This window comes from Pseudomonas sp. GM21 (assembly GCF_000282215.1).
GTDB lineage: Bacteria > Pseudomonadota > Gammaproteobacteria > Pseudomonadales > Pseudomonadaceae > Aquipseudomonas.
Window position 1 is genome coordinate 1 of record NZ_AKJS01000112.1, and the last position, 96,075, is coordinate 96,075.

General features: G+C 57.9%; 81 protein-coding genes, 2 tRNA genes and 2 pseudogenes. 50 read left to right on the top strand and 35 right to left on the bottom strand.

The genetic code is table 11. From position 1 onward, the window contains the following. Positions 1–71: 71 nt before the first annotated feature. The 9 genes from PMI22_RS10755 (at position 72) to PMI22_RS10715 (ending at position 10,310) form a co-directional block, all read left to right on the top strand. A tRNA-Leu gene (locus PMI22_RS10755) sits at positions 72–156 on the top strand. A gap of 82 nt (positions 157–238) precedes the next feature. Then, a tRNA-His gene (locus PMI22_RS10750) sits at positions 239–314 on the top strand. A 402-nt stretch (positions 315–716) separates the two neighbouring features. Then, a complete protein-coding gene (gene tig, locus PMI22_RS10745; protein WP_007946890.1) occupies positions 717–2,027 on the top strand; it encodes a trigger factor in 1,311 nt (436 codons plus the stop codon). Between the two features lie 93 nt (positions 2,028–2,120). Continuing rightward, positions 2,121–2,756 carry an ATP-dependent Clp endopeptidase proteolytic subunit ClpP gene (gene clpP / locus PMI22_RS10740; protein ID WP_007946892.1) on the top strand — a complete coding sequence of 212 codons (636 nt, stop codon included), beginning with the start codon at positions 2,121–2,123 and terminating at the stop codon, positions 2,754–2,756. Between the two features lie 113 nt (positions 2,757–2,869). Further along, a complete protein-coding gene (gene clpX, locus PMI22_RS10735) occupies positions 2,870–4,153 on the top strand; it encodes an ATP-dependent Clp protease ATP-binding subunit ClpX (RefSeq protein ID WP_007946893.1) in 1,284 nt (427 codons plus the stop codon). Positions 4,154–4,314: 161 nt separating this feature from the next. Beyond that, a complete protein-coding gene (gene lon / locus PMI22_RS10730; RefSeq protein WP_007946894.1) occupies positions 4,315–6,711 on the top strand; it encodes an endopeptidase La in 2,397 nt (798 codons plus the stop codon). 153 nt (positions 6,712–6,864) lie between these two features. Next, positions 6,865–7,137, top strand: coding sequence for an HU family DNA-binding protein (locus PMI22_RS10725; protein ID WP_002552737.1), 273 nt, complete (start codon positions 6,865–6,867; stop codon positions 7,135–7,137). Between the two features lie 233 nt (positions 7,138–7,370). After that, the gene (locus tag PMI22_RS10720; protein ID WP_007946895.1) at positions 7,371–9,242 is read left to right on the top strand and encodes a SurA N-terminal domain-containing protein; all 1,872 of its coding nucleotides are present in this window, start codon (positions 7,371–7,373) and stop codon (positions 9,240–9,242) included. Positions 9,243–9,470: 228 nt separating this feature from the next. Further along, positions 9,471–10,310: a DUF2242 domain-containing protein gene (locus tag PMI22_RS10715; RefSeq protein ID WP_007946896.1), complete on the top strand. Its 840-nt coding sequence runs from the start codon at positions 9,471–9,473 to the stop codon at positions 10,308–10,310. 343 nt (positions 10,311–10,653) lie between these two features. Here PMI22_RS10715 and PMI22_RS10710 read toward each other — a convergent pair whose 3' ends face one another. Both PMI22_RS10710 and PMI22_RS10705 read right to left on the bottom strand, forming a co-directional pair. After that, complete coding sequence (locus tag PMI22_RS10710; protein WP_007946897.1) at positions 10,654–11,694, bottom strand: AraC family transcriptional regulator; 1,041 nt, start codon at positions 11,692–11,694, stop codon at positions 10,654–10,656. A gap of 3 nt (positions 11,695–11,697) precedes the next feature. Then, positions 11,698–12,828, bottom strand: coding sequence for a carbon-nitrogen hydrolase family protein (locus tag PMI22_RS10705; RefSeq protein ID WP_007946898.1), 1,131 nt, complete (start codon positions 12,826–12,828; stop codon positions 11,698–11,700). Between the two features lie 208 nt (positions 12,829–13,036). Between PMI22_RS10705 and PMI22_RS10700 the strand changes: the two genes are divergently transcribed. Both PMI22_RS10700 and PMI22_RS10695 read left to right on the top strand, forming a co-directional pair. Then, complete coding sequence (locus tag PMI22_RS10700; RefSeq protein WP_007946899.1) at positions 13,037–15,076, top strand: oxidoreductase; 2,040 nt, start codon at positions 13,037–13,039, stop codon at positions 15,074–15,076. A 153-nt stretch (positions 15,077–15,229) separates the two neighbouring features. After that, positions 15,230–16,147: a 1-aminocyclopropane-1-carboxylate deaminase/D-cysteine desulfhydrase gene (locus PMI22_RS10695; protein WP_007946900.1), complete on the top strand. Its 918-nt coding sequence runs from the start codon at positions 15,230–15,232 to the stop codon at positions 16,145–16,147. A 15-nt stretch (positions 16,148–16,162) separates the two neighbouring features. Here PMI22_RS10695 and PMI22_RS10690 read toward each other — a convergent pair whose 3' ends face one another. From PMI22_RS10690 to PMI22_RS10680, 3 genes are all read right to left on the bottom strand, one after another. After that, positions 16,163–16,711: a cytochrome b gene (locus tag PMI22_RS10690; protein ID WP_007946902.1), complete on the bottom strand. Its 549-nt coding sequence runs from the start codon at positions 16,709–16,711 to the stop codon at positions 16,163–16,165. Positions 16,712–16,897: 186 nt separating this feature from the next. Beyond that, positions 16,898–17,725, bottom strand: a complete 828-nt coding sequence (gene phnX / locus PMI22_RS10685; RefSeq protein ID WP_007946904.1) for a phosphonoacetaldehyde hydrolase — start codon at positions 17,723–17,725, stop codon at positions 16,898–16,900. A 196-nt stretch (positions 17,726–17,921) separates the two neighbouring features. Further along, on the bottom strand, positions 17,922–19,031 hold the full coding sequence (locus tag PMI22_RS10680; protein ID WP_007946905.1) for a 2-aminoethylphosphonate--pyruvate transaminase: 1,110 nt from the start codon (positions 19,029–19,031) through the stop codon (positions 17,922–17,924). A 109-nt stretch (positions 19,032–19,140) separates the two neighbouring features. Between PMI22_RS10680 and PMI22_RS10675 the strand changes: the two genes are divergently transcribed. Beyond that, a complete protein-coding gene (locus PMI22_RS10675) occupies positions 19,141–19,998 on the top strand; it encodes a LysR substrate-binding domain-containing protein (protein ID WP_007946906.1) in 858 nt (285 codons plus the stop codon). 23 nt (positions 19,999–20,021) lie between these two features. Here the strand turns inward: PMI22_RS10675 and PMI22_RS10670 are convergent, their stop codons facing one another. Further along, positions 20,022–21,422, bottom strand: a complete 1,401-nt coding sequence (locus tag PMI22_RS10670) for a type VI secretion system Vgr family protein (protein WP_007946908.1) — start codon at positions 21,420–21,422, stop codon at positions 20,022–20,024. Between the two features lie 233 nt (positions 21,423–21,655). On the opposite strand from PMI22_RS10670, the gene PMI22_RS10665 reads away from it, so the two are divergent. Next, positions 21,656–22,363 (top strand): YebC/PmpR family DNA-binding transcriptional regulator, encoded by a 708-nt coding sequence (locus PMI22_RS10665; protein WP_007946909.1) that lies wholly within the window; start codon positions 21,656–21,658, stop codon positions 22,361–22,363. Between the two features lie 126 nt (positions 22,364–22,489). Here PMI22_RS10665 and PMI22_RS10660 read toward each other — a convergent pair whose 3' ends face one another. From PMI22_RS10660 to PMI22_RS10645, 4 genes are all read right to left on the bottom strand, one after another. Further along, complete coding sequence (locus tag PMI22_RS10660) at positions 22,490–23,803, bottom strand: leucine-rich repeat-containing protein kinase family protein (protein ID WP_007946910.1); 1,314 nt, start codon at positions 23,801–23,803, stop codon at positions 22,490–22,492. Positions 23,804–23,883: 80 nt separating this feature from the next. Then, complete coding sequence (gene zapE / locus PMI22_RS10655; RefSeq protein ID WP_033049391.1) at positions 23,884–25,014, bottom strand: cell division protein ZapE; 1,131 nt, start codon at positions 25,012–25,014, stop codon at positions 23,884–23,886. 275 nt (positions 25,015–25,289) lie between these two features. Beyond that, positions 25,290–26,042, bottom strand: a complete 753-nt coding sequence (locus PMI22_RS10650) for an anti-sigma factor family protein (RefSeq protein ID WP_007946912.1) — start codon at positions 26,040–26,042, stop codon at positions 25,290–25,292. Beyond that, the gene (locus PMI22_RS10645; RefSeq protein ID WP_007946913.1) at positions 26,039–26,545 is read right to left on the bottom strand and encodes a sigma-70 family RNA polymerase sigma factor; all 507 of its coding nucleotides are present in this window, start codon (positions 26,543–26,545) and stop codon (positions 26,039–26,041) included. Before PMI22_RS10645 ends, PMI22_RS10650 begins: the two co-directional genes overlap by 4 nt. A gap of 157 nt (positions 26,546–26,702) precedes the next feature. Between PMI22_RS10645 and PMI22_RS10640 the strand changes: the two genes are divergently transcribed. Next, positions 26,703–27,788, top strand: coding sequence for a catalase family peroxidase (locus PMI22_RS10640; RefSeq protein WP_007946914.1), 1,086 nt, complete (start codon positions 26,703–26,705; stop codon positions 27,786–27,788). Beyond that, a complete protein-coding gene (locus tag PMI22_RS10635) occupies positions 27,785–28,330 on the top strand; it encodes a cytochrome b (RefSeq protein WP_007946915.1) in 546 nt (181 codons plus the stop codon). The genes PMI22_RS10640 and PMI22_RS10635 overlap by 4 nt, the downstream gene beginning before the upstream one ends. 173 nt (positions 28,331–28,503) lie before the next feature. On the opposite strand, the gene PMI22_RS10630 is transcribed toward PMI22_RS10635, so the two are convergent. The 5 genes from PMI22_RS10630 to PMI22_RS10610 all read right to left on the bottom strand — a co-directional run bounded on the left by PMI22_RS10630 (position 28,504) and on the right by PMI22_RS10610 (position 34,452). After that, complete coding sequence (locus tag PMI22_RS10630) at positions 28,504–29,655, bottom strand: M14 family metallopeptidase (RefSeq protein ID WP_007946916.1); 1,152 nt, start codon at positions 29,653–29,655, stop codon at positions 28,504–28,506. Between the two features lie 141 nt (positions 29,656–29,796). Then, on the bottom strand, positions 29,797–30,939 hold the full coding sequence (locus tag PMI22_RS10625; protein ID WP_007946917.1) for a hybrid-cluster NAD(P)-dependent oxidoreductase: 1,143 nt from the start codon (positions 30,937–30,939) through the stop codon (positions 29,797–29,799). A gap of 9 nt (positions 30,940–30,948) precedes the next feature. Next, a complete protein-coding gene (locus tag PMI22_RS10620; protein WP_007946918.1) occupies positions 30,949–32,205 on the bottom strand; it encodes an aromatic ring-hydroxylating oxygenase subunit alpha in 1,257 nt (418 codons plus the stop codon). A gap of 125 nt (positions 32,206–32,330) precedes the next feature. Beyond that, complete coding sequence (locus tag PMI22_RS10615; protein ID WP_033049394.1) at positions 32,331–33,269, bottom strand: LysR substrate-binding domain-containing protein; 939 nt, start codon at positions 33,267–33,269, stop codon at positions 32,331–32,333. Between the two features lie 31 nt (positions 33,270–33,300). Further along, a complete protein-coding gene (locus PMI22_RS10610) occupies positions 33,301–34,452 on the bottom strand; it encodes an MFS transporter (RefSeq protein ID WP_007946921.1) in 1,152 nt (383 codons plus the stop codon). A 542-nt stretch (positions 34,453–34,994) separates the two neighbouring features. On the opposite strand from PMI22_RS10610, the gene PMI22_RS10605 reads away from it, so the two are divergent. From PMI22_RS10605 to PMI22_RS10560, 10 genes are all read left to right on the top strand, one after another. Continuing rightward, positions 34,995–35,708, top strand: coding sequence for a GntR family transcriptional regulator (locus PMI22_RS10605; protein ID WP_007946922.1), 714 nt, complete (start codon positions 34,995–34,997; stop codon positions 35,706–35,708). Continuing rightward, positions 35,705–36,616, top strand: coding sequence for a dihydrodipicolinate synthase family protein (locus PMI22_RS10600; protein WP_007946924.1), 912 nt, complete (start codon positions 35,705–35,707; stop codon positions 36,614–36,616). The genes PMI22_RS10605 and PMI22_RS10600 overlap by 4 nt, the downstream gene beginning before the upstream one ends. Continuing rightward, positions 36,609–38,126, top strand: coding sequence for an aldehyde dehydrogenase (locus PMI22_RS10595; protein WP_007946925.1), 1,518 nt, complete (start codon positions 36,609–36,611; stop codon positions 38,124–38,126). The genes PMI22_RS10600 and PMI22_RS10595 overlap by 8 nt, the downstream gene beginning before the upstream one ends. After that, on the top strand, positions 38,123–39,469 hold the full coding sequence (locus PMI22_RS10590) for an NAD(P)/FAD-dependent oxidoreductase (protein ID WP_007946926.1): 1,347 nt from the start codon (positions 38,123–38,125) through the stop codon (positions 39,467–39,469). The genes PMI22_RS10595 and PMI22_RS10590 overlap by 4 nt, the downstream gene beginning before the upstream one ends. Before the next feature lie 72 nt (positions 39,470–39,541). Next, complete coding sequence (locus tag PMI22_RS10585) at positions 39,542–40,390, top strand: glycine betaine ABC transporter substrate-binding protein (RefSeq protein ID WP_007946927.1); 849 nt, start codon at positions 39,542–39,544, stop codon at positions 40,388–40,390. A gap of 74 nt (positions 40,391–40,464) precedes the next feature. Continuing rightward, positions 40,465–41,583 carry a quaternary amine ABC transporter ATP-binding protein gene (locus tag PMI22_RS10580; protein ID WP_033049402.1) on the top strand — a complete coding sequence of 373 codons (1,119 nt, stop codon included), beginning with the start codon at positions 40,465–40,467 and terminating at the stop codon, positions 41,581–41,583. After that, positions 41,580–42,428, top strand: a complete 849-nt coding sequence (locus PMI22_RS10575) for an ABC transporter permease (protein WP_007946930.1) — start codon at positions 41,580–41,582, stop codon at positions 42,426–42,428. The genes PMI22_RS10580 and PMI22_RS10575 overlap by 4 nt, the downstream gene beginning before the upstream one ends. After that, complete coding sequence (locus tag PMI22_RS10570) at positions 42,425–43,276, top strand: ABC transporter permease (RefSeq protein WP_007946931.1); 852 nt, start codon at positions 42,425–42,427, stop codon at positions 43,274–43,276. Before PMI22_RS10575 ends, PMI22_RS10570 begins: the two co-directional genes overlap by 4 nt. 11 nt (positions 43,277–43,287) lie before the next feature. Beyond that, a complete protein-coding gene (locus PMI22_RS10565) occupies positions 43,288–44,286 on the top strand; it encodes a 4-hydroxyproline epimerase (RefSeq protein ID WP_007946932.1) in 999 nt (332 codons plus the stop codon). 101 nt (positions 44,287–44,387) lie between these two features. Then, the gene (locus tag PMI22_RS10560) at positions 44,388–45,371 is read left to right on the top strand and encodes a GlxA family transcriptional regulator (RefSeq protein ID WP_033049397.1); all 984 of its coding nucleotides are present in this window, start codon (positions 44,388–44,390) and stop codon (positions 45,369–45,371) included. Between the two features lie 5 nt (positions 45,372–45,376). Here the strand turns inward: PMI22_RS10560 and PMI22_RS10555 are convergent, their stop codons facing one another. Both PMI22_RS10555 and PMI22_RS10550 read right to left on the bottom strand, forming a co-directional pair. After that, positions 45,377–45,754: a cupin domain-containing protein gene (locus PMI22_RS10555; protein ID WP_007946935.1), complete on the bottom strand. Its 378-nt coding sequence runs from the start codon at positions 45,752–45,754 to the stop codon at positions 45,377–45,379. Positions 45,755–45,774: 20 nt separating this feature from the next. Further along, complete coding sequence (locus PMI22_RS10550) at positions 45,775–47,811, bottom strand: NADH:flavin oxidoreductase (RefSeq protein WP_007946936.1); 2,037 nt, start codon at positions 47,809–47,811, stop codon at positions 45,775–45,777. Between the two features lie 135 nt (positions 47,812–47,946). On the opposite strand from PMI22_RS10550, the gene PMI22_RS10545 reads away from it, so the two are divergent. The 5 genes from PMI22_RS10545 to PMI22_RS10525 all read left to right on the top strand — a co-directional run bounded on the left by PMI22_RS10545 (position 47,947) and on the right by PMI22_RS10525 (position 52,660). After that, entirely contained in the window at positions 47,947–48,606 is a 660-nt protein-coding gene (locus tag PMI22_RS10545; RefSeq protein WP_007946937.1) for a TetR/AcrR family transcriptional regulator, read from the top strand. A 32-nt stretch (positions 48,607–48,638) separates the two neighbouring features. Next, the gene (locus tag PMI22_RS10540) at positions 48,639–49,478 is read left to right on the top strand and encodes a pyrroline-5-carboxylate reductase family protein (protein WP_007946938.1); all 840 of its coding nucleotides are present in this window, start codon (positions 48,639–48,641) and stop codon (positions 49,476–49,478) included. Positions 49,479–49,519: 41 nt separating this feature from the next. Beyond that, the gene (locus tag PMI22_RS10535; protein WP_007946939.1) at positions 49,520–50,521 is read left to right on the top strand and encodes an ABC transporter substrate-binding protein; all 1,002 of its coding nucleotides are present in this window, start codon (positions 49,520–49,522) and stop codon (positions 50,519–50,521) included. A gap of 155 nt (positions 50,522–50,676) precedes the next feature. After that, positions 50,677–51,540 carry an ABC transporter permease gene (locus PMI22_RS10530; RefSeq protein WP_202949218.1) on the top strand — a complete coding sequence of 288 codons (864 nt, stop codon included), beginning with the start codon at positions 50,677–50,679 and terminating at the stop codon, positions 51,538–51,540. Next, complete coding sequence (locus PMI22_RS10525; protein WP_007946942.1) at positions 51,530–52,660, top strand: quaternary amine ABC transporter ATP-binding protein; 1,131 nt, start codon at positions 51,530–51,532, stop codon at positions 52,658–52,660. Before PMI22_RS10530 ends, PMI22_RS10525 begins: the two co-directional genes overlap by 11 nt. A 404-nt stretch (positions 52,661–53,064) precedes the next feature. Here the strand turns inward: PMI22_RS10525 and PMI22_RS10520 are convergent, their stop codons facing one another. Next, entirely contained in the window at positions 53,065–53,406 is a 342-nt protein-coding gene (locus tag PMI22_RS10520; protein WP_007946943.1) for a DUF6124 family protein, read from the bottom strand. A 129-nt stretch (positions 53,407–53,535) separates the two neighbouring features. On the opposite strand from PMI22_RS10520, the gene PMI22_RS10515 reads away from it, so the two are divergent. Beyond that, complete coding sequence (locus PMI22_RS10515) at positions 53,536–54,183, top strand: LexA family protein (protein WP_007946944.1); 648 nt, start codon at positions 53,536–53,538, stop codon at positions 54,181–54,183. Positions 54,184–54,222: 39 nt separating this feature from the next. On the opposite strand, the gene PMI22_RS10510 is transcribed toward PMI22_RS10515, so the two are convergent. The 4 genes from PMI22_RS10510 to PMI22_RS10495 are packed head-to-tail and all read right to left on the bottom strand — an operon-like array spanning position 54,223 to position 59,781. Further along, positions 54,223–56,172, bottom strand: coding sequence for an acetyl/propionyl/methylcrotonyl-CoA carboxylase subunit alpha (locus PMI22_RS10510; protein ID WP_007946945.1), 1,950 nt, complete (start codon positions 56,170–56,172; stop codon positions 54,223–54,225). Next, on the bottom strand, positions 56,172–56,984 hold the full coding sequence (locus PMI22_RS10505; RefSeq protein ID WP_007946946.1) for a gamma-carboxygeranoyl-CoA hydratase: 813 nt from the start codon (positions 56,982–56,984) through the stop codon (positions 56,172–56,174). The genes PMI22_RS10510 and PMI22_RS10505 overlap by 1 nt, the downstream gene beginning before the upstream one ends. A gap of 13 nt (positions 56,985–56,997) precedes the next feature. Continuing rightward, complete coding sequence (locus PMI22_RS10500; RefSeq protein ID WP_007946947.1) at positions 56,998–58,605, bottom strand: carboxyl transferase domain-containing protein; 1,608 nt, start codon at positions 58,603–58,605, stop codon at positions 56,998–57,000. 12 nt (positions 58,606–58,617) lie between these two features. After that, the gene (locus PMI22_RS10495; protein WP_007946948.1) at positions 58,618–59,781 is read right to left on the bottom strand and encodes an isovaleryl-CoA dehydrogenase; all 1,164 of its coding nucleotides are present in this window, start codon (positions 59,779–59,781) and stop codon (positions 58,618–58,620) included. A gap of 204 nt (positions 59,782–59,985) precedes the next feature. Between PMI22_RS10495 and PMI22_RS10490 the strand changes: the two genes are divergently transcribed. Then, positions 59,986–61,683 (top strand): AMP-binding protein, encoded by a 1,698-nt coding sequence (locus PMI22_RS10490; RefSeq protein ID WP_007946949.1) that lies wholly within the window; start codon positions 59,986–59,988, stop codon positions 61,681–61,683. 675 nt (positions 61,684–62,358) lie between these two features. Here PMI22_RS10490 and PMI22_RS10485 read toward each other — a convergent pair. The 3 genes from PMI22_RS10485 to PMI22_RS10475 form a co-directional block, all read right to left on the bottom strand. Next, the gene (locus tag PMI22_RS10485; protein WP_007946950.1) at positions 62,359–63,258 is read right to left on the bottom strand and encodes a hydroxymethylglutaryl-CoA lyase; all 900 of its coding nucleotides are present in this window, start codon (positions 63,256–63,258) and stop codon (positions 62,359–62,361) included. A gap of 142 nt (positions 63,259–63,400) precedes the next feature. Beyond that, positions 63,401–63,802, bottom strand: a complete 402-nt coding sequence (locus PMI22_RS10480; RefSeq protein WP_007946952.1) for a MerR family transcriptional regulator — start codon at positions 63,800–63,802, stop codon at positions 63,401–63,403. A gap of 207 nt (positions 63,803–64,009) precedes the next feature. Beyond that, the gene (locus tag PMI22_RS10475) at positions 64,010–64,939 is read right to left on the bottom strand and encodes a LysR family transcriptional regulator (protein WP_007946953.1); all 930 of its coding nucleotides are present in this window, start codon (positions 64,937–64,939) and stop codon (positions 64,010–64,012) included. A 152-nt stretch (positions 64,940–65,091) separates the two neighbouring features. Here PMI22_RS10475 and PMI22_RS10470 point away from each other — a divergent pair, with 152 nt between their 5' ends. Then, the gene (locus PMI22_RS10470) at positions 65,092–66,321 is read left to right on the top strand and encodes an acyl-CoA dehydrogenase (protein ID WP_007946954.1); all 1,230 of its coding nucleotides are present in this window, start codon (positions 65,092–65,094) and stop codon (positions 66,319–66,321) included. Positions 66,322–66,434: 113 nt separating this feature from the next. Here PMI22_RS10470 and PMI22_RS10465 read toward each other — a convergent pair whose 3' ends face one another. Next, complete coding sequence (locus PMI22_RS10465; protein WP_007946955.1) at positions 66,435–67,775, bottom strand: substrate-binding domain-containing protein; 1,341 nt, start codon at positions 67,773–67,775, stop codon at positions 66,435–66,437. Positions 67,776–67,903: 128 nt separating this feature from the next. After that, positions 67,904–68,716, bottom strand: coding sequence for an exodeoxyribonuclease III (gene xthA / locus PMI22_RS10460; protein ID WP_007946956.1), 813 nt, complete (start codon positions 68,714–68,716; stop codon positions 67,904–67,906). Between the two features lie 327 nt (positions 68,717–69,043). Here xthA and PMI22_RS10455 point away from each other — a divergent pair, with 327 nt between their 5' ends. The 3 genes from PMI22_RS10455 to PMI22_RS10445 all read left to right on the top strand — a co-directional run bounded on the left by PMI22_RS10455 (position 69,044) and on the right by PMI22_RS10445 (position 75,153). Further along, positions 69,044–69,694 carry a GNAT family N-acetyltransferase gene (locus PMI22_RS10455; protein WP_007946957.1) on the top strand — a complete coding sequence of 217 codons (651 nt, stop codon included), beginning with the start codon at positions 69,044–69,046 and terminating at the stop codon, positions 69,692–69,694. Positions 69,695–69,760: 66 nt separating this feature from the next. After that, positions 69,761–71,488 (top strand): autotransporter assembly complex protein TamA, encoded by a 1,728-nt coding sequence (locus PMI22_RS10450; protein ID WP_033049399.1) that lies wholly within the window; start codon positions 69,761–69,763, stop codon positions 71,486–71,488. Continuing rightward, positions 71,485–75,153, top strand: a complete 3,669-nt coding sequence (locus tag PMI22_RS10445; protein ID WP_007946959.1) for a translocation/assembly module TamB domain-containing protein — start codon at positions 71,485–71,487, stop codon at positions 75,151–75,153. The genes PMI22_RS10450 and PMI22_RS10445 overlap by 4 nt, the downstream gene beginning before the upstream one ends. A 261-nt stretch (positions 75,154–75,414) precedes the next feature. On the opposite strand, the gene lpxH is transcribed toward PMI22_RS10445, so the two are convergent. Both lpxH and PMI22_RS10435 read right to left on the bottom strand, forming a co-directional pair. After that, the gene (gene lpxH / locus PMI22_RS10440; RefSeq protein ID WP_007946960.1) at positions 75,415–76,167 is read right to left on the bottom strand and encodes a UDP-2,3-diacylglucosamine diphosphatase; all 753 of its coding nucleotides are present in this window, start codon (positions 76,165–76,167) and stop codon (positions 75,415–75,417) included. Next, complete coding sequence (locus PMI22_RS10435) at positions 76,164–76,667, bottom strand: peptidylprolyl isomerase (RefSeq protein WP_007946961.1); 504 nt, start codon at positions 76,665–76,667, stop codon at positions 76,164–76,166. The genes lpxH and PMI22_RS10435 overlap by 4 nt, the downstream gene beginning before the upstream one ends. Before the next feature lie 250 nt (positions 76,668–76,917). Between PMI22_RS10435 and PMI22_RS10430 the strand changes: the two genes are divergently transcribed. Together PMI22_RS10430 and cysS are read left to right on the top strand one after the other, a co-directional pair. Continuing rightward, on the top strand, positions 76,918–78,615 hold the full coding sequence (locus PMI22_RS10430) for a glutamine--tRNA ligase/YqeY domain fusion protein (protein ID WP_007946962.1): 1,698 nt from the start codon (positions 76,918–76,920) through the stop codon (positions 78,613–78,615). Positions 78,616–78,630: 15 nt separating this feature from the next. After that, positions 78,631–80,013, top strand: coding sequence for a cysteine--tRNA ligase (gene cysS / locus PMI22_RS10425; RefSeq protein ID WP_007946963.1), 1,383 nt, complete (start codon positions 78,631–78,633; stop codon positions 80,011–80,013). A gap of 218 nt (positions 80,014–80,231) precedes the next feature. On the opposite strand, the gene PMI22_RS10420 is transcribed toward cysS, so the two are convergent. Beyond that, the gene (locus PMI22_RS10420; RefSeq protein WP_007946964.1) at positions 80,232–82,064 is read right to left on the bottom strand and encodes a sigma-54-dependent Fis family transcriptional regulator; all 1,833 of its coding nucleotides are present in this window, start codon (positions 82,062–82,064) and stop codon (positions 80,232–80,234) included. Positions 82,065–82,539: 475 nt separating this feature from the next. Here PMI22_RS10420 and PMI22_RS10415 point away from each other — a divergent pair, with 475 nt between their 5' ends. From PMI22_RS10415 to PMI22_RS32060, 8 genes are all read left to right on the top strand, one after another. Beyond that, the gene (locus PMI22_RS10415) at positions 82,540–83,634 is read left to right on the top strand and encodes an ABC transporter ATP-binding protein (protein ID WP_007946965.1); all 1,095 of its coding nucleotides are present in this window, start codon (positions 82,540–82,542) and stop codon (positions 83,632–83,634) included. Further along, positions 83,634–84,731: an ABC transporter ATP-binding protein gene (locus PMI22_RS10410; protein ID WP_007946966.1), complete on the top strand. Its 1,098-nt coding sequence runs from the start codon at positions 83,634–83,636 to the stop codon at positions 84,729–84,731. Before PMI22_RS10415 ends, PMI22_RS10410 begins: the two co-directional genes overlap by 1 nt. Further along, a complete protein-coding gene (locus PMI22_RS10405; protein WP_007946967.1) occupies positions 84,728–85,594 on the top strand; it encodes a carbohydrate ABC transporter permease in 867 nt (288 codons plus the stop codon). The genes PMI22_RS10410 and PMI22_RS10405 overlap by 4 nt, the downstream gene beginning before the upstream one ends. 8 nt (positions 85,595–85,602) lie before the next feature. Next, positions 85,603–86,403 (top strand): carbohydrate ABC transporter permease, encoded by an 801-nt coding sequence (locus PMI22_RS10400; RefSeq protein WP_007946968.1) that lies wholly within the window; start codon positions 85,603–85,605, stop codon positions 86,401–86,403. Positions 86,404–86,416: 13 nt separating this feature from the next. Next, on the top strand, positions 86,417–86,689 hold the full coding sequence (locus tag PMI22_RS10395; RefSeq protein WP_033049407.1) for a DUF2160 domain-containing protein: 273 nt from the start codon (positions 86,417–86,419) through the stop codon (positions 86,687–86,689). A 48-nt stretch (positions 86,690–86,737) separates the two neighbouring features. Further along, the gene (locus tag PMI22_RS10390; protein ID WP_007946970.1) at positions 86,738–88,480 is read left to right on the top strand and encodes an ABC transporter substrate-binding protein; all 1,743 of its coding nucleotides are present in this window, start codon (positions 86,738–86,740) and stop codon (positions 88,478–88,480) included. 474 nt (positions 88,481–88,954) lie between these two features. Further along, on the top strand, positions 88,955–90,382 hold the full coding sequence (gene ltrA / locus PMI22_RS10385) for a group II intron reverse transcriptase/maturase (protein ID WP_007946971.1): 1,428 nt from the start codon (positions 88,955–88,957) through the stop codon (positions 90,380–90,382). Next, entirely contained in the window at positions 90,312–91,166 is an 855-nt protein-coding gene (locus PMI22_RS32060; RefSeq protein ID WP_238543967.1) for a hypothetical protein, read from the top strand. Before ltrA ends, PMI22_RS32060 begins: the two co-directional genes overlap by 71 nt. Positions 91,167–91,305: 139 nt before the next feature. Here the strand turns inward: PMI22_RS32060 and PMI22_RS10375 are convergent, their stop codons facing one another. Continuing rightward, a complete protein-coding gene (locus PMI22_RS10375) occupies positions 91,306–91,515 on the bottom strand; it encodes a hypothetical protein (protein ID WP_007946973.1) in 210 nt (69 codons plus the stop codon). Between the two features lie 170 nt (positions 91,516–91,685). Here PMI22_RS10375 and PMI22_RS10370 point away from each other — a divergent pair, with 170 nt between their 5' ends. Both PMI22_RS10370 and PMI22_RS10365 read left to right on the top strand, forming a co-directional pair. Beyond that, a complete protein-coding gene (locus tag PMI22_RS10370; protein ID WP_007946974.1) occupies positions 91,686–91,880 on the top strand; it encodes a hypothetical protein in 195 nt (64 codons plus the stop codon). Positions 91,881–92,274: 394 nt separating this feature from the next. Further along, positions 92,275–92,730 carry a DUF2214 family protein gene (locus PMI22_RS10365; RefSeq protein WP_007946975.1) on the top strand — a complete coding sequence of 152 codons (456 nt, stop codon included), beginning with the start codon at positions 92,275–92,277 and terminating at the stop codon, positions 92,728–92,730. Positions 92,731–92,920: 190 nt separating this feature from the next. On the opposite strand, the gene csrA is transcribed toward PMI22_RS10365, so the two are convergent. After that, on the bottom strand, positions 92,921–93,115 hold the full coding sequence (gene csrA / locus PMI22_RS10360; RefSeq protein WP_007938114.1) for a carbon storage regulator CsrA: 195 nt from the start codon (positions 93,113–93,115) through the stop codon (positions 92,921–92,923). A 251-nt stretch (positions 93,116–93,366) separates the two neighbouring features. On the opposite strand from csrA, the gene PMI22_RS10355 reads away from it, so the two are divergent. Continuing rightward, a complete protein-coding gene (locus PMI22_RS10355; RefSeq protein WP_007946976.1) occupies positions 93,367–93,732 on the top strand; it encodes a hypothetical protein in 366 nt (121 codons plus the stop codon). A gap of 67 nt (positions 93,733–93,799) precedes the next feature. Here the strand turns inward: PMI22_RS10355 and PMI22_RS10350 are convergent, their stop codons facing one another. From PMI22_RS10350 to PMI22_RS10340, 3 genes and pseudogenes are all read right to left on the bottom strand, one after another. Beyond that, positions 93,800–94,489: an endonuclease gene (locus PMI22_RS10350; RefSeq protein ID WP_007946977.1), complete on the bottom strand. Its 690-nt coding sequence runs from the start codon at positions 94,487–94,489 to the stop codon at positions 93,800–93,802. 4 nt (positions 94,490–94,493) lie between these two features. Continuing rightward, a complete protein-coding gene (locus PMI22_RS10345; RefSeq protein WP_033049401.1) occupies positions 94,494–94,763 on the bottom strand; it encodes a DUF1654 domain-containing protein in 270 nt (89 codons plus the stop codon). A 190-nt stretch (positions 94,764–94,953) separates the two neighbouring features. Then, positions 94,954–95,439 (bottom strand): annotated as a pseudogene (locus PMI22_RS10340) (L-asparaginase); the annotation flags it as partial. A gap of 401 nt (positions 95,440–95,840) precedes the next feature. On the opposite strand from PMI22_RS10340, the pseudogene PMI22_RS10335 reads away from it, so the two are divergent. Next, positions 95,841–96,075: pseudogene (locus PMI22_RS10335) on the top strand (antitoxin Xre/MbcA/ParS toxin-binding domain-containing protein); the annotation flags it as partial.

Consider the following 96,075-nt stretch of genomic DNA (forward strand, 5'->3'; position numbering starts at 1 on the left):
CTTCGTCCACCCCATATTTCGAAAGGCGCCAGATTAACAGTCTGGCGCCTTTGCTTTAACAGCTTCAATCCGCGGATGTGGTGGAATTGGTAGACACACTGGATTTAGGTTCCAGCGCCGCGAGGCGTAAGAGTTCGAGTCTCTTCATCCGCACCAAATAAAGCTTCACTCATGCCGATTGGCTTGGTTGGGGTTGAACAAAGAAGACGTTGTCTGGCTTCTTTGGAAATGCAAGATGGTGGGCGTAGCTCAGTTGGTAGAGCACGGGATTGTGACTCCCGTTGTCGAGGGTTCGATCCCCTTCGTCCACCCCATATTTCGAGAGGCGCCAGATTTAACAGTCTGGCGCCTTTTTTGTTTCAGCGGTTCGAGTGATTGGCGGCTGCAGGTTTTGAGTCGCAGGGGCAGGGCGTTTCGTCGTATTTATGTTTCTCGATGATGCCGCGCTGCCCGCCGGCCTTGCTCGCAAGATCGGCTGTCAGGGAGATGATTGGCAACCGCTTCTATATATAGAAGGGTTGGCGCAGGGCCCTGGCGTGATTGGCTGTATTTGCCATCGGGGCGAGGTGCATCCGTGCATTCGCACCTATAAATTGCCTGCTGCGTTTTTACCCGTTTTCAGTAGGGTGACTTCTTGAGTTTGACCCACTAGAATGCATGCCCTTGATTCTGGGGTCGGAAACGGCCGGCTAACGTCTGTGCAACGAGGAATATCCATGCAAGTTTCTGTTGAAAATACTACTGCTCTTGAGCGCCGCATGAGCGTCACCGTGCCGGCTGAGCGCATCGAGAGCCAGGTCAACAAGCGTCTGCAGCAGACCGCCCAAAAGGCCAAGATTGCTGGCTTCCGTCCAGGCAAAGTGCCAATGAGCGAAATCAAGCGCCGTTTCGGTGCTGATGCGCGTCAGGAAGCCGTGGGCGATGTCATCCAGTCTTCCTTCTACGAAGCTGTGGTTGAGCAGAAGCTGAACCCGGCTGGTTCGCCTTCGATCGAGCCTAAATCCCTGGAAGCTGGCAAGGACCTGGAATACGTCGCCATTTTCGAAGTATTCCCTGAGTTCACCGTTGCCGGCTTCGAAGGTATCACCGTAGAGCGCCTGAGCGCTGACGTGGCTGATGCCGATCTGGACAAAATGCTGGACATCCTGCGCAAGCAGAACACCCGTTTTGAAGTGGCCGATCGCGCTGCCCAGAACGAAGACCAGCTGAACATCGATTTCGTCGGCAAGGTTGACGGTGAAGTGTTCGCTGGCGGTTCCGCCAAGGGTACTCAGCTGGTGCTGGGTTCCGGCCGCATGATCCCTGGCTTTGAAGACGGTCTGGTTGGCGCTAAAGCCGGCGAAGAGCGTGTTCTGAACCTGACCTTCCCAGAGGACTACCAGAACCTCGACCTGGCCGGTAAAACTGCCGAGTTCACCGTTACCGTGAACACTGTTTCCGAGCCAAAACTGCCAGAGCTGAACGAAGAATTCTTCGCTCAATTCGGCATCAAGGAAACCGGTCTGGAAGGCTTCCGCACCGAAGTTCGCAAGAACATGGAGCGTGAACTGCGTCAGGCGATCAAATCCAAGGTCAAGAATCAGGTAATGGACGGTCTGCTGGCCACCAACCCGATCGAAGTGCCTAAGGCTCTGCTGTCCAACGAAGTTGACCGTCTGCGTGTGCAGGCTGTTCAGCAGTTCGGCGGCAACATCAAGCCTGACCAGTTGCCGGCCGAGCTGTTCGAAGAGCAAGCCAAGCGCCGCGTTGTACTGGGTCTGATCGTGGCCGAAGTGGTCAAGCAATTCGACCTCAAGCCTGACGAAACCCGCGTTCGCGAAATGATTCAGGAAATGGCTTCGGCCTACCAGGAGCCTGAGCAGGTCGTGTCCTGGTACTACAAGAACGACCAGCAGCTGAACGAAGTCCGTTCGGTTGTGCTGGAAGAACAAGTTGTGGATACTGTTCTGCAGAAAGCTAGTGTGACCGACAAGTCGGTCTCTTACGAAGAAGCAGTCAAGCCGGTAGAAGCTCCAAAAGCCGACTGATCGTTTTTGCGCTAAGAAGTAATCACCATAAGCCAGCCTTCGTGCTGGCTTATGCGTATTCAAGACATAACTATTTGGGAGTGACTGCAGAGCATGTTCCGTAATTCGTATATTCAGCAGAACTCTGATATCCAGGCCGCAGGCGGCCTGGTCCCGATGGTTGTCGAGCAGTCTGCTCGTGGCGAGCGCGCCTATGACATCTACTCGCGCCTTCTCAAGGAGCGAGTGATCTTTCTGGTTGGTCCGGTAGAGGACTACATGGCCAACCTGATCTGTGCGCAACTGCTGTTCCTTGAAGCGGAAAACCCGGACAAGGACATCCATCTCTATATCAACTCCCCGGGCGGTTCGGTGACGGCGGGCATGTCGATCTATGACACCATGCAGTTCATCAAGCCAAACGTGTCGACCACCTGTATCGGTCAAGCGTGCAGCATGGGCGCGTTCCTTCTGACGGCCGGTGCCGCCGGCAAGCGTTATTGCCTGCCGAACTCGCGTGTGATGATTCACCAGCCACTGGGCGGTTTCCAGGGCCAGGCCTCGGATATCGAAATCCATGCCAAGGAAATCCTCTTCATTCGTGAGCGTCTCAACACGTTGATGGCCAAGCATAGCGGGCACACTCTTGAAGAAATCGAGCGCGATACCAATCGCGACAACTTCATGAGTGCAGAAGCTGCGCGTGATTACGGGTTGATCGATGAAGTGATCAGCCAGCGCCCGGCTTAAAAATAAGCAGCTCAAAATAAGGTGGGTCGGCTGGTCTGATCACCGGCGGGCTTGAAAAAGCCCGCAATAGCCTTCATCTTGTGTTGCAAGCCTATCGGATTTGGATCGAACGAATGACTGACACCCGCAACGGCGAGGACAACGGCAAGCTGCTCTATTGCTCCTTCTGTGGCAAAAGCCAGCATGAAGTGCGCAAATTGATTGCCGGCCCCTCGGTCTTTATCTGCGACGAGTGCGTCGACCTGTGCAATGACATCATCCGAGAGGAGGTGCAGGAAGCCCAGGCCGAAAGCAGCGCGCATAAATTGCCTTCGCCTAAAGAAATCAGCGGCATCCTTGATCAGTACGTGATTGGTCAGGAGCGTGCGAAAAAGGTTTTGGCAGTAGCGGTCTACAACCACTACAAGCGCCTGAACCAGCGTGACAAAAAGAATGACGACGTCGAACTCGGCAAGAGCAACATCCTGCTGATCGGCCCGACAGGCTCGGGTAAAACCCTGCTTGCCGAAACACTGGCTCGTTTGCTGAACGTTCCGTTCACCATTGCCGACGCAACCACCCTCACCGAGGCGGGTTATGTGGGTGAAGATGTCGAGAACATCATTCAGAAGCTGCTGCAGAAGTGCGATTACGACGTAGAAAAAGCCCAGATGGGCATTGTCTACATCGATGAGATCGACAAGATCTCGCGCAAGTCTGACAACCCGTCGATCACCCGGGACGTTTCCGGTGAAGGCGTGCAGCAGGCCCTGCTCAAGTTGATCGAGGGTACGGTCGCTTCCGTTCCACCTCAAGGTGGTCGCAAGCATCCGCAGCAGGAATTCCTTCAGGTCGACACCCGTAACATCCTGTTCATCTGCGGTGGTGCGTTCTCCGGTCTGGAAAAGGTTATTCAAAACCGTTCCACCAAGGGCGGCATCGGTTTCAACGCGGAAGTGCGCAGCAAGGAAGAAGGCAAGAAAGTCGGTGAGTCCCTGCGTGAAGTCGAGCCTGACGATTTGGTCAAGTTCGGTCTGATCCCGGAATTCGTTGGTCGTCTGCCGGTACTTGCCACGCTGGACGAGCTTGATGAGGCTGCATTGATGCAGATTCTCACCGAGCCGAAAAATGCTCTGACCAAGCAGTATGCCAAGTTGTTCGAGATGGAAGGCGTGGACCTGGAATTCCGGGCTGACGCACTGAAATCGGTCGCCAAACGTGCTCTGGAACGCAAGACCGGTGCCCGTGGACTGCGTTCGATTCTCGAAGGCGTATTGCTCGACACTATGTATGAAATCCCCTCGCAGTCCGAGGTGAGTAAAGTAGTGATCGATGAAAGCGTTATAGAAGGCAAGTCCAAGCCACTGTATATCTACGAAAACAGTGAGCCTGCTGCCAAGGCCGCGCCAGACGCCTAAGCGTCACGCAGCTGGAATAAAGAAGGGGCCTTCGGGCCCCTTTGCTTTTACTGCCTTTTATCCCTGTCTTTGCGCTTGTTTTTTTTGAAGACAGCCCCCATCTTGGTTTCAAGCTTACTTCCATCTGTTTACGGCCTTATGGCCGCCGTAGAGGCGAAATCATGAAGACAACCATCGAATTGCCTCTCCTGCCATTGCGTGATGTTGTGGTTTATCCGCACATGGTAATCCCGCTGTTCGTGGGGCGCGAGAAATCCATCGAAGCCCTCGAAGCTGCGATGACGGGCGACAAGCAGATCCTTCTGCTGGCTCAGAGAAACCCTGCTGACGACGATCCCGGTGAAGATGCACTTTATCGCGTAGGGACTATTGCGACCGTTCTGCAGCTGCTCAAGCTGCCTGACGGCACGGTCAAGGTTTTGGTCGAAGGTGAGCAGCGGGGCGCCGTAGAGCGCTTCAGCGAAGTGGACGGCCACTGCCGTGCCGAAGTCTCGTTGATCGACGAAGTCGACGCGCCTGAACGCGAGTCGGAAGTGTTTGTGCGTAGCCTGCTGGCTCAGTTCGAACAATATGTGCAGTTGGGCAAGAAAGTCCCGGCTGAAGTCCTGTCGTCGCTCAACAGCATCGACGAGCCAGGCCGCCTGGTCGACACCATGGCCGCACACATGGCCCTGAAGATCGAGCAGAAGCAGGAAATCCTCGAAATCATCGATTTGTCGGCCCGGGTCGAGCACGTTCTGGCGCTGCTGGATGCCGAGATCGACCTGCTGCAAGTTGAAAAACGCATTCGCGGTCGCGTCAAAAAACAAATGGAGCGCAGTCAGCGCGAGTACTACCTGAATGAGCAGATGAAGGCCATTCAGAAGGAACTCGGTGACAGCGACGAAGGCCACAACGAAATCGAAGAGCTGAAAAAGCGCATCGATGCCGCCGGCCTGCCGAAAGATGCCTTGGCCAAAGCCCAGGGTGAATTGAACAAGCTCAAGCAAATGTCGCCAATGTCCGCGGAAGCGACCGTGGTGCGTTCTTACATCGACTGGCTGGTTCAGGTGCCGTGGAAGGCCCAGAGCAAAGTGCGTCTGGACCTTGCGCGCGCAGAAGACATCCTTGATGCAGACCACTATGGTCTGGAAGAAGTCAAAGAGCGGATCCTCGAATACCTCGCCGTGCAAAAACGCGTGAAGAAAATTCGGGGGCCGGTGTTGTGCCTGGTCGGCCCACCTGGCGTGGGTAAAACCTCGCTGGCGGAGTCGATTGCTCACGCCACCAACCGCAAATTCGTGCGCATGGCCCTCGGTGGCGTGCGTGACGAAGCCGAAATCCGTGGTCATCGCCGTACTTACATCGGTTCGATGCCAGGAAGATTGATTCAAAAGATGACCAAGGTGGGCGTCCGCAACCCGCTGTTCCTGCTCGATGAAATCGACAAAATGGGCAGCGACATGCGTGGCGATCCGGCGTCGGCGTTGCTGGAAGTGCTCGATCCCGAGCAGAACCACAACTTCAACGATCACTACCTGGAGGTCGATTACGACCTGTCCGATGTGATGTTCCTGTGCACCTCGAACTCCATGAACATCCCACCGGCGTTGCTGGACCGGATGGAAGTGATTCGCCTGCCGGGCTACACCGAAGACGAGAAAATCAACATCGCCGTCAAATACCTCTCGCCCAAGCAGATTACTGCCAACGGCTTGAAGAAAGGCGAGCTGGAATTCGACGCCGAAGCGATCCGCGACATCATCCGCTACTACACCCGCGAAGCCGGTGTGCGTGGGCTGGAACGCCAGATTGCCAAGGTGTGCCGCAAGGCGGTCAAAGAGCATGCAATGGAAAAACGTTTCTCGGTGAAGGTCACTGCCGAGATGCTCGAACACTTCCTGGGCGTGCGTAAATTCCGCTACGGCCTCGCTGAGTCGCAAGATCAGATCGGTCAAGTAACCGGGCTGGCATGGACACAAGTGGGCGGCGAGTTGCTGACCATCGAAGCCGCTGTCGTACCGGGTAAAGGCCAGTTGATCAAGACCGGTTCCCTGGGTGATGTGATGGTCGAATCGATCACCGCAGCGTTGACCGTTGTCCGCAGCCGGGCCAAGAGCCTGGGAATCCCCCTGGACTTCCACGAGAAGCGCGACACGCATATCCATATGCCGGAAGGGGCAACCCCGAAGGACGGTCCTAGCGCCGGTGTGGGCATGTGCACGGCCCTGGTGTCGGCATTGACCGGGATTCCGGTGCGTGCGGACGTCGCCATGACGGGTGAAATCACTCTGCGTGGTCAGGTGCTGGCGATTGGTGGCTTGAAAGAAAAACTGCTCGCGGCTCACCGTGGCGGAATCAAGACTGTGATCATTCCTGAAGAGAACGTCCGCGATCTGAAGGAAATTCCGGACAATATCAAGCAAGATCTGCAGATTAAACCAGTTAAATGGATTGACGAAGTCCTGCAAATTGCGCTGCAATACGCGCCGGAGCCGCTGCCAGATGTGGTTCCAGAGATTGTTGCAAAGGATGAAAAACGCGAGTCTGACTCTAAGGAAAGAATTAGCACGCATTAGTACGCATTTGCCTGGGGGGCTTCCTTGACAGTTTTTTAGAGCCCTTGTTATAAAGCGGCTCTTAAGTGTCTGTAGGCCATTCAGCACACACGTTTTTTGCTTTCACCAAAAAAAACTTAGAATCATACTCAAATAGATATAAGGGGACTTAGAGTGAACAAGTCGGAACTGATTGATGCTATCGCTGCATCCGCTGATATCCCGAAAGCTGCTGCTGGCCGTGCGCTGGACGCAGTAATCGAATCCGTCACTGGCGCTCTCAAGGCTGGCGACTCTGTTGTTCTGGTTGGTTTCGGTACCTTCTCCGTAACTGATCGTCCAGCTCGCATTGGTCGTAACCCTCAGACCGGTAAGACACTGGAAATCGCAGCTGCCAAAAAACCAGGTTTCAAAGCCGGTAAAGCACTGAAAGAAGCTGTCAACTAAGTTCGATTCAGGTTTTTGCCTATCCGGGTCGGGGTCATGCCTGACCTGGCAGCGGAGCGGTAGTCCAGTCGGCGAATTGCCGGTCCGAGACACCGAGGGTCGCACGTTCGATCCATCGATCCGCTCCGCCAGTTACGAGAAGGCGCATCCCCGGATGCGCCTTTCTTCTATCCGGATTCTACCCACGCTCCACGGTTGCCTAATTTTGAAGTTCAACCGTTTCTGGGGGACGCATGCTGCAGAATATCAGGGACAATTCACAAGGCTGGATTGCCAAGACCATTATCGGGGTCATCGTTGCACTGATGGCTTTGACCGGTTTCGACGCCATTTTTCAGGCCACGACGAACAGCAATGACGCGGCCAAGGTCAATGGCGAAGAAATCACCCAGAACGAGCTGAGCCAGGCGGTTGATATGCAACGCCGTCAACTCATGCAACAGCTGGGCAAAGATTTCGACGCTTCCTTGCTCGATGAAAAAATGTTGCGCGAATCAGCCCTCAAAGGCTTGATCGATCGAAAATTGCTGCTGCAAGGCGCACAAGATTCGAAATTCGCATTCTCCGAAGCCGCTCTGGACCAGGTGATCCTGCAGACGCCTGAATTCCAGGTCGACGGCAAGTTCAGCCCTGAGCGTTTCGATCAGGTGATCCGTCAACTTGGCTACAGCCGTATGCAGTTCCGCCAGATGCTGGCTCAGGAAATGCTGATTGGTCAACTGCGCGCTGGCCTGGCCGGTAGCGGCTTCGTCACCGACGCTCAGGTGCTGGCCTTTGCCCGTCTGGAAAAACAGACCCGCGATTTCGCTTCCCTGAACGTCAAGGTTGACCCGGCGTCTGTGAAGCTGACTGACGAAGAAGTCAAAGCCTACTACGACGAACACGCCAAGGAATTCATGACGCCGGATCAGGTGATCATCGATTACCTGGAATTGAAGAAGGCTTCCTTCTTTGATCAGGTCTCCGTCAAGGACGAAGACCTGCAAGCGGCGTATCAGAAAGAAATCGCAAACCTGTCCGAACAGCGTCGGGCTGCGCACATTCTGATCGAAGTGAACGATAAAATGACCGAGGCGCAAGCCAAGGCCAAGATCGAAGAAGTGCAGGCGCGTCTGGCCAAAGGCGAAAAATTCGAGGCCCTGGCCAAAGAGTTCTCCCAGGATCCGGGTTCGGCCAACAACGGCGGTGACCTTGGTTACGCCGGTCCTGGTGTCTACGACCCGGCCTTCGAAACAGCCCTGTATGCGTTGGCCAAGGATCAAGTCTCCGATCCGGTTCGCACCGACTTCGGTTTCCACCTGATCAAGCTGTTGGGTGTGGAAGCACCTGAAGTGCCGACGTTTGCCAGCCTCAAAGACAAGCTGACACGCGAGCTGAAAACCCAGCAGGTCGAGCAGCGTTTTGTCGAAGCGACCAAGCAACTGGAAGACGCCTCGTTCGAAGCGTCCGATCTGGCCCAGCCGGCTCAAGACCTGAAACTCACCGTTCACACCTCCAAGCCATTCGGTCGTGAAGGCGGTGAAGGGATTGCGGCCAACCGTGCGGTGATTACCGCTGCGTTCAGTCCTGAAGTGCTGGATGAGGGTGCCAACAGCACCGCCATCGAACTCGATCCTGAAACCGTGATCGTGTTACGTGCCAAGGAGCACCTGAAACCCGCACAACTGCCGCTGGAAAGCGTAAACGTCGCCATCCGCACGCAATTGGCCAAGGAGCACGCCAGCTCTGCCGCCAAGACCAAGGCTGAACAGCTGATTGCCAGCCTGCGCGACGGTAAGACCCCGCTGGACACGGCAATTGATGGCCAGAACTGGAAAGTGACCGAAGCAGCTACCCGCGCTCAGGAAGGGGTCGACCCAACTGTGCTGCAAGCGCTGTTCCGGATGCCCAAGCCTGCCGCCAAGGACAAGCCGACTTTCAGCAACGTGACCCTGGCCGACGGTAGCCTGGTGATCGTGCGTTTGAACAACGTGAACGAAGCGGCCGCGCCGACTGAAGAAGAGAAGGCTCAATACCGTCGCTTCCTCGCCTCGCGCATTGGCCAGCAAGACTTCGCGGCTTACCGCAAGCAGCTGGAAAGCGAAGCCGATATCAAGCGTTATTGATGCCTGATTGAGCGTGTCGCCACACAAAGACCCCGGCCGAAAAGCCGGGGTTTTTTGTGTCTGAAAGGATAGCGAACCGGTCATCCGTCGCCGGAGGCGGGGGGGAGCGACCTTTTTGCGCCCATGGCAGTCTTTACACGTGTAACTGTTTTAAGACACTAATCGATGCGCCGCCAGGCATCGATCTGTTGCACAATACGCCCCGGACCGTTTTCCTCAGGATGTTCAATGTTTAAATCAATTCCCATGCGTCTCGTCGGGCTGGCACTGGTGCTCGCCGCTGCCGGCTGCTCGTCCAAGAAAGCCGCGATCTATGAGCATGAGAACTTCGCCGACTCCGGCACCTTTTCACGCAATTACCCCGTGACCGATGTGAGGAGCTGCGAGGCGGCACGCCGTGCCTTGCTCAGCCAGGGTTACATCATTACCAGCAGCGACCCCAAGCTGATCAGCGGGCACAAGAGTTTCCAGCAGACCGGCGAGACGCACATGGAGATCAGTTTCAGTGTGGTCTGTGCCGATGACGGCAGCGACGGTCACCACGCGACCATGTTCGCCAACGCCTTGCAGGACCGTTATGCGCTGAAGAAAACCAATAACTCCGCCAGTCTGGGTGTTGGTGTGTTGGGCTCGGTATCTATGCCGATCGGCTCTTCCGACGACTCGATGGTCAAGGTCGCCAGCGAAACCGTCTCGTCGGCCAAGTTCTATGAGCGTTTTTTTACCTTGGTCGAATTGTTCCTGCCACCGGAAGCGAAGAAAGCCGCGCACATCGTCGAGAAGCCGAAGACCGACCTGGGTGTGCCTGAAGCCAAAGCGGCGCCGGCAGCCTTGGCACCCACTCCGCCAGCTGCGCCGGAACCTGTGCCAGCTCCAATCCCGGCTGCCGAACCTGCCCCCACCCCAGTAGCCTCGGAACCGGTTGCGCCACCGGCGGAAACCGCGCCGATTACCCCTATGCAAGTCAGCGATCCGGCACCGTCCACAGAAACGATCACACCGCCGCCACCGTCGGACTTGCCGCCGCCAAGCGAGCCCATTCCGGCCATGCCGGTTACTGGTCAGTAATCGTTTTTCGACGGGATCGGGTCAGACGACACCGATCCCGTAGGCGCATTACATTGATCTGCATCAGCCAGGCCGTAGTCCTACAGCCTCTATCGAAAAAAACCGGTGATAAATTCCTGACCGCCTGCTACGTTTTATCAAGTAGCCGCTGAGCGGTGCGCCTGCGTCATTTTTCTTTCACAGGGGCACTTTATGCTCGGGGCGTTGGTCATTTATTCAGGCAATTTTTAAACGAGCGCTGGGGGATTCAAAAATGGACGATTATCAAGAAGAGCTGCTCGAGTATCAGGCGTTTGAACTGGACCCGCTGGAACCCGCCGAAGACGCTACCGAGCTGTAAGCGTCATGCGGAGTGGCGATGACTGCGGCGGAACTCGCCCGGTGTCTGGCCATTCCAGCGTTTGAAAGCCCGTTGAAAGGCTTCAGCTGAAGCGAAACCCAACAGGTAGGCGATTTCTCCGAATGCCAGTTCGGTATCGCGGATGTAGGTCATGGCCAGGTCGCGACGTGTATCGTTGAGAATCGCGCGAAATTGCGTGCCCTCTTCGGCGAGTTTGCGGCGCAAGGTCCAGGTGGGCAGCTTCAGGCGTGCCGCCACTTCTTCCAGGTCGGGTTCCCGGCCACCATTGAGTAACGGCCCCAGTAACTGAGTGATGCGTTCACGCAGACTACGGGTGCGTGTCAGTTGCTCCAGTTCCCGTTCGCACAGTTGCAGCAAATGCCGCCAGGTACTCGGACAGTGCACCGGGTTGCGTTGGGCGAGGCTGGCCAGGTTCAGACGCAGTTGGTTGTGCTCGGCGCCAAACTGGATCGGGCAATCGCCCAATATGGCATACGCCTCGCGGTAGTCCGGCGCGTCGAATTCGATTTCGATGCGTTCTGCGCGTAGCGGGGCGGGGCTCAGGCTGGACAATTGCTGCAACCAGCCGGCGATGATCGAGTCCACCACAAAGCGGTTATAGGCGTTGTACGGGCTGATGGAGTAGAAGCGCAGCCAGGCGCCCTGAGCGTCCTCATGAAAGCTCGACTGACCGCGATAGTTGGAGCCGTACAAGGCTTCGAAACGAATCAGGCAGCGCGCGGCTTCACGAACCGTCGGCGCCTGGGCGGCCGTGACACCAGCCAGACCGGCCTGGCTCAGACGACTGAGCTGGCCCATGCGCAAACCCAGTGCCGGGTCATCCGTCAGTTGGATCGCCCCGTGGCCCAGGCGCATGTAGCGCGGGATCGACAGACGGGCTCCGGGCTCCGCCAATCTGGCCGCATCCAGGCCGTATTGATCGAGCAACGGTTGAGGGTCTACGCCGTGGCTGTGCACCGCCTCGGCCAGACTATGGACGAAACCCACCGACAAATCCCCGAGGCGCATCGGCAACGGTTTCATGGGTTACAACCAGAGGTTCAGCAGCCGCGCGCCACGGGCGTTGCCGTCAGCGAACTGGTGACCGTTGTTGTTGAGAAAACTTTGCCCGGCGCTGCCTTGATCCCAGAACTGGCCGCGCAGGAACACGCTCATACCGGCGATGGCCTGGCTGCCTGGCGGTTGCGCGGTCAATGTCAGGCGATGCCAGGCCTGACCTTCACTGAGTTCACCGGGCTTGAGGCTGACGGATTGGGGGGGCGGCAATCCCCGGTATCCCCGCCACGGTTTATCCCAGGTGTCACGTCCGACGACGAACGCTGGCACTGCCACCAGTTGCACACCCTGATCGTCGAGCTTGCGGTAATTCTCCGGGTACCAGCTGTCACTGCCGATCAAAACGCCCAAGCGTCCGGCGGGTGTATCGATGACGTTGAGTGTCTGTTGGCCCTTGGTATTGGTGTCGTCAGGCTTCTCGAACACGGGATGCAGCTGGCGTTGCGGCTGGCCAATCGGCAAGCCATCGCGACCAAAGATCACGCTGCTGTTGTACAGCGCGCCGCGCCCGATGTTCAGCCGGCCGTCGATGACGCTGGGCTCCGGAAGCACGATGGTGCCCGCCACCACCGTCACGTCAAATTCCTTCGCCAGCCCGCCGAACAGTGCCTGGTAACTCTTGGCCATGCCTTTGGCTTTCATCCGCAAATGGGCATCGTCCAGGCGACTGCCGCCCTCGGCGCTGATCAGCGCGCGAACGAACTGCAAGGGATTGCTCACCGCGAGCCAGTTCATGGCTTCCTTGATGGTCGTGGCCTGGTACAGCTCATCTTTCTCACCGCTGACCATCAGCCAGGTGCCGACATGCTCGGGCAGCACGACGATGGTCTTGTCATTCAGCAGGCCATGGTCCCGGGCCTGCTGCAAATAGGCGGCGAGTTTGCGGTGCAAACGCTCGGGGCTTTGATAGTCGGTCGGGAACAGCTCGGGCTGGATGCCCAGCAGGTTGCCGCGATCAGCGGGTGTGCCTTGATCGACGGCGAGGTTGATGCGCAGGTCCGACAAGTAGTGGCCCACCGGACGGTCCGATGCCCACATGGCGTAGGTGGTCAGGCCGGCAATGATTGCCATGGAAAAGGTCAGGTACAGAAGTTTGCGCATGGGGAGCGGTCAACGGCCGTGTGCAGGATTCGCGACTAGGGTAGGGCCCATGCGCGCACTTGCCAAGGGGGCGTGCACATTTGGATCAATAAGTTGTCAGTTTCGGTCATTGAGTGACAGGAGCGCGACTCTTAACCTGTCGAGCATGACTGATGGGAGCCAAAGAGCTCCTGCACTTTTTCCGTGAACGCTCGATGTGGAGTTACAAATGGCCGCCGCTCATTACCCGCACCTGTTGGCCCCGCTGAACCTGGGTTTTACTACGCTGCGCAATCGCACCCTGATGGGCTCGATGCACACCGGTCTTGAGGAAAAACCCGGCGGTTTCGAACGCATGGCGGCGTACTTTGCCGAGCGAGCGCGCGGTGGCGTTGGCCTGATGGTCACAGGCGGCATCGGACCTAACGATGAAGGCGGGGTGTATTCCGGGGCGGCCAAACTGACCACCGAGGAAGAAGCCTTCAAGCACCAGATCGTGACTCGCGCCGTGCACGAGGCGGGTGGCAAGATCTGCATGCAGATCCTCCACGCCGGGCGTTATGCCTACAGCCCGAAGCAGGTCGCGCCGAGCGCCATCCAGGCGCCGATCAACCCGTTCAAGCCCAAAGAGCTGGACGAGGAAGGCATCGAGAAACAAATCAGCGATTTCGTCACCTGTTCGACTCTGGCGCAACAGGCCGAGTATGACGGCGTCGAGATCATGGGTTCCGAAGGTTATTTCATTAACCAGTTCCTCGCGGCCCATACCAACCACCGCACCGACCGTTGGGGCGGCAGCTATGAAAACCGTATGCGCCTGCCGGTGGAAATCGTCCGCCGCGTGCGTGAAGCAGTGGGTCCGAACTTCATCATTATCTTCCGCCTGTCGATGCTCGACCTCGTCGAAGGCGGCAGCACCTGGGAAGAAATCGTCACCCTGGCCAAGGCCATCGAACAGGCCGGTGCAACGATCATCAACACCGGTATTGGCTGGCACGAAGCGCGGATTCCGACCATCGCCACCAAAGTGCCGCGTGCGGCGTTCAGCAAAGTCACTGCCAAGCTGCGTGGCTCGGTGAGCATTCCGCTGATCACCACCAACCGCATCAACACCCCGGAAGTGGCCGAACAGATTCTGGCTGAAGGCGATGCCGACATGGTGTCCATGGCGCGTCCGTTCCTCGCCGACCCGGAATTCGTCAACAAGGCCGCTGAAGGCCGTGCCGACGAAATCAACACCTGCATCGGTTGCAACCAGGCATGCCTGGATCACACCTTCGGCGGCAAATTGACTAGTTGCCTGGTCAATCCGCGCGCTTGCCATGAAACCGAGCTCAATTACCTGCCGGTGCAGCAGATCAAGAAAATCGCCGTGGTCGGTGCCGGTCCTGCGGGGCTTTCCGCTGCGACGGTGGCTGCCGAGCGCGGGCATCAAGTAACGCTGTTTGATTCGGCCAGTGAAATCGGCGGTCAGTTCAACGTCGCCAAGCGCGTACCGGGCAAGGAAGAGTTCTTTGAAACCCTGCGTTATTTCAATCGTAAATTGCAGACCACCAACGTCGAGGTGTGCCTGAACACCCGCGTTGACGTGGCGCAATTGGTCGAGGGAGGTTACGACGAGATCATTCTCGCCACCGGCATCGCGCCAAGAACCCCGGCGATACCCGGCGTTGAAAACGCCAAGGTGTTGAGTTATCTCGACGTGATCCTTGAGCGCAAACCGGTGGGCAAGCGTGTCGCGGTCATCGGCGCCGGCGGTATCGGTTTCGACGTGTCGGAATTCCTCGTTCACCAGGGCGTGGCCACCAGTCAGGACCGCGAAGCGTTCTGGAAGGAGTGGGGCATCGATACTCACCTGGAAGCGCGCGGCGGTGTCGCGGGGATCAAGGCTGAGCCGCATGCACCTGCTCGTGAGGTATTCCTGCTGCAACGCAAAAAATCCAAGGTCGGCGACGGCCTCGGTAAAACCACCGGCTGGATTCACCGCACCGGGCTGAAGAACAAGCAGGTGCAGATGCTTAACAGCGTCGAGTACCTGAAGATCGACGACGAAGGCCTGCACATTCGTATTGGCGAAACTGGCGAGCCGCAAGTGCTGCCGGTGGACAACATCGTGATCTGCGCCGGGCAGGATCCGCTGCGTGAGTTGCAGGACGGTTTGGTGGCGGCGGGGCAGAACGTGCATTTGATTGGTGGCGCGGACGTGGCGGCAGAGCTCGATGCCAAGCGCGCGATCAACCAAGGGTCGCGGTTGGCCGCTGAGTTGTAATCAACAGGTCTAGCGTGCCAATGGCTATCGCGAGCAGGCTCGCTCCCACATTTGATCTTCAGTGCGACATAGATCGAGTGTGGGAGCGGGCTTGCTCGCGAAGGCGTCCTTAGAGCGACTAGAATGCCAGCTCTTTACCCAGAGCTGGCATCGATGCTCCTCCCTCCCAACGACTGGCTACCCCAGGCCCCCCTCGAACCCCTCAAGCTCGACTGGCTCACCACCGCCGGTATCGAAGTCGCCACTTTGCGCCTCGACCAGATCGACCCGCTGATCAGTGGCAACAAGTGGTTCAAGCTCATCGAGCACTTGCACGCAGCCGACCTCGCCGGTGCCAACGGCATCATCAGCCTGGGCGGTGCGCACTCCAATCATCTGCACGCATTGGCCGCCGCCGGCAAACGCTTCGGTTTCCGCACCGTCGGCCTGTTGCGCGGTCATCCGCAGGAAACCCCGACGGTGAAGGACTTGCAGGCATTCGGCATGCAATTGCATTGGTTGGGTTATGGCGGTTACCGGGCGCGGCATGAAGCGGGTTTCTGGCAACCCTGGCAGGCGCAATACCCCGATCTGCATCCGGTGCCCGAAGGGGGCGGCGGCCTGCGAGGAGCAAGCGGCTGCATGCGATTGAAGGCAATGGTCGACGACCAACCGGGTTGTCTGGGGTGGGGCGGCCACGACGGCTGGTGGTTGGCCTGCGGAACCGGCACCACTCTGGCCGGCCTGGTGCTGGCCGAGGACGGCGAGCGCATGGTGTACGGCGCAATGGCGGTGCCCGACGATCACGGCGTTGCGCAACAGGTCGAGTCGATCCTGAAAGAAGCGGGTGTGAGCCAGCACAACTACCAACTGCTGGACGCCAGTCGAGGCGGCTTTGCCAAAGTCGATCAGCCGTTACTCGACTTCATCGATCAAACCGGACACGTCAGCGGTTTGCCTCTGGAGCCGTTGTACACCGGCAAAGCGCTGCTGATGCTCAAGCAGCAAATCGAGGCCGGAGCATTCAAAAAGGGCACGCGGCTGATCTTTATTCATACCGGAGGCTTGCAAGGATTGCGGGGGTTTCGATAAGCACACGCTCGGCGCTCATTTGCGTTTAGGCATCATCCGCAACAAGGTGTTATCCCGCACCACATAGTGGTGATAGATCCCGGCCACGGCGTGCAAGCCGATCAGCCAGTAGCCGATGGTGCCACCGAGTTCATGCCAGTCCTGAATCTGCTTGGCCAGCGCTTTGTCTTCCGCTACCAGCATCGGCAGGTCAAAGCCGTAAAACATCACTTGATTACCCTTGGCGCTGGTCACCAGCCACCCCAGAATCGGCATCGCGATCATGAAAATGTACAACGCCCAGTGCATCAACTTCGCGAGCGTGGTTTGCCACGGCGGTGAGGCGGGGAAAATCTGCGGTGCGGGGCCCAGGCTGCGGGCGAATAACCGCAGCCAGACCAGCACGAACACGGTCAGGCCCAGCATGAAGTGCGATTCGACGATCAGCGTTCGGCCGCCACTGCCTTTAGGAAAGAGCCCACGAAACTCGATGCTGGCGTAAACCAGCGCCAGCAAGACCAGCATCACCCAATGCAGCGTGATCGATACGGTGCTGTAGCGTGATTCCGAATTCTTCCATGGCATACGGTGTTCCTCACAGGCCGGGTCTAAAGCCACCGCTCCTGTCCGACGGTGTTCCTTAACTGTAATGCGCTTTGAGGGATTTGCCTGTGGCTAATCGTCGTTGCAACGCTCTGGATCAAGTGATCGGCCAAAAAAAGCGCCAGTTCCGCAAAGAACTGGCGCTTTTATAAACGGCAAATCGCAGATTCAACTGCTCTGCGGCATCTCCCCCTTGGCCAGGCGCTTGTTGATGTCGACGATCACCTGCGGCAAATCAGTGAGGGTGTCGATCATGTAATGCGGCCGCGAGCCGTTGAACATGGCATGGATACGCTTGCGTTCGCCGGCCAGTTGATCGCTGCCCAGGGCGAGATACTCTTCGTAGTTCAGGCCCAGCGCGTTACCTGAACAGATCAGCGCCACGGTCCACATGCCGGCACGACGACCTTCGAGAATGCCCGGCACGGTGTCGTCGATCTTCACGCAGGCAGCGACATCGTCGATGCCCAGCGCAATGACGTTGGCCAGGGCCTGAGCCGGCCATGGGCGACCGTTGGGGACTTCATCGGTGGCGACCACGTGGTCGGCGACGTAGCCGTTGGCGGCGGCCAGCTCGACCACTTTGTCCATCACCTGTTTCGGGTAGCCGGAACAGGAACCGATCTTGATCCCTTGCTGGCGCAAGTGGGCGATGGTGTCCAGTGCACCGGGAATCAGCGCCGAGTGTTCGGCGATTTTTTCGATTTGCAGCGGCATGAAGCGTTGGTAGATGGCCGTGACATCCTCATCGGTCGGTGCGCGGCCGAACACGGCGCGATAACGCTCAGCGACTTGCGGTTGATCGCACAGGGTGCGGATGTGGTCCCACTTGCCCATGCCCATCGGCCCGCGGGCTTCTTCGATGGAGACCTGGACGTCGAACTCGGCGAAGGCTTCGACAAAAATCCGGGTGGGTGCGAAGGAACCGAAGTCGACGACGGTGCCGGCCCAGTCGAGGATGGCGGCTTGCAGTTGGGTTGGGTTTGCGTAGTTCATGTCTCAAATCCTGTATTTGGAAAAATGAAGATCCGTGTAGCAGCTGCCGAGCCTGCGAGGCTGCGTTCGACTGCGAAGCAGTCGTAAACCCTTTACACAGTGTTTTCCTGAAAGACCGCGGCGCCTGAATTTACGACTGCTTCGCAGTCGAACGCAGCCTCGCAGGCTCGACAGCTGCTACGCAGATTGTTGTGAATCAGAGTTCGAAGACTTCCATCTCGCGCAGTACGTCGGCGACTGCGGCCACCGCCGCGTGCATCTGGGCCTGGTTGACGTGGCCAATGCAGCCGACACGGAAGGTTTCAACCTGGGTCAATTTGCCGGGGTAGAGGATGAAGCCCTTAGCCTTGACCCGTTCGTAGAATTCCTTGAACTGGTAACGCGGGTGTTTCGGGGCGTGGAACGTGACGATGATCGGCGCCTGGATCGCGGCGGGCAGGAAGCTGCGCAGGCCGAGTTTGGCCATCTCATCGAGCAGCACGTTGCAGTTGTCGGCGTAGCGTTGATGCCGCGCCGGCAAGCCACCTTCTTCGTGGTATTGCAGCAGGGCCTCGTGCAGCGCCGCGACCACATGGGTCGGCGGGGTGAAGCGCCATTGGCCGGTCTTGGCCAGGTAGGTGTGTTGGTCGAACAGGTCCATTGCCAGCGAGTGCGAGTTGCCGGCGGCGTTGGCCAGGGAATCTTTGCGAGCGAAAACGAACCCCATCCCCGGCACGCCTTCCAGGCATTTGCCCGATGCGGCGATCAGGGCGTCGAACGGCACCTGTTGCGCATCAATCGGCAGGGCGCCAAAGGAACTCATGGCGTCGATGATCAGGCGTTTGCCGTGTCGGGCAATGACGTCGGCGATTTCCGCCAGCGGGTTGAGGATGCCGGTGCTGGTTTCGCAGTGAATCAGTGCGACGTGAGTAAGGCTGGGGTCAGCGTGCAGCAGGCGGTCGACGTCCGCGGCGGTGGTCGGTTCGTCTTCAGCGGTTTCGAAGGTGCTGAAGGACCGACCCAGCACTTCGCAAATCTTCGCCAGGCGTTTGCCATAGGCGCCGTTGATCAGCACCAGCACTTTGCCGTCGCGGGGCACCAGCGTGCCGATGGCCGCTTCGACCGCGAACGTGCCGCTACCTTGCAGGGGCACACAGTGGTGGCTGTCACCGCCGTTGAGGATGGCCAGCAATTGTTCGCACAGGCTGGCCGTCAGTTGGTTGAAGCGGTCATCCCATGAACCCCAGTCGACCATCATCGCCTGGCGAGTGCGGGCCGAGGTGGTCAGTGGTCCGGGGGTGAGCAGGATGGGGTCGGCAGTGCTCATTCTCGTGTCCTCGCAATCGATGGGATGAAGTTACGGGGCATAAATTGCAATTTGCCGTGCTATCAATCAAATTGTTTGTTGTTATGCCAGCCATCAGTGAGAGTTATTCATGAATCTGTTCCAGCTTCGCGCCTTTGATGCCGTGGCCCGCGAAGGCAGCTTCACCCGCGCCGCCGCACGGTTGTTCATCAGCCAGCCGGCGGTGACCGGGCACATCAAGTCCTTGGAGGAGCACTACCAAATCACTTTGTTGCGCCGTAATGCACGACGTGTGGAGCTGACGGACGAGGGCACCAAACTGGCCGCGATCACCCGGGCCATGTTCGGCCTGGCGGAAGAGGCGCAGGTAATGCTCGAAGCGAACCGGCAGCTGCTGACCGGGCGCCTGGAAGTGGCGGCAGACGGTCCGCACCTGGTGATGCCGATGTTGGCCAGCCTGCGGGCGCGTTATCCGGGCATCACCGTGAACCTGCGGCTGGGCAATGCCCAGGAAACCCTGGCGGCGTTATTGTCCGAGCATGCCGATGTGGCGGTGCTGACCGAGGTTGAACCGCGCAAAGGCCTGCATTTGCAGGCGCTGAGCGAGTCGCGGATGTGTGCGTTGGTGCCTGTAAATCATCCTTGGGCCAAGGCAAACAGCGTGAAGCTCAAGGAACTGGATCAGGTGATCATGGTGATGCGTGAGCCGAGTTCCATTACCCGGCGCACGTTCGATCAAGCCTGCAATCAGGCCAGGGTCAATCCACGGGTGTTGCTGGAGCTGGACAGTCGTGAAGCGGTGACCGAGGCCGTGGCGGCTGAGCTGGGGGTTGGTGTGGTGTCGTCGGTGGAGGTCAGCCATGACCCACGGGTGGCGGCGGTGCCGATCGTGGGTGAGGGGTTGGTTAACCGGCACATGATCGGGTGCATGGAGCGACGGCGGGATTTGCGCCTGATACAGGCGTTTTTTGATTTGGCGCCAGTGTGAGGTTGATTCCCTGTGGCATGCATCTAGCGATTGATCAGCCAATCGAGCAGCAAACGACCGTCGCGGCGTGACGGGTAAGCGGCAAGAGGCTTGATCGGGTTGCCTGCGGTGGCGCATAACACCGGGCGATCCGGGTCACTGTCGAGAAAGCTGATGAGCACCTCAGTACCGGCGAGGGGCAGCCGGGAGGGATCAATCCGACCATCCGCCGTGGCAAGGGCCACGGGAAGCCATAGGCCGGAGGATTCATCGGCGTCGTCTTCCCGCGTTGGCCACAGCCGCACCTGTATTCGATTTTGCTCATCCAACGCTGCCGGTTGCCCGACCGTACCCAGCACTAGCGCGATCTGATAGCCCGGAATGCTCGGCCGGGGCTGTGAGCGCGCGGGCCTGAATTCCGTTGACCAGGGAATGGCGGTGAACTGATTGCTGTAGCGCCGTGGGCGTTGGTCGGCGAGGATTGACGGCTGTTGCCCCTGGTGTTGGACGTTGGTGATCAGCCACTGATCGTTGAAGCCTGACAGTGGATGCTCCGCCACTTGTACGATGCTTCCACTGCGCAAGTCAGCTTGATTGCTTTGGCCTTCAATCTGTCGATGCTGGCAGCGCAAACGCTCCAGTTCCCGGCGATTGAGCTGCTCGCGGTGTGCCTGCTCGGGGGTGGGGCGAGCAATCGAAGCGGATGTTCTGGCGAAGGTGTGGTTGGCTGCACCATCACCGGTGGCTTTAGTGCCGCGATTGTGGGCGATTCGACGTTCGGGTTGGGCGCGCGCATTATGCCGCTGGAACAGCTCGTGGAAGACCGGTAGAAAATTCTCGTCACGGGGCTCGGACTGAAAGGGCAGCAAGAGCGACTCTTCGGGGAATTTCTGGGTGTCATCGGCCAGCACCAGGACATGCCCGTCACGCTGATGTTCGAAGTGATAGTGGATGCCTTCTTCTTCGCAGAGCCGCTGCATCAACGTCAGGTCGGTCTCTTCGTATTGAATGCAAAACGGCCGGGGCGGGTAGTGCACGCTGGACAGTTCCAGGCGATAGCTGGCCTCGGGCAGCGCATGTTCCTCAAACAATTGACGCAGGATGGCCGGCACGCTGAGGCGATGAAAGACCCGACGGCAACGGTGGCGGTCGAGGTTTTGAACGTAAGGCACCAGCACCAGGTGGTAGCCGATGCGATGCAGGCCGCGATGTTCACGGCTGGCGCTGTGAACAATGCCGTGAATGACACTGTGATCTCCAAGGGTGAGAAAGGCCGGTTGTTGCAGCACGGGGTCGAGGTTCATCGCCGGTGCCAGGCCAATGACTTCAATGTCGAATCGATAGGGCTGGTTCAGGCCTTCAGTGCCACTGAACTGCAATACCTGCAGGCTCAATCCGCTGTCGAGGAGGGTCAGGGTGTAGAGACTTTCCTTGTCGTTGTGCATCGAACGCGCTTCTGCCATGGAGTACGGACGCGAAGGGTACGAAACCACGCCGCTCAATAGTCACCGCAAATCGGCGTTTCAGAATCGCCCTACGAGTACTGGCGAAAAAGTCGATCCGTGATGCCGGTCAGTCAGTCCGCATTTTTTGGTCGATTGCCAACTTTAGGCCGTATAAACTTGCGCAACGCGTCGGCCAATAGATGTCTCGGCGCCACAGATCAAGAGAGTGAGTAATGGGCGCACAGTGGAAGGTTAAACACAAAGAAGCGGCATCCAACGCCAAAGGCAAGATTTTCGGCAAACTGGTGAAAGAAATCACCATTGCTGCGCGCAACGGCGCCGATACCGCCACCAACGCACACCTGCGACTTGTGGTTGAACAGGCCAAAAAGGCCTCGATGCCCAAGGAAACTCTGGATCGCGCGATCAAGAAAGGCGCGGGTCTGTTGGGCGAAACCGTGCAATACCATCGCGTGACTTACGAAGGCTTCGCACCGCATCAGGTGCCGCTGATCGTTGAATGCGTGACCGACAATATCAACCGCACCGTGGCTGAAATCCGCGTGGCATTCCGCAAGGGCCAGTTGGGCGCTTCCGGTTCGGTGGCTTGGGACTTTAACCATGTCGGCATGATCGAGGCGTCTCCGGACAGCCCGGACGCCGATCCGGAAATGGCCGCGATTGAAGCCGGCGCCCAGGATTTCGAGCCGGGTGAAGAAGAGGGCACGACCTTGTTCCTGACCGAGCCTGCGGATCTGGATGCGGTGCAAAAAGCACTGCCTGAGCAAGGGTTTACCGTGTTGTCGGCGAAACTGGGCTACCAGCCTAAGAACCCGGTCACCGGGTTGAGCGACGAGCAAATGGCTGAAGTCGAAGCGTTCCTGGAAGGCCTCGACAACCATGATGATGTGCAGGATATGTTTGTGGGTCTGGCTGGGTAATTTGTTTATTCAGTAATACCGCTATCGCGAGCAGGCTCGCTCCCACATTGGATCTTCGTCGTACACAGATCCAGTGTGGGAGCGGGCTTGCTCCGGGCGGCGTTCCGACGAATGACCGCGAAGCGGTCACCTATCTTGAAGTTCCCGCACAATCTCGCTAAACCCCGGTCGCTTCAGCACCTCAGGCTGACAGCAGCGCTCTTGCAACACTTCCAGCTCTTCACGCGCGATATCGCTCAACCCCGAGTCGATGCGTTCCAGCAGTTCCCCCAGCAACACACCAAAGGCCCGCACCTCGATCCGTTGCAGCGCTCGGCTTTCCGGGCTGTCGCAGGTGGCGTGGAAAGACGCCGCGCCAAAATCGCCCAGCAGGCAATCACCGTGTTCATTCCACAGGATATTGTGGCCATAGAGGTCGCCGTGGGTGATGCCGTGGCGGTGCAAGTGCCTGGCCACCGAGGCGACGCCATGGGCGATGCGCAATGCCACGCCCGCGCTGAAACGGGTGTCATCGGTGTAGATGTCGCGGGTGCAGGAGGCCAGGCTCGGCAGCGCGGCCAGGTTGCGATAACTCGAATCGATCAGTTGCATGACCAGCCCGGATTGCTGCTCGGGATGATCGACGATTCGGCCTTCGACCCGGATCAGGTTAGGGTGAAGGCCGGCGGTGATGCAGGCGTTCATCTCGTGCAGGGGGGAGCCGTCGCTGGTCATTTCGCCCTTGTAGAGCTTGACCGCGACCGGTATGGCCGGTTGCTCCGGTTGTTCCCATTTGGCTCGGTGAATCACCCCCGAAGCGCCTTCGCCCAGTTGCTGCTCCAGACGCAATTGGTCCCATGGAATCCGGGCTGTGGCTTCCAGCGCCGCCGCATCGGCTTCGTTTTCCAGCGGGTTACCGGCGTACGCCAGCCAGGTCAGGCTGGGCAAGGCCAGCAGCCATTCGGGCAGTTCACTGAGTTGATTGGCAGCGATGCGAATCAGCTCAAGTCGATGGCACTGACTGAGGCTGCGGGGCAGGCGCTGCAAGCGGTTGCCGGCGAGCATGAGTTTTTGCAGGTACGGTCGGTCGCCCAGTTCGGTGGGCAGTTGCGTGATGCGGTTATCGGTCAGAATCAACCAGCGCAGCAACGGCGGCAGCGCGGCGCCAGGGACGGATTCGATAGCATTGGCCTTGAAGCCGATCATCGTCAGCGCAGCGCATTGGCCCAGGCATGCCGGCAGTTCTGTGAACAGGTTGTCGGAGCAAAAAAGTACGCGCAAACGGGTCAGGCGATGCAGATCATCCGGCAGGCTGCTCAAGGAGTTGCCGCTGAGGTTGAGCACTTCCAGCGAGTCTGCCAAGTCGAAGATTTCCCGGGGAAATTCTGTCAGGCCGCAGGCCAGGTCCAGGCGGGTGATGCCAGTCAATTGACCGGCACGCAGTTGGGCGAGGGTATCCATGGGCGAGTTCGCTTTTGATCAAGGGAAGGCGCAGGGGCCTGGAAGTGGGCGACATGATAGCGGTAAAGCAGGCTCGCCTGTCAGGCCGGTGCGCGCACTTCCTGCAACTGCCCCAAACGGCTGCGTGTACGCGCCAGATCGATGGCATCGCCGCCCAGGCTTTCACGCAATGGGTGTGGGCCGAGCAACGTCAGGTGCTTGTCCTGATCGTATAAAACGTCGATCAAATTGATAAAACGCTGCTGCGCGGCAATGGAGCAGTCGGCCAGGTCAGGCAGTTCGTCGATGATCCAGTGATCGAAGCGCCTACACAGCTCCAGGTAATCCATGACTGCCGTGGGGTGATCACACAGATCGGCAAAGGTGAATCCGACGGTCCGTTCTGCGCAGTGCCGCGCATGAAAATGCCGGGTACCGACCGGCAGCTGCAATGGCGGGGTGTTGCCTTCGGGCAGGTTCAACGCCTGGCGTTGCGTCACGCTACCCGGCCAGACATACCGGCCTTGCGTAAACACCTGCTGCGCATGGGTTCTGACCTGACTACGGTAGTCATGCGGGCCGCCGACTTCCATCACGTGCATGCGGGCGTGGATCAGCTCGATAACGGGTTTGAAGCGTGCGTGGTAGAGCGGGTTGGGTAACAGGCCCTCTGGCGGATAATTGGAGGTTACCAGCAGCAGAATACCGCGACGGAACAGCGCCTTGAACAAGCGCGTGATGAGCATCGCGTCGCCGATGTCATGGACGTGAAACTCGTCGAAACACAGCACCCGGCAGTCGCTCAGCAACTCATCAAGGGTAACTGCCAGCGCATCGGGTTGATCACGATGGGTGAACATGCCCTGATGCAGCCGGGCAAAGAATTCATGGAAGTGCAGCCGCTGTTTTTTTTCGATCGGGATCGCCTGGAAGAAGCCGTCGAGCAACCAGCTCTTGCCGCGTCCAACCGCACCATGCAGGTAAAGACCGGGTAGGGTTTTCGCCGACTCGCCGAGCAGGGCGGTGGCGTGCTGCGCCATGCAGTCGATCACCCGCAACTGACTGTGGCTGAGGGTGTAGCCCTGGGCATGGGACTTTTGGTGGAAGTATTCGTGGACGACTTTGCCCGCCGCCACGCCGCTGGCCGGTTCCGCAAGCGCCTTGCCGAAAAGGCCGCGCAAGGAAAGCCAGCGTGGTGTCAGTCGCGAACGTTTGGGCGGTCGAGCGGCCATTGTCATGTCAATCCGTAGTCGTCAGGCCGGCTCCCCGAGCAGCGGCGGCGTAGTGTAACCAGTTGGGTAATTTCTCTTCCAGTCCTGTCGACGGGTGAAGCGGGATTGAACAGACCGCCGGCCTTCGCAGGTGTCAGGGCAAAGCTGAACACATTTCGGACGGAGTGTCAGCTAACATCAACTTTGAATGTGCCACCGTCATCGCCAGCAGGCTGGCTCCCACAGGGGGCGGCGTCAATCACAAAACCGCCCCCGCAATGGGATCAGCGGTGTGGTCAGAACTGTGCGGTTTGCTTGAGCATCTGCGCCGCCGGCGTGTCACTCGGGCTGACCATCGCATAGTTGTAGCCGCTGCCGGACCAGTACTCGGCCTGCAACTCGCCATCGCTGCGGCTGCCCCGTGGCAGCAAGTAGTTTTTCGGTCCCGGTGGGCGCACGTAGAAACTGATCTTGTGCCCGCCCTGATCCTCGTAAACCACCATCGCCGCCGGCCCTTGTTCGGTGCTGAGCAAACGGCCGCTGACCGGTTTGAAGCCTGCGCCTGACAAGTCGGGGAGACGATTGGCGCGGGTGAAATAACGGTCCAGCCAGCCCTGCATGTCACCGTCGGCGTTGACCTTGTAGTCGGCCGGCAAGATGCCTTGCTGGGCGATCAGGCGATAAGCCTGCATGGCATCGGTCATCGGCGGCGGGGCGTCGGGCAGGGTCATCTCACGCGCTTGCCAGCCGCTCAATCCACCGACGCTGACAGCGATCAACAGCACCGCCGCACTGGCCAGATGACGGTGGGACTGGTGTTTAAGGCGTTGGCGAATCAGTGCCGGGTCAAGCTCCTGATTGACCGGTTGTTGCAGGGCACCGCTCAGTGCTGCGCGCAATTGTTGAGCGTCCTGCTGCCAGGCGCGTACTTGCGCGGCTGCTTCAGGGTGGTTTTCCAGGTAGGTTTTCACCAGACGTCGGTCGGCGTCGTCAAGTTGGTGATCGACGTAAGCGTGCAGGTCACGCTCGCTCGGGGGCATGCTGATCATTTGAGTATCCGCAAAGAAGGGCTGGTGATTTCGCCGTCGCTGAGTTGGCGCAAGGCCTGGCGGGCGCGGGACAGGCGGGACATCACGGTGCCGGTCGGGACGTCGAGAATCTCGGCGACCTCTTTATAACTCAAACCTTCCACCGACACCCAAAGCAGCAGCGCGCGCTGTTCGGTGGTGAGTTGATCGAAGGCTTGCAGCGTCGATTGGGCAATCACCGTGCGTTCGACCGACGGCTGTGCGTCGTCGCGGCCGGTAAAGAATTCGAGCATTCGCGCATAACGCCGGGTGCGACGGTGGGCGTCCAGAAACTGCCGGTACAGAATCGAAAACAACCAGGCGCGCAAGTCGCCCCCGGGGCGTTTGTCAGCCCAACTCGACAGCGCTCGCTCCAGGCTCGACTGCACCAGATCGTCGGCGCTGCTGGGATTGCGCGTCAGCGAACCCGCGAAACGCCGCAGCCTGGGAATGATTTCTCTGAGTTGTTCGTCGATATCGTTCATGAAGTTCTGGCTAGTCACTACGCTGGGACTAGGAAGACGCCCGGCATATGAGGTTATTCCACGCCTGCAAAAATAAACACCGGGCGATGGAATAAAGCGCAGTGGGGTACGTCTGCTTGATTCTTCTCACTTGTGGCCGACGGCCCTGGAGTTATTCATGGTAGATCGCTCATCACCGCCCACCCGGCCACCGCTGAGTGCCGCAAGCCTGACACTGCGTTTGACTGGCATTGCGGTCGTGGTCGCCGCGCTGGCCGGTGCCTTTGCCTACGTCAATGGCACACTCGACCCACAGCGCCTGACGCCGAAAGCGCTGATCAACGTGCTGGAAAAGAACAACGGCGTACACCCGGGTTTCCGCCGTAATCACGCCAAAGGTGTGTGCGTAATCGGGTATTTCGAAAGCACCGCTGAGGCCCGCAGCTATTCCAGTGCGCAGGTGTTCAGCGACGCCAAGACCCCGGTGGTCGGGCGATTCGCTTTACCCCCCGGCAATCCTTACGCACCCGACAGCGCCGTGCCGATCCGCAGCATGGCGTTGCGTTTCACCCAGGCCAACGGTCAACAGTGGCGCACCGGGATGAACAGCATGCCGGTATTCCCCGTGGGCACCCCTGAGGCGTTTTATCAGTTGCAGCAAGCCCAGTCGCCGGATCCGGCCACCGGTAAACCCAACCCGGCGGCGGTCCCGGCATTCTTCGGTGCTCATCCCGAATCTGCGCCGTTTCTGGCCTGGATCAAAACCGCCAAGCCGTCGGCCAGCTACGCGACAGAGACGTACAACAGCGTCAACGCGTTCTACTTGGTGAACGCCGCCGGTCAACGCCAGGCAGTGCGTTGGAACATGGTGCCAGTGGCGCAGGATGCGGCGGGTGCCACAGCGCCTGAGGGCAGTGATTTTCTTGAGAAAGATCTGGTTCAGCGCCTGTCAGCCGGGCCGCTACGCTGGCAGTTGCAGATCACGCTGGCAAACCCGGAGGATCCGGTCAACGACGCCAGCAAGGCCTGGCCAAGCGGTCGCAAAGTGCTGAACGCCGGCACTTTGGTCCTTGAACGCACCCAGCCACAACTCAATGGCGAGTGCCGCGACATCAACTACGATCCGCTCGTGCTACCCAGCGGCATTGAAGGTTCCGACGACCCGTTGCTCGCTGCACGCTCAGCCGGTTACGCCAATTCCTACTTGCGCCGCACCAGTGAAGTCAGTCAGTTGAGTGCCGCTAAACAGGAGGCTCAACAATGAGCGCTCAACCGAACCATTTCGCGCCGTTGGCGCGGCTGCTGCATTGGCTGATGGCGCTGATGATCATTGCGATGCTGTTTATCGGCGCGGGAATGGTGGCCTCGGTGTCCGAGCGCCATGAGTGGTTACTCAATCTGCACAAGCCTTTGGGCGTTGCGATTTTGCTGCTGGTGATTGTGCGTTTGTTCGTGCGCTTTTCCACCCGACAGCCACCGTTGCCGGCGGATCTGCCGAGCTGGCAGGCACTGGCGGCCAAGGCCTCACACGTTTTGTTGTACGTCTTGATGTTGGTTTTGCCGTTGCTTGGCTGGGCCATGATTTCGGCAGCGGGTGACCCTGTGATGATCAGCAACTCGCTCCAGTTGCCCTCGATCCTGCCGGCCAATGCGCAGGTGTTTGCGTTCCTGCGCAAGGCGCATGGGTATCTGGCGTATCTGCTGTTTCTCACCGTGCTGCTGCACCTGGCGGCGGCGTTGTTTCACGGCTGGGTGCGGCGTGATGAGGTGCTGGACAGCATGTTGCGCGGCAAGGATCGCGGCTGACCTTGTAGTAGCTGGCGTAGCCTGCGTCCCGTGTAGCAGCTGCCGAAGGCTGCGTCCGGCTGCGAAGCAGTCGTAAAAACGAACACCTCGGTCTTTCAGGTCAACCGAGGTGTTTGATGGCGACTGCTTCGCAGCCGGACGCAGGCTTCGCCAGCTGCTACAGGGCCGGGTGATCAGCGCAGGGTGTCGACCATGTCAGCGATGGTGGTCAACACGTCTTTGCCCAATTGCTTCGAGCGCTTGCCGGACCAGCCCGTGAGCGCATTCGGTGAGTCGTTGTTGTCCTTGAACGGCATCTCCAGGGTCAACGACAGGCAGTCGAATTTCTGGCCGACGCTGTTGCAGGCCAGGGTCATGTTGGCTTTTCCCGGTTCGTCGCGGGTGTAGCCGTGCTTGGTCTGGAAATCCTTGGTCAGGTGTTTCAGATGGCTGCGGAAGTGTTCTTCGAGTTTTTCGATTCGCGGCGTATAGCCCGGGTTGCCTTCGCAGCCGGCGGTGAACACGTACGGGATTTCTTCATCACCGTGGACGTCGAGGAACAGGTCGACGCCATACTTTTCCATCTGCTGTTGAGCGAACAGCACTTCCGGGCTGATCTCCTGGCTGGCGCTTTGCCAGGCGCGGTTCAGGTCCTGGCCCATGGCGTTGGTGCGCAGGTGACCATGGAAGGCCCCGTCCGGGTTCATGTTCGGGATCAGGTACAGGTCGGCACTGGCCAGCAGTTTGTTCAACACCGGGTCGTCGTGTTTTTCCAGGCGCTCGATCACGCCCTCCATGAACCACTCGGCCATGTGTTCGCCGGGGTGTTGCTGAGCAATGATCCAGACCTTGCGCCGGCCTTCGGCGCCCGTGCCCTTACGCAGCAGCTGGATGTCTCGACCTTCAGCACTCTTGCCGGTGGCCAACAGTTCGGTGCCGGCCTTGGTCAGGGCCTGTTCGATCAACCAGTCGTGACGGCCACGGCCGTAAGGTTCGAAATAGGCAAACCAGGCGTGGGTGGCGGTGGCTTCGAGGCTGAAGCGCAGGCAGTCGCCTTCGAAGATGGTGGGTACGCGGAACCAGTTGACGTGGTCGTAGGACGCAACGGCCTGATAACCGTCCCAGGCTTTGTTGTACGAAGACTTGCTGGCGTTGTTCAGGCGAAACCAATGTTCCTGACCAACGTGCAGGCCGCTGGCCTTGAAGTGGAACCACTGAAAATGCTGGCTGCGGGTGTCGGGTTTGATGGCCAGCAACGCTTGAAGCGGATTGCTGATATCCAGCACTTCGATGTTTCCGCTGTCAAAGTTTGCACTGATGTCGAAGGAAGATTTGGCCACGCTCATAGTCGGTTCCTGAATATGATTTTATGGCTGCTACTTTACACGCTGGAAAGAGATTAGGCGGCTGGAAAAAATCGCCTGGCGCTATAGGTTGCCGTTGGTATCTCCACCGGCAAGCCACAGCGCACTGACGGACGGCCCTGGCTACAAATCGATGACGAGATCTGACGTAGGCTTGCTGCAACAGAGCAAGCGCAGCCCCTTGTCGATTTCACGCTGGCGGATACCGCCGTTGTGGTTCATCTCGACCGTGCCTTGCAGCACTGCTGTTTTACAGGTGCCGCACACCCCTTGGCTGCAGGAGGAGGGGACGATGGCACCGGCCTTTTTTGCAGCCGTCAGCAGCGTCTGATTGCCTGGCATGCTGAAGGTTTTACCTGAGCGGGACAGCGTGACTGTAAATACGTCCTCCCGTTGATCAAGGATGGACGGCTGCTCCAGGAGGGGTTCTGTGTCCAGCACCGCGATATCGAAGCTTTCCTGGTGATAGTGCTGGAAATCAAAGCTTCCCTGTTTGAGTAGAGACTTGACCGCATCCATGTAGCCTTGCGGCCCACAGGTGAACACTTCTCGCTCCTTGAAGTCAGGTACCCATTCGCTGAGGAAAGCCAGATTCAGGCGGCCGATGGGACCGCTCCAATCCGTGTCGACGCCGAGCCCTTCGCAGATATTCAGGACGCGCAAGCCAGGCATGCTGGTCTGCATTTGGCTCAGTTCGTCATGAAAAATGATATCGATCGGGGTTCGCGCGCTGTGTACGAAGACGATATCCAGTCTGGCGGCCATATCGAAACTTGCCCGAGTCATCGACATCAGCGGCGTTACTCCGGAGCCCGCCGACAAGTAAAGCAGCTTGGCGGCTGGATGGCCGACCGGCGTAAAGCTGCCAGCGGGACCGGAAGCCAGCAGCGTATCGCCTTCGCGCACGTTATCGTGCAGCCAATTCGATACGGCCCCACCGGGTACGCGTTTGACCGTGATCGAAAACGCAAAAGGGCGAGTGGGTGAAGATGACACCGTATAGCAGCGTGCCACGCTTTGCCCGGCGATGATCGGCGAAAGGGTGATGAATTGCCCCGGCTCAAAACTGATTGCGCTGAATTCCGCACAACGAAAGATGAAGGTCTTTACGTCATGGGTTTCGTCGCGCACGGCGCAGCATTGCAGCACCTTTTGTTCGCCGCTGTTCCACTGTGCACCGTAGGCGCTCCAGGTGTCAGGATCGCTGAAGAGGCTCTGCGCGGTATTGGCGCCGTTGGCAACCGGTGGTTTTGCATAAGTGGTCATAGTCATTCCTCATACGCCATGGGCGGTAAGTCGCGCGGCGTACCAGCGGGAGAACTGATCAACATAAGATTCGGTAAACGTCGAGAATGGCCCTGGCGTGTAGGCAGGATCCTGCGTGCCGCTATGAGTGATTGCGACAAGGTTGGCGTCCTGCTGATTGGTCGCTTGCCACACTTCGGTCAGCTTATCGATGTTGTAGTCTTTGCCCTCAATGGCGTCGGCATGGACCAGCCACTTGGTACGCACCAAGGTCTTGTCAGGGGCAAGAGGGATGATGTAGGAAATCACGGCGTGATCGCTCATCACATGCGTCCAGGAGTTGTGAGTCCAAAGATGAACGTCACCGAGATCGCGGCGGGTCAGGTCACCGAACAGTCGCGTACAGGCCACCCGGGTGTCGAGCGTTTGAGACTCGCCATTGCCGGCGATGACCAGCCGTTGCGTGCGAAACTGGGTCACTGCGTCTACGTCCAGGTGTTCAACGGCGTCGCAGATAAATCCGTCGTTTTCCCAGTTCCGTTTTGCAGTCGCATTGCGTTTTTCATATTCATCCAACGCCAGCAATGACTCTTCGCTCAGACCTTCGGCGCAGAAACCGAAATCTTCCGGCAGAAAAGACGCGGTTAATTCCGGATGCGTCGCTGAGCAGTGATAGCACTCGCGATTATTTTCGATGACCAGTTTCCAGTTGCCGTTTTCAATGATTTCCGATTCATAGGCAATCTTCGAGTGCGTAATGTTGTAAGGAATTAGCCGAGGCGCCATTGTTTGGTCTAGATAGGCGATATCTTCTGGAGGCTGATCGCCCAGGCAAACGAAAATGTGCGTACCGACAACTTTTGTATGAACAGGGATCAGACTTTTGCACTTTGGATCGAAATCCTTTCCCATATGAGCGGCATGTTTCAGACTGCCGTCAAGATCGTAAGTCCATTGATGGTAGGGGCACACCAGCAGGCCAATGGTCGATTTACCGGCCGGCTTCAGGCGCGCTCCGCGGTGACGGCATACATTGCGAAACGCTTGCACCTGCTCATCGTCGTCGCGTACGACGATGATCGAAGACTTGCCTATGTCGATGGTTGAAATATCCCCGGGCTCGGGAATATCAGCTGTGACGCCTACTAAAATCCAATGTTTGGTGAAAAAGATATCGACGTCGGTTTCGAATATGTCTTGGCGACCAAATAACGCCCCGTGCATGCCATGGCCGGGTGTGCGTGCGCTAACAAGCTCTTGTTGGGATTGCTCGACGATAGTTGTCATTATTGCCTCACGGGGGCGATCTGGAACATCAGCAGGTGATAGTGAGGCAAGTATCGAAATGGTACATGTTTGCGTCAATGCGCTTAATTTTCACCTTGGCATATCTAAAAGTTATGCGAAGAACTTCAGTGAGTTGATACCGATTCATCTCGCAGCCATTCGACGAGGGCATGAACTAATGGGGTTATTTCTCGACCGTTCGGAACAACAAGGTAATAAGCCTCTTTGGGCTTGACCACATAAGACGTGATACGCACCAACTCTCCACTGAGGAGCATGGGCCCGAGTAACCTGTTCCAGCCCAAGGCAATCCCATACCCCCGCAGGGCTGCCTGAACCGTATCGTTGTAGCTGCTGCAACGCAGGCTGTAATTGATCTTCGGGCGACTGTGCCCCAGCTCCTTGAACCAGCTGTTCCAGGTCATCCAGCCTTCGAGCGTTGTTTCCGAATCGATGAGATCCATGTGCAGGAAGTCATCGACAGAGACTGGTGCGGGATGAGTGCTCAACCAGGCCGGCGAACACACTGGGAAAACATCTTCGTCAAACAGCAAAATCGAAGTGCCGTCCTCCCATTTGCCATTCCCGAAGCGCACGGCGATATCGACATCCTGTCGACTCACGTCTGTATTGAGGTTGTCTGTGATCAAGCGCAGTTGCAGCTTGGGTTGCGACAGGCGCAATGCGCTCAGCCTGGGCAAGATTCGTAGTTGCGAAAACGCGGCAGTACAGGCAAGCACCAATTCCTGTTCGGGAATGCCCTCGGATATCTTGTCAAAGACGCTCGCCATGCGCTGCATGGATTCGGAGACCACCGAATACAGCACGTAACCCTCGCTGGTTAATTTGATGGCGCGGTGCAGTCGATGGAATAACCTGGTGCCCAGGGTTTCTTCCAGGTATTTGATCTGCTTGCTGACTGCAGCCTGGGTCACTCCCAGTTCTTGAGCGGCCAGCGTGAAGCTGCTCAATCGCGCGACGGCCTCGAACTCCATCAATGCTGTCATGGAGGGAATCAGCCGGCGGTAACCCTTGACCTTTTTATTGGTTTCTTCACTACCCATCATGGTTGATCCTGAAAGGGTGCGGGTTTGATTAATGTCGAAGCAATCGAGCTGTCGCACTCACAAAAATCAGCAGAACGACCAGACCGCTCAAAGCGAATGACAAGGTGCTCAGATGAGCGACCATACCAATAAATGCCGGCCCTAAGAGAATGCCTGCGTAACCCATGGAGATGATGGCCGGGATAGCCACGCCCTGCGGCATTCTTTGCTGTCGGCCTGCAGCCGTAAAAAGCACAGGGACGATGTTGGAGCAGCCGACTCCTACCAGGGCGTAACCGATCAGTGACGCAGGCCATCCATCGAAACCCAGTGATACGACGAAGCCCATTGCCGCACAAAGTCCGCCAAGCATCACCACGCGCACACCGCCAAGCCGGGTGACGATGGCATCGCCTGTCAGTCGTCCCACTGTCATGGTTGCGGCGAAACATGCATAGCCCAATCCACCATAGCTGGCTTCCATTCCCCGGCTTGAGACCAGAAAGATCGCACTCCAATCGAGAATCGCGCCTTCAGTGAGAAACACGATGAAGCAGAGCGACCCCAAGAGAAGAACGATGCCTCTGGGCACCGCAAACAGCGGCCCTTCCTTTTCCGTCCCATACGGCAGCAACGCAGGTGCAGCTCTGTAGAGCGCTGCCAATACGGTTGCAACAATGCAGAGCACCGAGAGCAAGGGTGTCAGGCCCAAGGTGAGCAAGACGGTCATCGCGCCGGCGCCCACTATGCCACCAACACTGTAAAGCCCATGGAAGCCGGATTGAAGGACCTCCCCGCTGTTTTTCTCGACAATGACCGACTGTATGTTCATGGCGCAATCAAGCATGCCCATGCTTGCACCGAAGGCCAGCACGACCAATGCCAGCCCTGGCAGCCAAGCCACACTGCTCAACAGCGCCAGCAGCGCACATAGTGCAACGGTCGACCAGATAACGACCGGTCGACAGCCATGGCGCGCAGTGAGATAGCCCGCAAAAGGCATGGCCGCAATAGACCCGACTCCCAAGCCGAGTAGCAGCAAACCCAGACCGCCATCGTCCAACCCCGTACGTTCTTTTGCCAAAGGAACCAGAGGGGCCCAGGCAGACATGACGAGACCCGCGATGAGAAAGGCAATTCGGGTGGCCACCCGCTCGCCGTGATTTGCATTGAGTTTTAACAATGGCGATGGAGCATTCATGGTTTCGGCAATCCTTATCGACGTGATGTCGCCATTCAGTAGTGATGCGCAGCGACAATCACGATAGGACCCTGCATGCCGTTGCAGTTGTTTCGGAGCGACATGCTCTCGCCCATTCCGCTACTCGCCGAGATGTGCAGGAACCTCGCCCGTGGTTCACCTTCTGAAAGACGGGCTTCAACCAGCAATGAGTGAAGGCCCATGACTTCTTGAACAGCGCGTCGCAAACGCGTTGCGCAATGTCGTACCGGGTCAACCGCCCTCTATAAAAGTGCGCTTGGTAATAAGCTCTATTATCGAACGGTCTAGGAAAAAGCATTCTAAAAACGACGACATTCTTTCCTGTAAGCGACCAGCTTGATTGCGATAAAAAATATAAATAGATGAATTTAAAAGAAAAAATCAAAAATCTGCATGTATTTTTTATGTTTTTTGTATGTATACATAAGAAATACAATCTATTGACCGACCCCAAAACCCGTGCGAGTCTCGACTCATCAGTCAGCTGCACCTGACAGCGAAATTACCTCTGGAGATCGTTTGTGAAAAACGGCAAAACAAGTCTCTACGAAGACCTGAAACGTCAAATTCTGACGATGGAACTGGACCCTGACGAAGCGCTGGATGAAGTCATTCTCAGTGAACGTTATGGCTTATCCCGGACGCCCGTCCGAGAAGTTTTTCGCCGCCTGGCCGGTGAAGGTTATGTCGATATTCGAGAAAATCGGGGCGCTCGGGTCATTCCAATGAATCACTCGACCCTGCGAAATTTCTTTCTGGTTGCACCGATGATGTACGCAGCCATTGGCCGCCTGGCTGTTCAAAACTTCAAGCCGCGCCAACTGATCGATTTGAAAGAAACGCAGCACCGGTTCCGCATTGCCACCACCTCAAGGGATGCGCTGGGGATGGTCGTCGAGAACAATCGCTTTCACGCAATCATGGGCGAAATGGCGGGCAACCAATATCTCCAACCCAGTCTCGAAAGATTGCTCATTGATCACTCGCGTATCGGTAATACATTTTTCCGACCTCAAAATGAGGACATGGAAGAACGTCTTGAACTGTCTGCGGGGCACCATGATTTTTTTATCGAGGCCATTGAACGCCGCGATGAAGATGCCGTAGTTGATCTCGTGTTTGAACACTGGGAACTGTCCCGGGCAAACATGGAGATTTTTATCGCGCCCCAAGGCATCAAGGCCGACGCGCTCGTTGACATTCCACGTCAATCATCTCCGGAGAAATCGTCTTGAAATTTGAAGGTATTTATACGCCAGCGGTAACGCCTCACAAGCCTGATGGGGAAATAGACTGGAGCGTGTACTCCGAAGTCTTGGAGTCGCTGATCGAGGCGAAGGTACACGGCATTATTATCGGCGGATCGACCGGCGAATATTATGCGCAGACCGCAGAAGAGCGCACTGAACTTGCCGCTTACGCCAAAGATGTCATCGGCACGCGTGTGCAGTTGATCGTCAGTACTGGCGCCATTCGCACCGAAGATGCAGTGCAATACGCCAAAGATGCCAAGGCGATCAAGGCGGACGCCATTCTCGTCACCTCTCCACCGTATGCGCTGCCGACCTCCAAGGAAAACGCGATCCACGCGCTGACCATCGATCGTGCGGCCAACCTGCCGATCATGCTTTACAACTACCCGGGTCGCATGTGCGTTTCGATGGACGAGGATTACCTCACCCGTGTGAGCGCATCGAAAAACGTCGTGGCCATTAAGGAAAGTTCTGGCGACATGGGCCGTGTGCATCTGCTCGCTCGCGAATATCCGAACATCGCCCTGTCATGCGGATGGGATGATCAGGCTCTCGAATTCTTTGCCTGGGGCGCCAGAAGTTGGGTGTGCGCAGGTTCCAACTTTCTGCCAAAAGAACACGTAGCGCTTTACCAAGCCTGTGTGATCGAAAAGAACTTCGATAAAGGCCGTCAGATCATGTCGGCGATGATGCCGCTGATGAATGCATTGGACGGTGGCAAGTTCGTGCAGTCGATCAAGTACGGTTGCGAGGTTGCAGGATTGAAAGTAGGGGATGTGCGGTTACCGCTTCAGCCTCTGGATCCTGAAGAAAAGCACGGCCTTGATTCGGTCATCGCCGAACTGAAACGCAACGTTGCAAACATTACTTCGGGAGCCAGCCATGGTTGATCTTCTGAGCAAGGCCGAATACGCCGACATTGCTAAAAGTATTTCGTTTCCTTCCAACGCTTTTATCAACGGTGCGTTCAAACCCGCCATCTCTGGCAAGACCTTCGCCACGAACAATCCGGCGACGGGTGAGTTTTTGACTAATGTCGCTGCCTGTTCATCCGAGGATGTCGACGTTGCGGTGAGTAACGCCAAAGAGGCTTTTGAGGATGGTCGGTGGAGATCGATTTCTCCCAGGGAGCGCAAAGCTGTTCTGCTGAACTTCGCGAACCTGCTTGAGAGCCATCAACACGAACTGGCAGTCCTGGAAAGTCTCGACAGCGGCAAACCCGTCAGTGAGTGTCAGTTGGTCGATGTGCCTGACACCATTCATACGCTGCGCTGGCACGCAGAGTTGATCGATAAAATTTATGACAACACCGCGCCTGTGGGCAGTGACGCGCTGACCATGGTTGTCCGCGAGCCGATTGGCGTGGTCGGCTGCGTCCTGCCATGGAACTTCCCCTTGCTGATGCTGGCCTGGAAAATCGGCCCGGCGCTCGCCGCAGGTTGTTCGGTCATCATCAAGCCCGCCGAGCAAACCACCCTGACAACGTTACGGGTCGCGGAACTGGCGTTTGAAGCGGGCGTTCCCGCAGGCGTGCTCAACATTGTCACCGGCACGGGCAAAGAGGTCGGCGAGCCCATCGGTTTGCATAACGATGTCGACATGGTGAGCTTCACCGGCTCCACCGCGACCGGTCGCCGTTTTCTGCATTACGCCGCCGATTCAAACCTGAAACGCATCGTGCTCGAGTGCGGCGGGAAAAATCCTGCCGTGGTGATGGACGATGCCGAAGACCTGGATCGTGTGGCCGAGCATGTTGTCAACGGTGCGTTCTGGAACATGGGCGAAAACTGCTCCGCGACCTCGCGCCTGATCGTCCACGAGTCTGTGAAAGACGAGTTGCTCCAGCGCATGGGTGCCTACATCCGCGAATGGAAGATGGGTGACCCCCTGGATCCACAAAACCGCGTAGGGTCGCTGGTCAGCCCGGAGCATTTCGCCAAAGTGAAGTCATACCTGGAGCATGCCACCGCTGGAAAGCTTGAGGTTGTTTACGGCGGCTCGACCAAAGACGGTGCCTTCGTAGAGCCGACCGTGATTGACGGCGTAGCTCGGGACAATCGATTGTTCCAGGAAGAGATCTTCGGCCCGATTCTTTCGGTCACCACGTTCAACACGCTCTCTGAAGCCATTGCCCTGGCCAATGACACGGTGTACGGCCTGGCCGCCTCGGTTTACACCGCCAGCCTGCGCCGGGCGATCAAGTTGTCGCGGGAAATTCGCGCCGGCATCGTCACGGTGAACTGCTTTGGTGAGGGCGATGCGTCCACGCCATTCGGCGGCTACAAAGAGTCGGGTTTCGGTGGTCGGGACAAATCCATTTTTGCCCATGATCAGTACACCGAAATCAAAACCATCTGGATCGATGTCTCTGATCGGTCGGATGAAGAGACTGAAAAATGAGCACCCATACCATCAAGCGCCTTCCGGTAGATACCGGGGTTTCAGGTTGGGAGGCCATTTCCACCCGCACTGCGCCTGTCCGCATGCTTGATGGCAACGTGACGGCGGACTGGCTGATTATCGGTGCAGGCTTTGCCGGTCTCTCCGCCGCTCGCCGGTTGTCCCAGTTGCATCCCGGCGACAGTATTGCGGTGGTTGACGCCCATGAAGTCGCCAAGGGCCCGGCAGGCAGAAACTCCGGCTTCATGATCGATGTGCCGCACAGTCTTTCATCCGGGGAATACTCGGTGGCCGGTGAGTCTGCAACGGCGCTGGAAATTGCGCAGAACCGCTTTGCCATTGCTTTTGCCGCTGACGCCGCACGGGAGTACGGCATGTCTGCCGACACCTTCGACCCCTCGGGGAAGATAAACGCGGCGGCAACCGAGCGCGGGATGAAGCTTAATGACAATTATGCCAATTCACTGAAAAACATCGGCGAACAGTACGAGTTGCTGGATGCCGCGCACATGCACGAGATCACCGGTTCGCGTTATTACCACGGTGGGCTGTATACGCCCGGTGCGGTGATGATTCAGCCCGCCCAATACATAAGGGATCTCGCCTTCGGGCTGGATAAAAATGTCAGCCTGTATGAGCGGTCACCGATTATCGAGTTGACCAAATCGGGCAACAACTGGAAGGCGAAATCTCATCGTGGCGTTGTGAATGCGCCGAAAGTGATTTTGGCCGTCAATGGCCACGTCGAAGACTTCGGCCATTTTCAGGGGCGTCTGCTGCACGTATTTACCTACGCTTCGATGACTGCTGCCTACAGCCATGATGAGTTTGACAGGTCAGTGACAGGCAATGATCGATGGGCTTTGCTACCCGCTGATCCAATGGGGGCGACGCTTCGCAAGATTACTTCAAACGGGCTTTCGCGCATTGTTATCCGTACCAAGTTTACGTATGACCCCAGTATTCAAGTAACGCCCATGCGTGTTGCTGCCGTGGCCGAAGAACAACGTCATTCGCTGGATGCACGTTTCCCCGAGTTGAAATCAACTCCGTTGGAATTCAGTTGGGCCGGGCGCCTTTGCTTGAGCCGTAACAGCGCGCCAGCGTTTGGAGAAATAGAAGAAAACCTCTATTCGGCCTGCTGCGAAAACGGCCTGGGAACGGTTAAAAGTACCTTGGCTGGCGTGATGGCTGCCGAACTGGCCAGCGGCGCGCACTCAAGGGTTCTAGACAGTTTCAGTCAAATGCCAGGGCCAAGCTGGCTGCCACCCAAGTTAATAACAAAGTTGGGTGTCAACTCGGTTATTCGTTGGCAGGCATTGAGGGCAGGGCGGGAGGGCTGAAGTGCTTTAAACATCCGGCTTTTATTTCATAAAAGTCTAATCTCTAGTTATAACCGTATCTCGGAGTTCGCCATGAAAAAGATTTGGAAGGCAATCTGCGCTGTCGCTGTGGCCGGCTTATTTAGTTTGCCAGTCCACGCAGAAGAAAAAACAATTGTCATGGGTACTATGACTTGGGAAGACTTGACGCCAATTACCGGTATAACCAAGAAGGTACTTGAAGACTCTGGTTATACCGTAAAAGTTGTCGAGTTTTCCGAGTGGGGTATTGCCTATGCTGCATTGAGCAAGGGTGACGTTCAGGTTCTGGCCTCCCAAACGGACTACGCGGCGAACGACTACTGGAACAAGAACAAGAACAAGATCGAGAAATTATCACCCGTCTCTTTCGGGCTGTATCAAGGACTTGCAGTACCCAGTTACGTCGACATTGATTCCATCGATCAGCTAAATGCCAATTCAGAAAAACTGGGCGGCAAGATCATCGGTATAGAACCAGGTTCTGGCCTGATGAACGATGCTAGCAACGTCGTCAAAGCCTATGACCTCAAGCTCAAGCTGGTTGAAGGCAGTACCACGGCCATGACGGCGGCTTTGAAATCGGCGGTCGACCGTAAAGAGCCAGTAGTCGTCACTGTCTGGGACCCTTCCTGGATGACCAAGAAGTTCGATCTCAAATTCCTGAAAGATCCAAAAGGCATTTTCCCGCCACTGCAAGGCTATTACTGGATCGGCCATAAAGGCTTTGCTGCAGAAAATCCACGTGCTCGCGAATTGATGGCGAGTGTGTATGTGCCCATCACGGATATCACAGCGATGAATGCCGAAGTCAAAGATGGCAAGACCATGGAAGAGGCGATCAAGGGCTGGACCGATAGCCACAGCGAGCTGCTCAAGCGCTGGGAAAATATCAAGAACTGAATGCTGAAGCCTTACGCCACTGCCGCCCTTTGATTCATTAGAGAAACCAGAAAACTGGTTCACGGGTTATGAAAATGACAACGGCCAAAATAGACACTAACGAAGTGCTGATAGATTGCCAGTCAGTCTGGAAAATCTTCGGTAAAGCCGCACCTGCAGCCATGAATGCTGTCGTTCAGCAGGGGCTAACCAAGACTCAGATCCTGCAAAACTACGGCTGTGTGGTCGGAGTCTCCGACGTCAGTCTTCAGGTTCGCCGAGGCGAGATCTTTTGCATCATGGGATTGTCCGGCAGTGGCAAATCCACACTCATCAGGCTGCTTAACAAGTTGATCACGCCAAGCTCCGGAAAGGTGCTGGTCAAAGGCAAGGATCTGACTTCCCTTACCGCGGCGCAGCTTCGTGACGTCAGGGCACGTCACATCGGCATGGTCTTTCAGAGTGTCGCTTTGCTGCCCAATCGGACGGTCTTGGAGAACACGGCCTTTGGCCTTGAAGTGCAAGGCGTGGGCAAAGCCGAACGCTACAAAGTGGCCGAGCAGGCGCTGGCCAAGGTGGGGTTGAGCGATTGGTCTTCGCGTTATCCCAGCGAGTTGTCTGGCGGTATGCAACAGCGCGTGGGCCTGGCACGGGCCATTACCGCCGACCCCGAAGTGATTTTGATGGATGAGCCTTTCAGTGCGCTTGACCCGTTGATTCGCAGGCAGTTACAGGATGAGTTTCGGCAGCTGACCAAGGAGTTGGGCAAGTCCGCCGTCTTTATTACTCACGACCTGGATGAGGCGATCCGCATCGGTGATCGCATCGCAATCATGAAGGATGGGGTGATCATTCAGGTAGGCACCGCCGAGGAGATCGTCCTCAATCCGGCTGACGACTATGTAGCGGAGTTTGTGGCGGGTATATCCAGGCTTCACCTCGTCAAAGCTCGCTCGGTCATGACACCGGTCGAGCCTTTTAAAGCGGCGAACCCAGGATGCGACATTTCCAGGCTTGGCAAAACTTCGCTCGGCGCTGACATCAACGAGCTGATCGGATTGACGATTAAGTCCGAGCGCGACGCACTTGCAGTGATTGATAACGGGGTCGTGGTCGGGATCATTACGACGCGTGATCTGCTTCGTGGCGTACAAGGCATTCCGAATGAGTTCTCGGCGTCGACAGCCGATAGTGTTCTGGAGGCATCGACATGAGCATTCCGAACTTTTCCGATCAATTCGATTCGGTCGTCGACTCGAGTCTGGAATGGCTATCGGAACATGGAGAATTTTTGTTCGACGGCGTCAACGCATTGCTGACGGGCGTTTATAAAAGTGTTCTCTGGTGCATTGCCTATCCACCGTATTACGTCATCGCGATAGCCATTGCGCTGATCGGCTGGCGGGTCGTTGGCGTTCGATTCGGTATTCTTGCAGGCTTGGCGTTGTTGTTTTGCGACGTGATCGGCTTGTGGCCCGAGACGGTCAGTACCCTTGCCCTGGTGCTGACGGCGACCGTGCTCGCACTGGTCGTCGCGATTCCATTAGGCGTGCTGGCCGGTCTCGCGCCATCGGTTGATCGAGTTGTCGATCCGTTTCTGGATCTGATCCAGACCATGCCTCCCTACATCTATCTATTGCCGGCGATCGCGCTACTGGGTTACGGCCCGGCCACGGCTTTGTTGGCTACCTTTATCGTCGCCGTACCGCCCGCTATCCGCTTGACCTCTTTGGGGATTCGCATGACGCCACGGGAGTTCATCGAGCTGGGCAATGCCAGTGGTGTCACCGGCTGGCAGATGTTTTTCAAGATTCGTCTGCCATTCGCCAAGCCGAGCATCATGGCAGGGGTGAATCAGAGCCTGATGATGGCATTCGGCATGGTCGTTATCGCTGGCATCGTGGGCTCCGGCGGACTGGGTGAGTCGATTTATGGCGCTGTCCGGACACTGGATATCGCCAAGTCGATCAATGCCGCCATTGCCATCGTCATTCTGACCATGATTCTTGATCGCTTGGCGCAACACGCTGCGCAATCGCGGATGGGAGACAGCCAATGAGTACCCCTGACATCCAGTTTTCCCCGGGCGAGTTCCTGGCACCTGCCGTTGACTGGCTGAACGCCAATCTGCATGGCGTGTTCAAAGGGATCAGCCAGGTCATTGAAGCGGTACTGGGGGCAGTAGAGGCAGCGTTGCTTGCTCCCCACCCGTACGTGTTTATCGGCATTGTCGTCGTTGCAGCGTTTTTTTTCGCCAACAAACGCGTCGCAGTATTCGCTGGCTTGATGTTGGCTTTTTGCCTGTTTTCCGGCCTCTGGGAAGCCTCCATGCAGACCATTGCGCTGGTCTCGGTGGCGGTATTGATTTCGGTAGCCATCGCGTTTCCGCTCGGTGTACTGGCTGCACGTGTGAAACGGGTCGACGAAATGTTCCTGCCGATCCTCAACATCATGCAGACGGTGCCGCCATGGGTTTACCTGATCCCCGCCGTCATGCTGTTCAGCCTGGGACGGGTGCCGGCCATTATCGCGACCATCGTTTACGGCATTCCGCCGATGCTCAGACTGACGACTCTTGCCTTCAAGCAATTACCCAAAGAGTTCCTTGAGTTGGGGCAGGCGTCAGGGGCTTCACCCAAGGACATTTTGTTCAAAATTGAACTGCCGACGGCCGCACCGACCCTGTTGGTAGGTCTGAACCAATGCATCCTCATGTCCTTGGCCATGGTGGTGTTGGCAGGCCTGGTAGGTGCGGGAGGCCTCGGTGCGGAAGTCACGAGAGGCCTCTCAAGAATGGAGATGGGCCTGGGGCTGCGTGCCGGGCTGGCGATTGTCGCTGTGGCCCTGCTTCTGGATCGTCTGTCACGCGGCGCATTGCAGCGTCATTCCCCGCGCAATCTTGTTTGAAGGGTTCCAGTATGAGACGCAGTTTTTTTTGCATCGACTCACATGCGTGCGGCAATCCGGTTCGGGTGGTGGCGGGCGGTGGTCCGTTGTTGCCGTCGGTGTCGATGGCCGAGCGACGAGAGATTTTTGTTCGCGATCATGACTGGGTACGAACCGCGCTGATGTTTGAGCCCAGGGGGCATGACATCATGTCTGGCGTCATCATCTATCCGTCCTCGCGTGATGATTGTGATTTTGGTGCCTTGTTCATTGAAGTCAGCGGCTGCCTGCCCATGTGTGGGGCAGGCACTATCGGCCTGTCGACCGTGGTGATCGAAGAAGGGCTGATCACCCCGCGCGAACCCGGCAAGCTGGCCATCGAGACGCCGGCAGGACGTGTGGATGTCGACTACACAATGAACGGTGAATATGTTGATTCCATTCGCCTGTTCAACGTCGCGAGCTACCTGCACAGTGCCGATGTGGTGGTAGATGTCCCGGGCGTGGGCGAGCTCATCGTGGACATCGCCTATGGTGGAAATTTTTATGCGGTCGTCGAGCCTCAGGAGAACTGGGCCGGCTTGAAAGGCTTGACCACGGCAGACATCGTCAACTTGAGTCAAAAGCTGCGCTTGGCCTTGGCTGAAGTCAGTGATCCTGTTCACCCCGAAAACAGCAGAATCAGTGGCGTGCACCATGTCATCTGGTGCGATGACGAACACACCACGGCAGCCGATGGACGCGGTGCGGTGTTCTACGGCGACAAGGCCATTGACCGCTCTCCCGGTGGCACGGGTACTTCTGCGCGGATGGCTCAGTTGTTTGGAAAAGGCCGGTTGAAAGTGGGTGATTCGTTCCGCAATGAAAGTCTGATCGGGACGATCTTCGAGGGCAAAGTCGAGGCGTCGGTAAAGGTCGGAACCTTCGATGGCATACGCCCCAGTATTGGTGGCTGGGCGCAGATTACCGGACACAACACCATTTTTGTCGATGATAACGACCCTCTGCGTCACGGCTTTCAGCTGGCCTGATCCGTCACATCATGACGCTGGATCTATATACCAAATGACAGGTTCGTTTACGTAACGGAGTGGACTGAATATTGATCGAACGACGCCAATTCAGCGGAGGCATGAAGGGGAAAAACCTTCGTTATCTCAATGAGCGCCCCGGTGAGATCCAGCTAACGATGCGGGTAGGATTTTTGCTGCTCGAGCATTTTTCACTGCCCGCATTTACCCAGACGCTGGATACGATTGTCACTGCCAATCTGCTACGGCCCGACTCGTTTTCTTCCCGAACATTCGGCTTGAACGATGGGGAGGTCATCAGCGATCTGGGCCTGGTGATTCGGCCAGACGCCCGTATCGATTGTTCAGCGGTTAAAGCGCTGGATTTGCTGGTCATTTGCGGTGGCTACAGGACAGAACTCAAAGCCGGCGACGGGTTTATCAACCTGCTCAGGACGGCATCAGACCTGGGTGTCAGCCTGGCCGGGTTGTGGAATGGTGCATGGTTCCTGGGGAGGGCAGGATTGCTTGACGGTTACCGTTGCGCCATTCACCCCGAACATCGCCCCGCACTGGCGGACTTTTGCAAGGCGACGCAGGTCAGTAGCGAGCCCTACATCATTGATAGAGACCGGTTAACGGCTTCCAGTCCGTCAGGCGCATTCCATATGGCGCTGGACTGGATCAAAAGCCTGCACGACAAGGCCCTCGTCGAGGGGATCGAGGACATTCTGGCTTTTGAGGAGTCTCGCTACCGACGCATAAAACCCACTGAAAACATCTGCCTCAGCGCGCCGTTGCGTGAGGTGGTGAAGCTGATGGATGCCAACCTCGAAGAGCCTCTGGAGCTGGAGCAATTGGCGGTCTATGCAGGCCGCTCTCGTCGACAACTCGAGCGTTTGTTCAAGGATCAACTCGGCACGACTCCGCAGCGGTATTACCTGGAATTGCGGATCACCGAAGCGCGGCGGCTTCTGCAGCACACGGAGCTTTCCCAGGTCGATGTGCTGGTTGCCTGTGGTTTTGTTTCACCCAGCCATTTCAGCAAATGCTACAGCTCGTATTTTGGCTACCGACCTTCCAGGGAAACACGGCTGGTGAAGTGAAACCTTCATCGACGTGTATAGATCACCATCAGGGTGGCCCCCTGCACTGAGCCTGCACTGTGTGCCGCGTTCGGGGCGCGGCAACAGTAGTCGCCGACGTTCAGTGTGCGGTTCTGATCGTAGAAGGAACCTTGCAATACGAACAGTTGCTCCAGCTCGCCTTCATGGGTATGACTGGCGACATGGGCGCCGGGGTCGACTTTCATCAATAGCGTTTTTTCGCCGCGCTCGCTGTCCTCGAACAGGGGTTTGATCCAGAAGCCTTCAGCCTTTGTCGGCAACCAGTCATCCATCGAGGAGGCGTAATAGAGGGAGCCTTCGACCGGTCCCTGGATGCCGTTTATCCCGGCAATTCTCCATGAGGGTGTTTCATCGCTTGGCATGTTGTTCACCTGAGTTCGTTTTACAAATCCTTGACCAGTCGCAAGGCATCGTAGATCGCGGCGTGGGTATTGCGCGCCGACACTGCATCGCCGATGCGAAACAACTGGAATCGGCCATCCGGGTTGGTCACCACCTGTTGTGGGTTGCCGACGATCAGGTCCTGATGTTCGACCACGCCGCCGTTGCTGGAAGCGGATTTCAGTTCGAAATACAGGTCGTCCAGCGGTCGGGTGCCGTGATTGACCACCACCTGATCCACGCGTCGAACCTTGCGCGCACTGCCGTAATCGCTGTCGATCGTTGCCAGCAGATCCTGACCCTCGCGCTCGACGGCGAGCAGCCGGAAGGTGACGGTGAAGGTGGTGTCCAATGCTTGCAGCGAGCGCATGTAGGGCACCAGATTCATCGCCATGACTTCCGGCGCGAAGGTCCGGTCCGGCGTCATGATTTCTACTTTTGCGCCACTTCTGGCGATGAACTCGGCCGCCTGCAGCCCCGCATGATCACCGGCGTCGTCGAACAGCAGGACATTGCGCCCGGGTTTCACATCCCCGGCAATAATGTCCCAGGTGGAGACCACCAGCTCATTGCCAGCCGAGAGTATCTCGGTATGGGGTAGGCCGCCGGTGGCGATGATCACCACGTCCGGGTTTTCGTCGTGGACGGTGCTGGCCTCGGCCCAGGTATTGAAACGGAAGCTGACGCCGCGCGCCAGACACTGGGCCATGCGCCACTCGACGATGCTGATCATTTCTCGCCGGCGTTCCGATTGCGCGGTGAGCCGAACCTGACCGCCGGCCTGGTTGGCGGCTTCGAACACCACCACTTCATGGCCGCGTTCGGCCGCCACTCGCGCTGCTTCCAGCCCGGCGACACCGGCTCCGACAATCACAATCTTGCGTTTGCTCGCCGCCTTGGGAATGTCATGGGGCATGCTGGTTTCACGGCCGGTGGCCGGGTTGTGAATGCAATAGGCAGCACCTCCCTGGTAGATCCGGTCCAGGCAATAATTAGCCCCGACACAAGGGCGAATATCCTCTTCGCGCCCCTCGATGATCTTGCGCACGATATGCGGATCGGTCATGTGCGCGCGGGTCATGCCGACCATGTCGATCTTGCCCGAGGCGATGGCATGGCGGGCGGTGGCCACGTCCGGAATCTTCGCCGCGTGAAAGGTGGGGAAGTCGGTGGCGGCGCGAATCTCTCCCGCGAAGTCCAGGTGCGGTGAGTTGCGCATGCCCTGGATCGGAATCAGGTCGGTCAAGCCTGCGTCGGTGTCGATGTGGCCGCGGACAACGTTGAGAAAGTCCACCATGCCGCTGTCTTTCAAGCGCCTGGAGATGTCCAGGCCGTCAGCCGCGGTCAGCCCGCCAGGCATCAACTCGTCGCCGGTATAGCGCACGCCGACGATGAATTCATGGCCGACGCGCTGGCGAATGGCGCTGAGGATCTCGAAGGTAAAACGCAGTCGGTTGTCGATGGAGCCGCCATACGGGGCATCGAGGTCGTTGGTCAGTGGCGACCAGAACTGATCCATCAGATGCCCGTAGGCTTGCAGTTCGATGCCGTCCAGGCCCGCAAACTTCATCCGTTCGGCGGCGTCGGCATAGTCCTTGATGATGCGTTCCACATCCCAGTCTTCCATCTTCTTCGGGAAGGAACGATGGGAGGCTTCGCGCTCGAACGAGGGTGACACCACGGGCAGCCAGTCGCCCTTGTCCCAGCGCGTGCGCCGACCCAGGTGCGTCAACTGGATCATGACGGCCGCGCCATGTTCGTGGCAGGCGTCGCTCAAGTCGCGCATCCAGCCGACCACCTCGTCCTTGTAGGCCAGAATGTTGTTGAACACCGGCGGGCTGTCCCGGGAAACCGCAGCGGACCCGGCGGTCATGGTCAAGGCCACGCCGGCCTTCGCCCGTTCCACGTGGTAGGCGCGATAGAGCTCCTTGGGCATGCCGTCCACGGGATAAGCCGGTTCGTGGGCGGTGGTCATGATGCGATTTCGCAAAGTCAGGTGCTTCAACTGATAGGGCTGGAGGAGCGGATCATTCAGCATCGTCAAGACTCTCCGAAAGCGGGCAAGGACCTGTGTTGAAATTACGTTAGGGTGAAATGTACACCTATGTCAACACTCCGGACACAGGTGTACATTTTGCTTGCGTGGTGTTGTTTGAGCGGCTAGGATCGAGCCATGAACGAACAAACCAAAGCAGTAGAAACCGGCTGGAGAGGGTCGCTGGAAGGGTGGCTCGACGCAGCTTATGAAAGCCTGACCGAGTGCGGAGTCGACACGGTGCGGGTGATGCCGCTGGCCAAAAAACTGGGGTTGTCGAGAACCAGCTTTTACTGGTTTTTCAAGGATCGCGAGGAGCTGCTCGCCGCGTTGATCGAGCGCTGGCGGGTGAAGAACACCGGTAATCTGGTCGCCCAGACCGAGTGTTATGCCGAGAGCATTGCAGAGGCGATGCTTAACGTTTTCGACTGTTGGCTGAACTCCGATCTGTTCGATTCACAGTTCGAATTTGCCATGCGCAGTTGGGCCTTGCAGTCCGCTGAAGTGTCCGAGCATATCCGCGTTGCCGACATTGCCCGACGCGAAGCCCTGATCCGGATGTTCATGCGCTTCGACTACACATTCGAGGGGGCCGATGTGCGGGCCCGGACGATATACCTGACACAGATTGGCTACATCAGCACCAACACCCGAGAGGATATCGGGGAGCGAATGCGGCGGATTCCCGAGTACGTGAAGATATTCACTGGCCAGGAACCCCTGGAGCGCGAACTGAAACGCTTCTACTCCCGCCATGGGTATGTGATGGATGAGGTTTCATCGTCTACCCAGGACTGATCGCAACGTCTGACTGACGAAGGCAGGTTCACATGTGCGAAGAACCCACGATAGGCATTATCGGTGGATCGGGATGGCTTGGCCGTTCGATTGCCCTGGCGATGCTCGACAAGGCTTTTGTCCAGCCCGGTGCGTTGGTGCTTTCGAACCGCAGCGCAAGCAACCCGCTGCCCGTTGCCAAGTGGTCGCAGGTAACGATAACGCGCGACAACCAGGAACTGGTGGAGCGCTGTGAGGTGGTCATCGTCTCCGTGCGTCCCGAGCAGTTTGCCGAGGTAGAAATCTTCGCTGAAAACCGGTTGGTGATTTCCTTGATGGCAGGCGTTTCTCTGCAAGATGTGGCGCAGCGTACCGGCAGTCGGCAGGTGATTCGCGCCATGGCCAACGCCGCCGCCGAAATCGGCCAATCCTATACGCCCTGGTTGGCGACTCAAGAGGTAAGCGAAGAGCAGAAAGCGTTCGCTCAACGCTTGTTCGAAACCTTTGGTGGTGCCGATGAAGTCTTCAGCGAAAGTCATTTGAACTACCTGACGGCGCTGGTGGGAACAGGACCAGCTTACCCGGCATTGCTGGCTCGCAGCCTGTTTCAGCATGCCATGAGCAGCGGCTTGCCACCGGCGATCGCCCAGCGCGCTTCCCATGCAGTGGTGGTGCAAGCCAGCCAGTTGATTGGCAATGGGCACTCCGTCGACGAACTCCTGGAGGCGCTCATCAGCTATCGCGGTGTCACGGCGGCGGGCCTCGACGCCATGCTCGCCAGCGGATTCGATAAAACAATAAAAGCAGGTCTGGACTCAGCGGCTTCGGTCGCCAATTCCATGAGTCCCTTTACCCATTCTGCTGACACGAAAGAAGGTCCAATGACGCGGTAGTTGGCCCTCCTTAACTCTGGCCGCAATCGAGGTTAGCGTTTATGAATTTAAAGTCTTTCTCGAAGACGGGACTTGCACTCGGCATCGTTGCCTTCAGCGGTTGGGTGTCAGCCTCCGAGTGTGGTGATGTGACGATTGCCAACATGAACTGGCAATCGGCTGAAGTCATGGCCAACGTCGACAAGCTGATTCTCAATGCGGGATACGGTTGCAATGCCGATCTGGTCACTGGGGATACGGTTCCGACCATCACCTCCATGGTCGAGAAGGGCCGGCCTGACATCGCGCCCGAAGGATGGATCGACCTGGTTCCGGAAGTCGCCAGGACCGGCATTCAAAGCGGCAATCTGATCCAGGCAGCGAACTCGTTATCCGACGGTGGCTCGCAAGGCTGGTGGATTCCGAAGTACATCGCCGACGCCCATCCGGACATCAAAACCTTCGAGGATGTGAAAAAGCATCCCGAATTGTTCCCGGCCCCTGACGACAAGAAAAAAGGCGCGATCTACAACGGCCCGCAGGGTTGGGGCGGCACTGTGGTCACCAGTCAGTTCTATAAGGCATACGACTTCGAGAAGGCCGGTTTCGTGCTGGTGGACACCGGTTCAGCCGCCGCGCTGGATGGCTCCATCGCCAAGGCCTACGAGCGCAAGGCGCCCTGGCTGGGGTTTTACTGGGAGCCGACCGCTTTATTGGGTAAGTACCCGATGGTGAAGTTGGACAATGGACATCCGATCGATGCCGCGGAGTGGAAACGTTGCAATACCGTCGCCGACTGTCCTGATCCCAAACCCAATGGCTGGCCGATTGATCGGGTCTACACCCTCACAACCAAATCCTTCGCCGCTCGCTCGCCAACGGTCATGGCGTACCTGAACAAGCGCGCCTGGTCCAATGAGACAGTGAATAAACTGATTGCCTGGATGACTGACAACCAGGCCACCGGTGAGGAAGGCGCCAAGTATTTCCTGAAAAACAACGAGGCGCTCTGGACTAAATGGGTCACCCCTGAAGCCAGCGGCAAGATCAAGGCTGCGCTTTAATCCACTGGGGTCGATGCAGCTCGCCTTCGCGCGCTGCATCGAGCCTCGCGCACCGATAACAATAAAAACACCCACGTATTGAAACGACCTGCCAGCTTTCTAATGGTCTTCTACAAAAGGGGAATGTCATGGAGTGGATACTCAGCTTTCCACACATGGAGGACGAAAGACTCCGGGCCTTGAAAAAGGCCATCGATGGCGCCTTTCGGAACTTCACCAGCACCTACGGCGACAGCTTCGAAGCCTTTTTCCAGCCATTGCAGATTTTCCTCAATCAGTCCGAAAGGTTCATGACCACAACGCCATGGCCGATCATCATTGTGCTGGTCGCCTTGATTGCCTGGTTCGCCAGCCGCAGCTGGAGAATTGTCCTGGGTTGCGTGTTCACACTGATGGCGATCGGGTATCTGGACATGTGGTCCGACACGATGAAGACCCTGTCGATGATCTTCGTCTGCACGGTGATATCCATCGTCATCGGTTTGCCGACCGGCATCGCCATGGCCCGTTCCAACCGTCTGCAGAACCTGGTCAGCCCGGTACTGGACGTGATGCAGACCCTGCCGAGCTTTGTCTACTTGATTCCGGTGGTGATGTTGCTGGGGATCGGCAAGGTCGCGGGGCTGATAGCGGTTGTGATCTACGCCTTGCCGCCGATGATCCGCCTGACCAATCTGGGCATCCGTCACGTTGACGCCGAGATGCTCGAGTGCGCCGACGCCTTTGGTTCGTCCAGTTGGCAGAAACTGAAAAACGTCCAGTTACCCTTGGCGTTGCCCTCGATCATGGCCGGCATCAACCAGACGATCATGATGGCGCTGGCCATGGTGGTCATTGCGTCGATGATCGGCGTTCAAGGCCTGGGCCAACCGGTGCTCAAGGCTATTTCCAATCAATATTTCACCTTGGGCATTTTCAACGGGCTGGCCATTGTCGGTATTGCGGTGATCTTCGACCGAGTCAGCCAAGCCTATGGCCGAAGACTGCAAAAGCATTTGGAGAGAGTTCATGGCCACTAATCTGACCAACGATTTCGGCATCGAAATCAGGCATCTCTACAAGATCTTCGGTTACCAGGCCCAGGCCAGTATCGAGCGGGTCAAACAGGGTATGAGCAAGGCGGAGCTGTTGAGCAATCACAGTCATGTGCTGGGGTTGAAGGACATCAATATCAGCATGCCGTCCGGGGGGATTCAGGTGATCATGGGGCTTTCCGGTTCGGGCAAGTCGACCTTGATCCGCCATATCAACCGCTTGATCGAACCCACCGCCGGCGAAGTCATTGTCGGTGGCGTGGATGTGCTCAAGATGAGCCAGAACGATTTGCGAGAGTTTCGCCGACATAAAATTTCCATGGTGTTCCAGAAGTTCGCGCTGCTGCCCAACCGCACCGTACTCGACAATGCGGTTTATGGACTGGAGATCCAGGGCATGTCCCGTGACAGGCAAGTAGAGATCGCAACAGGCTGGTTAGACCGGGTAGGGCTCCAGGGTTACGCAAATCACTATCCCAATCAGCTGTCCGGAGGCATGCAGCAGCGGGTCGGCCTGGCCCGGGCATTGGCCAGTGATGCGCCGATTCTGTTGATGGATGAAGCGTTCTCGGCCCTGGATCCGCTGATTCGGATGGACATGCAGTCGGTGCTGCTGGACCTGCAAAAAGAGATCAAGAAGACCATCGTGTTCATTACCCATGATCTTGATGAGGCGCTGCGCATTGGCGATCGCATCGCAATCTTGCGTGATGGTGAGGTAGTACAACAAGGCACCCGACAGGAAATCGTCATGAATCCTGCCGATGATTACATTGCCAACTTCGTCAAAGAAGTGAATCGGGGGCGGGTGATCGGCGTCGAGGCCATCATGCAGCCCATTGTTCAGGTGAAAGTCGCAGCGACGTTGACCGTACCCGTGGGGACGTCACTGGAGTCAGCAGTCAAAAGACTGGTTGAGGCGGGGCTCGATGAACTGGTGGTCACAGACAGTCAGGGTCAGCCAGTGGGGCAGTTGGCGCTGAAGTCGATTATCGCGACGATGGTCACCTCGACAGTGAGCGAGGAGTCGCAGGTTGTTCAGCCAAGAGTGATGTCAAAAGCGACACGACTTACTGAAGTAAATCCGGGGGAAATCGCAGGGTGAAAAGGGGGGCGTCCTCCATGACGCAGGCGCAGCTTAGAGACTATGCTATTGATTCTCAAGTGCTATTTGTACATGAGGTTGGCCCAATGATGCCGGGCTTCTCTTGCCAACCGATATTCTTTTGATATCATCCGCGCCATCGAATTTTTAGCACCTTAAAGACTTCATTAGCCTGAAGGAAAAGCCAGAGTAACTGGCAAAAAAAACCCGGCAAAAAGCCGGGTAAAAAACCGTGATTAGCCTGATGAGGAGAGAGTCCAAGAGACCGACCTAAGGTCACTTGGACAATCGACTGATCTCGCGACCAGCTGCATGCAATAATAATCATTCTCGTTTGCAAGTCAAATGATTTTATCTGCTCGATTGGAAAACTCTTTCCTGTCCTCCCCGAACGCTCATCCGTTTCATACGATCTGATGCCCTTGCAAAGACCGATCGATCATTGCTTTGGCCATGTCAATCATGTGCACCGTCGAAAAGGCCAGGTCGCGACTGGCACCGTGCAGGTTATTGGCTGATTCATGTGCCGTCGCCGCAGCGCATCGCAATAAATCCGAGGCATGAACCAGTGCCTCTTCTGCGCTGATCTGGGGGTTCACATCAAAAAAACGCTCGACAGTCGCTGCTTCGGACACAGTTGGTTTCAAGTAATAATCCAGTGCTCGCTGTGCGGCGGCGTTGCCTTTTGGCGAGGTCAGGGTGGTATCGATTTCCATATCTGGCAGGTCATTGCAGGGTAACGTCATGACGATGGCAAGCTCCGTGATAGATTCAGATCCGTGAATCCATCCTAGTACGAACTGTATTTGTGACTGGAATTTAAATACTACAATTTGTGTTTTGTTGGTCGGAGTACCCCACGTATCGTGCCGCACATGGATAAATGGATTGAGTTAGTCAAAGCCAAGATGAGTGATCTCAAAGTCACTCAAGAGGTCCTCGCCGACCGCCTCGGGATGTCCCAGGGTGGTGTGGGTCACTGGCTGAATAAGCGCCGTCAGCCGAGCATCGAAGACATGAATCGTGTCTTGCACGCGCTCGGGATGGATTTTCTGGAAGTGGCGACGGTGATTCGCGAGCGTCTGGTCTTGCAGGACGACGAGCCTTGTCTGGCGCACAAGTACAACCCGTACTTCCGTTACCCGGTCAGCGATTGGCGAGAGCCCGCGCAAGTGCGTGACGGTGAGTTGTCGGTCTACGGCAAACCGCGTTTCGAGCTGACCGATTACCACGCGCAGGGCGCGGCGTTCTGGCTGGTGGTGGTAGGGGATGCGATGACCGCACCCACGGGCGTGAGCATCGCCGAAGGCATGATGATCCTGGTGGATCCTGCGATTGTGCCGGAGCCTGGAAAGCTGGTGATCGCGCAGTGGTCGGACAGCACCGAGGCGACCTTTCGCAAACTGATCGAAGAGGGCGGGCAGCGTTACCTGGTCCCGCTCAATCCGACCTATCCGAAAGCCCTTTACACCGATGAATGTCGAATCCTCGGTGTAGTGGTTCAGGCAACGGCCAAATTCTAATCAGATCGGTCCTCGAAAAACGTAGGACCGATCTTCATTTCACGCCTCTTCCAGCTCGACCAGCGCACTGCCTTCGCTGACCATTTCGCCTTCCTGGCAATACAGCGCCTTGATCACCCCCGCGTGGGGCGCACGAATGCTGTGTTCCATTTTCATCGCTTCCAAAACCACCAATTGCGCCCCGGCTTCGACCGTTTGCCCGGCCTCCACCAGTACTCGCACAATGCTGCCGTTCATTGGAGCGGTGAGACCACCGTGATGGCTGTGACTGGCTTCGACGGCGCCGATCGGGTCGTAGGACTCGATGCGGCGCAGTTCACCGTCCCATTGCAGATAGACAGAGTCACCACGACGGATTGCCCGATGCTGGCGGCGTACGCCGTTGTGCTCGGTGAGTAACTGCTCACCTTTAAGGTGGGCTGTGCGGATGTCGCCCAAAGTCAGCGCCCGGTCCTGGCCTTCGCAGCTCAAGTGCAGGGTGATTTCTTTCGGCAAACCGGCACGGAAACCATTGCTGATCGCCCATGGCGAACTCGCGTCATCTGCACGTGGTGAGTCTGGCTGGCTCTGGGCAACCGCCTGAGCGGCCGCTTGCCAAAACCCGTCACTGAGGTCCGAAGGCGCTGGCAACAACTGCTCCTGAAAACGCGGGATAAACCCGGTGTCCAGCTCTGCCGTCGCAAACGCGGGGTGAGCGATGATCCGGCGCAGGAAGTTGATGTTGGTCTTGAGCCCGCCAATCGCGAACTCATCGAGCATGCTCAACAAGCGCAAACGCGCCTGTTCGCGATCCTCGCCCCAAGCAATCAGCTTGCCGAGCATCGGGTCATAGAACGGTGAAATCTCGTCACCTTCCTCAACCCCGCTGTCGACTCGGCGTCCCGGCCCTTCGGCGGATTCACGATACAGTTCCAGGTTGCCGGTGGCCGGCAGGAAATCATTGGCCGGGTCCTCTGCGTACAGGCGCACTTCAATCGCATGCCCGATCAGCGGCACCTCGGCCTGGGTCATCGGCAGCGCTTCGCCACGGGCCACGCGAATCTGCCAGGCCACCAGGTCCAGGCCGGTGATGGCTTCGGTGACCGGGTGCTCAACCTGCAGGCGCGTGTTCATCTCCATAAAGAAGAACTCACCGCGCGAATCCAGCAAAAACTCCACGGTGCCGGCGCCGACATAACCAATGGCTTGTGCCGAGCGAACAGCGGCTTCGCCCATGGCACGACGCAGCTCCGGGCTCAGGCCTGGTGCGGGTGCTTCTTCAACGACTTTCTGGTGGCGACGCTGGATCGAGCAGTCACGTTCGTTCAGGTACAAGCAGTTGCCATGCTGATCGGCAAAGACCTGGATTTCCACGTGGCGCGGTTTGAGCAGGTACTTCTCCACCAGCATCCGTGAATCGCCGAAGGAGGATTTCGCTTCACGCTGGGCCGAGGCCAGGGCTTCGGCCAACTGGCTGACATCCTCGACCACTTTCATGCCTTTGCCGCCACCGCCGGCGGTGGCCTTGAGCAGCACCGGATAGCCGATACGCTCACAGGCATCGCGGAAAGTGTCGAAGTCTTGAGCTTCGCCGTGATAACCCGGCACCAAGGGCACACCGGCGGTTTCCATCAGCGCTTTGGCCGCAGATTTGCTGCCCATGGCGTCGATGGCGGAGGCGGGCGGGCCGAGGAAGATCAGGCCGGCGTCTTCAATTGCGCGGGCAAACCCGGCGTTCTCCGATAAAAAGCCGTAGCCCGGATGAATTGCCTGAGCTCCGCTGGCCTTGGCTGCCGCAATCAGTTTGTCGATTTGCAGGTAGCTGTCGGCGGCTTTGCTGCCTCCGAGATCGACGCGAATATCCGCTTCACGGCTGTGTCGCGCTTCACGATCCGTGGCGCTGTGCACGGCCACAGTGGTCAGGCCCAGGGCTTTGGCGGTGCGCATGACCCGGCAGGCGATTTCGCCACGGTTGGCCACCAGCAGGGTGGTGAGAACAGGTGCGCTCATCAACGCGGCTCCTTGGTGGTGGGGGCTTGCCAGGTTGGCGGACGCTTTTGCAAAAAGGCGCGCAATCCTTCCTGACCTTCGGGGCTGACGCGGATGCGGGCGATGGCGTTTTCGGTGTAACGGCGCAGTGCCGGCGTCAGCGCGCCGTGGCCGACTTCACGCAACAAATCTTTGCTGGCGCGCATGGCGGCCGGGCTGTTGAGCAGCAGGTTGTCGATCCACTGTTCGACCTTTTGCTCAAGCTCCGAAGCCGGATAGCTTTCCGACAACAAACCGATTTCCCGCGCCCGCTGTCCGCCGAAACGTTCAGCGGTCAGCGCATAACGGCGTGCCGCGCGTTCACCAATGGCTTGCACCACGAACGGGCTGATCACCGCTGGCGCCAAACCGATGCGCACTTCCGACAGGCAGAACTGCGCGTCGTCGGCGCCAATGGCCATGTCGCAGCAACTGATCAGGCCCAGCGCACCACCGAAGGCCGCGCCTTGCACCACGGCCAGGGTCGGGACTTTCATCTTGGCGAGGTTGTACATCAACTCCGCCAGTTCCCGGGCGTCGTCGAGGTTGGTGTGGTAATCGAGTTCGGCCGACTGCTGCATCCACGCCAGGTCCGCGCCGGCGCTGAAATGTTTGCCGCGTCCACGTACCAGCAAAAAGCGCAAGCTGGTATCGCTCGCGACGGTGTCCAGTGCGAGGATCAGTTCGCGGATCATTTCAGCATTGAACGCGTTGTTTTTTTCTTCACGGCTTAGCCACAGGGTGGCGAAACCCCGTGGGTCTATCAGCAGTTCGAGGGTTTTGAAGTCGCTCATGATTTTCTCCCGATCACATCCGGAACACGCCGAAGCGGGTCGGTTCGATAGGCGCGTTCAACGACGCGGACAAGGCCAGGGCCAGCACATCGCGGGTTTGTGCCGGGTCGATGACGCCATCGTCCCACAGCCGTGCGCTGGAATAGTAGGGGTGACCCTGTTCTTCGTATTGATCGAGGATCGGTTGCTTGATCTCCGCTTCCTGCTCGGCGCTGAAGCCCTGGCCACTGCGCTCGGACTGCTCGCGTTTAACCTGCACCAATACCCCGGCAGCCTGCTCGGCGCCCATCACGCCAATGCGCGCGTTTGGCCACATCCACAAGAAACGCGGGTCGTAGGCCCGACCGCACATGCCGTAGTTGCCGGCACCAAAACTGCCACCGATGATCACGGTGAATTTCGGCACCTTGGCACAGGCCACCGCCGTCACCAGTTTCGCACCGTGCTTGGCGATGCCGCCGGCCTCATATTTTTGGCCAACCATAAAGCCAGTAATGTTTTGCAGGAACAGCAACGGGATGCCGCGCTGGCAAGCCAGTTCGATAAAGTGCGCGCCTTTCTGCGCGGCTTCAGCGAACAGGATGCCGTTGTTGGCGAGGATCGCGATCGGGTAGCCGTGCAGGTGGGCGAAGCCGCACACCAGCGTGGTGCCGAACAGCGCTTTGAATTCATCGAACACTGAACCGTCGACCAGACGCGCGATGACTTCGCGCACATCGAACGGTTGCTTGGCGTCCGCAGAGACCACGCCGTACAACTCGTCGCTGCTGTACAGCGGCGCAATCGGCGTGCGTTGTTGCAACTCGCCGAGCTTGCGCCAGTTGAGGTTGGCAACGCTGCGTCGGGCAATGGCCAAGGCGTGTTCATCGCTCTCGGCGTAATGGTCGGCGACCCCGGAAATCTTGCAGTGCACATCGGCCCCGCCCAAGTCTTCGGCGCTGACCACTTCACCGGTCGCGGCTTTCACCAGCGGCGGGCCGGCGAGGAAAATCGTCGCTTGCTGGCGCACCATGATCGCTTCGTCAGCCATCGCGGGTACATACGCACCACCGGCGGTGCACGAACCCATGACCACGGCAATTTGCGGAATGCCCATGGCGCTCATGTTGGCCTGGTTGAAGAATATCCGCCCGAAGTGCTCGCGATCCGGGAACACTTCATCCTGACGTGGCAGGTTGGCGCCACCGGAGTCCACCAGATAGATGCACGGCAGGCGATTCTGCTGGGCAATAGTCTGGGCGCGCAGGTGTTTCTTCACCGTCAGCGGGTAGTACGAACCGCCTTTCACCGTGGCGTCGTTGGCGACGATCATGCATTCGACGCCTTCCACGCGGCCGATCCCGGCAATCACGCCAGCGGCTGGAACGTCTTCACCGTAAACCTCGTAGGCTGCCAGTTGGCTGATTTCCAGAAACGGCGAACCTGGATCGAGCAGACGATTGATCCGCTCGCGGGGCAGCAATTTGCCTCGCGAGGTGTGGCGTTCTTGCGCCTTCGGGCCGCCACCGAGCTGCACTTGGGCAAGCAGGGTGTGCAGGTCGTCGACCTGTTTGAGCATCGCCGCGCTGTTGGCGGCGAACTCCGCCGAACGGGCGTTGAGCTGGGTATGCAGGATAGCCATGGACAGCTCCGATTAGCGGGTTTCGTTGAACAGTTCGCGACCGATGAGCATGCGACGGATCTCACTGGTGCCGGCGCCGATTTCGTACAGCTTGGCGTCACGTAGCAGACGACCCGCCGGGAATTCGTTGATGTAGCCGTTGCCGCCCAGAATCTGAATTGCGTCGAGAGCCATTTGCGTGGCGCGTTCGGCGCTGTACAGGATCACGCCGGCAGCGTCCTTGCGCGTGGTTTCGCCACGTTCGCAAGCCTGTGCCACTGCATAAAGGTAAGCGCGGCTGGCGTTGAGTTGGGTGTACATGTCGGCAACCTTGCCCTGGATCAGCTGGAACTCGCCGATGCTTTGGCCGAATTGCTTGCGGTCGTGGATGTACGGAACGATCAGGTCCATGCACGCCTGCATGATCCCGGTCGGGCCGCCGGAGAGCACAACGCGCTCGTAGTCGAGGCCGCTCATCAACACTTTCACGCCGCCGTTGAGCACGCCGAGGATGTTTTCTTCCGGCACTTCCACGTCATCGAAGAACAGCTCGCAGGTGTTGGAACCGCGCATGCCGAGCTTGTCGAACTTGTTGCTGCGGCTGAAACCTTTCCAGTCACGCTCGACGATGAACGCGGTGATGCCGTGCGGGCCTTTTTCCAGGTCGGTTTTGGCGTAGATCACGTAGGTGTTGGCGTCAGGGCCGTTGGTGATCCAGGTCTTGCTGCCGTTGAGCACGTACTTGTCGCCACGTTTGTCGGCGCGCAGCTTCATCGACACCACGTCGGAACCGGCATTCGGTTCGCTCATGGCCAGGGCGCCGATGTGCTCTCCGCTGATCAGTTTTGGCAGGTATTTGCTTTTCTGTTCGTGGTTGCCGTTGCGGTTGATCTGGTTGACGCAGAGGTTGGAGTGGGCGCCATAAGACAGGGCAACAGAGGCCGAGCCACGGCTGATTTCTTCCATGGCCACGACGTGGGCCAGGTAACCCAGGCCAGCGCCGCCGTACTCTTCCGGCACGGTAATGCCGAGCAGGCCCATGTCGCCGAATTTGCGCCACAGGTCGGCGGGGAACAGGTTGTCGATGTCGATCTGAGCGGCGCGCGGCGCGATCTCTTTGGCGACGAAGGACTGAACCTGATCGCGCAGCATGTCGATGGTTTCACCGAGGGCAAAATTCAGGGATGGATAGCTCATGGGGCACCTTTTGGCTTTTTTGTAGGGCGGGGAGGGCAGCGGTTCGCTTCTCACCTTTACGTTAACGTAAGCCTGTGACGAATGGCTGTCAATCACCCTTTACGTTAACGTCAACTTGAGCGAGAGTAGAGCCAGTTCAAGATTGAAAAGCGGACCAACTCTGTTGGAGTCGCCAGCCCATAAATAAAGACAATAGGGGTCATCATGGATCAACCCAGTGCAAGCCCGCAGCGCAGCTATACCCGTGGTTCCCAAGACAAAGCCTTGCTGGCGATGACCATCGGCCAGGCGTTCGACAACACCGTTGCGCAGCACGCGACCGGGGAGGCGCTGGTCGTGTGCCATCAACAGTTGCGCTACACCTGGCAGCAACTGGCCGACGTCGTAGACCTGCATGCCAGAGCGCTGCTCGCGTTGGGTTTGCAGGCCGGTGATCGTCTCGGCGTCTGGGCTCCGAACTGCGCCCAGTGGTGCATAAGCCAGTTCGCCAGTGCGAAAATCGGCGTGATTCTGGTCAACATCAACCCGGCATACCGCAGCTCCGAACTCGAATACGTGTTGAAGCAATCTGGCTGCCAATGGCTGATCTGTGCCGGTGCGTTCAAAACCTCCGACTATCACGGGATGCTGCAAGGCCTTGTTCCTGAGCTTGCCGAGCAATCCATCGGACAATTGCACAGCGAACGCCTGCCCGACCTGCGCGGTGTCATCAGTCTGGATGCGCAGCCGCCTTCAGGTTTTCTGCCGTGGTCGCAATTGGCGGATCTGGCTGCCAGCGTTTCGAAGGAACAGCTGCTCGAACGCCAGGACAGCCTGCATTTCGATCAGCCGGTGAACATCCAGTACACCTCCGGCACCACCGGGTTCCCGAAGGGCGCGACCCTCAGTCACTACAATATTCTCAACAACGGTTACATGGTCGGCGAAAGCCTTGGCCTGACCGCCGCTGATCGCCTGGTGATCCCGGTGCCGCTGTATCACTGCTTCGGCATGGTCATGGGCAATCTCGGCTGCATCACCCACGGCAGCACCATGATTTATCCGAACGATGCTTTCGATCCGCTGCTGACCCTGGCCACCGTCGCCGAAGAAAAAGCCACGGCGCTTTATGGCGTGCCGACCATGTTCATCGCCATGCTCGATCAGCCCAAGCGCGCTGAATTCGATCTGTCGAGCCTGCGTACCGGGATCATGGCCGGCGCCACGTGCCCCATCGAGGTCATGCGCCGGGTCATCAACGAAATGCACATGAACGAAGTGCAGATTGCCTATGGCATGACGGAAACAAGCCCTGTTTCGTTGCAGACTGGCCCGTCAGACGAGTTGGAATTGCGCGTGACCACCGTTGGCCGCACCCAGCCGCAGCTGGAAAGCAAAATCATCGACGAGGCCGGTAACCTCGTGCCGCGCGGCACCATTGGCGAACTGTGCACCCGTGGTTACAGCGTGATGCTCGGCTACTGGAACAACCCGCAAGGCACGGCCGAGGCCATCGATCAGGCCGGCTGGATGCACACCGGCGACCTGGCGAGCATGAACGACGAAGGCTATGTAAACATTGCCGGGCGCAACAAGGACATGATCATCCGGGGCGGTGAGAATGTTTACCCACGGGAGCTGGAAGAGTTCTTCTTTACTCATCCCGCAGTGGCGGACGTGCAAGTGATCGGCATTCCATGCTCGCGTTATGGCGAAGAGATTGTCGCCTGGATCAAATTCCACCCCGGCCACAGCGCTACCGAGCAGGAACTGCAAGCCTGGTGCAAGGAACGCATCGCGCACTTCAAGACGCCGCGTTACTTCAAGTTCGTGGAAGAGTTTCCGATGACCGTGACCGGCAAGATCCAGAAATTCCGGATGCGCGAGATCAGTATCGAGGAATTACGCGGTAACAAGGCCTGACCACAACCCCCTGTGGGAGCGAGCCTGCTCGCGATAGCGGTAGTCCATCCAATACAGATGTCGACTGACCCACCGCCATCGCGAGCAGGCTCGCTCCCACAGGGATAGGCGGTTGAAATTACAAATCTCGGAAAGCACAAAGGGGAGCCGAAGCTCCCCTTTAATTTTGTCGTTGCGCATGCTCTTTTTTTGTTATTGAGGGGCGGCCTGTTGTTGTTTTTGGAAACCGTGACCCTTTACCGCTGTTTTTGTCGATCCCCATCCGGGATCAAGAGCAAACGTATTTTTTTGAGCGCTGATCTACTTTTTCGCTGAGCGATCCAACCAGTTCGGGAGCTACCTGAGGGTAGTTTTATTGTTCTCTGCCCGGTTGCGGGTAACTCCGAAAAGCACCCTGAAAAGCACATCTTCTCCAAAAAAATCTGTTAGCTGCGTCTCTGCCGTGTTGTTTTTGTTATGTCAGAGTCGTTACGTCTTATTTTTATTAGTGGTTGCTGCTTTTTTTGTTCTTGTTATGCAGTAGAGATAGCAGGACCCGTGCCAACTTTTAAAAAACCTTTAAAATCAATGGTTTGAGATTTTGTAGAATTTTTCAATAGGCCAAATCCCGTCAATTTGTTCCCGTGTTACTCGCTTGCCCCCACGTTTTCGACGTCGCGGTAACACCCCAAGGCCTCACTGTGCGCTACGGGCCTTGGCTACACGCGAACCGGTCGGACGCCCCAGCACCGTGCAAATCTGTTGACCGGCCAGGATCAAGGCACCGAGGTCGATACCGGTCTCGATACCCAGGCCGTTGAGCAGGTACACCACGTCTTCGGTGGCAACGTTACCGCTGGCGCCCTTGGCGTAGGGGCAGCCGCCGAGCCCGGCAATGGAACTGTCAAACACCGAGATACCCTCCAGCAGGCTGGCGTAGATATTGGCCATGGCCTGGCCATAGGTGTCGTGGAAGTGCCCGGCGAGTTTTTCGCGGGGCACGCCGGCCGCGACCACCTCGAACATCTTGCGGGTGGCGCCCGCGGTGCCCGTGCCGATGGTGTCGCCCAGCGACACTTCGTAACAGCCCATGGCGTAGAGCTCGCGGGCAACCAGGGCAACTTGCTCCGGCGCGACGTTACCTTCGTAAGGGCACCCCAGCACGCAGGACACATAACCGCGCACGCTCACGCCGTGTTGTTTGGCGGCCTCCATGATCGGCACGAAACGTTCCAGGCTTTCGCTGATCGAGCAGTTGATGTTGCGCTGGGAAAAGGCTTCGGACGCAGCGGCGAACACCGCCACTTCCTTCACGCCCGCCGCGATCGCGTCTTCAAACCCACGCAGGTTGGGGGCGAGCGCGCCATAGGTCACGCCGGGTTTGCGCTGGATCTGCGCGAAGACCTCGGCGGAACCGGCCATCTGCGGTACCCATTTGGGGGAAACGAAACTGCCGACTTCTATGTAGCCCAGGCCTGCGGCGGTCAGCGCGTCGACCAGTTGAACCTTGTCGGCAACGCTGATCGGTTGGGCTTCGTTTTGCAGACCATCGCGTGGGCCGACTTCGACAATGCGTACGTGGGTGGGTAGGGACATGGGAAGTACCTGCTGATTATCTGAATGCTTGGAAACCTGTGGGAGCGGGCTTGCCCGCGATGGCGGCCTGCCAGTCAGCATCAATGTTGAATGTCATGCCCTCATCGCGGGCAAGCCCGCTCCCACAGGGAGATGTGTGGGTTTATTGCACCGTCTTCTGACTCTGGATGGTCTGTTCCAGCGCCTGGGTGCAGCGCTCCTGCGCGGTGTCCAGCTCCAGCTTCATCTGCTCGATGTCGAGCATCTGCTGTTCCAGCTGTTCGCGGCGCTCGGCGATCTTGTTCAACATGGTTTGCAGTTGTTTCTGATTGCCGCCGGTGGGGTCATACAACTCGATCAGTTCGCGGCATTCGGCCAGGGAGAAGCCAATGCGCTTGCCCCGCAGGATCAGCTTCAGGCTGACCTTGTCGCGGGGTGAGTAGATGCGCTCCTGGCCGCGACGCTCGGGGCTGAGCAGACCTTGCTCTTCATAAAAGCGGATGGCTCGCGTGGTGATATCGAGCTCGCGGGCGAGGTCGGAAATGCTGTAGGTCTGGCTGCTCATGGAAGCGCTCGAAAAAGGTCATGGCGCTAAGCTAATGGCAGGTTGACGTTTACGTCAAGGGGCAGGGGCCGTCAGTGTTCTTGCTGGCCCCTTCGCGAGCAGGCTCGCTCCCACATGGGATCGGCGGTGAACACAAAATCTGTGACATTGCTGATAACCCCTGTGGGAGCGAGCCTGCTCGCGATGGAGGCGCCTCGGTATCAATTCCTACACCTTTTCGAGCTTCTTCTCATGCGCCGTCACCTGCTGGCACAACTCGATCATTTGCTCGCGCATCCAGCGGTTAGCTGGATCCTGATCGGTGCTTTCGTGCCAGTAGAGGTGCGTTTCCACCGGTGGCACGTCGTTGACCGGCAGGCTGAAGGCGTGCAAGTCATTGCGACGGGCGAAGCGCTCCGGCACGGTCATGACCATGTCGGTCTGTTGCAACACTTGCGAGGCCATCAAGTAGTGTTGGGAGCGAAGGGCGATCTTGCGCTGGATGCCCATTTTTCCCAAGGCGAGGTCAACATGACCCAGGCCACTGCGGCGGCTGGAAATGTGGATGTGGGTCATCGACAGATAATCATCAAGGCTGAACTTCTCTTTGCCCGCCAGCGGATGGCCCTTGCGCATGGCGCACACGTAACGGTCTTCCATCAATTTGACGTGACGTACCTGCGGGTCGGTGTTGAGCGGGGCATCTACTGCAAAGTCCAGACGCCCGGCCGCCAGTTCCTTGGTGGTTTCGCGGCGCTTTGACAGGAAGCTTTCGATGATCACCGTCGGCGCCAGGCGGCGCAGGCGCTGGAACAATGGCGGCAGGATCACCGCTTCGGTGAGGTCGGTCATGCTGATGCGATAGGTCTTGACCGCCTGCAGCGGGTTGAAAATGCGGCTTTCCTGCACCGACACGCGCAGCAGGGAGAGGGCGTTACGCACCGGCCCGATGATGTTCTGGGCCATGGGCGTCGGCACCATGCCTTGGGCGGTACGCACGAACAACGGATCGTTGAAGGTCTCGCGCAGGCGAGCCAGAGCGTTCGAGACCGCTGGCTGGGTAATGCCGACAATCTGCCCCGCGCGGGTCAGATTGGCCTCGGTGTAGATCGCGTCGAAGACGATGAAAAGGTTGAGGTCGACCTTGCTCAGATTCATTGCGCTGCACTCTTATTGTTGGTTCTCAATCAGCCGATCATATATCGGTGATGAATGTTAATACACGCCGAGAATAGGCTAGGTAAATTTTCATGGCTGTTCTAGCATCGATTGCATGACTTAAACAACCTCTGCCCAAGAAGGTAATGCTCATGGATTTCGCTTATTCGCCCAAGGTTCAGGAACTGCGTGAGCGCGTAACCGCGTTCATGGACACTTACGTTTATCCCGCTGAGGCGGTGTTCGAGCGCCAGGTTGCCGAAGGCGATCGCTGGCAGCCGACCGCGATCATGGAAGAGCTCAAACTCAAGGCCAAGGCTGAAGGCCTGTGGAACTTGTTTTTGCCTGAATCCGAACTCGGCGCCGGGCTGACCAACCTCGAGTACGCGCCATTGGCGGAAATCATGGGCCGCTCGTTGCTAGGCCCAGAGCCGTTCAACTGCTCGGCGCCAGACACCGGCAACATGGAAGTGCTGGTGCGCTACGCCAACGAAGAGCAGAAACAACGCTGGCTCGAACCGCTTTTGCGCGGCGAAATCCGCTCGGCGTTCGCCATGACTGAGCCGGATGTAGCCTCCTCCGACGCCACTAACATGGCCGCCCGCGCCGTACGTGATGGTAACGAGTGGGTCATCAACGGCAAGAAATGGTGGACCTCGGGCGCCTGCGACCCACGCTGCAAGATTCTGATCTTCATGGGCCTGAGCGATCCCGATGCGCCGCGCCATGCACAGCACTCGATGATTCTGGTGCCGGTGGACACACCGGGCGTGAAGATCGTCCGTCCGCTGCCGGTATTCGGTTATGACGACGCCCCTCACGGCCACGCGGAAGTGCTGTTCGAAAACGTCCGTGTGCCGTACGAAAACGTCCTGTTGGGCGAAGGACGCGGCTTCGAAATCGCTCAGGGTCGCCTTGGTCCGGGCCGGATTCACCACTGCATGCGTTCAATCGGCATGGCTGAACGGGCGCTGGAATTGATGTGCAAACGCTCGGTCAGCCGTACCGCATTCGGTAAGCCGTTGGCACGCCTGGGCGGCAACATCGACAAAATCGCCGACTCGCGGATGGAAATCGACATGGCCCGCCTGCTGACGCTTAAAGCGGCGTACATGATGGACACCGTCGGCAACAAAGTGGCGAAAAGCGAGATCGCGCAGATCAAGGTGGTCGCGCCGAACGTAGCCTTGCGGGTCATCGACCGGGCGATTCAGATCCATGGCGGGGCAGGGGTTTCCAACGATTTCCCGCTGGCCTATATGTATGCGATGCAGCGCACCCTGCGCCTGGCCGACGGCCCGGACGAAGTGCACCGCGCGGCGATTGGCAAATTCGAGATCGGCAAGTATGTGCCGAAAGAGATGATGCGTAGCGGGCAGTAAGACCGCGGCGCCTGCCATCGCGAGCAGGCTCGCTCCCACAAGGTCAAGGTGGACCCTGTGGGAGCGAGCCTGCTCGCGATAGCGTCACCCGATTCGCCGCATCAACCTCTGACTCAATACACCCAAACCTCAACCCGCCGATTCTTGATCCGCCCCTCATCCCCACTATTGGCCGCCACCGGCATCTCGGCGCCAAAGCCGCGAATCTCGCGAAACACCACGCCGCTTCTCACCAGTTCCCGCCGCACCGCCATGGCCCGCAACTTCGACAGCAGATCGGCGCGCGCCGGGTCGCTCTTGGCATCGCCGAACCCTACCAGCGTGACTTGGCGATTGGTTTTATCACGCTGCTTTATATAGTCGAGCACCCGCGACAGGTCCTGCTGTGCCTTGTTGTCGAGCGTCGCGCTGCCTTCCTCAAAACGAAAATTCACCGACAGCCGCTGGGCATGACGACTGAGAGCCTGATAACCCTCCGGCATCAACGCATTCGGCGTGACCGTGATGGCCTGGACCGTCTGGGCGATGAAACCGTTGGCCGCGACAATCGCCTGGCCTTGACTACTTTGCGCATACGCCGCCAACGCGTCGGCCCAGGGGTTTTTCCCCTGCGGCGGCAGGTAAAAGAACAGCCGGCGGGACAACGGATAGTCTTCCGTGGCGATCAGGCTGTTGAGCGGCAGCATTGCCTGGGATTGGCCATCGACGATCGCCACGGCTTTGGCCTGACGCACATAAGGCAGGCCGATGAACCCGATGCCCTGCGGGTCGTGGCTGACGGCGTCAGACAGTTGCTCGCTGGATTCGAAGCGTTTGGCGGCGCTGTTCAGCGTTTTCCCATGACGGCTGAGGACTACTTCGTTAAACGTGTCATAGGTGCCCGATTGATCATCCCGCGTATAGAGATGAATCGCTCCACCGGTCCCACCGAGTTCCTCCCAGGTTTTTGCGTCGCCGCTGAAAATTCGCGCCAGTTGTTCGGTGTCGAGTGTGTTCAGCGGGTTTTGCGGGTGAAGGATGATAGCCAGCCCGTCGATGGCGATGACTTGCTCGGCCTCAGGGCTTTTGAAGTCGCCCAAGGACTCGAGGTCTACCAGTTCGCTGTCCTTGATCGGGCGCGAGGACGCGGCGAGGTCGGCGCTGGCGTTTTTCAGGGCCTTGAACCCGGTGCTGGAGCCATGGGCGGCGACTTCCACCACGACCTGGCGACCCTGTGCGGTTTCGCCGACGATGCGTTGTTCGTTGGCTTTATTCGCACGTTCACTGTGAACCTTGAGCAGACCCTGTTCGCGCATCAGGCCTTCGACCAGCGCCGGGCCCAAGGCCGCGCCGATGGTGTTGGAACCCTGGATGCGCAACACCGGGCCGTTTTCAGGCGTCGGTAAATCGCCTGCCCGCGCCATCAACGGCAGGCCGGCGCACAGCATCAAGATAAACAAAACGCGCAGCGTCATGCCCGCACCTTAATAACCCAAAGAAAGTGCGGCGAGAATAAGTCAGCAAGATTTCCGAAAGATGACAGTTGTTTCTTAATTGTGGGAGCGAGCCTGCTCCCACAGGGTTTTGTGTTGAGCTTTAAAAATCAGCTTAACTCAAGCCAGATCGGCGCATGATCGGATGGTTTTTCCATCCCGCGCAGGTCGTAATCCACGCCGGCGTCCTTGATCCGTGGCAACAGGCCATGGGAGGCCATGATCACGTCAATTCGCAGCCCGCGCTTGGGCTCGTCTTCAAAGCCGCGGCTACGGTAATCGAACCAGCTGAAGCGGTCGGTCACGTCCGGGTTCAAGTGACGGAAGCTGTCCACCAGGCCCCAGTTTTTCAGACGGGCCATCCATTCCCGTTCTTCCGGCAGGAAGCTGCACTTGCCGGTTTTCAACCAGCGTTTCATGTTGTCCGGGCCGATGCCAATGTCGCAGTCTTCCGGCGAAATGTTGACGTCGCCCATGACCACCAGCGGCTGATCGTTGCTGAACTGGTTTTCCAGCAGTTGCTGCAGATCGCTGTAGAAGCGCTGCTTGGCCGGGAACTTGGTCGGGTGGTCGCGGCTTTCGCCTTGTGGGAAATAGCCGTTCATGATGGTCACCGGCACGCCATTGGCGTCGGCGAATGTGCCCCAGATAAAGCGTCGCTGAGCGTCTTCTTCATCGGTGGCGAAGCCTTTGTGCAAGGCCAGTGGTTCTTTGCGCGAGAGCAGGGCGACGCCGTAATGGCCTTTCTGCCCATGAAAATACACGTGATAGCCCAGCGCCTGAACCTCGGCCAGCGGGAATTGGTCGTCGTGAACCTTGGTTTCCTGCAAGCCGATGACGTCCGGCTGGTGTTTCTCAATCAGCGCCGCCAGCTGATGCGGGCGAGCGCGCAGCCCGTTGATGTTGAAGGAGACGATCTTCATGGTCGGCAGTCCTGGCAAAAGGGCGATGCTAGCTGACATGTAGGAATCGGGCCAGTGTTGGCAGGGGAGTTACCTTGTTCTGTCAGACATGTGTTGTCTTCGCTGGCCTCTTCGCGGGCAAGCCCGCTCCCACAGGGAATCTCCTGAATACAAAGATTTTGTTCTCACTGAAGATCTACTGTGGGAGCGGGCTTGCCCGCGAAGAGGCCAGCCCGGTCGATGAAGATCTAGCCTTGGTCTATACCTGTGGGGGAACTGTGTTGCTAGCAAAAGGCTCGTAACAACAAGAGCACAGCCATTTGAGCTGTACCGGGGAGATCAACCGTTATGCCCGAAACCTCGACCGCCATTGCCGACATTCACATGCTCGACAGTGGCTATGCCCACGAAGCACGTTCCCTGCTTTACCACGCTTACCGGCACGAACCGACCTTCGGCTACCTGTTCGAGGCCGAACGCCCCGGCTATGAACATCGCGTGCGGGCGACGGTGCGTGAGCTGGTTAAACAGCACTTTCTTCAGGACTTGCCGGCCATTGGCCTGCTGGTCAACGACCGTTTGATCGGCATCGCGTTGATCGCGCCGCCGCAACGGCGCCTGGGCATCACCGAAAGTTGGGCCTGGCGTTTGCGTATGGTGCTCAGCGCGGGGTTTCGCTGCACCCGCCGCTACCTCGACTACCACGCCGCCGTTGCCGCCTGCGTGCCGACCGATTCGGTCCACGTGCTGCCACTGCTGGGTGTTCACCCACAATACCAGGGCAAACACTTCGGCGAACAACTGCTGCAAGCGGTGCATAACTGGTGCGCCGTGGATGAAACCTCCGAAGGTGTGATCCTCGACACCGGGAATTCACGCTATCTGGAGTTCTATAAGCGTCAGGGTTACGAGGAAATCGGCGAGGTCGCCGTAGGACCGATTCGCGAGCATGTTTTTTTTCACGCCAATCCTCAGGTATTAAAAACCTCAACGGCATAGGCGGTAGAACTTTAACGCCCCGGGAGGCTCTATCACGCTCCCAAGCTCGTGATAGCATCCGCGCCTATGAAGTTTCCAGGAAGAATTACCAGTGGCGTGCTGATGCTGTTCACCAGCTGCACGGTGCTGGCGAAAAGTGAATTGGATGTGCGGATCAAACCGTCCAACGATGAACTGAAAGCCAATATAGAGGGCTATATCGGCAGTCTCGGCGATCGTGACGAAGAAGCGTTGCAACGCTTCAGTCGCGGCGCCGAGGAGCAGGCGCGCAAGGCCGCCCAGGCCTTGGGCTATTACCAGCCCCAGATCGAGAGCGATGTGACGGGCGGCAAAACGCCGCGCCTGATACTCAACATCGACCCCGGCGAACCGGTGCACTTGCGCAATGTCACGATTCGCATCGACGGCCCGGCCGCTTCGCTCAAGTCTTTTCGTGTGCCCAAAGGCGCATCGTTGAAAACCGGCGCAGTGCTCAATCATGGTCAGTACGAAGACGCCAAACACCTGATTCAGAATCAAGCTTCGCGCTTCGGCTTTTTCAGCGGTCACTTCACCCGTCAAAAGTTGTTGGTGGACCCGCGTGCTGGCGTGGCCGATATCGAACTCATTTATGACAGCGGCCCGCGCTACACCTTGGGCAAGGTCAGTTTCGAAGGCGACACGCCGTTTGACGATGACCTGCTGCAACGCATGGTGCCGTTCAAGCAAGGCACACCTTACGACTCCGAACTGATCGCCGAGCTCAATCAGGCCATGCAATCGAGTGGCTATTTCGAAAGTGTGCGGGTGGATACGACGCCGACGGCGTCCAAAAACGATGTGATCCCGGTAGACGTCAAACTCGAAACCCGCAAACCACGGACCATGGGCCTGGGGCTGGGTTATTCCACCGACGTCGGTCCCCGGATCAAGGCCAACTGGACCCGGCACTGGGTCAACCCGCAGGGGCACAGTTATGGCTGGGAGGCTGAAGTCTCGGCACCGCGGCAAAACGTCGGGCTGTTCTACGACATTCCCCTGGAACCGCCGCTGACCGACAAACTGCGCTTTGCCGGTGGTTATCAGAATGAAGAAATTGACGGCACCGACACCCGCAGCAAACTGCTGACCATCGGCCCGGAATGGCACAGCAAACTGCCCAGTGGCTGGCAGCGCGTGGTGTCGCTGAAATGGCAGCACGAGGATTACAAACTGGGTGACGACTCGGGGCTGAGTACTTTGCTGATGCCCGGCGTCAGCTATTCCTACCTTAAAAGCGACAACCGCATCGACCCGAGCCACGGCTACCGACTGCAATTCGAGTCCAAAGTGGCAAAAGAAGGCCTGGGTTCGGACACCAACCTGTTGTACGGCACCGCGTTGGTGAAAGGCTTGACCACGGTTTTCGAGAAACACCGGTTGCTGGGCCGGGTACAGGTCGGCGGCAGCGCTACCAATGGCTTCAAGTCGGTGCCACCGTCGTTACGGTTTTTCGCCGGTGGCGATCAGAGTGTGCGCGGCTACGACTATCAAAGCCTGTCCCCGGAAAACTCCGAGGGCGACCGCATCGGCGGCCGCTACATGGTGGCGGCGAGCGCTGAATATCAATACTCCGTCGCCGAAAAATGGCGGATCGCGACCTTCGTTGACCAGGGCAACGCCTTTAATGCATTCGAAGTGCCGAGCCTCAAGACCGGGGTGGGTGTCGGCGTGCGCTGGATCTCGCCGGTGGGGCCGCTGCGCCTCGATCTGGCCCACGCGCTGGACGACGACGGCGGCATTCGACTGCACTTTTCAATGGGGCCTGAGCTGTGAATCGTGGTTTGAAAATAACGCTGCTGGCGATTCTGGCACTGTTGATGCTGGTCGTTGTCGCCGTGACCACGGTGTTAGGCACTGCCACGGGCAGCCGTTGGGCGCTCGGTTTTGTGCCGGGTCTGACCGCCGAAAATTTCCAGGGGCGTCTGGGTGGACAGTGGAGCGCGGACCATTTGATGTGGCAACAGGACACCAGCCGGGTCGAGCTGAGCAAAGCGATTTTCGCTTGGTCGCCGCTGTGCCTGACACGTATGACGCTGTGCATCGAGCAACTCAAAGTCGATCGGGTCACCCTGCAATTTCCACCCGGTATCGATGAAGAAAGCAGCGGGCCGATCAGCCTTCCGGACCTGGCATTGCCCTTGGCCCTAGAACTGGGTGATGTCCAGGTCGGCAGCCTGCTGTTCAACGGCAGCGAAGCGCTTAAAGGCTTGCAACTGGCGGCCCACTGGACGGCGCAAGGCCTGCAGATTGACTCGGTGAAGTTGCAACGCGATGACCTGAGCCTGAACCTTTCCGGCCTGCTGCAACCCACGGGAAACTGGCCGCTCAAGGCTGAAGGCAACCTGACCCTGCCGGCTCCCGAACCTTGGGCACTGGCGCTGAAAGTCGACGGCGACCTGCTGAAAACCCTGAACCTGAAAGCCGACAGCAGCGGTTACTTGAACGGGCAACTGAGCGGTGAATTGCAACCGCTGGCGGACAACCTGCCGGCCAGGGTAAGAATCACCGCCGACGGCTTCAAACCCGTCGCCGACTTGCCGGACACCTTGCAACTCAATCAACTGGAACTCACCGGCGACGGTGACCTGAAAAACGGTTACCAGTTGCAAGGCAAAGCGACACTCCCTGCCGAACAAGGTCCGGTCGCGTTGCTGCTGCAAGGCAAGGTCGACGCCAACGGCGCGCAGATCGCTGGCCTTGATCTCACCGCCAACGACAAGCAAAGCCTCAAACTCAGCGGCACCCTCGACTGGAGCAAAGGCCTGAGTGCCGACGCGAAAATCGACTGGCTGGATTTTCCGTGGCACCGCCTCTATCCGCTGATCGAAGAGCCGGACGTGGCGTTGCGCAGCTTCAACGGCGTTATCTCCTACACCGATGGCCAGTACCTCGGCAGCTTCACAGCGGCGCTGGATGGCCCGGCCGGCGCCTTCACCCTGAACAGCCCATTCAGCGGCGATCTTACCAAAATCTATCTGCAACAAATCCAGCTCCAGGCCGGACAGGGCAAGGCCGACGGGCATTTGAACCTGCAATTTGCCGATGGCATTGCCTGGGACGCCGCGCTCGACCTGTCGGCGATCAACCCGGCGTACTGGGTGGCGGAGCTGCCGGGCACACTGGCCGGGCCGTTGCGCAGCAAAGGAGAAATGAAGAATGACAAGCTCAGCCTCAATGCTGACCTCGATCTGAAAGGCAAACTGCGTGGTCAACCGGCCGTTATCCAGGCCAAGGCCGATGGCGGCGGCGAACAGTGGAATCTCAATGCGCTGCAAATCCGTCTTGGCGACAACAGCATCAACGGCAAGGGCAGCCTGCAACAGACGCTCGCCGGCCAGATCGATATCAAGATGCCGCGTCTGGCCCAACTCTGGCCGCAACTGCGCGGCCAACTGAACGGCCGCATCGATGTCGCCGGCACGCTCAAGGCGCCGCAAGGCAAGCTGGGGCTGCAAGGCACGCAACTGGCTTTCGAAGACAACCGCCTGCAAAGCCTCAACCTCGACGCGACCCTCGACAATGCACAACGGGCGAAAATCGACCTCAAGGGTAGCGGCATTCAGGCCGGTGACACCTCGCTGGGCACACTGACCGCCCGCGGTCAGGGCGACATCAAAAACCAGAAGCTCAGCCTCGACCTGCAAGGGCCGCAATTGAAACTGGCCCTCGGCCTCGACGGTGCGCTGGACCAAGGCAATTGGCGCGGGCGTATGGCGAGCGGTGATATCCAGACCGGCGGGCAAGACTGGAGGCTGCAAGGCCCGGCGAAACTCGAACGGCTGGCGGACGGCAACATCAACCTCGGCGCCCATTGCTGGGTGTCCGGCCCGGCCAGCCTGTGCGGCGAAGACCAGCGTTTGTTACCGGAGCCGAAGCTGCGTTTTCACCTCAAGCAGTTCCCGATTGAAAGCCTGGCGCAGTGGCTACCGAAAGATTTCACGTGGAAGGGCCGGCTCAACGCCGACCTGCAACTGGACTTGCCCGCCAGCGGCCCAAATGGACTGATCAGCATCGACGCCAGTGGCGGTACGTTGCGCATGAAGGAGAAGGACCAGTGGCTGGACTTCCCGTACCAGACGCTGAAACTCACCAGCAAACTCACACCGAAACGCATCGACACCGACCTCAATTTCGCCGGCGGCAAGCTCGGCGAATTGATGGTTCAGGCGCAACTCAATCCGTTGCCAAAGAATAAACCGCTGACCGGTTCGTTCCGTTTGAGCGGACTGGACTTGTCGGTGGCGCGGCCGTTCGTGCCAATGGTCGAGAAGCTCACCGGGCGCCTGAATGGCAGTGGCACGATTTCCGGTGGCCTGTTGGCGCCGCAGGTCAACGGCAGCCTATTGCTCAGTGACGGCGAAATCTCCGGGCCGCAATTGCCGATGGCGCTGCAAGCCTTGCAGGTGCGAGCGGTGATTGCCGGTGAAACCGTGCAATTGAATGGCGACTGGAAAAGCGGCAGGACCGGGCAGGGCACCCTCAACGGCAACATCGCCTGGGGACAGGCTTTGGTGGTGGACCTGGCGCTCAAAGGCTCGCAATTACCGGTCAGCGTCGAGCCGTACGCCACGCTGGAAGTCGCGCCGGACCTGAAGATCTCGATGAAGGGTGACGAGCTGGCCATCGCCGGTAAAGTGCGGGTGCCCAAAGGCGAGATCACCATTCGTGAGTTGCCGCCTTCTACGGTCAAGGTATCCGATGACGTGGTGATCGTGGGTCAACAGACCGAAGAGGGCAAGCCGCCCTTGGCCATGAAGATGGACATTGATGTGGTGGTTGGCGCTGATAAATTGAGCTTCGCCGGGTTTGGCCTGACCGCGAATGTGCAGGGGCAGGTGCACATCGGCGACAACCTGGATACGCGAGGCGAACTGTGGCTCAACGACGGGCGTTATCGTGCCTACGGTCAGCGCCTGACCGTGCGCCGGGCGCGCTTGTTGTTTGCCGGCCCGCTTGATCAGCCGTACCTGGACGTCGAAGCGATTCGCCAGACCGACGACGTGATCGCCGGTATTCGCCTGAGCGGCAGCGCCGAGCAACCGACCACGCAGATCTTCTCCGAACCGGCCATGAGCCAGGAACAGGCGTTGTCCTATCTGGTGTTGGGACGCCCGCTGAGCACCAATGGCGAAGACAACAACATGCTCGCCCAGGCTGCGCTCGGCTTGGGCTTGATGGGCAGTTCGGGAGTGACCGACGGACTGGCAAAAAACCTGGGGATCCAGGATTTCCAACTGGATACCCAAGGCTCCGGCGATACCACCGCCGTCGTGGCCAGCGGCAACCTCTCGGAAAAACTCAGCCTGCGCTATGGCGTGGGCGTGTTTGAACCGGCCAACACCATTGCCCTGCGCTACAAGCTGAGCAAGAAGGTCTTCCTCGAAGCGGCAAGCGGCGTGGCGAGTTCGCTGGACATCTTCTACAAGCGGGATTTCTAGGCCCGTTCCCACAGGGATCACACCAAACCTGTGGGAGTGAGCCTGCTCGCGATGGCGTTGGATCAGTCAACTAGGATGTTGAATGTGATTGCGCTATCGCGGGCAAGTCGGATCGCCGCACCGCCGCTCCCACAGGGATCACGCCGAACCTGTGGGAGTGAGCCTGCTCGCGATGACGGTGGATCAGTCAACTAAGATGTTGAATGTGATTGCGCTATCGCGAGCAGGCTCGCTCCCACAAGGGGGATCTGTGTCTGGCGCTTAGTTCGCGGGAGCTGCCAGTTGCGGTGGCGGGGCGAGGTCGAACGGAGCAAGCGCAAAGCCTTGCTCATCCACCTGCAATGCCCAGCCCTGACGATCCCAGTCCCCCAGCACAATGCGCTTGGCCGCTTGCTCGCCCAGCTGCAACTTGTGGATGGCCGGGCGATGGGTATGGCCGTGGATCAAGGTCTTCACACCGTACGCTTGCATGATCCGCGGAATTTCTTCCGGCGTGACATCCACGATGTCATTGGCCTTCATGCGCGTCTGCGCACGGCTTTCACTGCGCAGCTTGCGCGCCAGTTTGTGCCGCGTGCGTAGCGGCAGGTGCCGCAGGATGAAGAGGCTGATGGGGTTGCGCAGGTAGCGACGCAGCTTCATATAGGCTTCGTCGCGGGTGCAGAGGCTGTCGCCGTGCATCAAGAGCACCGGCTCGCCATAAAACGGCACGACACTCGGGTCTTTCAATAGCGTGCAGCCGGCCTGTTTGCAGAAGGCCTGGCCGAGCATGAAGTCGCGATTGCCGTGCATCAGAAAGATGGCCGTGCCGCTGTCGCTGAGGTCGCGCAGGGCCTGGCAGATGGAACGCTGAAAGGGCGTCATGGCGTCGTCGCCAATCCACACCTCGAAAAAGTCGCCCAGAATGTACAACGCACTCGCCGAGCGGGCGCGTCCGGCGAGCAAATCCAGAAACGCCCGGGTAATGTCCGGGCGCTCCTCTTCCAGATGCAAGTCTGAAATCAGCAGTATCACTCAATGATCTCGGCTTTCTCGATGATCACGTCTTCTGCTGGCACGTCCTGGTGACCGGCCTTCATGGTGGTGGAAACACCTTTGATCTTGTCGACGACTTCTTCGCCTGCAACCACTTTGGCGAACACGGCGTAGCCCCAGCCCTGGGTGGTCTTGGCGCTGTGGTTCAGGAAGCTGTTGTCAGCCACGTTGATGAAGAACTGGGCGGATGCCGAATGCGGCTCCATGGTGCGGGCCATGGCAACGCTGTACTTCACGTTCGGCAGGCCGTTGTCGGCTTCGTTCTGGATGCTTGGGCGTTTGTCTTTCTTTTCTTTCATGCCTGGCTCGAAACCGCCGCCCTGGATCATGAAGTTGCCGATAACGCGGTGGAAAACGGTGTTTTCGTAGTGACCGGCTTTGACGTACTCGATGAAGTTGGCCACGGTGATCGGGGCCTTATCAGCGTTCAGTTCCAGGACGATGTCGCCATGGTTGGTGGTCAGTTTGACTTGGGTCATGATTACTACTCTTTCAAGGAATTCGTGGATTTTGGGACACTAAGGCCCATCACCTGTTCAGCCTTTTTCGGCCAAGGAGCGCAGTTTAGCGTGACAGGCGCGAATTTCGAGGCTGTTTTTCATCGATAGCCTATTAAATGCGACCGTTTGCAGGTGCGCTCTGTCAGGTGCTTGACGGCATCGGCTATGATAGCGGCTTTGTTTTATCTGGCCCTTCTTCTGGCCGCGCACTTGTACGTTCAAGGATCCTATGAGCAAGCCCACTGTCGACCCTACCTCGAATGCCAAGACCGGCCCTGCCGTGCCGGTCAACTTCCTGCGCCCGATCATCCAGGCGGATCTGGACTCGGGTAAGCACACGCAGATCGTTACTCGTTTCCCGCCTGAGCCCAATGGCTACCTGCACATCGGTCACGCCAAGTCGATTTGCGTGAACTTCGGCCTGGCCCAGGAATTCGGTGGTGTCACGCACCTGCGTTTCGACGACACCAACCCGGCCAAGGAAGACCAGGAATACATCGATGCGATCGAAAGCGACGTCAAATGGCTGGGCTTCGAATGGTCCGGTGAAGTGCGCTACGCCTCGCAATATTTCGACCAGTTGCACGACTGGGCCGTTGAACTGATCAAGGCCGGCAAGGCCTACGTCGACGACCTGAGCCCGGAACAGGCCAAGGAATACCGTGGCAGCCTGACCGAGCCGGGCAAGAACAGTCCGTTCCGTGATCGCTCCGTGGAAGAAAACCTCGACTGGTTCGCCCGCATGCGCGCCGGTGAGTTCCCGGACGGCGCACGTGTGCTGCGGGCCAAGATCGACATGGCCTCGCCGAACATGAACCTGCGCGACCCCATCATGTACCGCATCCGTCACGCTCACCACCACCAGACCGGTGACAAGTGGTGCATCTACCCGAACTACGACTTCACCCACGGTCAGTCGGACGCCATCGAAGGCATCACCCACTCGATCTGCACCCTGGAATTCGAAAGCCACCGTCCGCTGTACGACTGGTTCCTCGATAGCCTGCCAGTGCCGGCGCACCCGCGTCAGTACGAGTTCAGCCGTCTGAACCTGAACTACACGATCACCAGCAAGCGCAAGCTCAAGCAACTGGTCGATGAAAAGCACGTCAACGGTTGGGACGACCCGCGCATGTCCACGCTGTCGGGCTTCCGCCGCCGTGGCTACACGCCGAAATCGATCCGCAACTTCTGCGAAATGATCGGCACCAACCGATCCGACGGCGTGGTCGACTTCGGCATGCTCGAATTCAGCATCCGCGACGACCTCGACCACAGCGCCCCGCGTGCCATGTGCGTATTGCGTCCGCTGAAAGTCGTGATCACCAACTACCCGGAAGGCCAGGTCGAGAACCTCGAATTGGCGTGCCACCCGAAAGAAGACATGGGCGTGCGCGTTCTGCCGTTCGCCCGTGAAATCTACATCGACCGTGAAGACTTCATGGAAGAGCCGCCAAAAGGCTACAAGCGCCTGGAACCGGCTGGCGAAGTGCGTCTGCGCGGTAGCTACGTGATCCGTGCTGACGAAGCGATCAAGGACGCCGACGGCAACATCGTCGAACTGCGTTGCTCCTACGACCCGGAAACCCTGGGCAAGAACCCTGAAGGCCGCAAGGTCAAAGGCGTAGTGCACTGGGTGCCGGCCGCTGCCAGCGTCGAGTGCGAAGTGCGTCTGTACGATCGCCTGTTCCGTTCGGCCAACCCTGAGAAGGCCGAAGACAGCGCCAGTTTCCTGGACAACATCAACCCTGACTCGCTGCAGGTGCTCACCGGTTGTCGTGCTGAACCCTCGCTGGGCAATGCACAGCCGGAAGACCGTTTCCAGTTCGAGCGCGAAGGTTACTTCGTCGCGGATATCAAGGACTCGAAACCGGGCGCTCCGGTATTCAACCGTACCGTGACCCTGCGTGACTCCTGGGGCCAGTGATTCAAGGAACATGACGTGCTAACGATCTACAACACGCTCACCAAGAGCAAAGAAGTCTTCAAGCCGCTGGATGGCAACAAGGTGCGCATGTACGTGTGCGGGATGACCGTGTACGACTACTGCCACCTGGGCCACGGCCGCAGCATGGTCGCGTTCGACCTGGTGACCCGCTGGTTGCGGTTCAGCGGTTACGACCTGACCTACGTGCGCAACATCACCGACATTGACGACAAGATCATCAATCGGGCCAACGAGAACGGCGAGTCGTTCGAGGCGTTGACCGAGCGCATGATCGCGGCGATGCACGAAGACGAAGCGCGCCTGAACATCAAGAAGCCGGACATGGAACCGCGCGCCACCGGGCATATCCCCGGCATGCACGCGATGATCCAGACCCTGATCGACAAGGGTTACGCCTACGCCCCGGGCAATGGCGATGTGTACTACCGCGTCGCTAAGTTCATGGGTTACGGCAAGCTGTCGCGCAAGAAGATCGAAGACCTGCGTATCGGCGCTCGGATCGAAGTCGACGAGTCCAAACAGGACCCGCTGGACTTCGTGCTGTGGAAAGGCGCCAAGCCGGGCGAGCCGAGCTGGCCTTCGCCGTGGGGCGACGGTCGTCCGGGCTGGCACATCGAGTGCTCGGTGATGTCGACCTGCTGCCTGGGCGAGACCTTCGACATTCATGGCGGCGGCAGCGACCTTGAGTTCCCACACCACGAAAACGAAATCGCCCAGAGCGAAGCGGCCACCGGCAAGACCTACGCCAACGCGTGGATGCATTGCGGCATGATTCGCATCAATGGCGAGAAGATGTCCAAGTCCTTGAACAACTTCTTCACCATTCGCGACGTGCTGGAAAAGTACCACCCGGAAGTCGTGCGTTACCTGCTGGTGTCGAGCCACTACCGTAGCGCGATCAACTATTCGGAAGACAACCTCAAGGACGCCAAAGGTGCACTTGAGCGTTTCTACCACGCGTTGAAAGGCCTGCCGAACGTGGCCCCGGCTGGCGGCGAAGCCTTCGTCGAGCGTTTCACCCAGGTGATGAACGACGACTTCGGCACACCGGAAGCCTGTGCGGTACTGTTCGAAATGGTGCGCGAGATCAACCGCCTGCGCGAGAGCGATCTCGATGCCGCGGCGGGTCTGGCAGCGCGCTTGAAAGAATTGGCGAGCGTGCTGGGTGTGTTGCAGCTTGAGGCGGATGACTTCTTGCAGGCCGGCGCTGAAGGCCGTGTGGATGCGGCTGAAGTGGATGCGCTGATTGCGGCGCGTCTGGCGGCTCGTGCAGGTAAAGACTGGGCCGAATCGGACCGTATCCGTGACCAGCTCACCGCCATGGGCGTGGTGCTGGAAGACGGGAAGGGCGGTACGACCTGGCGGTTGGCTGACTGATTGCTTTGCTGGCTACAAAACAAAACCCGCCTTGTGCGGGTTTTTGTTTATGCGTAGTGCTTGATTGCCGTGGTGGCAAGGCTGACGCCATCGCGAGCAGGCTCGCTCCCACAGTTGATCTTCATCAGGGTTGAGATCTGCGCGCGACACAAATCCCCTGTGGGAGCGAGCCTGCTCGCGATGGTCTTAAGCCAGCCACAGCCAGTAGGGCTCGCTTGTTATTCCGACTGGCGCAGCCGCTTGTAGAGGGTATTACGGCTTACGCCAAGCCGCCGCGCCAGATACGAAATATTCCCCCCAGCCGCCCGCAGCTGCCGATTCAAATCCTCAATATCATTCAAATCCACTTCCAGTGGCTCCGGCGAATCCACCGGTTCCATTTCCAAATCGACAAAAAAATCATCCGGCAAATGCTCCGGCCGTACCGGTTGTTCCTCGGCCATGGCCAGCGCCACCTGCATCACACTGCTGACCTGACGCAAATTCCCCGGCCACGGATGACGGCCGAACAGCTCCAACACTTCACGACTCAACCCGGCCCACTGCGACGGTTCGCGGTGTTGCTCCCATAGGCGTTTGAATAGTGCTTCCTTGTCACTGCGTTCGCGCAGAGGCGGCAGTTCCAGGGTCAAACCACCAATCCGGTAATAAAGATCTTCACGAAACCGCCCCAACTGCACCTGTTCGCGCAACGAGCGGTTAGTTGCCGAAATAATCCGTATATCCACCGGGAACAACTCGCTGCTGCCCACCGGTTGCACGCAACGCTCCTGCAACACTCGCAGCAGTCGAGCCTGAGTCGGCAACGGCATATCGCCGATTTCATCAAGGAAAAGGGTGCCTTTGTCGGCTTTGCGGATCAGCCCGATGCTGCCTTTCTGGTTGGCGCCGGTGAACGCGCCTTTTTCGTAGCCAAACAGCTCGGATTCCACCAGTTCGGCGGGGATCGCTGCACAGTTGACGGCAATGAACGGCTGTTTGCTGCGTGAACTGGCCTGGTGCAGGGCTTTGACGAAAACTTCCTTGCCGACCCCGGTTTCCCCGTGGATTAACAGCGGAATGTCTTTTTCCAACAGGCGTTCGGCCTGACGCACGGCTTTTTCTACGCGGCCGTCACCGAAGTGCAGGGTGTTGAGGCTGATCGCTTCGAGTGCCGGCACGACTGGCTCGGCGAAAACTCTAGGCTGAATCGGCACCTGCTTAGGTCGCCTCAACAGGCATTGAAAGCGGTTGCGCCCCGAAGCTTGCAAAGCGAACGGCAGGCCGTCGGGCTGGTTCAGCAGTTCGAGCAGCGAGACCTTGAACAGGCTCTCGATGCTGACCCGCGACAGGCTGATGCCCAATAGATTGTCGGCCCGGCGATTGGCGGACAGCACCTGGCCGGTCTCATCGAAAATCATCAGCCCGGCCCATTGGCTGTCGAGGTTGTTCAGCCCGGTGTTGAAAGTCAGTTGAAAATGCTGGCCATGGAACAGGTTCAGAATCAGCCGGTTTTCCACGGTCTGGCTCATCATTTTGACCATGCCCAGGGTGTGCGAAGGCGGCAGGTAGCTGTCGCTGGACACATCCAGCACCGCAATTACTTTGCGTTCGGCATCGAAAATCGGCGCGGCGGAACCGGTCATGAAACGGTTGGCTTTCAGAAAGTGTTCATCGTGTTCAATGTGCACGGCTTGCTCGCAGGCAAGTGCGGTACCGATTGCATTAGTGCCGCTGCAACGCTCCATCCAGCTGGCGCCGGCGCTGAAACCACGGGTCAGGCTCGGTTCGATAAAGCGCTGGGTGCCCCACGTTGTAAGGACCTGGCCCTGATTGTCGGCAAGCATGATCAGGCAGTTGGAATTGCTCAGGATGTTTTCGTAGTACGGCAGCACTTCCTGATTTGTGGTCTGCACCAGGGAATGTTGGCTCTCCAGTAATTGCGCGATGCCTTCGGCCGGCAGTTGATCAAACGCGGGTGCGCTCTGGTGATCGAGACCAAAGGCGCGGCAACGTTTCCAGGAGTCCTGAATGACGGCGTCGTGGGAGAGCGGCAAGGCGGGTGCGGCCATGGCAGTCGATCTCTGAGCAAGCTTTATATTGTTTTTGTTATGGGCGAAATCAAGTTTTAGGTGATGCATGCTGCCAACGCGAACACTTGTAGCAGCTGGCGAAGCCTGCGTCCGGCGACGCAGTCGTCGTAAAACCTGAATGCGCGGTCATCCTGATAAACCGTGGCGCCTGATTTTACGACGACTGCGTCGCCGGACGCAGCCTTCGGCAGCTGCTACACAAGGCGTGTGTATTTCGGAATTCTTTGCAGTAAAACGGTGTGTAGAGTGTTGTTCACTATTGTTCATTGTCAACGGCTGGATTGTTCATTTGTTCAGTTGTTCAATCACGGTTGTTCATTTCTGTTCAGCAACGAAAGTGTTAACACCGCTCACTCAAGGATTTTCCCGCCAGATCAAAGGCTTGCCATTTTTGGCACGAAACTCGCTCTGTAGCTCCGGTCGCTTGACTCCAAATAATAAAAAAGGCCGAGCCATGTCATTAACCCTGGAGCACGTCAGCCGCACCGTCGAGGGCCAGACCTGGATCGACGATGCCTGCCTGAGTTTTGAACCCGGTTCCTTCAACGTTTTGCTCGGGCGCACGCTGTCCGGCAAAACCAGTCTGATGCGCCTGATGGCCGGTCTGGACAAACCTGACAGCGGCCGCATCCTGATGAATGGCGTCGACGTCACCCAGCGCCCGGTGCGCCTGCGTAACGTGTCGATGGTCTATCAACAGTTCATCAATTACCCGACCATGACGGTCTTCGAAAACATTGCCTCACCGTTGCGTCAGAGCGGTGTTTCCAAAGAAGTGATCCAGAGCAAAGTGCTGGAAACCGCGAAGATGCTGCGCATCGAGAAATTCCTCCAGCGCCACCCCCTTGAACTTTCCGGCGGCCAGCAACAGCGTACGGCCATGGCCCGCGCACTGGTCAAAGATGCCGAATTGATTCTGTTCGATGAACCGCTGGTCAACCTCGATTACAAGCTGCGCGAAGAACTGCGCCAGGAAATGCGCGAGCTGTTCAAGGCGCGGCACACCATCGCGATTTATGCCACCACCGAGCCCAACGAAGCCCTGGCACTGGGTGGCACCACGACCATTCTTCACGAGGGCCGGGTGATCCAGAGCGGCAAGTCGTCCGAGGTGTATCACCAGCCGCAAAGCGTGCTCGCGGCAGAGCTGTTCTCCGAGCCGCCGATCAACCTGATGCCGGGGCGTATTGCCGGTAACGAAGTCAGCTTCGCCAATTTCGTGCACTTCCCGTTGAACGTCGATCTGCGGCCGGTGGGCGAGGGCGAGTTCCGTTTCGGCGTGCGGCCCAGCCACATCTCGCTGGTACCGAGCAACGACGATGACCTGGAACTGGCCGTGACGGTCGAGGTCGCCGAGATCAGTGGTTCGGAAACTTTCCTGCATGTGCGCAACGAGCATTTCCTGCTGGTGCTGCACTTGCCCGGCGTTCACGAATACGACGTCGATGCGCCGATCCGCATTTATATCCCGACCCATAAACTGTTTGTGTTCGATGCGCAGGGCCGTTTGGTCCAGGCGCCCGGTCGCCGTATTGCGAGGGTTGCCTGATGGCCGAAATTCGTTTGCAGAACCTTGCCCACAGCTACACCAAAACCCCGACCGGTCCCGAGGATTACGCGATCCGCGAGATGGACCACGTTTGGGAACAGGGCGGCGCCTATGCGTTGCTCGGGCCTTCGGGGTGTGGCAAGTCAACCTTGCTCAACATCATTTCCGGGTTGCTCAGCCCCTCTCAAGGGCATGTGCTGTTCGACGGCAAAGCGGTCAACAACCTGACGCCGGAGAAGCGCAACATAGCCCAGGTTTTTCAGTTTCCGGTTGTCTACGACACCATGACGGTGTTCGATAACCTGGCGTTTCCGCTGCGTAATCAGGGCATGGCCGAAGCGAGAATTCACACCAAGGTGCAAGAAATTGCCGAGGTGCTGGACCTGCAGGCGCTGCTGAGCAAAAAGGCCAGCAACCTCACCGCCGACGAAAAGCAGAAAGTCTCCATGGGCCGTGGGCTGGTGCGCGATGACGTCTCGGCCATCCTGTTCGACGAACCGCTGACCGTGATCGACCCGCACCTGAAGTGGAAGTTGCGGCGCAAGCTCAAGCAGATCCACGAGCAGTTCAACATCACCATGGTCTACGTCACCCACGATCAGCTGGAGGCCTCGACGTTCGCTGACAAAATCGCGGTGATGTACGGCGGGCAGATCGTGCAATTCGGTACGCCGCGAGAATTGTTCGAACGGCCGAGCCACACCTTTGTCGGTTACTTCATCGGCAGCCCGGGGATGAACCTGATCGAGGTCACGCCGCAACCGGGGGGCGTGGGTTTCGCCTCGACGCATCTGCCGCTGTCTGAGGCGCAACAACTGCGCATCGCCGAGTCCGAGTGGAAAACCCTCAAGGTCGGCATCCGTCCGGAGTTCGTGCATGTGTGGGACGAACCCTTTGATGACGCGATGAAGGCTCAGGTCGTACACATCGAAGACCTCGGCACCTACAAGATCCTGACCCTGAACCTCGACGGCGCACCCTTGAAAGTGCGCCTGGCCGAAGACAAACCGGTGCCTGAAGGCACGGCGTACATCAGTTTTCCGGCGCAGTGGTTGATGGTGTATGCCGATGAATACCTGCTGGAGGCGCAGCCATGAACAAGGTGCAAAACAACAAGGCCTGGTGGCTGGTGTTGCCGGTGTTCCTGCTGGTGGCCTTCAGTGCGGTGATCCCGATGATGACGGTGGTCAACTATTCGGTGCAGGACATCTTCGACCAATCCAGTCGCTACTTCGTCGGCGCCGACTGGTACAGGCAGGTGCTGCTCGATCCACGCCTGCATGACTCACTGTTGCGGCAGTTCATCTATTCCGGCTGCGTGCTGCTGATCGAAATCCCGCTGGGCATCGCCATCGCCCTGACCATGCCAACCAAGGGGCGCTGGTCGTCGCTGGTGCTGATCATTCTGGCGATTCCGTTGCTGATTCCATGGAACGTGGTCGGCACGATCTGGCAGATTTTCGGTCGCGCCGACATCGGCCTGCTCGGTTCGAGCCTCAATGCCATGGGCATCAGCTATAACTATGCGGCGAACACCATGGACGCCTGGGTCACGGTGCTGGTGATGGACGTATGGCACTGGACGTCGTTGGTGGCGCTGTTGTGCTTCTCCGGTTTGCGGGCGATTCCGGATGTGTATTACCAGGCCGCGCGGATTGATCGGGCCTCGGCTTGGGCGGTGTTCCGGCACATCCAGTTGCCCAAGCTGAAAAGCGTGCTGTTGATCGCGGTGATGCTGCGGTTCATGGACAGTTTCATGATCTACACCGAGCCGTTCGTGTTGACCGGTGGCGGCCCGGGGAATGCCACGACATTCCTGAGTCAGACCCTGACTCAGATGGCTGTAGGGCAATTCGACCTGGGGCCGGCAGCCGCATTCTCGCTGGTGTACTTCCTGATCATCCTGTTGGTGTCCTGGCTGTTCTACACCGCCATGACTCACTCTGACGCCAACCGCTGAGGCCCGCCATGAGCAAGAGAAAGCTGATACCGCTGCTGATCTACATCCTGTTCCTGCTGGTGCCGATCTACTGGCTGCTGAACATGTCGTTCAAGAGCAACACCGAAATCCTCGGCGGCCTGACGTTGTTCCCCGCGGATTTCACCTTGCATAACTACAAGGTGATTTTCACCGATCCCGCCTGGTACACCGGTTACCTCAACTCGCTGTATTACGTGAGCCTGAACACGGTGATTGCCCTGAGCGTGGCTCTGCCGGCGGCGTATGCGTTTTCGCGCTATCGCTTTCTCGGCGACAAGCACCTGTTCTTCTGGCTGCTGACCAACCGCATGGCGCCACCGGCGGTGTTCCTGTTGCCGTTCTTCCAGCTGTATTCCTCGATCGGTTTGTTCGACACCCACATCGCGGTGGCCTTGGCGCACTGCCTGTTTAACGTGCCGTTGGCGGTGTGGATTCTTGAGGGCTTCATGTCCGGTGTTCCCAAGGAAATCGACGAGACGGCCTACATTGACGGCTATAGTTTTCCCAAGTTTTTCGTGAAGATTTTTATCCCGCTGATCGGTTCCGGCATCGGCGTCACGGCGTTCTTCTGCTTCATGTTTTCCTGGGTTGAATTGCTCCTGGCGCGAACGCTCACGTCGGTGAATGCCAAGCCGATTGCGGCGGTGATGACCCGCACGGTTTCGGCGTCGGGCATCGATTGGGGCGTGCTGGCGGCGGCGGGGGTGTTGACCATCCTGCCGGGCATGCTGGTGATCTGGTTTGTTCGAAACCACGTGGCCAAGGGCTTTGCCCTGGGTCGGGTATGAGGAACTGATGATGATGGAATGGATGAGTTGGACGGTCCCCACCGCAGTGTTCTTCATCGTCATTGGCCTGATTCTGGTGGGCATGACGACCTGGGAATTACGTTCGCCGAGCATTCTTCGGCGGGGTTTGTTGCCGATTGCCACCACCCGTGGCGATCGGCTGTTTATCGGTCTTCTCGGCAGCGCCTACCTGCATTTGCTGGTAATTGGCGTCACCGACTGGAGCATCTGGGTAGCGTCCGCGTTGTCCCTGGTGTGGCTGTTGGCTGTGATGCGTTGGGGCTAGTCGAATCGCTCGGCAAATGGTGTCCCGAAACCCAAACAGGAGGTCTCTATGTTCGACAAAAACAATAAGCTGCGACATAGCATTTCATTGGCAGCCATGCTGGCACTCAGTGGGTTGAGCGCTTCGGCCTGGGCCGATGCCTATGAAGACGCTGCGAAAAAATGGATCGGCAGTGAGTTCAAGCCATCCACATTGACAGCCGATCAACAGCTGGAAGAGCTGAAGTGGTTCATCAAGGCGGCGGAGCCGTTTCGCGGGATGAACATCAAAGTGGTTTCGGAAACCATCGCCACCCACGAATACGAGTCCAAGGTGCTGGCCAAGGCGTTCACCGAGATCACCGGCATCAAGCTGACCCACGACCTGCTGCAGGAAGGCGACGTGGTGGAAAAACTGCAGACCGTGATGCAGTCGGACAAGAGCATTTATGACGGCTGGGTCAATGACTCGGACTTGATCGGTACTCACTTGCGCTACGGCAAGACTGAATCGATCACCGACCTGATGGCCAACGAAGGCAAGGACTTCACCTCGCCGACCCTGGACCTCAAGGACTTCATCGGCATCTCCTTCACCACGGCCCCGGACGGCAAGCTCTATCAGCTGCCTGACCAGCAATTCGCCAACCTCTACTGGTTCCGCGCCGACTGGTTCGAACGGGCAGACTTGAAAGCCAAGTTCAAGGAAAAGTACGGCTACGAGTTGGGCGTGCCGGTGAACTGGTCGGCCTATGAAGACATCGCCAAATTCTTTAGCGAAGACGTCAAGGAAATCGACGGCAAGCGGGTTTACGGCCACATGGACTATGGCAAGAAAGACCCGTCCCTGGGCTGGCGCTTCACCGATGCCTGGTTCTCCATGGCCGGTGGCGGCGACAAAGGCCTGCCCAACGGCTTGCCGGTGGACGAGTGGGGTATTCGGGTCGAGGATTGCCATCCGGTGGGTTCCAGCGTGACCCGCGGCGGCGACACCAACGGGCCAGCGGCGGTCTTTGCTACCCAGAAATACGTCGACTGGCTCAAGGCCTATGCGCCACCGGAAGCGGCGGGCATGACCTTCTCCGAGGCCGGTCCGGTGCCAGCCCAGGGCAACATTGCCCAACAGATTTTCTGGTACACCGCATTCACCGCCGACATGACCAAAGCGGGTCTGCCAGTGGTAAACGCCGATGGCACGCCAAAATGGCGCATGGCGCCGTCGCCGCGCGGTCCCTACTGGGAAGAAGGCATGAAGCTGGGGTATCAGGACGTGGGTTCCTGGACGTTCATGAAGTCCACGCCTGAGAAGCAGAAACTTGCCGCCTGGCTCTATGCGCAGTTCGTGACCTCGAAAACCGTGTCGCTGAAGAAAACCATCGTCGGCCTGACCCCGATTCGCGAGTCGGACATCAAGTCGCAAGCGATGACCGACCTGGCACCGAAACTCGGTGGCCTGGTGGAGTTCTACCGCAGCCCGGCCCGCGTGCAATGGACCCCGACCGGGACCAACGTGCCGGACTATCCGCGTCTTGCGCAGCTGTGGTGGAGCCACATCGCCGAAGCGGTCAGCGGCGAGAAAACCCCGCAACAGGCACTGGACGGACTGGCCAAGGATCAAGACGCGATCATGACCCGTCTGGAACGTTCGAAGGCGCAAACCACCTGCGCACCGAAAATGAACCCCGAGCGCGATGCGCAATACTGGTTCGATCAACCAGGTGCACCGAAGCCGAAACTGGCGAACGAGAAGCCCAAGGGTGAAACCGTCAACTACAACGAGCTGCTGAAGTCGTGGGCGAACGCGCCTAAGTAAGCTTCTGCACTGAGAAAGGCGAACGGCACCGAAAGGTGCCGTTTTTTTGTGCGCCCAGCATGGGCGCAATCTTGTGGGTGAAAGTCCCGCCGTAAGCTGACCACAGCGAACGAAGTGAAGCGCAACTGCATGAGGGCGACTGAGTGTGGGGAGGAAGCGTGAATCGAAACCGCGAGCCGATGGACAAGAACCGGATACAAGGCGATGCCGACCAGGGCGAGCGGGCAGCAAACCGCAAAGCTCTTGTGGTCAAAGGGGCGGCAACGTAAATCCGGCGGTTGTGCGGGGAAGGATTGCGTTCTTACCTGAGGCGATCTCGCCTCGCGCCTGAAAGGGCGACGGCGCTAGCCGGAGCGAGAAGTCAGCATAGGCCGTAGTAGTCTTTTTTTTGACGAAGGGCCGAACGAGAGAAAGTGTTATAGGCCATGTTGATGCGAAAGACTGGAAGTCAGATGCCTGCCAAACGCGGGGCGGATGGAGACGACGAGCGGTGAAACCGTGAGAAATCCCGTCAGCGACGAGGTCAATCGCCCGCAAGATGAACCCGATAACGCAGGGCAAGGGCTGCTGGAGCGGGCCTTTGCGAGAGAAAACCTGAAACGGGCATGGAAACGGGTCAAGGCCAACAAGGGTGCTGCGGGCGTCGACGGTCTGGATATTGAACAGACTGCCGAACGTTTGCTGTGCCAATGGCCTACGATTCGTGAACAGCTCATTTCAGGCGCCTACCGGCCCAGTCCGGTAAAGCGTGTGGTAATTCCCAAGCCTGACGGTGGCGAGCGCGAGCTAGGTATCCCGACGGTTACCGACCGGCTGATACAGCAAGCGCTGTTGCAAGTCCTGCAGCCACTTATTGATCCAACTTTCAGTGAATACAGCTACGGTTTTCGGCCGGGACGCTGTGCTCAGAATGCTGTTTCGGCGGCTCGGCGCTACGTATCTTCAGGCCGAAAAGTAGTCGTGGATGTTGATCTGGAGAAGTTCTTCGACCGGGTTGATCACGACATCCTGATTGATCGCCTCGGCAAACGGATTGCGGATCGCGCCGTTATACGGTTGATCCGGGCTTATCTGGATGCGGGAACGCAGATCAATGGAGTGGTCGAGAAAAGCCGTTGTGGGGCGCCGCAAGGCGGCCCGCTGTCGCCACTGCTGGCGAATGTGCTGCTGGACGAAGTGGACCGAGAGCTTGAACGTCGAGGCCATTGTTTTGCGCGTTATGCCGACGACGCGAATGTGTATGTTCGCAGCCGAAAGGCGGGGCAGCGGGTGATGGCTTTGCTGACGCGTCTGTATGAAAAGCTGCACTTTAGCGTCAACGAAAGCAAGAGTGCGGTCGCGAGCGCGTTTGGCCGCAAGTTTCTGGGATACGCTTTCTGGGCATCTCCACAAGGCGTCAAAAGAGCAGTAGCGGTCAAGGCGCGTCAGCAGTTCAAGCAACGAATACGCGAACTCACCCGTCGCTCGGGCGGTCGCAGTCTGCGACAGGTTGTCGAAAATCTACGGCCTTATCTTCTGGGCTGGAAAACTTACTTCGGGTTGTCGCAAACGCCCAAAGTCTGGCGAGGGCTGGACGAGTGGATGCGTCACCGATTGCGAGCGATCCAGCTTAAACAATGGAGGCGTGGAACGACGATCTACCGCGAACTGGGGGCGCTGGGAGCCAGCAGCCAATCGGCCCGGAAAGTGGCGGTCAACTCTTATAGTTGGTGGCGTAATAGCCGCTTTGAGCTGAATCGAGTGTTGGATTGGTGCGACTCTGCTGACCTCAACTTCTCGAACCGCCCGGTGCGGACCCGCATGCCGGGTGGTGTGGCAGGGGCGCGGCCAGATGGCCGCCTCCTATGCCGATGTCTGCGATTTAAAAAAAGCCGCCGCGCTACACATTCGGGTCAGCTTTGATCTTCCTGTAGACCACTGCTTCATCCCTGTCTCCTGGTTGATAGTGCCCAGTCATCTTCACATCAGCGTCCCTTTCAAGCCTGGATTTTTCCTGCTCAAAATCCTGTTGTTCGTACAGCAAACTGCGAGAGCGGGTCTCGTGGAAGATAGCGCGCTCGCCGGCCGAAAAAGAAAAGCTTCTCTGGCGGATATTTCGATAGTGGCAAAAAGATATCACCCGGGTAAAATCAGCCCGACCCGCGCAATGCGGGTAGCCAATGACGGCACAAAAAAAAGAGAAAACCTTATGCTTATTCGCAAAACTCTTGGCGCGACCATTGTTGTGGCCGCGATCTTAACGTCGGGCTGCGCTAGCATCGTTGGCGACAGCAAATACCCTGTTGCGGTGTCAAGCGCCCCTGCAGGCGCTTCTTTTGATGTTTTGGACAAGAGTGGAAAGGTGGTTCATTCGGGTAATACCCCAAGCACGGTCACGCTGAAATCGGGTCACGGCTACTTCAGCGGCGAGACTTACACCCTGAAATTCAAGAAGGCAGGCTACCCAGACCAAACCGTCGAGCTGGACTCTGGGCTTAGCGGCTGGTATTGGGGCAATATCTTGATTGGTGGCGTCATCGGTTTACTGATCGTTGATCCGCTGACAGGTGCAATGTACAAACTGCCTGAGAGTGTTTCCGCCGATATGGGCACGCCTGTCGCCGTCAGCGTTCCTGCCGGTTTAAGCATTGCCTCCATTGACACCTTGACTGCTGCTCAACGCCAAATGTTGATCCCGATCCAATAAGGGGCGCGGACTATCTTCTCCCCTTGGAGGCGATGAGTAGATTGCTGAAAGCCCGCGCTCGGCGGGCCTTCTTTCGAAGGGCCACTACTCGCAGAGCAAGGACTTTCGTTGGGAGGGGCTGATGGCTTTCGATCTTTTTTTATTCTGGTGCCATTAGCACGGCGAGAGTCATCTTGATGAATTCTTCATTCTTGTCGAGTGTGTCCAAGGTGCAGCGCACATTGTCGGCGACGTCTGCTGATCCGCGCTGCTCGACCCAGTTCGACAGTTCCCAAATTGCGGCTTCGAGGGCGAGCTGATTTTCGTTGAGTTTGAAAAGCAGGGAAGGGAGCAAGTCAGAATTTGGCATCGCGAGTCCTCCGTATAGATTTCAGCGTAGCAGGGGGAATTCACGAGCGAGAGGAACACCATCAGATCCCATAAATTGCCCCACTACTCGTGCTGATTGCTTTCAACGGCAAAGGTTGTTCACGATTCAGGCGTAAGATAGCGGTGCTACCTCACCAAAAGGAGCCGCATATGATCGCTGATCAAATGAACAAGCAGGCATCTGAAGGCAGGGCTGTTTGGGATCAATATTTCTGCGCTGCGTTGATTGCGGAAAGCAATCTGACGGCACCAGTCGTAGGAGGGGCTACTCACGAAGACAGGCAGAACCTGTTGATTGAAAGAGCCAAGACCCTCGCCGACAAGATGATGGAAAACAGAAAATAACCGGAGCCCAGCCGTAGCGCTGGGCTCGTCACGTCTGGCGACCGCAATGACGGGCAGTGTGGGCATTCTGAATCAGGCGAACGGTCTGCTGATTTGATAGATTCCGTAAAAATAGTGTGGATATTTAAAGGGTTACGAATGTTATTAACCAGGTGGTGAGCGAAATTATATTGTTACAAGGAGAGTGTTGGGATATTATCGCCCCGCGTTCACCACCACGGTTTATGCATTTTTAAGTCCCAAGCTTCCATCAGCTGCTTGGGATTTTTTTTGCCTGAAATTTGTCATGGGGGCTTTGATCGCTAATGTGCCGCCGCCTCAAATCGGGCAAGTTCCGGGTTTTTGGGCTACTACTGACTGGCCAAACTCAATCTCGGTCTGATGGAGTCTAACGATGCTGGTTCCTTGGTCTTTTGCGGCGATTCACTTGCTGGCTTTTGCGTTGGGCTTCTGGGCGGTTTTAACCCGAGGCACGGCATTCAGTCGACTGGCGGCCGGGACAGGGGAGCCTTGTCGCGTGCTGATGGCCGATAATCTGTGGGGGATCAGCGCCGTCATCCTCCTGGTTACCGGTGGGCTGCGGGCCTTTGGTGGGTACGAAAAAGGTACCGACTACTACCTTCACCAACCCCTGTTCCATCTCAAGATGACGCTCTTCATATTGATTTTGCTGCTTGAGGTCGCTCCAATGCTGGCGCTGATCAAGTGGCGAATTGCGCTTGCCCGTGGCTCGGCAATCGATACCGGGCGCGCAAAGCTGTTTGCCCGAATCAGTCATGTCGAAGCATTGCTGGTATTGCTGATGGTCATAGCAGCGACCGGAATGGCGCGCGGAGTAACCTTTGGTTAACCGATTGCGGTAGGTCCTTCCTCGGGGATATTCGGAAATGTCTGACATTCATCGCCTGGGACATGCCGGTACTATCGGCTGCATGTTTTGGCGAGAGAGGTGAATGTGTAAACGGCGGGCAATACGGCGCTCGAATCTTTAGCCAGCCGTTGTTCAGGGCGAACGGGCTGGCTACTGACTGCAACAGGATTCAGGGGGTTTGTGGCTTGTCCGGCGCGGTAAGGCCAGCCTGAATGCGTTGGTAGATTTCTTCACGATGCACTGCAACGTCTTTCGGAGCGTTGATGCCGATCCTGACTTGCTGGCCGCTCACGCCCAGGATAGTGATCGTAATATCGTCACCGATGTTTATGCTTTCACCGACTTTGCGGGTGAGTATCAGCATGGTCTTCTCCTTGATTGCTTTGTAGGGCACCTGATTTCGAACAGTGCAGAGGTCGGTGGTACGTATAGATTAGTGCGAAGTCTCACGGTTTGGGTGCCTCTTTCTGACGCGCAGATGCTGCATTAATTCCCAAGGCGTAACTATACAGAGGCGGCCACCATCATTCTCGTTGTTTTGTGCCCATTTTGCGGCACTCGGGAAGTATTCATGAATGTTAAAATCACCGCTTTCAGCATTAAGAGGGAACCGTTGTGCGCAAAATGGTCTTGGTAATCGCTGTATTGGCGCTGGCTGGGTGCGGTGAGGGCAAGGGTGTCGATGCCCAGGCGTCCAAACCGGCAGTCGTCTCCGCACCCACGGCGGCTAGCGGGCCGCAATGGGACCTCGAAGTGCGAGGCGTAACCCCCCAGGCTGTCAGCGATTTGAGCGGCTGGTTGATCGAGCATAGCTTCGTTTCCAACGTCGTCATGGAAAATGGCAAGGCGCGCATTCTGATGGGACCATACAGCTCGAAAGCCGAGACCGAGGCCAAGCAGGCAGAGGTGGCTGCCGCGCTCAAACGGGCCAAGAAACAGAATATTGAAGTGCTGGTGCTAGAGCGTCCTGCGGTCCAGTAACGCAGACGGCTGGAAACGCAAAAAGCCTCGGGTATTAAACCGAGGCCTTTTAGCTATCAGTGGGTGATCAGCTGCAGGCTTTCATATTCACTGGCCCGACAAACTCATTCCCACGCCCCATAACGCACGCCACGCTCTGGTTGCGCTGACGCTCCCAGGCTTCAACCGGATAGGTTTTGTTCCAGGCCTCGTACAGTTGGCGATCCTGTTTCGACAAGCTCAAACCATACTGCTTGCTCATGTAAAAATAAGTCCGGGCTATCATGCCGCGGATGGAAGGGCGGGGCATGACCTTCTTCGCCTTGAAATCGACCTGAGTCAGGCATGAGCCATATTGACCGGTTTGCACCGGCAGCCAACCAAAACTGAAGTTATTGCGATCGCCGTTCACCTCGCCAATGCTCGGCACCAGGTTGTGCAAATCGGCTTCGGCCTTCTGATAAACCGGATCGTAACGGGTGCAATTCTTGCGGCCACCTGTCTGCCAACACTGGCGCTGATGGCCGATCTGCCACGCCGGGACAATGTGTTCCCACTCGATGCGGGCGGCGCGTTTGGCATTTTTGCGCGGCACATAACCACAGGTCGCCAGGTTCACCTTGTTGCCGGTGTATTTGCAGCCACAATAAAACTCGGTGGATTGCGGTGCATACAACGTCCAGGCGACTTTTTTGGCTTCGCTGAAAGTGCGTGGGGCGCCAGCCTGAGCCCCGAGGACGATGAACAGAAACAGTAAGGCAAACCAGCGGACACTCATCGACTCAATCTTCCTTCGGCACAACCCAGAAAATCTGCACGCCGCCATCGTCACGATAGGCGAGGGTAACGTTATCGTTCTCGTCGATCTCTTCGAGCAGTTGTTCCCACTCATCCACGGGTTCGTCCGGCAGGCGGAAGATCAGTGCGGCTTTGGCTTTTTGCGCGGTGGGGGAGTTGATGATTTTCTGAACGCGCAAACCCATGCGTGCATAGGTGTCAGGAGAGGCGGAAGTGGTGGCCACGGGATTATCCTTATTAAGCTGTACGTACATACAGTATTAAACTGTAAGCATTTTCGCAACTGCTTAAAACTCAAGAAAATCCTCTGACAGCAGTTTTTTCCGTTTGGTGTAGGAAGAAGGAAAAATGTTTATCGGAGTTCTGCGCAACACGTTAACCACTCGTCAACGCTGACGAGTGGTCAAGAAAGTGCCCGACCAGGACGGGTCGGGCGAGGGTGAATCAGTATTCCCAGAACATCCGTTGCAGCTCTTTGCTGTCGTTGGTCTTGGTCAGTGCAACCATGGCCAGGATGCGGGCTTTTTGCGGGTTCAAGTCGTGCGCGACAACCCAGTCGTATTTATCGTCAGGCTGTTCGGCATTACGCAGCACGAAACCGCCGGCGTTGACGTGGGACGAGCGAATGATTTGTACGCCGTCCTTGCTCAAGGCTTGCAAGGAGGGAACGACGCGCGAGGAAACCGAACCATTGCCGGTGCCGGCGTGGATGATCGCCTTGGCGCCGGACTGGGCCAGCGCCTTGTACGCCGTGTCGCTGACGTTGCCGTAGGAATAGGCGATTTCTACGTCAGGCAGGCTCTTGATGGTTTTGATGTCGAATTCCGAGTCCATGGTGTGGCGCTTGGCCGGCAGGCGGAACCAGTAGGATTTACCTTCGACCACCATGCCCAGTGGACCCCAGGCACTTTTAAACGCCTCAGTCTTGACCTCGTTATCTGCACTGCTATTTGTTGACACAAGCTTATGAAGATAAAAAATTATTTTAAAAATCAGTAGATTGTAGTTAATTTTACAATTTTCTAGCAGATAAAATTAGTGTCAACGTTGACCTATGTTTCGGATTGTTCCAGACAAACGGTAGATTCAACTCCTTTATGCGACGACTTCGCTGGCTACAAAGCCGGCTTCGAGAAAGGCATGACCGAAATCGGTTGTATGGCGAATAAAAGGCAGTTGGCCGAGGGCGTTCTGGAGCCCATTGGAGCACTGGCGGATAAGCGCTCTCCATTTTGACGGAGCACGACTGTCGTGACGTGTCGGCAAATCTTCCTTCACAGCAGCTGTGAATTGCCGGATGCTTTACGACAAGCCGAACTAGAGGGCGACTCATGTTTGCTGAAGTGATGCGCGAGGGTGCCTACCGTGCCTATCGAGCCCGGCTGGGTGTGTTTCTCCCTATTCCCATCGATGCTTCAGATCAGGCCATCCACGAGCTGATCGAGGCGGGCTTCTTGGCCGCTAGCGTTAAGCTGCTTTGTGATCGGGGCACACTCAGTGCCGACGGGTGCGACCAGATCATTCCGCTCAAAACCCTAAAAAAACGATTGGCAGACGGTCAGCGAC

Excerpts from the sequence above, each read along its gene's own strand:
- tig (WP_007946890.1), top strand. The coding sequence starts at position 717 with ATGCAAGTTTCTGTTGAAAATACTACTGCTCTTGAGCGCCGCATGAGC.
- clpP (WP_007946892.1), top strand. The coding sequence starts at position 2,121 with ATGTTCCGTAATTCGTATATTCAGCAGAACTCTGATATCCAGGCCGCA.
- clpX (WP_007946893.1), top strand. The coding sequence starts at position 2,870 with ATGACTGACACCCGCAACGGCGAGGACAACGGCAAGCTGCTCTATTGC.
- lon (WP_007946894.1), top strand. The coding sequence starts at position 4,315 with ATGAAGACAACCATCGAATTGCCTCTCCTGCCATTGCGTGATGTTGTG.
- PMI22_RS10720 (WP_007946895.1), top strand. The coding sequence starts at position 7,371 with ATGCTGCAGAATATCAGGGACAATTCACAAGGCTGGATTGCCAAGACC.
- PMI22_RS10715 (WP_007946896.1), top strand. The coding sequence starts at position 9,471 with ATGTTTAAATCAATTCCCATGCGTCTCGTCGGGCTGGCACTGGTGCTC.
- PMI22_RS10710 (WP_007946897.1), bottom strand. The coding sequence starts at position 11,694 with ATGAAACCGTTGCCGATGCGCCTCGGGGATTTGTCGGTGGGTTTCGTC.
- PMI22_RS10705 (WP_007946898.1), bottom strand. The coding sequence starts at position 12,828 with ATGCGCAAACTTCTGTACCTGACCTTTTCCATGGCAATCATTGCCGGC.
- PMI22_RS10700 (WP_007946899.1), top strand. The coding sequence starts at position 13,037 with ATGGCCGCCGCTCATTACCCGCACCTGTTGGCCCCGCTGAACCTGGGT.
- PMI22_RS10695 (WP_007946900.1), top strand. The coding sequence starts at position 15,230 with ATGCTCCTCCCTCCCAACGACTGGCTACCCCAGGCCCCCCTCGAACCC.
- PMI22_RS10690 (WP_007946902.1), bottom strand. The coding sequence starts at position 16,711 with ATGCCATGGAAGAATTCGGAATCACGCTACAGCACCGTATCGATCACG.
- phnX (WP_007946904.1), bottom strand. The coding sequence starts at position 17,725 with ATGAACTACGCAAACCCAACCCAACTGCAAGCCGCCATCCTCGACTGG.
- PMI22_RS10680 (WP_007946905.1), bottom strand. The coding sequence starts at position 19,031 with ATGAGCACTGCCGACCCCATCCTGCTCACCCCCGGACCACTGACCACC.
- PMI22_RS10675 (WP_007946906.1), top strand. The coding sequence starts at position 19,141 with ATGAATCTGTTCCAGCTTCGCGCCTTTGATGCCGTGGCCCGCGAAGGC.
- PMI22_RS10670 (WP_007946908.1), bottom strand. The coding sequence starts at position 21,422 with ATGCACAACGACAAGGAAAGTCTCTACACCCTGACCCTCCTCGACAGC.
- PMI22_RS10665 (WP_007946909.1), top strand. The coding sequence starts at position 21,656 with ATGGGCGCACAGTGGAAGGTTAAACACAAAGAAGCGGCATCCAACGCC.
- PMI22_RS10660 (WP_007946910.1), bottom strand. The coding sequence starts at position 23,803 with ATGGATACCCTCGCCCAACTGCGTGCCGGTCAATTGACTGGCATCACC.
- zapE (WP_033049391.1), bottom strand. The coding sequence starts at position 25,014 with ATGGCCGCTCGACCGCCCAAACGTTCGCGACTGACACCACGCTGGCTT.
- PMI22_RS10650 (WP_007946912.1), bottom strand. The coding sequence starts at position 26,042 with ATGATCAGCATGCCCCCGAGCGAGCGTGACCTGCACGCTTACGTCGAT.
- PMI22_RS10645 (WP_007946913.1), bottom strand. The coding sequence starts at position 26,545 with ATGAACGATATCGACGAACAACTCAGAGAAATCATTCCCAGGCTGCGG.
- PMI22_RS10640 (WP_007946914.1), top strand. The coding sequence starts at position 26,703 with ATGGTAGATCGCTCATCACCGCCCACCCGGCCACCGCTGAGTGCCGCA.
- PMI22_RS10635 (WP_007946915.1), top strand. The coding sequence starts at position 27,785 with ATGAGCGCTCAACCGAACCATTTCGCGCCGTTGGCGCGGCTGCTGCAT.
- PMI22_RS10630 (WP_007946916.1), bottom strand. The coding sequence starts at position 29,655 with ATGAGCGTGGCCAAATCTTCCTTCGACATCAGTGCAAACTTTGACAGC.
- PMI22_RS10625 (WP_007946917.1), bottom strand. The coding sequence starts at position 30,939 with ATGACCACTTATGCAAAACCACCGGTTGCCAACGGCGCCAATACCGCG.
- PMI22_RS10620 (WP_007946918.1), bottom strand. The coding sequence starts at position 32,205 with ATGACAACTATCGTCGAGCAATCCCAACAAGAGCTTGTTAGCGCACGC.
- PMI22_RS10615 (WP_033049394.1), bottom strand. The coding sequence starts at position 33,269 with ATGGGTAGTGAAGAAACCAATAAAAAGGTCAAGGGTTACCGCCGGCTG.
- PMI22_RS10610 (WP_007946921.1), bottom strand. The coding sequence starts at position 34,452 with ATGAATGCTCCATCGCCATTGTTAAAACTCAATGCAAATCACGGCGAG.
- PMI22_RS10595 (WP_007946925.1), top strand. The coding sequence starts at position 36,609 with ATGGTTGATCTTCTGAGCAAGGCCGAATACGCCGACATTGCTAAAAGT.
- PMI22_RS10590 (WP_007946926.1), top strand. The coding sequence starts at position 38,123 with ATGAGCACCCATACCATCAAGCGCCTTCCGGTAGATACCGGGGTTTCA.
- PMI22_RS10585 (WP_007946927.1), top strand. The coding sequence starts at position 39,542 with ATGAAAAAGATTTGGAAGGCAATCTGCGCTGTCGCTGTGGCCGGCTTA.
- PMI22_RS10580 (WP_033049402.1), top strand. The coding sequence starts at position 40,465 with ATGACAACGGCCAAAATAGACACTAACGAAGTGCTGATAGATTGCCAG.
- PMI22_RS10575 (WP_007946930.1), top strand. The coding sequence starts at position 41,580 with ATGAGCATTCCGAACTTTTCCGATCAATTCGATTCGGTCGTCGACTCG.
- PMI22_RS10570 (WP_007946931.1), top strand. The coding sequence starts at position 42,425 with ATGAGTACCCCTGACATCCAGTTTTCCCCGGGCGAGTTCCTGGCACCT.
- PMI22_RS10565 (WP_007946932.1), top strand. The coding sequence starts at position 43,288 with ATGAGACGCAGTTTTTTTTGCATCGACTCACATGCGTGCGGCAATCCG.
- PMI22_RS10560 (WP_033049397.1), top strand. The coding sequence starts at position 44,388 with ATGAAGGGGAAAAACCTTCGTTATCTCAATGAGCGCCCCGGTGAGATC.
- PMI22_RS10555 (WP_007946935.1), bottom strand. The coding sequence starts at position 45,754 with ATGCCAAGCGATGAAACACCCTCATGGAGAATTGCCGGGATAAACGGC.
- PMI22_RS10550 (WP_007946936.1), bottom strand. The coding sequence starts at position 47,811 with ATGCTGAATGATCCGCTCCTCCAGCCCTATCAGTTGAAGCACCTGACT.
- PMI22_RS10545 (WP_007946937.1), top strand. The coding sequence starts at position 47,947 with ATGAACGAACAAACCAAAGCAGTAGAAACCGGCTGGAGAGGGTCGCTG.
- PMI22_RS10540 (WP_007946938.1), top strand. The coding sequence starts at position 48,639 with ATGTGCGAAGAACCCACGATAGGCATTATCGGTGGATCGGGATGGCTT.
- PMI22_RS10535 (WP_007946939.1), top strand. The coding sequence starts at position 49,520 with ATGAATTTAAAGTCTTTCTCGAAGACGGGACTTGCACTCGGCATCGTT.
- PMI22_RS10530 (WP_202949218.1), top strand. The coding sequence starts at position 50,677 with ATGGAGGACGAAAGACTCCGGGCCTTGAAAAAGGCCATCGATGGCGCC.
- PMI22_RS10525 (WP_007946942.1), top strand. The coding sequence starts at position 51,530 with ATGGCCACTAATCTGACCAACGATTTCGGCATCGAAATCAGGCATCTC.
- PMI22_RS10520 (WP_007946943.1), bottom strand. The coding sequence starts at position 53,406 with ATGACGTTACCCTGCAATGACCTGCCAGATATGGAAATCGATACCACC.
- PMI22_RS10515 (WP_007946944.1), top strand. The coding sequence starts at position 53,536 with ATGGATAAATGGATTGAGTTAGTCAAAGCCAAGATGAGTGATCTCAAA.
- PMI22_RS10510 (WP_007946945.1), bottom strand. The coding sequence starts at position 56,172 with ATGAGCGCACCTGTTCTCACCACCCTGCTGGTGGCCAACCGTGGCGAA.
- PMI22_RS10505 (WP_007946946.1), bottom strand. The coding sequence starts at position 56,984 with ATGAGCGACTTCAAAACCCTCGAACTGCTGATAGACCCACGGGGTTTC.
- PMI22_RS10500 (WP_007946947.1), bottom strand. The coding sequence starts at position 58,605 with ATGGCTATCCTGCATACCCAGCTCAACGCCCGTTCGGCGGAGTTCGCC.
- PMI22_RS10495 (WP_007946948.1), bottom strand. The coding sequence starts at position 59,781 with ATGAGCTATCCATCCCTGAATTTTGCCCTCGGTGAAACCATCGACATG.
- PMI22_RS10490 (WP_007946949.1), top strand. The coding sequence starts at position 59,986 with ATGGATCAACCCAGTGCAAGCCCGCAGCGCAGCTATACCCGTGGTTCC.
- PMI22_RS10485 (WP_007946950.1), bottom strand. The coding sequence starts at position 63,258 with ATGTCCCTACCCACCCACGTACGCATTGTCGAAGTCGGCCCACGCGAT.
- PMI22_RS10480 (WP_007946952.1), bottom strand. The coding sequence starts at position 63,802 with ATGAGCAGCCAGACCTACAGCATTTCCGACCTCGCCCGCGAGCTCGAT.
- PMI22_RS10475 (WP_007946953.1), bottom strand. The coding sequence starts at position 64,939 with ATGAATCTGAGCAAGGTCGACCTCAACCTTTTCATCGTCTTCGACGCG.
- PMI22_RS10470 (WP_007946954.1), top strand. The coding sequence starts at position 65,092 with ATGGATTTCGCTTATTCGCCCAAGGTTCAGGAACTGCGTGAGCGCGTA.
- PMI22_RS10465 (WP_007946955.1), bottom strand. The coding sequence starts at position 67,775 with ATGACGCTGCGCGTTTTGTTTATCTTGATGCTGTGCGCCGGCCTGCCG.
- xthA (WP_007946956.1), bottom strand. The coding sequence starts at position 68,716 with ATGAAGATCGTCTCCTTCAACATCAACGGGCTGCGCGCTCGCCCGCAT.
- PMI22_RS10455 (WP_007946957.1), top strand. The coding sequence starts at position 69,044 with ATGCCCGAAACCTCGACCGCCATTGCCGACATTCACATGCTCGACAGT.
- PMI22_RS10450 (WP_033049399.1), top strand. The coding sequence starts at position 69,761 with ATGAAGTTTCCAGGAAGAATTACCAGTGGCGTGCTGATGCTGTTCACC.
- PMI22_RS10435 (WP_007946961.1), bottom strand. The coding sequence starts at position 76,667 with ATGACCCAAGTCAAACTGACCACCAACCATGGCGACATCGTCCTGGAA.
- PMI22_RS10430 (WP_007946962.1), top strand. The coding sequence starts at position 76,918 with ATGAGCAAGCCCACTGTCGACCCTACCTCGAATGCCAAGACCGGCCCT.
- PMI22_RS10420 (WP_007946964.1), bottom strand. The coding sequence starts at position 82,064 with ATGGCCGCACCCGCCTTGCCGCTCTCCCACGACGCCGTCATTCAGGAC.
- PMI22_RS10415 (WP_007946965.1), top strand. The coding sequence starts at position 82,540 with ATGTCATTAACCCTGGAGCACGTCAGCCGCACCGTCGAGGGCCAGACC.
- PMI22_RS10410 (WP_007946966.1), top strand. The coding sequence starts at position 83,634 with ATGGCCGAAATTCGTTTGCAGAACCTTGCCCACAGCTACACCAAAACC.
- PMI22_RS10405 (WP_007946967.1), top strand. The coding sequence starts at position 84,728 with ATGAACAAGGTGCAAAACAACAAGGCCTGGTGGCTGGTGTTGCCGGTG.
- PMI22_RS10400 (WP_007946968.1), top strand. The coding sequence starts at position 85,603 with ATGAGCAAGAGAAAGCTGATACCGCTGCTGATCTACATCCTGTTCCTG.
- PMI22_RS10395 (WP_033049407.1), top strand. The coding sequence starts at position 86,417 with ATGGAATGGATGAGTTGGACGGTCCCCACCGCAGTGTTCTTCATCGTC.
- PMI22_RS10390 (WP_007946970.1), top strand. The coding sequence starts at position 86,738 with ATGTTCGACAAAAACAATAAGCTGCGACATAGCATTTCATTGGCAGCC.
- ltrA (WP_007946971.1), top strand. The coding sequence starts at position 88,955 with ATGGAGACGACGAGCGGTGAAACCGTGAGAAATCCCGTCAGCGACGAG.
- PMI22_RS32060 (WP_238543967.1), top strand. The coding sequence starts at position 90,312 with ATGGCCGCCTCCTATGCCGATGTCTGCGATTTAAAAAAAGCCGCCGCG.
- PMI22_RS10375 (WP_007946973.1), bottom strand. The coding sequence starts at position 91,515 with ATGCCAAATTCTGACTTGCTCCCTTCCCTGCTTTTCAAACTCAACGAA.
- PMI22_RS10370 (WP_007946974.1), top strand. The coding sequence starts at position 91,686 with ATGATCGCTGATCAAATGAACAAGCAGGCATCTGAAGGCAGGGCTGTT.
- PMI22_RS10365 (WP_007946975.1), top strand. The coding sequence starts at position 92,275 with ATGCTGGTTCCTTGGTCTTTTGCGGCGATTCACTTGCTGGCTTTTGCG.
- csrA (WP_007938114.1), bottom strand. The coding sequence starts at position 93,115 with ATGCTGATACTCACCCGCAAAGTCGGTGAAAGCATAAACATCGGTGAC.
- PMI22_RS10350 (WP_007946977.1), bottom strand. The coding sequence starts at position 94,489 with ATGAGTGTCCGCTGGTTTGCCTTACTGTTTCTGTTCATCGTCCTCGGG.
- PMI22_RS10345 (WP_033049401.1), bottom strand. The coding sequence starts at position 94,763 with ATGTACGTACAGCTTAATAAGGATAATCCCGTGGCCACCACTTCCGCC.